Genomic DNA, 87,334 nt, shown 5'->3' on the forward strand with positions numbered 1-87,334 from the left:
ACGCTTGTAGTAGGAGGTCACATAGGGAATGGCGTCCGGTTGCTCGGGCAGAGAGTGAAGATGGGGCTGCAACTCGGCCAGCGAGAGGGTGCAGCGCACCGGCTCCGAGTAGCCGACCAGATGCAGGTTGTGATCCTGGAAATCCACCACCCTGCGTCCATCCGGCCCCACTATGTAGGCCTCCCGCACGTTCCACTCGTCAGGCACGGTCCAGTCGAAGCACTCGGTGCCGCTGGCCACTTCATGGATCTGCAGCTCGGGCAGACAGTGCTCGCGCCACAGGGCCAGCGACTGCCGAACCCCGTCCCCGGTCAGGCTGCGATTGAGCGGAAACAGCAGGGTGAGCAGCCGATGCAGTTGCTCACCGATCTGTGCCTGGTCGTCCCAGTCGGTGGGCAGATAGCTGCTCTTGGGTGAAAAACTCATGGGGTGGGTGCCTCGATCAATTCGACAATGTGGCCAAGGGGGCTCAGGAAAAACTGGACGTGGGCGCCGCCAAACGCGATGGCCGGCTGGCTGGGCCCGAGGGGCAGGTGGCGCTGTGTGCGCAGCCGTTCGGCGATCTCCTGCAGGTTGCTCACCCGATAGGCAAGGTGGTTGATGACGTTGCGCCGGGTCTTGAGCACCTGGGCGACCGGGCTCTCCTCGCCGGCCGGGGCGACCAGCTCGTAGCAGAGGCCATGGTCGTCGTGCACGAACTGCACCCAGACCCGTTGCAGCGGATCTTCCACCGCCGCCGAGAAGCGGCTCAGCCCCAGCACGTCGCGACAATAGGCCACACCACTCGCCAGGTCCGGCACCACCAGTCCGATGTGATCAAACTGCATGGGACTCTCCTCCCGCCCGGATCAGGGCGTATGGGGCCGCCGCCAGCAACTCGCCGGCAGCCAGGATGAAGTCGCGGCACGACACCGCCCAGACCGGCACCCGCTGGCACAGCGTCTGGCGCCAGGCGCCTCGCTCCTGCAGCAAAGCTACCAACCGGGAGAGGTCGATTTCGCTGGCCAGCGACAGGTCGCGCACATAGTAATCCGCCTGCCACTCCCGCACCTGGCCGTCGACGCGCACCCGGCCCGCAAACCCCTTGTGATAGCGATAAGAGACAGCCAGCCGCTGCTCCACGTAGTGGGTGAAGGTGATGCGGTCGGGGTGGCAACCCAGCCCCAGCAGCCAGCCGTCCTGCTCCGCCAGCCAGCCGAACGGGCTCTCCTGACCGAAACAGTCGTGACACTCCCGCGCCACCAGCGCTGGCCCCTGCGGGCCGCTGATCGCCATGCTGAAGACGGGATCCCGCGTGCGCACCACCCCTTCGCGCTGGCGGAACAGCTCCGTCATCAAGCCCACCTTGCTCGGGGTCTGCGCAGGGTCGAAGCACTCGTCCGCCATCGGGCTGTAACTGAAGGTCGGCACCAGCAGGTGTCCATCCAGCCACTGCTCCAGGCATGTCCAGAAGGCCGCGATGCCCTCGGCGTTGCCCATGCCGGCAAACTGGGCCACCACCATGGCATCCGAGTGCACCATCAGGGCGCCGCCTCTGGGGATCCCCAGCTCGGTCAGCGCCTGCTCGAGTGCCTGTTTCACACGGCAACCCCTTTGCGCAGCAGGGCTTGCTGGATGTCGGCCAGGCTCTTCAACTCGGCCAGCTCGTGCGGCTCGAACCGCACGGCATAGTGCTGCTCGACCAGCAGCAGCAGGTTGAAGTGACCCAGAGAGTCCCACTCGGGAAAGCTGCCGAGGGCAGATTGTGCGTTGATGCAGGCCTGGGGGAACTGCTGGTGTGCCAGCGCGATAAGGTCATTCATTGGCATAGAACTCCAAAAACGGGAGAGAAAGAGAGCAGAGATCAAGCGTGAGGAACAGCTCGTCCGCCAGCGGCAGCAACCCCGCTGGAGTGGTTATCGGCCGGGTTGGCAGGCTCGCCAGAAAATCCCGTGCCGGCTGGTTGCGGGTGGTGGCAATCAGGCTGATGACCAGCTCGGTCACCCCTTGCGCCCGCAGATGGTTTGCCAGTTGCGCCAGCAGCCAGTATTCAAAGCCGCGCCCCAGCACCCGGCAGCTGATGGCCAGGGTATCCAGCAGCGCCCTGCCCTCGTCGAGCGGGCGCACCACCAGCAGGGCCGTCATGCCGTGATCGGCGAATCGGTCTCGCAGACTGGCCAGCCAGACCTCGCCCCCCTCGCTGGCCAGCCGGGCCAGTTCCGCCGCCTGATAGCGGCGGCCGGAGAGGTTGAACTGATTGGTCTTCTGGCTGAGCTGCTCGGCTCGTAGCTGGTTGCCCGGGGAGAGCATCTGCCAGTCGGCCTGCAGCGCCAATTGCCGCAGGAAGGCGTGCTCGTCACCCAGTTGCCGGCGCACCGCCTCGGCCTCGGCCTGGGCCTGATAGGAGTGCTGCCGCAGGCCGTCATCCCGGCTCTGGTGGCGACTGCACAGGGCCGGCAGCGTCAGCAGGGCATCCGGCCAGATCCAGAGATCGACCGGCGGGGTCATCACCATCACCTCGGGGCAGTTGGCCCGTACCTCGGCCCGCTCCAGCTCGCTGTCATCCCAGAAGACCAGGCTGTCCAGCCCGACATTGAGGCGGGCGGCCAGCCGCCGCAGCCCCTGGGATTTGGGCTCCCAGCCAATCTCGGCAGCGGCGATCTGCGCCCGTGTCAGCACCATGCCCGGGTGCTCGTCAAACAGCCGCCACACATCGTCCGCCAGATTCTTGGAGCAGAGCGCCAGCACTATGCCCTGCCCGTGCCAGTGGCTGGCCGCCTGCTGGAAGGCCTGGTAGAGCCGGCCCATGCCGTCCTGCCCCAGCAAAACGCCGCCGACACCGTCTTCGCCGACCACGCCGCCCCACAGGGTATTGTCGCAGTCGAGCACCAGCACCTTGTGGGCGGGTTGCTGCAACCGCTGCAGCAAGGGGAGAATCCACTGCGCCAGGCTGGCCAGACCGGCCATGGAGAAGGGGCAAGACATCAGGTAGAGGTTGCGCCGATCGAAGCAGTGCTGGCGGCCATACTGTTGCAGCCAGAGTGGCAGGTGCAGGTCGTCCAGGCCGGGTTGCTGCAGGCGCAGGCGGGCCATCTGCTGTTCGAACGCACTGGCCAGCACGGCGAGCACGGCAGGGGCCGGGCCATAGACACAGAGCGGAGCATGGCTGCAGGCCCCCACCAGCAGATGATCCTGCGGGCGGCGCTGCAGATGCTGCAACAGAGGCTGACAGAGCGCGTCGACAAAGGCGGCGACCGCCAGCTGCTGCTCGTCCTGCGCCAGACGGCCCCACTCCTGCAGGGTCCGGGTGGGCACCAGATCTTCCCACAGCCAGATGATGATGTGGGTCCCAGCCGCGGCATCGGCGCCCTGGTTCATCAGGGTCTGCAACCACTGGCCATGGGGGGCCACCTGCACTTCGCCATATTCAGCCAGGGGGCGCCAGGCGAGGTTGCCCGGCATCAAGAACGAACTGCCACTGAGATGAAGCATGGTCATGACCTTCCCCCTGCACTACCGGGACCATCCCGGCGACCGACAAATGGGATGATCGTGTTTGATCTTCATGAAAAACAAAAGCTTTTTTGGCCGTATTCAGTAGTTGATGCTGACGTAGGGCACCTCGTCCACCTGCCACAGCTGCTTGAGGTAGACGGTCAGCACGAAGAAGAAGTTGGCCAGCAGGTTGGCGAACCGATAGAGGATGGGGTCGAAGCGCACCCCGCTCTCCTCCAGCCGCACCAGCAGCCGCACTACCTTCTTGCTGCCACAGCGGCACAGATGCAGGGTCGGGATCGGCTGCGGCCCTTGCGGCAGCACGAAACCGGTGACCCGGCCCCGGCTCGCCTCGTTGTAGTGATCGTAACGCCCCTTCAGCCACGCCAGATCCTCCTCGAAGATGCCGAGCCGGCCGCGCACCGAGCCGTTGAGGTTGTAGATAAGCCGCTGCAGCGCCGCGAGATCCGCCTGCATGGGCGCAAGCTCGGCATCCGGTGCCAGCTGTGACAACACGGCGCCCACCTGGCAGCAGAGCTCGTCGGTGGCGATCTCGTAGTCACACTGGAACTGGGTTTCGAAGATGAAGGGGTAGCAAAGCTCGCGTTTGTCTCTGGGCTTTTTCGGGTTCATGGGCTGGCCGGATCGGGAAAAAGGCCAGTTTGCCAGCCCCTGCAGGAGCTGGCAAACGGCCGGTCATGGTCCTTCTCGATCCAAAACGGTTCAAACGCTCTTGCTGCTGTCATCCGTCGCCGGCTGGAACTGGCCGATCATCCGCAACGCATCCAGCATCCGCTGGTTGAAGCTGGTGAAGCTGCCCACCTGGGCCGGATCGCTCTGGCCACGGGCCGCCAGCACCGCCGGCGTCAGCGCCTGCTGCTGGGATGCCGGCAGCAGAGAATCTGCCTGCTGCTGCACCTGGTCCAGCTTGGGCAGGTAGTCGGCCAGCGGCTTGAGCATCTCCTGCAGGGAGTGCGCCCCCTGATAGGTCTGGCTCAGCTTGAGGCTCTGTTTGAGCTTGAGCGAATAGGAGGCCAGCTGGCTGTCATCCAGCTTCAGCTCGCCCGCCTTCTTCAACAGGTCGTCGAAATTGCCGGAGAAGAAGCTGCCGGCCAGATCGTCGATCCCCTTGACCAGCTTGCCGATGGAGTCCATCTCCTCGCTGCTCAAGTTGCCCTCCAGCGAGAAGCTGAAACTCTGGCTCGACTTGAGGCTGAACTGGCTGCCGCTGTCATCCTTCTGGGACTTGGTCTGCCAGCTGTCGTTGAAGCGCAGCACCACCTTGTCGCCATCCTTGGTCTGGATCTCCAGCGAGCCCTGCTGGCGGCTGGCCATCTCGGCCTGCCCCATGTCGGTGGTGGAGACCTTGCCGAAGAACTCCTTTTCGAACTGATCGAGCCCCTCCTGGATCAGCTTGTAGCTCTGATCCATGCCGGTCTTGATGTCTTCGTTGTCCGCCCAGTCGCCGAGCTGCTTCCTGGCGTCACCAAAGCCCTTGTCCACCCCCTTGCGGGCCTGCTCCATCATGCCGGTCAGGCTATCGTCCGACTTGCCGTCGGCCCGGGCAGCCCCCAGCCGGCCGGTGACGAACTGCAGCACGTTGTCGGCCACCGACTGGAAGTCGAACAGGGTATCCGGGGTCACCGCCTCCGGTTGATCCTGTGCCTTGGGCGCCTTGTAGCCCTGGCCGTTGATCTCCAGCGCGAACTGCAGCGCCTGCTGCACCAGCACCTGCGCCCATTTCGGCGCCTTGTGCAACGAGACTTCATCCTCGTTGTTGGTCTGCTTTGCTTCCGCCTGCTGGGGCGATTTGGGAGCAACACCCACTCCCTTGGGTTGGGCCGCGCCCACTCCGTCGATCTGCATAATGTGTCCTCCCACCATGCCTGTAGATCAGCTATCGGCCTGACTGCACACTTCTTGACCACAAAATGCTGGACAATCCGCAGCGGCCTTTTAAAATCGGGCCCCTTTGGGTGGCCGCAGGCTTCCCCCGATTTCGTCCCGGCCAGACCGGTGTGCATGTGAGGTAAATCATGACCCAATCCCAGCAGGTTTCCGCCGACCCGGCGCCCCTTCGAACCCAGGCCGACTACCAGGTCCAGCTCGACGAGAAGCGCGAGCGCCTCTGCGGGTTGTTTGCCGACTTCACCCTGCCTGCGCTGGAAGTGCACGCCTCCCCCGCCGAACACTACCGGATGCGCGCCGAGTTTCGCATCTGGCACGACGGTGACGACCTGTACCACTGCATGTATGCGCCGGCCACCAAGGAGATCATCCGGGTCGACCAGTTCCCCACCGCCAGCCGCCTCATCAACCAGCTGATGCCGGTGCTGCTGGAAGGGCTGCGCCCGCACCCCGTACTGCGCCGCAAGCTGTTCCAGATCGATTACCTCTCCACCCAGTCCGGCCAGATCTGCGTCAGCCTGCTCTATCACCGCAAGCTGGAGAGCGAGTGGCAGCAGGCCGCCGAGGCGCTGCAGGCCGACCTGCGGGCCAAGGGGTTCGAGCTGCAGTTGATTGGCCGCGCCCACAAGCAGAAGATCTGCCTGGGGGAGGAGTTCGTCATCGAACGGTTGAATGTGCAAGGCCGCGAGCTGATCTACAAACAGGTGGAAAACAGCTTCACCCAACCCAACGCCGCCATCAACGAACAGATGCTGGGCTGGGCGCTGGACGTGACCAGGGGGAGCGAGGGCGACCTGCTGGAGCTCTACTGCGGCAACGGCAACTTCTCCATCGCCCTGGCGCAGAACTTTAGCAAGGTGCTGGCCACCGAGATCGCCAAGCCGAGCGTGGATTCCGCCCAGTTCAACATCGCCGCCAACGGCGTCGACAACCTGATCATCCTGCGCATGTCGGCCGAGGAGTTCACCATGGCGATGCGCGGTGAGCGGGAGTTCAACCGCCTCAAGGGGGTCGACCTCTCCGCCTACCAGTGCAACACCATCTTCGTCGACCCGCCCCGGGCCGGCCTCGACGACGCCACCGTCAAGCTGGTGCAGGATTACGACAACATCCTCTACATCTCCTGCAACCCCGAGACCCTGCAGGCCAACATGGCGGTGCTGGGCGAAACCCACGAGATCGCCCGCTTCGCCCTGTTCGATCAGTTTCCCTGGACTCACCACATGGAAGCCGGGGTCTATCTCAAGCGCAAGGCGGGTTGATGCTGTCGGGGCAGAGCCCCCGCTCGGCCAGCAAGACAAGACAGGGCCCGCGGGCCCTGTTTGATTATTTATCCCAGTGCATGGGGCGGCCGGAGCCGCTATGCTGGCGGCACGCGCATCCGCGCCACAGTCTGGGTGTCATGCCACCATGCAACGCATTCTTTTTGTTGAAGATGATCCCGAGATAGGCCAACTCATCAGCAGCTGGCTGGCCCGCCACGACATGGAAGTGCTACTGGAGCCGAGGGGCGATCGGGCGCTGGCCAGGGTCGAGGCCGAGCAGCCGGACCTGGTGCTGCTCGACATCATGCTGCCGGGTCAGGATGGTCTCTCCCTGTGCCGGGATCTGCGCCCGCGCTTTGCCGGTCCCATCGTCATGCTCACTTCGCTGGACAGCGACATGAACCAGATCCTGAGCCTGGAGCTGGGGGCCAACGACTACATCCTCAAGACCACGCCGCCCCCCGTGCTGCTGGCCCGGCTACGGGTCCAGTTCCGCCAGCAGGGGCAACAGGCCCCGCAGCCCGTGGTCGCCGGCACACCGCCCCAGCGCCTGCAGTTCGGCCGGCTGCAGATCGACGGCCCGGGCCGGGACGTGCGCCTCGACGGCGACAGCATTCCGCTCTCCACCGCCGATTTCGATCTCCTGTGGGAGCTGGCCTGCCACGCCGGCCAGATCCTGGGGCGGGAGGCGCTGTTTCGCAGCCTGCGCGGTCGCGACTACGACGGCCAGGATCGCAGCATGGACGTGGCCATCTCCCGCCTGCGTCGCAAGCTGGGGGACGATACCAGCAACCCGACCCGCATCAAGACAGTACGCCAGAAGGGCTACCTGCTGGTGCCCCACGCCTGGGAATAAGCCCCGCCGAATGACCTTGATGCTCCCTTCTCCCCTTGCGGAAGAAGGGTTAGGGATGAGGGGGCAACAATGCAATGCCCAGACGTAATCCAGGCAAGAGGAGAGCCCAATGCGCCGCCTGTTTATCCAGTTCTATCTGCTGCTGATCGGCTGTTTCACCCTGGCCATCCTGCTGGTCGGCATGGTCTATCAGGTCACCGCCGAGCGGGCGGGAGATCGCTATCTGGAGCGGATGATGCAGGGCTCCCTCGGCCTGCTCACCGGCGAGCTGGCCCGCTTGCCACCGGAGCACTGGCCCGCCCGCATGGCGGAGCAGAGCCGCCAGCTTACCCTGCCGCTGCAGATCGGCGCCCTCGCCAACCAGCCGCTGGCCAGCGAGGATCAGGCCTTCCTGGAGGCGGGCAACATCGTCATCGTCGAGGAGGATGACACCTTCCTGCAGCGCATTCCGGGCACCGATCAGGTGCTGATCGTCGGCCCCGTCCCCTATCTCTCCTACCTGCACGAGCTGCACTGGGTCGACGTGGGGCTGCTGCTGGCCATCGGCCTCTCGCTGGGGCTGCCGATCCTGCTCTGGCTGCGCCCGCACTGGCGCGGCCTGCAGCAGCTCGAACAGACCGCCCGTCGGGTCGGTGACGGTGATCTCTCCTGCCGCACCCGTTTGCCGCCCGGCAGCAGTCTGGGTCGGGTCGGCCGCACCTTCGACCAGATGACCGAGCAGCTGCAGGCCATGCTGGCCAGCCGCAAGCAGCTGACCGACGCCATCGCCCACGAGCTGCGCACCCCGCTGGTGCGGCTGCGCTACCGGCTCGCCATGCTGGATCCCGCCCCCTCGGCCGAGGAGCAGCAGGGGCTGGAGCGGGATCTCGGCGCGCTGGACGCCCTCATCGAGGAGATGCTCACCTACGCCAGGCTCGATCGTCCCGAGCTGCCGCTGCAGTGCAGCGAGCTGGAGCTCGGCAGCTGGGCCGGCAGCCGCCTCGCCGACTGGCAGGCGCTGCGCCCGGACAAGCGGCTCGACTTCGTGCGCCCGGCCATGGCCCTGCCCTGGCGCGGCGACATCCGCCTGCTCGATCGGGCGCTGGAGAACCTTATCGGCAACGCCCTGCGCCACGCCGCCAGCCGGGTCACCCTCAGCATGGCGCGCCAGCAGGATCACTATCTGCTGGAGGTGGCCGACGACGGCGCCGGCATCGATCCCGCATTGGCGCCGCAGATCTTCGAGCCCTTCGTGCGGCTGGATCAGAGCCGGGACAGGCGCACCGGTGGCGCTGGGCTGGGGCTGGCCATCGTACGCAGCATCGCCCGCCACCACGGCGGCGAGGTGCAGCTGCTGCCAAGCAGCAGCGGTGCCCGTTTCTGCCTGATGCTGCCTGTACATTTGGATACAAACCGTCACCAGTCAATCACTGAACCGCAGGCCGAACAGCCCTAGGATGAAGTCATGGAGAAACGCTCCATGTCATCAACCCGAATGAGGAACTGGAATATGAACAAGCTGATCCCCCTGAGCCTGGCTGCTGTCTTCGCCCTGACCTCCGGCTTCACCATGGCTGCCACCCCGACCAAGGCTGCCGCTCCCCAGGCTACCCAGACCAAGGTCGTGAAAAAACACCACAAGGCTGCCCACGCCAAGGCGCCGGCCGTCAAGGTTGCTCCCAAGACCAAGTAATCGACCAGCAAGCTTCCCGTAATGAAAAGGGGCCCCGAGATGGGGCCCCTTCTGTTTTCTGCGCGCTTGCCGTGACTCAACCCAACATGTAGTCGGCCGGCAGGGCGATGCGGGCAACGCCGGATTCCACCGCAGCCAGCGCCACGGCGCGGGCGACGCGAGGCAGCAGACGGGCATCCATCGGCTTGGGAATGACGTAATCCTTGCCAAAGGCGAGCTCGCTCACGCCGGCAGCGGTCAGCACCTCGGCCGGTACCGGCTCCTTGGCCAGACCACGGATCGCCTCGACCGCCGCAATCTTCATGGCATCGTTGATGCGGCTGGCACGGGCGTCGAGGGCGCCGCGGAAGATGAAGGGGAAGCAGAGCACGTTGTTGATCTGGTTCGGGTAGTCGGAGCGACCGGTACCCATGATGAGGTCACCGCGCACCCCGTGGGCCAGCGCCGGCTTGATCTCCGGGTCCGGGTTGGAGCAGGCGAAGATCACCGGGTTGGCGGCCATCAGCGCTACCGCCTCGGCGGGCAGCACGTCCGGACCGGAGACGCCGACGAAGACGTCGGCCCCGTCGATCACCTCCATCAGGGTACGCAGAGGGGTGTCGTTGGCGAAGCGCTGCTTGTACTGGTTCAGATCGGTGCGACCGCTGTGGATCACGCCCTGACGGTCCAGCATGAAGATGTTGTGCGGCTTGGCGCCACACTTGATCAGCAGGTCCATGCAGGCGGTGGCGGCGGCGCCGGCCCCCATGCAGACGATGCGGCTGTCGCCAATCTGCTTGCCCTGCACCTCCAGCGCATTGAGCAGGCCGGCGGCGGTGACGATGGCGGTGCCATGCTGGTCATCGTGGAACACCGGGATGTCGCAGCGCTCGATCAGCGCCTGTTCAATTTCGAAGCACTCGGGGGCCTTGATGTCTTCCAGGTTGATGCCACCGAAGGTGTCGGCGATGGCGGCGACCGTGTCGATGAACTGGGCACTGGTGTCGTGCTTCACCTCGATGTCGATGGCATCGATGCCGGCAAAGCGCTTGAATAGCAGGGCCTTGCCCTCCATCACCGGCTTGGAGGCCAGCGGGCCCAGATTGCCCAGCCCCAGAATGGCGGTGCCGTTGGAGATGACGGCCACCAGATTGCCCTTGCCGGTATAACGGTAGGCATCGGCCGGGTTGGCGGCGATCTCGCGCACCGGCTCGGCGACGCCCGGGCTGTAGGCCAGCGCCAGATCGCGGGCGGTCTCGGCGGGCTTGGTGAGGGCGATGGCGATTTTGCCCGGCACGGGCTGGGCATGGTAGTCGAGTGCCTGTTGGCGGAGATCGTGCTGCTGATCGGACATGGGGGACCCCGATACGGTAGTGAATGAGTGGTGCATTGGCTCGCCCACGGGCGAGGGCTGGGGATCATAAAGAAAACCACCGGGCTTTCACAGAGGAAAGTATCGCCAACCCGCCAATGACAAGCCAGTAATTAGCATGTCATACCACTTACCAATACCTATTTAGTTATAGATATGGTTTCAATCCATGACGGGGATTCCCGCCCTGGCCTCCGCCTTCCGGGCGATCGCCTCCGTCATCCCCTGGAAGATGAAGAGGTGGAACGGCAGCATGGCGAGCCAGTAGGCCAGCCCCCAGGCCCCCTGCGGATGCCAGTGAGCCGTCACCTTGAGCCGGGTCAGCCCCGACTCCTCCGGCAGTATGTTGAACTCCAGCCGGCCGACACCGGGCGCCTTCATGTTGAACAGCAGATCCAGCCTGCGCCCCTCGTCCACCCCGAGGATCTGCCAGGAGTCCAGCATGTCCCCCTTCACGAAGCGATCCGGGTTGGTGCGACCGCGGGTCAGCGCCGGGCCGCCGATCAGGTGATCCATCCACTCCCGCACCACCCAGAGCTGGTTCATGTAGAAGTAGCGCTGCTCGCCCCCCAGCTGCTGCAGTACCTGCCACACCACCTCGGGCGAGGCGAGACTGAGGGCCTCGCCGCTGGCGGTGCGGTCATAGAAGCCGTACTCGGGATGACGCCAGCGCAGGCCGAGCGGGGTCTCCTCTCCCTGCTGTTCGGCGCCGAGCCGCTGCTCCAGAGCCAGACTCTCCGCCAGCGCCTCGTCGAAGCTAAGCAGGGTTTGCGGCAGCAGGGCCCGCAACGGGCCGTCGTCGGCCGGGATGTCGTGCTTGAGGCCCCCCACCAGCGCCTTGGCCACCGGTTGCGGCACCGAGGTGACGAATTGCAGCCACCAGGCGGAGAGGCGCGGGCTCAGGAAGGGGATGGGAATGATGGGGCAGCGCTTGCCGATATGGGCGGCAAACTTCTGCAACTGCTGCTGGTAGCTGAGCAGCTCCGGGCCGGCGGCGTTGAAGAGCTGGCCGTCCACCCCGTCGGCTTCCACCAGCCCGCCCAGATAGTGCAGCAGGTTGGACAGTGCAATCGGCGGTGTGCGCGAGCGCACCCACTTGGGGGTCACCATCAGCGGCAGGTTGAACACCAGATCCCGCATCACCTCAAACGCCGCCGAGCCGGGGCCAATGATGATGCCAGCGCGCAGCTCCACCGTCGGCACGCCGGCGCCCCGAAACAGCTCGCCACAGTGGCGGCGGGAGTTGAGATGGCGGCTGCTGCAGGATTCGGGCTGGATGGCGCCGAGATAGATGATGCGACGCACCCCGGCGGCGCGAGCGGCGGCGGCGAAGTTTTTCACCCCCTGCTGCTCCAGCCGGTGAAAGTCGGCCCCCGCTCCCATGGCATGCACCAGATAGAAGACGGTGTCGATGCCGGCCAGGGCGGGCAGCAGAGTGATGGGCTTGAGGCTGTCGGCGAGGCGAAATTCCACCCCGGGCGGCAGCCGGCAGGGGCGCCGTGCCCCGGCAATCACCCGATAACCCAGCTCCTGCAAATGGGGCACCAGGTAAGAACCTATGTAACCCGCAGCCCCCATCACCAGACAATTCCTCATTCACTCGCTCCTGCTCTGCATCCCTCGTCAACCACACCACCATAGGGCAAAGCGGGCCCTGACAGAACGCCGACCAATAAAAAAGGCGCCCATTGGGCGCCTTTTTCAGAATTCTTCAGAAGTAAAATTACTTCTTGGTGGTCATCGCACCGAAACGCTTGTTGAACTTGTCTACGCGGCCGCCGCTAGAAACTTCTTTCTGCTTGCCGGTGTAGAACGGGTGGCACTCGGAGCACACGTCCAGGTTCAGATCTTTACCAACGGTAGAGAAAGTGTTGATGACGTTACCGCAAGAGCACTTGGCGGTGATGGCTACGTAGTCAGGGTGGATACCAGCTTTCATGGACAACCTCAAAGTAATAGGCCGTGTCGCCATCCGATCTTCTGTCGGACACCACACGATTGTTGAACACAGTTTCAAAGGCTGCGAATAATATAGGAAATGCCTGAGATCAGGCAAGTGGCTTCGCAGAAAAAATAGGCAATCTCTGGTGAATTCTTCCCAAACGCAGGATCTGGTTCGTGTGGCTGTGCCGGTGCCGTTACGCCGTCATTTCGACTATCTCTCCCCCCTGCCCTTGCCTGCCCCAGGCTGCCGGGTCGAGATCCCGTTCGGCCCGCAAACCCTGGTCGGACTGGTGGTGGATCACCCGGCCGAGAGCCAGGTGCCGCGCAACAAGCTCAAACCCATCAAGCGGGTATTGGATGCGGCGCCAGTGCTGGGGCCGGATATCCTGGCACTGATGAACTGGAGTGCCAGCTATTACCAGCACCCGCTGGGGGAGGTGCTGCCCCACGCCCTGCCGGTGCTGGTGCGCAAGGGGGAGCCCGCCGCCTATCGCGAGCTGGAGTTCTGGTTCGCCACCGAGGCCGGCATGGCGGTCGATCTCAACGAGCTCAAGCGGGCGGCCAAGCAGCAGCAGGCGCTCGCCTTGCTGCGCAAGGGGCCGCAGACCCCCTCCGCCCTCAAGCAGGAGGAGATCCAGAGTGCAGCACTCAGCGCACTGGAGAAGAAAGGGCTGCTGGAGAAACGCTCGCTGGAGCCAAGCCATGAGGGTGACTGGGCCGCCCGCTTCGAGCCGGGCGAGGGGCTGCGTCTCAACGGTGAGCAGGCGCTGGCGGTCTCTGCCGTCACCAGCCAGAGCGACAGGTTCGGCGCCTTTTTGCTGGATGGCATCACCGGCTCCGGCAAGACCGAGGTCTACCTGAGCATCCTCGAACCCCTGCTCAAGGCGGGCAAACAGGCGCTGGTAATGGTGCCGGAGATCGGACTCACTCCACAGACCATCAACCGCTTCCGGCGCCGCTTCAACGTACCGGTGGTGGCGATGAACTCCGCCATGAACGATCGGGAGCGGCTCGATGCCTGGCTGGCCTGCCGCGACGGCGGCGCCGCCATCCTGATCGGCACCCGCTCCGCGGTGTTCACCCCGTTTCACGACCTCGGCATCATCATCATCGACGAGGAGCACGACGGCTCCTTCAAGCAGCAGGACGGCTTTCGCTACCACGCGCGGGATCTGGCGGTGATGCGCGCCCATCGCGCCGGCATTCCCATCCTGCTCGGCTCGGCCACCCCGTCGCTGGAGACGCTGCACAACGCCCGCAGCGGCAAGTATCACCACCTCAGCCTGACCCGGCGCGCCGGCAACGCCCAGACCGCCCGCCAGGTGATCCTGGACATCAAGAACGTGCGGCTGCAGGCCGGCCTCTCACCCCAGCTGGAGCAGCTGATGGCAGAGCATCTGGCGGCCGGCAACCAGGTGATGCTGTTTCTCAACCGTCGTGGCTACGCCCCAGCTCTTATCTGCCACCAGTGCGGCTGGAGCGCCGCCTGCGAGCGCTGCGATGCCTGGTACACCTGGCACCAGGCCGGGCGACGGCTGCACTGCCACCACTGCGACAGCGTGCGCCCGCTGCCCCATCACTGCCCGGAGTGCGGCAGCGTTGATCTGATCGGCTCGGGGGTCGGCACCGAACAGCTGGAGCAGCTGCTCGGCACCGTGTTCCCGCAATATCCGGTGGTGCGCATCGATCGAGACAACACCCGGCGCAAGGGGGAGCTGGAGACCCACCTCGGCGACATCAAGGCGGGCAAGTACAAGATCCTGATCGGCACCCAGATGCTGGCCAAGGGCCACCACTTCCCGGACGTGACATTGGTGGGGCTGCTGGATGTGGATGGCGCCCTGTTCAGCGCCGATTTTCGCGCCGCCGAGAAGCTGGCCCAGCTTTACACCCAGGTGGCGGGCCGGGCAGGTCGCGCCAGCAAGCCGGGGCTGGTGGTGTTGCAGAGCCACCACCCGGAACACGCCCTGCTGCAGGACCTGACCCAGAACGGCTATGGCCACTTCGCCGACACTGCGCTGAAAGAGCGCCGCCTGCTGGGGCTGCCCCCGTTCAGCTATCAGGGGCTGTTTCGGGCCGAGGCCAACGGCCGCGACGAGGTGCAGCTGTTCCTCGCCCGCCTCGCCGACACTCTGCGCAGCGCCCGTTATCCCCATGTTCAGGTGCTGGGGCCCATCAGCGGCTTTATGGAGCGCAAGGCGGGCAAGTTCCGCATGCAGTTGCTGGTGCAGGGGCCAAACCGGGCGCCACTGGCCCAGTTGCTGGATTGGGCGGTGAAGGAGCTGGAGGGGTGGCCCGAGACCAAGCGGGTGCGCTGGAGCCTCGACATAGACCCCACCGAGCTGAACTGAGTCCGGTGCTGGTCGCTGGTGCGCGGCGTCAGCGACCGGGTTTGCCATGCGGGCGCAGGGCTCAGACCCTCAGGTCGACCTGCTGTACCCAGCCACCCTTGCCCTGCTCGGTCACATAGAGGCCGGACTGACGCAGCACCCCCTGATTGCCGCTTTCCCCCAGATGGTTGAAGGGGGTGTCGAGGGGATGCAGCAGGATGGCGCCGATCCCCAGCTCCACCAGGGCGATGGGGGACTGGTCCGGCTGCCAGAACTGCAGCGCCGAGAACTGGCTGTCCCGCTCGTCCAGCACCCCGTTGCCATCCTCATCCAGAGTCGCCAGCTCGCCAAAACCGTTGCCGGAGCGGGCCCCAAACAGCTCGCCACCGTCATCTATGGTGCCGTTGCCGTTGCGATCCAGCGCCACGAAGCCGCTCCCCTCACTCAGGCCGGGCAGGCTGTCCGCCTTGCCATCCTGATCGAGGTCGAAATTGACCCGGGCGTCGGTCAGGCCGGCGATTTTTCCATCCAGACTGAGCACCAGCGGATCCTTGAGGGCATTGAGGGTGGTGCGGCGCTGGCTGATGTCGAGCTGGCGCCAGTCCAGCACAAAGCCCAGATCCAGCTGCAGGGTCTGGCCATCCTGGGTCTGCAAGTTCGCCGCCGCCACCACGTTGAGCTGCTCCTTTTGCAGCAGGCTGTCGGTCACCTCCACCAGCTGATCCGGCTCGGCGGCAGGCTGGGTCCCCTCACCCGTCGGGGCACTCACCCCCTCCGCGCCCTGCTCGGCCGGCTTGATGGGCTCCGGCAGCTCTATCTTGTGGCCCAGCATGGCCTCGATCATCAGCTTGATGAGCCGCTGACGATTGTCGAGCCCGTCGTTGGGCATGCCATCCTGTTCGCTCTTGCCGGTCTCGGCGGGCTTGGCCGACGCCGGTTCAGGGGCACTCTGAGCCGCACCGGCGGCGCTGCGGCTGGCCATCTGCAGCGTCAGCAGGCTGCTGCGGGTGAAGGTGAGCTGGCTGCCGCCGCCGGCAGCAGCGGGTGCAGAGTCCGCCGGCGCCGTGGCAGGGGACTGCACCTGGCTGGCGGCCGGCACGGGGCCGAGCCGGCGCACCTTGCGGGCCTGGGCCTGTTGCTGCTGGTATTGCACCTCCCCCTGAAGGTCGTAGTGATCGATGCGCATATCTTCGCCCTCGGCGCCATACATCTGGTCAGTTATCGACCAGTTGCCGGGGCGGGCTTAACACCGATTGGCTATATCAGCCGGCAGACGCCTCGCCGTCGGCGCATAACAGCGCCAATGCCAGCGACCTTGCCTGCACCAGTGCCAGCGGTTGCTGATAGCTGTGTGCCATCACCACGGCCCCCTCCAGCAACAGGCAGATGCCGGTGGCTTGCGCCTCGTGGCAATCGAGCCTGGTGCTGACCCAGTCCAGCAGCGCCTGCTTGTGCGCCACCACCAGCTTGCGAACCGGGTGACGGGGATCGGCAAACTCGGCGCTGGCGTTGATGAAGTTGCAGCCATAGAAGTCGCTGCGGCCAAACCACTCCCCGAAACCGTCGAACAGGGCATGCAGGCGGCTCTCCCGCCCTTCCAGCCCCTGCAGGTGCGCTTCCAGCAGGGCGAAAAACTCCCGCTCGCGGGACTGCAGCACCTCCTCGATCAGGGCATCCTTGGTGGGAAAATGGCGGTAGAGGGTGCGCTTGGTACTGCCGGCCTCCGCCCAGATGCGATCGATGCCGGTGGCGTGAAAACCATGGCGGTTGAACAGACGGTAGGCCGTCTCCATCAGCTGTTGCCGTTTTTCGCTCATCGCGTTTTTCCCCTTGAAGTACACCGATCTGTCTACCTAATGTGCCTAATCACGGCTGACAAACCAAGAAGGAAACCGTGATGAAGAGATGGTATGGCCCCTTGTGGGCAGGAGTGGGGGCGACACTGGCGATAGGCGTGCTGGGCTGGTTGAACATCAGCTGGCATGCCGCCCTGATCATGGCGCCCTTCGGGGCCAGCTGCGTGCTGCTGTTTTCCCTGCCGGCGAGCCCGCTGGCACGGCCGTGGAATGTGCTTGGCGGACATCTGCTGACGGCCACCGTCGGCTTGCTGGTACAGGAGCTGCCCCTGCCATTGGAGCTGCAACTGGCCCTGGGCGTGGGGCTGGCCATCGCGCTGATGCAGGGGCTGGATCTGATCCACCCGCCCGCCGGCGCCAACCCCCTGCTGGTGTTGATGACGGGGCAACAGTGGCCCTTTCTGTGGCACACGGTACTGCCCGGAGCCCTGCTGCTGATCCTGCTGGGCTACGGCTTCCAGCGGGTCAAATGGCAGCGACGACTTGGTACCGGTTAAACAGACGAGGGAGGCCTAGACCTCCCTCGTCGTTCATGCTGTCACCCTGGTCATTGCGCCTGCTGGGAGACCCCCTCCAGTCGCACTTCCACCCGCCGATCTGGTGCCAGGCAGGCGATCAGCGCCGGTCTGGAGCCGCTGCTGCAGTTGTTGCCGGTGATCGGAGAGGACTTGCCGCGCCCCTCGACCCGCACCTTGTCGGCAAACAATCCCTTCGCAATCAGGTAGTCGGCCACGCTGCGGGCGCGTTGCTCGGAGAGCGCCTGGTTGTAGGCGTCGGAGCCGATGCGATCGGTGTGGCCGATCACGGTTGCCACCCCGTCTTTCGGATTGGCCGCCACTATTTGGCTGAACAGGGCGTCGAGCGCCTGGCTGGCAGCCGGCTTCAGGGTCGCCTTGTTGAACTCGAACAGCACGTCCGAGCTCAGGCTGAAGGTCTTGGGCACCACCACCACGGCGGGAGCAGGTGCCGCTGCAGGAGCCGGCGCGGGCGCCACCACGTCGTCACCCTGCTGACCGAAGCGATAGAGCATGGCGAAGGCCAACAGGCCGTTGTCCATCTCGATGCCTGACTCCTCGGGAGAGGTCTTGCCAAGCGGCGTTGTGTATTGATATTCGAGACGAGCGGCCCAATCACGATCGATCGCGTATTCAATGCCCAACGCTCCCACAAATGCGGCACCATGATATTTGTGCCCCTTGCTATCGAATGAGAGATCGTTGGCCGGATTGGCGGAGTCTCTATACCACCCGGAATAAGCGCTCTCAGTCCAGGCGTAAGCCCCCCCCAGCCTGCCATACACATCCAGCACCGGGGTTGCCGGCAGGCTCATTTTCATCGTGGCCTGCACCATCTGCGCCTTGGCTTCGCCATTCAGCCCGGCAGACTGGGTACCCTGTGATATCGTCTTGTCCAGTTTGTACTTGCCCAGCCAGTCATAGCCCAGCTCGAAACCCAGATTGGGATTGAGCTGGTAACCGACAAATGCCCCCACGCCAAGATCACTGTGCTTCTTGTCTGGTTCAACAAGGTCGACAACGGCTTTGACCTGCTCGTTGTAGTCCACACCGTAAAAATTGGACCAGCCGGCCTTGCCGCCGACGTACCAGGTGTTGTCCTGAGCGGCAGCCTGCACGGCCCCGCTGACGAGCAGGCCGCTGACCAGCACGGCAAGTATCGATTTGTTCATGGTAAAAGCCTCTGCAATGAGTCGTGATGGGCGCTCTTGCGCCTCTCTTCCCTGATGGGGCAAACCCGGCCCCGCCCATCAGGTTATCCCATCTGTTGTCAGCCTCAAATGACTTGGGACTCAAGAGTGTGAAGCGCCCGGCATTCCCGACCGCAAAACGCCCCATGCGGGTGTATCCGCAGGTGCGCCGGCAGCGCCATGAAAAAGGGAGGCCGATGGCCTCCCTCTTGTTGCTTGCAGCGCGCCTAGCTGGCCAGAAACAGCCGATAGGCGGGGTCGTCGCTCACCTCTTTCCAGCCGTAGCCAATCTCGTGCAGGTAGTCGTGGAAAGACGCCACGTCCTCGTCCGGCAGCTCGAAGGCGCACAGCACCCGGCCGTAGTCAGCGCCGTGGTTGCGATAGTGGAACAGGCTGATGTTCCAGCGACACCCCAGGGTCTCGAGGAAACGCATCAGGGCGCCAGGTTGCTCCGGAAACTTGAAGCTGTAGAGACGTTCACCGAGGGGCCGGGCAGGGCGGCCGCCAATCATGTAACGCACGTGGTTCTTGGCCAGCTCGCTCTCGGTCATGTTGACCACCGGATAGCCATTGCCGCCGAGCTGATCGATGATCTGGCCCAGCTCCTCGTCACCGCCGGTGAGGCGCACCGAGACGAACAGCGACGCCTGCTCGGCATCGGCGTAGCGATAGTTGAACTCAGTCACCATGCGCGGCCCCAGCTGACGGCAGAAGTCGAGGAAGGCCCCCTTGCGCTCGGGGATGGTCACCGCCAGCATGCCCTCGCGCTTCTCGCCGATCTCGCAGCGCTCCGACACGTAGCGCAGGCTGTGGAAGTTGACGTTGGCGCCGGACAAAATGGCCGCCATCCGGCCACCCTTGACCTGCTCCCGCTCGCTGTAGGCCTTGAGGCCCGCCAGCGACAAGGCCCCCGACGGCTCGGCAATGGCGCGGCAGTCGTCGAAGATATCTTTCAGCGCGGCGCAGATCTGGTCGTTGGAGACGGTCACCACCTCGTCCAGATACTGGTTGCAGAGGCGAAAGGTCTCCTCACCGATGCGCTTGACCGCCACCCCGTCGGCAAACAGCGAGACCCGCTCCAGATTGACCGGCTCACCGGCCGCCAGCGCGGCCTTGAGGCAGGCGGAGCCCTCCGCCTCCACCCCGATCACCTTCACATCCGGCAGCAGCTGCTTGATGTAGACCGCCACCCCGGCGGCCAGCCCACCGCCCCCCACTGGCACGAAGACGTGGGTGAGATGGGTGTCCTGCTCCAGCAGCTCCTTGCCGATGGTGCCCTGCCCGGCGATCACCTCGACGTCGTCAAACGGCGGGATCAGGGTGTAGCCCTCCAACTCGGCGAGGCGGCGGCTCTCGCCGTAAGCCTCGTCGAAGCTGTTGCCAAACAGCATGACGTTGCCGCCCTGGCGGCGCACCGCATCGATCTTGATGTCCGGCGTAGTCTTGGGCATCACGATGATCGCCTTGATACCGAGCCTGGCGGCCGACAGGGCGACCCCCTGGGCGTGGTTGCCGGCGGAGGCGGCGATGACGCCGCGCTCCTTCTGCTCCTGGGTCAGGGTAGCGATCTTGTGGTAGGCGCCGCGCAGCTTGAAGGAGTGGACTGGTTGCAGGTCCTCCCGCTTCAGGCTGACGTGATTGCCGAGCCGCTCGGAGAGTTTTTTCAGGGTTTGCAAAGGGGTGACCCGCGCCGCCTCGTAGACGGGGGAGAGCAACACCTTGCGTAGATAATCCGCCGCAGAGACCATGATTTATTCCCCCAGCATCGAGCGATCGCGCCACATCAACCCTTTGTCGGCGCAAAGACCGACCAGTCGGGTCGACTGCTCATAGTTCATATTGGAATTCATCTTTATTCCCCCAACAGGGTGCGATCACGCACCGCGCCCTTGTCGGCACTGGTGGCGAACATGGCGTAGGCGCGCAGGGCAAAAGAGACCTGACGCTGGCGATCGAGCGGCTTCCAGCCACGGGCCTCGACGGCGACGCGGCGGGCGGCCAGCACGCTGTCGGCCACCTCCAGCACCATGCTGCGAGCCGGGATGTCGATGTTGATGATGTCACCATCCTCCACCAGACCTATGGTGCCGCCAGAGGCCGCCTCCGGCGAGACGTGACCAATGGAGAGACCCGAGGTGCCGCCGGAGAAGCGGCCATCGGTGATCAGCGCACACGCCTTGCCGAGGCCCATGGATTTCAGATAGGTGGTGGGGTAGAGCATCTCCTGCATGCCGGGGCCCCCTTTCGGACCCTCGTAGCGGATCACCACTACTTCACCTGCCTGGACTGTGCCATCCAGGATACCGGCGACCGCCGTGTCCTGGCTCTCGAATACCCGGGCCGGGCCACGGAAGGTGAGGTTCTCCTCGTCCACCCCGGCGGTCTTGACGATGGCACCGTTGAGCGCCAGGTTGCCGGCCAGCACGGCCAGGCCCCCCTCCAGGCTGTAGGCGTTGTCCAGCGAGCGGATGCAACCCTCGGCGCGGTCCAGATCCAGCTCCGGCCAGCGGCAATCCTGGCTGAACGCCTTGGTGGTGCGGATGCCAGCCGGGCCGGCGCGGTAGAAGTCCACCACCTCCTGACTCGGCTGGCGGCTGACATCATACTCGGCCAGCAGCTCCACCAGCGAGGTGCCCAGCACGTTGCGGGCGTCGCCGTGCACCAGACCCGCTTTTTCCAGCTGGCCCAGGATGGCGATGACGCCACCGGCGCGGTGCACGTCTTCCATGTGGTACTTCTGGGTGGAGGGCGCCACCTTGCACAGCTGGGGCACCTTGCGCGACATGCGGTCGATGTCGGCCATGGTGAAGTCGACGCCAGCCTCCTGGGCCGCAGCCAGCAGGTGCAGCACGGTATTGGTGGAGCCGCCCATGGCGATGTCGAGCGCCATGGCATTCTCGAACGCCGCCTTGGTGGCGATGTTGCGCGGCAGTGCCGAGGCATCGTCCTGCTCGTACCAACGCTTGGCCAGCGTGACGATGCGCTGGCCCGCCAGCTTGAACAGCTGCTCACGGTCTGCGTGGGTCGCCAGCAGGGAACCGTTGCCCGGCTGGGAGAGGCCCAGGGCCTCGGTCAGGCAGTTCATGGAGTTGGCGGTAAACATGCCGGAGCAGGAGCCGCAGGTGGGACAGGCGCTGCGCTCCACCTGTTCGCTCTGGGCGTCGGAAACCTTGGGGTCGGCGCCCTGGATCATGGCGTCCACCAGATCCAGCTTGATGATCTGATCGGAGAGCTTGGTCTTGCCCGCTTCCATCGGGCCGCCGGAGACGAAGATCACCGGGATGTTGATGCGCAGGGCGGCCATCAGCATCCCCGGGGTGATCTTGTCGCAGTTGGAGATACAGACCATGGCGTCGGCGCAGTGGGCGTTGACCATATACTCCACCGAGTCGGCAATCAGCTCGCGCGACGGCAGGGAGTAGAGCATGCCGCCGTGGCCCATGGCGATGCCGTCATCCACGGCGATGGTGTTGAACTCCTTGGCCACCCCGCCGGCGGCCTCGATCTCCCGCGCCACCAGCTGACCCAGATCCTTGAGGTGAACGTGGCCCGGCACGAACTGGGTGAAGGAGTTGACCACGGCGATGATGGGCTTGCCGAAATCCTGATCGGTCATGCCGGTGGCACGCCAGAGGGCGCGGGCCCCGGCCATGTTACGTCCGTGGGTGGTGGTGGCGGATCTCAACTTCGGCATTGTCTCTACTCCCTGAATGCCCAGCGGGCTCATTATCTTTGGAAATGAAAAAGTGACTCTCGGATCGGGAATCGATCCTGGTGAGGGCACCGCGCAGTGCCCTCACCGGAAGCGACTCGGGGAGGCACATCGCCTCCCCTCGCTTGTCAGTCCGCCACCGGCGTCAGCCAGCCCCACTGGTCTTCGGTCTGGCCGTTGAACAGGCCGAAGAAGGCGTTCTGCAGCTGCTCGGTCACCGGACCGCGGCAACCGGCACCCACCTGCATCCGATCGACGGAGCGCACCGGGGTCACCTCGGCTGCGGTGCCGGTCATGAAGATCTCGTCTGCGACATACAGAGCCTCACGGGGCAGCGCCTGCTCGCGCACCTCGTATCCCAAGTCACGCGCGAGGGTCATGATGGTGTCGCGGGTGATGCCGGGCAGGATGGCCGCGGTAGCGGGCGGGGTGAACAGCACGCCGTTCTTCACCAGGAACAGGTTCTCTCCCGCCCCTTCGCTCAGGTAACCGTTCACGTCCAGCGCCAGCCCCTCGGCGAAGCCGTTGCGCTTGGCCTCGCGACTGATCAGCTGGGAGGAGAGATAGTTGCCACCCGCCTTGGCACCGGTGGGAATGGTGTTGGGAGCGAGCCGGTTCCAGGAGGTGACGCACACATCCACCCCGTTCTTCAGTCCCTCTTCCCCCAGATAGGCGCCCCAGGGAATGGCCGCAACGATCACGTCGGCCTTGGCATCCTTGGGAGGATGCAGGCCAAGGCCCACGTTACCGATGAAAGCCAGCGGGCGCAGGTAACCGCTTTTCAGGCCGTTCTCGCGCACCACGGTGCGGCAGGCCTCATTGATCTCGGCCTCGTGGTAGGGAACCTCCATCCAGTAGATCTTGGCGGAGTCGAACAGGCGGCGGGTGTGCTCCTGCAGGCGGAAGATGCAGGTTCCCTTGGGAGTGTCGTAGGCACGCACCCCCTCAAACACCGAGGAGCCATAGTGCAGGGCGTGGCTCATCACGTGCACCTGGGCATCCTGCCAGGGCACCAGTTTGCCGTTGAACCAGATGTATTGGGGATGAGTGGCGGATTGGGAAGGCTGTGACATTGGCTTGGCTCCTTAAGCTCTGATCCGGGGTTGCTGTTCCAGTGCATCGACCCGGGAGACGTCCACCAGCTTGACCAGCTGGCTCCACAACTGCTGGATGGGACGCACCGACTCGACAGTAACCGTGATCCGCAGTTGTTGGCAATCCTGCTCCATGTTGAGGGCACAGAGGTTGAAACCGCGGTGGCGCACCACCCGCAGCACCCGCTCCATCACTTCGGGTCTGGGCTGGGCATGGATTTGCAAGGTATTGAACTGACTCATGGGCGTTGCTCCATCATCTGGTGGTTGGCGACTCCTGGCGGAACCAGGGGCCAGACGTTTTCTTCCTCTGAAATGGCCACATGCAGCAGATAGGCACTCTCACTCGCCAGCAGACGGTCGAGGGCCGGGGCTATCTCCTCCTTGCATGTGATGGTCTCGCCCGGAATACCGAAGGCGGCGGCCAGGGCCACGAAGTCGGGATTGTCGGAGAGGATGGTCTCGCTGTAGCGGCCGTCGAAGAACAGCTCCTGCCACTGGCGCACCATGCCGAGGCGCTGGTTGTCCAACAGCACCATCTTCACCTTGAGCTGGGCCCGGCGGATGGTGCCAAGCTCCTGCACGTTCATCATGAAAGAGCCGTCACCGCTCACCAGCACCACTTCATCTTCCGGGCGCGACATCTTGGCGCCGATGGCGGCGGGCAGACCGAAGCCCATGGTGCCGAGACCGGCGCTGGAGAGGTGGTTGCGCGGGCTGGTGAAGCGCATGTGCTGGGCCACCCACATCTGGTGCTGACCGACGTCGCAGGCCACCACGCTGCTCTCCGGCAACCTGGCAGAGAGCTGCTTGAGCAGCGCCGGAGCATAGATGGGCTGGCCGGGATGGTCGTAGCGGAAGGCGTACTCGCGGGCCATGTTCGCGCAGTGCTCACGCCATGGGTCGATGGAGAGAGACATGGCGAGGCGCGGCAGCACCTGTTTCAGATCCTGGGTGATGCCCACTTCGGCGGCGCGGCGCTTGCCGAACTCGGCGGCGTCCACATCCAGGTGGATCACCTTGGCCTCGGGGGCGAACTCCTCCAGCTTGCCGGTCACCCGATCATCGAAACGAGCGCCCACCACCACCAGCAGGTCGCACTGCTGCACCGCATAGTTGGCGGCCTTGGTGCCGTGCATGCCGAGCATGCCCAGATAAACGGGGCTGTCGGGGTCGAGCGCGCCTATTCCCTTGAGGGTGGTGACCGCAGGCATGCCGGTGGCGGCAGCAAAGTTGCGCAGCTGCTGCTCGGCGTTGGCCATCCCCACCCCGCCGCCGACGTAGAGCACCGGGCGCTCGGCGGCGGCCAGCAGGGTGCGAGCGGCCGTCAGCTCGGCCGGATTGAGATGCTCGGGCTCCGCTACCGCAAACAGCGGGCTCTGGGCCGGCACTGCGGCCAGTTGCACGTCCTTGGGCAGGTCGATCAGCACGGGGCCGGGGCGCCCTTCACTGGCGATGGCGAAAGCCTCGGCAATCACCTGAGGCAAATCCGCCACGTCCGTCACCATAAAGGAGTGCTTGGTGCAGGAGAGAGACATACCGAGCACGTCCACTTCCTGGAACGCATCGGTCCCCACGGCGGCGCAGGGCACCTGACCGCTGATGGCCACCAGCGGTACCGAGTCGAGCAGCGCCTCCGCGAGGCCAGTCACCAGGTTGGTGGCACCCGGGCCCGAGGTGGCGATGCAGACCCCCACCTGACCGGAGGCGCGGGCATACCCCACCGCCGCCATGGCGGCCCCCTGCTCGTGGCGGCAGAGCTGGTGCGCCAGACCGCCGTCATACAGGGCATCGTAGACCGGCATGATGGCCCCGCCCGGGTAACCAAACACCTGGGTCACACCCTGTTTCTTGAGAGCCTGTACCAAAAACTGCGCGCCGTTCATCTGGAAAATCCTGTCCTTTGGTCGAAAAAAAACCCCCGGGCCTGAGGCTCGGGGGTCGCTTGTTTCGTTCTGTCCGGTGGTGGGTCTATCCCTTGTTCCGTGCAGCTAAACGAGCCCCGAGCGGTGAGATAATAATCACCACTAGGACCACAATAATGCTGACGAAACGGGAGGCCATGTTCATAGTTACAACCGGAAATCCTGTGAAATTGGGGCGGTTTTTACCGCGAATGGCTATTAGAACTAGCACGGTGAATTTTATTGGGCAAGCGTTTTTTGCCTGACAAGACTCTGATTTTCACTGAGTCCAATCGCGTCAGTTGGAACAAAAAACTAATAAAAAACGGTTAACCAGCATATACATCAAACCAAGGACGGGATTTATGTCATTAGCTGTGGTTTATAGCCGTGCCAGCCTGGGAATAGCGGCCCCGCAAGTCACGGTGGAAGTGCACCTCTCCAACGGTCTGCCCGCCTTCAACATGGTGGGACTACCGGAAACCTCGGTGAAGGAGTCGCGGGACCGGGTGCGCAGCGCCCTGCTCAACGGCAATTTCGAGTTCCCGAGCAAGCACATCACGGTCAATCTGGCTCCCGCCGATCTGCCCAAGGAGGGGGGCCGCTTCGATCTGGCCATCGCCATCGGCATCCTCGCCGCTTCCAAGCAGATACCCGCAAAATACCTGCTCGATCACGAATTTTTAGGCGAGCTGGCCCTGACCGGCGAGATCCGTCCTGTGCTCGGCGTGCTGCCCGCCGTGCTCGCCTGCCGGGACGCGGGACGCACCCTGCTGGTACCGCGGGAGAACGGCCCCGAGGCCTCGCTGATCCAGGACGCCGAAGTGCGCACCGCCCATCAGCTGCTGGCCGTCACCGCCTGGCTGGCGGGTCAATACGAGCTGCCGCTGCCGGATCCCCAGAGCGCGGAGAGCCTGCCCGATGTGCCGGATCTGCAGGATGTGATCGGCCAATCCCAGGCCAAGCGGGCACTGGAGATCGCCGCCGCCGGCAGCCACAACCTGCTGTTCATCGGCCCGCCCGGCACCGGCAAGAGCATGCTGGCCAGCCGCTTGCCCGGCATTCTGCCACCGCTGAGCGAACAGGAGGCGCAGCAGACCGCCGCCATCCACTCCATCGGCGGCCTCACCCCGCGCGCCGGTCATTGGCATCACAGGCCCTATCGCACACCGCACCACAGCGCCTCGGCAGTGGCGCTGGTGGGCGGCGGCAGCCATCCAAGGCCCGGTGAAATATCCCTGGCCCACAACGGGGTGCTGTTTCTGGATGAACTGCCGGAGTTCGAGCGCAAGGTGCTCGACTCCCTGCGCGAGCCGCTGGAAACGGGCCACATCACCATCAGCCGGGCCGCCCGTCAGGTGGATTTTCCCGCCCGCTTCCAGCTGGTCGGCGCCATGAACCCCAGCCCCTGCGGCCACTACGGCGATGGCCAGACCCGCTCCAGCCCGGATCAGATCCTGCGCTACCTCGGCAAGCTCTCCGGCCCCTTCCTCGACCGCTTCGACCTGACGGTGGAGGTGCCGCTGCTGCCCAAGGGGAGCCTGACCGGCAAGGCCGAGCGGGGGGAGTCGAGCGGTCAGATCCGCGAGCGGGTACTGGGCGCACGGGAGCGCATGCTGAGCCGTAACGGCAAACTCAACAACCTGCTTGATAGCCGTGAAATCGAAGAAATTTGCCGCTTATCGCCGCAGGATGCCGAGTTTCTTGAGAACGCCATCCAGAAGCTGGGGCTCAGCATCCGGGCCTGGCACCGCATCCTGCGGGTATCGCGCACCATCGCCGATCTGGCGGGGCACGCCGCCATCGAAAGAGAGCACCTGATCGAGGCGCTCGGCTATCGGGCCATGGATCGGCTGCTGTCACGGCTGCGCAGCGGCTGATGGGTCGCAAGCGCACCTGACGGCCCTGCATGGTCTCGCGGGCCATCGGCTGATATTATGGCCACAGATCTGACCACTTGATGGCCCTTTATCGACAGCAAGACGGACCCGACCCATGCCCAACAAGCTGATTGAGCGACTGCGCGGCAGCCTCTCGACCCTGCTCTATTTTCTCAACACCCTGTTCTGGTTTATCCCGATCCTCTCGCTGGGCCTGCTCAAGCTGGTGCTGCCCCTCAAGGGCTGGCGCACCTTCTGCAATGCCCTGCTGGATGGCAGCGCCGGCTGCTGGATCGGTTTCAACAACCTGATCCAGAAAACCATCATCAGAACCCCTTTCGATGTGGTCGGAGTGGACAAAGGGCACCGGAATGAGTGGTATATGGTGATTGCCAACCATCAATCCTGGGTCGACATACTGGTACTGCAGCGGGTTTTTAATCAAAAAATCCCCTTCCTGAAGTTTTTCCTCAAGAAAGAACTGATTTGGGTACCTTTTCTCGGGCTGGCCTGGTGGGCGCTGGACTTCCCCTTCATGCAGCGATATTCCCGCAAACTGCTGGAAAAGAAGCCCCATCTGAAGGGAAAAGACATAGAGACCACGCGCAAGGCCTGTGCCAAGTACCGCCACATGCCGGTGAGCGTGATGAACTTTGTCGAGGGCACCCGCTTCACCGCCCGCAAACACGACAAACAGGCAGCGCCCTATCGCCACCTGCTGCACCCGAGGGCTGGCGGCATTGCCTTCACCCTGGCAGCCATGGGCGATCAGCTGCACAAGCTGGTGGATGTGACCATCGCCTATCCGGGCGGCATCCCCAGCTACTGGGACTTCATGTGCGGTCGGGTCAAGGAGATCAAGGTTCAGGTCCGCTTTCTGCCGATCGAACGCAATCTGGTGGGGGATTACTTCAATGACCCCGAGTTCCAACAAGAGTTTCAGCAGTGGTTGAACGGGATCTGGCACGAGAAAGACCAGACCCTGAACCAGCTGCTGGCAGACAAGACGCCCCAAACTACGCCATGCTAAGCCTGCTCCCGGGTCCGCTGGTGCTGCTCATCAGCGCCAGCCTGACCATACTGTTTACCGCCCTGTGCGCCAGCCTGATCCTGCTGGTGTCGCTGGTCAAACTGCTGCCCGTTCCGCCCCTGGCCCGTGCCTGCAGCCGGCTCAACAACCGCTTCATGCGGCTGTGGCTGGCCTGCAACGCCCTGGTGATCCGCCTCACCACCCGCATCGACTGGCAGGTGGAGGACGACACCCGGCTGCGCAAGGATGGCTGGTATCTCATCATCAGCAACCACATGAGCTGGACCGACATAGTCGTGCTCGGTCACCTGTTTCGCGACCGGCTGCCGGTGCCCAAATTCTTCATGAAGCACGAGCTCATCTACATACCGCTGCTGGGGCTGGCCTGCTGGGGGCTGGACATGCCTTTTATGCGTCGCTACTCACGGGAGTTCTTGCTGCGCAACCCGCATCTGCGGGGCAAGGATATCGAGACCACCCGCAACGCCTGCGAGCAGTTTCGCCACATCCCCACCACCGTCATCAACTTCGTGGAGGGGACCCGCTTCACCGAGGCGAAGCGCGATGCCTCCCGCTCCCGATACCAGCATCTGATGCCGCCCAAGGCGGCAGGGCTGGCCTTCACCCTGGCGGCCATGGGGGAGCAGTTCGACAGCCTGATCAACGTCACCATCAGCTATCCGGACAACGTCGAGACCCCCTTCAAGGACTTCCTGATGGGGCGAATGAAGCGCATCCGGGTACGGATCGAGGAGATGCCGGTGGGCGAGCAGCTGGTGGGGGATTACTTCAATGACAAGCAGTTCAAGCGCGGCTTCCAGGAGTGGCTGAACCAGCGCTGGCAGGAGAAGGATGCCGTGCTGGCGCAGTGGCAGGCGGCCGATGCGGCGGCTCAGACCGATCCGCAGGCCGCCGAGGCGAGCGCCGAGGCCAGCTCGGGCAGCTGATCCTCGCTGAACACGGCGATGCCGTGGCGACGCAGCAGGGCAGTGGTCATGCCCTCGCCCGCCACGGACTGCCCCTCGAAGCGGCCGTTGTAGATGCGGCCGCTGCCACAGGAGGGGCTCCCCTCCTTGAGCAGAGCGAAGCGAATGCCCTGCTGCTGACAAGTCGCCAGCGCCAGCGCGGCGCCACGGGCAAACTCCGCCGTCACATCCAGCCCGCTTGCGGTCATCACTCGCTCCCCTTGCCGCTCGGCAGGGGGGCGCGGCGTCGGCAGGCCGCCCGCCACCTCGGGACAGAAGGCCAATGCCCGCCCCTCGGCCCCCAGCGTCTGCAGCCAGTCGCTGACGATGCCCTTGCTCTGGCCGTCGTAGCGCACCGGCTGACCCAGCAAGCAGGCACTCACCAATACCTTGTGCACGCTGGTCTCACTCATGCTTTGCTCCCCCGCTGGCTAAAACCTGGGCCCTCGTAGCGCAACGAACATGGACCCAGCAGACAGGCGCTTACCAATACCTTGTGCACACCTGCACCACTCATGCTTCCGCTCCGTGCATCACCTGATCGAACATCACGCAGCAGGGGCTCTCCAGCCGGTAGAGGATGGCGGGACGCTGCTTGCCGGTGCGCTTGCGGCCGGTGTCCACCAGGATATCGGCGCGATGGATGCGCTTGCGAAAGGCGGCCGTGTTCATCGGTGTCTGCAGGATGATTTCGAAGGCCCGCTGCACCTCGGAGAGGGTGAACTCGGCCCCCAGCAGTTGCAGCGGCAGGGTGCTGTAACGGCTCTTGATGCGCAGTCGCTCCAGCCCTCTGGCGATCAGCTGGGTGTGGTCGAAGGCGAGGCTGAGCCCCGGCAGGGCTGCAAGCGGGTGCCAACAGCCGTGGAGAACCTCCACCTCGGGATCCACCAGACAGAGGTAGACCAGGGTGGTGGACCAGCCACGGGGATCCCGCTCCAGGTTGCCCAGGGTGCAGACCTGCTCGCTGTAGCAGTGGCCCAGCCCCCACTCGGTCAGCAGGCGATGGCGAGCCGCGTCCAGATCCCGATCCCGGGTCTCGTCGATGCGCAGGGCCGGCAGTTGCCAGCAGTGGGCAAAGGGCGGGCGATCGCGGGTCTCCAGCAGCAGCTCGAGCCGCTCCTCGTTCAACCGCAGCACCACCATATCCAGACTCATTCTCAACATGCCGATCGCCCTGCTCGCCTTCGATTAATGTTTGGTAGATAATATCACACGAATAGTATGTGCAGGAGCCACTCAATGGGAACCGTCGCCAGCCTGGATATTGATGCGCAGAAGGGGTTTACCCCCCTCTGCCCGAACGAACTGCCCGTCGCGGGCGGGGATGATATTGTGGCTGCGCTCAACGCTCAGGCCACCCTCGCCAGCCTGCGGGTCGGCAGCAAGGATTCACACCCGGCCAACGCCGCCTGGGCCGTCAGCGACCCTGCCGGCATGCTGCTGCCGCTGGATATGCCCAACGCCGACCTCACCTGGCCGGTGCACTGCGTGCCGGGCACTCGCGGCTTCGAACTGCTCGACGGCCTGCCGGCCCCGGTCGATTACGACTTCTTCGTCTGGAAGGGGGTCGAGCCGGATCTGCACCCCTACGGCACCTGCTTCCACGATCTGGCCGAGCGCCGCAGCACAGGGCTCATCGAGTTTCTGCAAGCCCGCGGCGTCACGACCGTACTGGCCGGCGGTCTCGCCACCGACTACTGCGTCAAGACCAGCGTGCTGCAGCTGCGCCGCGCCGGTTTCCGGGTCATCGTCCATCTCGATGCCTGTCGTGGCATCGCCCCCGAAACGGTCGCTCAGGCCCACACCCAGATGATCGAGGCCGGCGCCGAACTGGCCCAGACCCTTGCCGATGTACAACGCCTGCTGGACGCCTGATATGCCTCCTATTCTCAACAGCCTGCTCGATACAGATGCTTACAAGCTGCACATGCAGCAGGCGGTGTTCCATCGCTATCCGGATGCCGAGGTGGTGGCTGAGTTCCACAGCCGCAACGAGGAAGATCTGCTGCCCATGATGGGTCAGATCGAGGAGCAGCTGCGCCTGGCCGGCTCCCTGCGGCTGACCCGGCCCGAGCTCAACTTCCTGGCGGAGCGCCCCTTCTTTACCGCCGATTACCTCGACCACCTGCGCCGCAAGCCGCTGGATGCCTCCCTGCTCAAGGTGTTCGAGCAGGATGGTCGCATCAACGTACGGGTCGAGGGCCCCTGGCAGGACGTGATCCTGTGGGAGATCCCGGTGCTCGCCATCATCAGCGAGATGCGCAACCGCTTCCGCTACCCCCAGTTCGGCGTCACTCAGGCGCTGGAGCGGCTCGATCAGAAGCTCGACAAGCTGGAGCGGGAGCTGAGCCGAGAGGAGATGAGCGAGTTCAACCTCATCGACTTTGGCACCCGCCGCCGCTTCTCCCTCGCGGTGCAGGATGCGGTGGTGGGTCGCCTCCAGGAGCGGCTGCCGGCGTTTCGCGGCACCAGCAACTACCTGCTGGCCCAGAAGTACGGCCTGCCGGCGGTAGGCACCCAGGCTCACGAGTGGTTCCAGGCCCATCAGCAGCTCGGCTTCCCGCTCGAGCACAGCCAGCGTGCCGCCCTCACCAGCTGGCTGGATGAGTTCACCAACCACCTCGGCATCGCACTCACCGACTGCATCACCATGGATGCCTTCCTGCGCGACTTCGACTTCGAGCTGGCGAACCGCTATCAGGGGCTGCGCCACGACTCCGGCGATCCCGTGGTGTGGGGCGAGAAGGCCATCAGCCACTATCAGCGGCTCGGCATCGACCCCACCGAGAAGACGCTGGTCTTCTCCGATGGCCTCAATCTCGACAAGGCGGTCGAGCTGCTGCGCCACTTCCGCGGCCGCATCAACACCAGCTTCGGCATCGGCACCAAGCTCACCTGCGATCTGCCCGGAGTCAGCCCGATGAACATCGTCTTCAAGCTGATCGAGTGCAACGGCGGCCCGGTCGCCAAGATCTCCGACAGCCCGGGCAAGACCCTGTGCCGGGACGCAGACTTCATCCGCAACCTCAAGCAGGCCTTCCACGTCGGGGTCTAACGCCTATTTTTGGGGGCGCATCTTGCGCCAGTGGCCAGTGGCCCCCTACCATTCTCTCCTCGTCAGGTCCGACTGGTGTCGGGCCTTTCTATTGCCCGAACGACAGCCCACCAAGGAATGCACCATGACCCGCAAATGGATATTCGCCCTCACCACCCTGTTCACCAGCCTGAGCGCCATCGCCGCCGAACCGCTGCGGGTCTCCGCCATCCCGGACGAGGCCCCCACCGAGCTGCAACGCAAGTTTGCCCCGCTGGGTGACTACCTGGCCGAGAAGACCGGCCGCGAGGTGGTGTTCGTACCGGTCAACGACTACGCCGCCGTGGTCGAGGCGCTGGCCGCCGGCAAGCTGGACATGGCCTGGCTCGGTGGCTTCACCTATGTGCAGGCCCATCGCCGTGCCGACAAGGTGGTGCCCCTGGTACAACGCCAGGAGGATGCCCAGTTCACCTCCAAGTTCATCGCCAATGCCGACAGCGGCATCAAGACCCTGGCCGACACCAAGGGCAAGGACTTTGCGTTCGGCTCCCCCTCCTCCACCTCCGGTCACCTGATGCCACGCCACTTCCTGGCCGAGCAGGGCATCAACCCGGAGCGTGACTTCGCCCATGTCGCCTTCTCCGGCGCCCACGACGCCACCGTCGCCTGGGTCGCCTCCGGCAAGGTGCCGGCCGGTGCGCTCAACGCCTCCGTGTGGGAAAAACTGGTGGAAGAGGGCAAGGTCGACACCGCCAAGGTCAAGGTGATCTGGACCACCCCCACCTACTTTGACTACAACTGGACCGTGCGCGGCGGCCTGGACCCGGCCCTGCAAGAGAAGATCAAGCAGGCCTTCCTGAGCCTGGACCCTGCCGTCCCGGCCCAGGCCGAGATCCTCAAGCTGCAACGCGCCAGCCGCTTCATCGAGACCAAGCCCGAGAACTACCTGGGCATCGAAGCCGCCGCCACCCAGGCCGGCCTGCTGAAGTGATCGCCGTCGCGCTGGACGGGGAAGGATTGCGGCTCGGCCAGAGCCGCATCCTGCAGCCGTTCAACCTGCAGATAGCGGCAGGCGAGTGCGTGGCTATCATAGGGCCAAGCGGCGCGGGCAAGACCAGCCTGCTGCGGCTGATCGGCACCGAGCTGCGTGGCGAAGGCAGGCTCGCCCTCTGGGAGCAGGATCCCTGGTCCCTCTCCACCCGGGACCGCCAGCGGCTGCGCAGCCGGATCGGCATGGTCTGGCAGCAACCGCCGCTGCCCGCCTCCCAGCAGGTGGTGACCGCCGTGCTGGCCGGCCGGCTCGGCCAGTGGTCCCTCGGCCGCTCCTTGCTCTCCCTGCTGCGCCCCTGCGACCCGCAAGGCGCGCGGGCCGAACTGGCCCGCCTCGGCCTTGCCGACAAGTGGCAACAGCGCTGCGGCGAGCTCTCCGGTGGCCAGTTGCAACGGGTCGGCATCGCCCGGGTGCTCTATCAGCAGCCTGATCTGATCCTGGCGGACGAGCCCGTCTCCGCCCTCGATCCCGTGCTCGCCCAGTGCAGCCTGGATGCCCTGCTGGCCCAGGCCCGCGCCCGGGGCAGCACACTCGTCGCCAACCTGCATGCGGTCGAGCTGGCGCTCGGCCGTTTCCCCCGCATCATCGGCCTGCGGGAGGGGCGAGTGCAGTTCGACTGTCCGGCGGCGGCCGTCACCCCGGCCATGCTGGCCGAGCTCTACGCCGGTGATGACGAGGCGGCGGCGTGTTCAATTTGACTAGCCGCTGGCGCCATCCTCTGCCCTGGCTGTTGCTGCTCATCGGCTACAGCCTGTGGCAACAGGCCGACGGCTGGCTCGGCCTGTTCGACGGCCAGAGCTGGCGGCAGATGGGCAACTTCCTCGCCACCAGCTGGCCACCCCGTTTTGATCGGGACTTCCTCGCCCTGACCCTGACCGCGACCCTGGAGAGCCTGGCGGTGGCGACCCTGGGGCTGGCGGGCGCTCTGCTGCTCGGCGTGCCATTCGCCCTGCTCGGCTCCCGCGCCCTGTCGCTGGCCGAACTGGGGCCGGTGCCCAGCCCGCTACGCGGCGCCTTGCGGGCCCTCTCGCGCCTTGTCGCCATCGTGCTGCGCAGCCTGCCCGAGCTCATCTGGGCGCTGCTGTTCGTGCGCCTGTCCGGGCTCGGGCCGCTGGCCGCCATCCTGGCTATCGCGGTCAGTTACGGCGGCATGCTGGCCAAGGTTTACAACGAGATCATGGAGAGCGGCGCCCTGCAACCGGCCCGCGCCCTGCTGCTGGGCGGTAGTGGCCGGCTGCAGGCACTCTGGTACGGCGTGCTGCCCGCGGTGCGCCAGGAGCTGCTCTCCTACACCGTCTACCGCTGGGAGTGCGCCCTGCGCGCCTCCGTCATCATGGGCTTCGTCGGTGCCGGCGGGCTCGGCCAGCAGCTCGAGCTCTCCCTGCGCATGTTTGCCGGTGGCGAGGTGGTGACCCTGCTGCTGGCCTTCATCCTGCTGGTGACCCTGGCGGATGGCCTCAGCGCCTGGTTGCGCCATAGCCGCTCCCCCGGCCTGCTGTTGCTGATCTGCCTGGGGCTGGCCGCAGCCCTCGCCCTGTACCAGCTCGACTGGCGCATGCTGAGTTTCTCCTTCGGGGGGCTGGGCGCCTTTCTGGGGGAGTTCTTGCAACCGGACTGGTCATGGCCCTTCCTCAAGACGGTGGCCAGCGGCCTGCTCGATACGGTGCAGATGGCGCTGCTGAGTACCCTCTTCAGCGCCCTGCTGGCCCTGCCGCTGGCCTGCCTCGCTCGCCACTGCTGGCCGCTGCGGCTGCTGTTCAACCTGCTGCGCTCGGTACCCGAGCTCATCTTCGCCAGCCTGCTGGTGATCGCGGTCGGGCTGGGGCCGGTGGCGGGCATACTGGCGCTGACCCTGCACACCAGCGGGGTGCTGGCGCGGTTGTTCGTGGAGACCCTGGAGAACGCCGATCCTGCCCCCCGCCTCGCCCTGCAGCTGAGCGGGGCCGGGCCCATTGCCAGCTTCTGGTACGGGCTGTTTCCCCTAGTCACGCGCCAGTGGCTGGCCTATAGCCTCTATCGCGGCGAGATGAACCTGAGGGCCGCCACCATACTCGGCGTGGTCGGCGCCGGCGGGCTGGGGCAGCAGCTCTATGTCTCCCTGAGCCTGTTCCGTTACGATCAGACTGCCACCCTGCTGCTGGCCATCCTGCTGCTGGTCTGGCTGGCGGAGGCCATCAGCCGCCGCACCCGCTTGCCGCGCCCGGCCCCCACTCAGCGGGATTGCCAGATCTGACGCAGGCTCCTGATAAACAAAAAGCCCGCCGGTTTGCACCGGCGGGCTTTTTTCATGGGATCAGACGAGGTCAGTCTTTCTTGGCCAGCAGGAATTTCACCAGCTGGTTGAACTGCTCCTGGGAAGTAATGGATTCGATTTTCACCATGTACTTGCCGTTGACCAGGAAGGCCGGCACACCGCGGATGTTGTAGCTCTCGGTGTTGCGGTCAAACTGGGAGACCATGCCGGAGACGGCGAAGCTGTCGACGGCGCCGTCGAACTCTTCAGCCGGTACGCCGTTGTCCACGAAGATCTGCTTCACGTCGGCGCGGCTCTGCGGGATCTGACGCTGGGTGTGGATCTTGTCGAAGATAGCCGGGGTCAGCTTGCCTTCAACGTTCAGCAGGCTGGCAACGGCGTAGGCACGCTGCATCTCCGGACCCATTTCGCGGCCCAGGAAGGCCACCGGGTTCTTCTTCATCGGCACGCCTTCCGGCAGGTTCTTCTTCAGATCCTCGGCAATCGGCTCGAACTTGGCGCAGTGGGGGCAGTAGTAGGAGAAGAACTCCAGTACTTCCGGCTGGGCGCTACCGGTCTGCTTGACCACATCATAGTTGACGCCTTCCTTGAATTCGGGGGCGGCGTGAACCATGGGCATCATCAGCATGGCAGCAAGGAAAAACAGAATTTTTTTCATGACGTTTCCTGTTAAGGGATCACTGTGAGGCACGCCCGGCGAACCGAAGCAGTGCCAAGCCTATTGCGTCACCACTGCACAGTCAATGATCAAGCAGGGGGTGCGAGTCCCATCCCTCGCGCACCAGGTCGTCAAGTTCTCTCCCCGGCGCCCGCGTCAGCGCGAACGCCTTGATTGCCTGCCGCGGGTCTGCGGCAGACATGGCGAGCGGCCGGCAACCTGCCACATCACCAGCCCGGCATCAGGGTCAGGGGCGGCGCCTTGAGCGCCTCCAGCTGATCGTGCAGGGTGGCGATCTGCTGGCGCCAGTAGTGCTCGGTGTTGAACCAGGGGAAGTGGCGGGGGAAGGCGGGATCCTCCCAGCGCCGCGCCAGCCAGGCCATGTAGTGAACGATGCGCATGGCCCGCAGCGGCTCGATCAGCGCCAGCTCGCGCGGGTCGAACTCCATGAACTCTTCATAGCCCGCCAGCAGGGTATCGAGCTGGATCTGCTGCTCGCTGCGCTCGCCGTTCAGCATCATCCAGAGATCCTGGATGGCGGGGCCGCTGCGGCAGTCGTCGAGATCGACAAACATGGGACCGTCGCGCCACAGGATGTTGCCCGGATGACAGTCGCCATGCAGGGAGATCTGCGCCACATCCAGGGTCATGGCGTCGCCGACATGCTTGATCAGCTCGTCCAGCACCCCGAAGAATTGCTTGGCCAGCCCGCTCGGCAGCCACTCGCCGGACGCCAGCAGCTGACGCGGCTCGTGCAGCATGGTCTCCACGTCGAGCCGGACGCGATGGTGAAACGGCTTGCTGGCACCGAGCTGATGGATGCGGCCGAGGTAGCGCCCCACCCACTCCAGCTGGTCGAGGTTGTCCACCTCGAACTGGCGTCCCCCCACGCTCTGCCAGATGGCAAACGGGTAGCCCTGATGCTCCAGCAGGGTCTCGCCGGCAAAGGCGATGGGAGCGGCGACCGGGATCTCCGCCTCGCACAGGCGAGCGGCAAACTCGTGCTCTTCGAGGATCTGGGCCCGGCTCCAGCGGCCGGGACGATAGAATTTCACCACGTAGCGGCGACGATCCTCGTCCTGAAACTGATAAACCCGGTTTTCGTAGCTGTTGAGCTCGATGAGGCCCGAGTCGAGCCGCAGACCGCTGAGGTCCAGCGCATCCATGATGAGGTCGGGAGTGAGATCGGAATAGTTGAAACGCATGTCATCCACCATGAGAAAGGGGCGCCGTTGCGCCCCATTCTATCACTACTGTCCGCCGTTGCCGTGCATGGCGGTGTGCCTTGCCGTCACAACCGGCTGATGAACTTGCTGGGCTGGCGCAGGGTCCCCTTGCTGTCGTCCGGCGCCGCCCCTTCGCGTTTGAGCACGAAGCGGATGTCCAGGGTCGGCTTCTTCAGGTTGAAGGGGTCGACGGCCACGCTCACCGGCAGGGTATAGATCTCGCCGGCCTTCAGGGTCACCTCGCGCGGACCGAACCACTCGTGCTCCGGCAACCCTTCCACATCCAGCTGATAGGTCTGGGGATGCAGGGTCTTGTTGAGGATCTTGAGGGTATAGGTGTTCTCGATGAGCCCCTCGCTGTTCTCGCGGAACAGCTGGTTGCGATCCCGCAGGATGTCGAGCCCCATCGGCATGATGGACATGGCGTTGTAGACGAACACCCCCAGCATGATGGCCATCACCAGGCCGTAACCGATCAGCTTGGGCCGCGCCACATGGGTGGAGTCGTTGGCCAGCTTGTGCTCTGTGGTATAGCTGATGAGCCCTTTCGGATAGCCCATCCGCTCCATGGTCTGATCGCAGGCGTCGACGCAGGCGCCACAGTTGATGCACTCGTACTGCAGGCCGTCGCGGATGTCGATACCGGTCGGGCAGACCTGCACACAGAGGTCGCAGTCGATGCAGTCCCCCAGTCCCAGCGCCTTGGGATCGGCCTTGCGGGAACGGGCTCCCCGGGTCTCGCCGCGCTTGGTGTCATAACCGACGATGAAGGTGTCCTTGTCGAACATGGCGGACTGGAAGCGGGCATAGGGGCACATGTGAATGCACATGATGGCGCGCATCCAGCCGGCGTTGCCGTAGGTGCAGGCGGCGAAGAGCACCACCCAGAAGATGACCCAGCCGCTGGCCTGCAGGGTGAAGAAGTCAGGCACCAGCTGGAACACATCCTGGAAGTAGGCGACGAAGGTGAGGCCGGTGCCCAGCGACAGCAGGAGCCAGGCCAGGTGCTTGGCCCCCTTGCGGGCCAGCTTCTCGCCGTTCCAGGGCGAGGCGTCCAGCTTGCGGCGCTTGTTGGCGGAGCCTTCCAGCTTCTCTTCGAACCAGATGAACATGAAGGTCCACACCGTCTGCGGACAGAGGTAGCCGCACCAGACCCGACCCAGGAAGGTGGTCACGAAGAAGAGGGCAAAGGCAGCGATCATGAAGACCCAGGCCAGCAGGGTGAGATCCTGCGGCCAGATGGTGGCACCGAAGATGTGGAACTGCTGATGACCGATATCGAACAACACGGCCTGTCGACCGTCATAGCGCAACCAGGGAATGGCGACGAAGAGCACCACGAAGAACCAGCCCATGGCCTTGCGCATCCGCTGCCAGTAGCCGGTCTGGGCCCGGACATAGATGCGGTTGCCGGGGTTGAACCTGTCGTCGCTGGCTTTGAAGGTATTGGGGTTGAACGTCCCCGTTACATCGCCGGTGACATCCTTGATATCGATCTTGTCCTGGTCGGCCATTGCAACACTTCGCTCCATTAATTAATTGTTATTGGGCGGATTATATCTTAAACAGCCTGCTAATTGTGTGGGTAAAATGTATCTAATGTTCGAGTGGTGTCGCAATTTCAAGCAACAAAAAAGACGTATCGCCAGTTGACGAAACGCCTTTTTAAGAGATTCCTTTGAAAACCTTCAAGCTTCCAGCAAGCGCACTCTTTACTTGATGCCGCGGGCCTTGAGCAGGGCTTCCTTGAAGTCGGGCACGTGGTCCTTGGCCAGACCGGGGATCATCGCCTGCTTGTCGGATTCACGCATCTTGAGGTGGTAGATCAGCATGTCGTCGGTCAGCTCGGACAGAGGCCCTTCAAATCCCGCTTCTTCGGCCAGTTTGGCAACAAACTGTACCAGGCTGAGATCCTGTTCCTTGATCCAGGCAGGCTGCAACAACTCCAGCAGCTCTTCGATACGATGACATTGCATAGACGACCTCTTTAATCTGTCTTGTGAAACTCAGGCAACCTTACCCATCAAGGCTACTTCGATACGATCCCGCCCATTATGCTTGGCCTGATAGAGGGCCGCATCCGCTTTTTGTATCAGCTCGCTGATGGAGAGGGTCTGATCCGGTACCAGGGTCGCCACCCCGAAACTGCAGCTGACCCGACCGGAAACTAGGGACTTCTGATGGGGAATGCTCAACTCCTTGAGGGCCACCCGCACGTTTTCGGCGATCTGCATGGCCCCCTGCATGCTGGTGCAGGGCAGCAGCAGCGCAAACTCTTCACCGCCGTAACGGGCGGCGAGGTCATCCTCCCGCCGCTGCACCTCGGCCAGCAGACCCGCCACCTGCTGCAGGCACTCATCCCCCAGCTGATGACCGTAGAGATCGTTGAACTGTTTGAAGTAGTCCACATCCACCAGCACCAGCGACAAGGGAGCACGGGCACGGTGGCAGCGCCGCCAGGCGCGCTCGAGGCAGTAGTCGAGGTGGGCCCGGTTGGCGATGCCGGTCAGCCCGTCCAGCCGGGAGGTGAGCTTGAGGTGCTCGGAGACCGCCTTGAGCTCGGCCACCAGGTCGGCGTTGGAGAAACGGTGATAGAGGGAGGCCACCTGATCCCGCCGCAGGCGACGCAGCAGGGTCGGCAGGAAGACAAACAGGTAGCCGGCCAGCATGCTGGAGACGATCCGCTCCTGCTCGTTGCCCGCCCCCAGTTCGAACACCATGGCCAGCCCGAGCGGCAGCACGGCGCCATAGAGGGAGCGGCGACTGCCGAACAGCATGATGGCACTGCCGGTGAGGATCAGGCTGGCGAGCATCATCATGGCGGCGCGGTAGGTATCGGGCAGCTTGTCCATGTAGAGCAGCACGCCCAGCGCCCAGATGATGGAGGTTATGGTCACCCCGATGAAGAGTTCGCGCTCCAGCACCGGCAGCGGGATCTGTGCCAGCCTGGGCTGGCGCCAGCGCAGATGCCAACCCCGGCAGAGCAGCAGCAGCATCACGCTCGCCAGCCAGCCGAGCGCCTCGCTGGCGGGCAGGTAGTCGTGGAACAGCAGGCTCCAGCCAAGTGCCAGCAGACCCAGGCAAGGCAGGCTGAATGAGGCGTGGGTATAGAGCTGGGCCATGATGGCCTGCTTCACCTGACGTGTCACACTCTGGGTCAACTGCGTACTCCCTGTACAAGAGCGGCACAGTCTACCACTACCCCTTCGGAGCCAACAATAAAACGTCCGTTATTAAGCGGTTAGTCAGCCGCGCTCCAGCTCGTCGAGGATCGGGCACTCGGGATTCTCGTCCCCGTGGCAGCAGCCGACCAGCCCCTCGAGGGAGCTGAGCATGGCCTGCAAGCCGGCGATGCGAGCGCGCAGATCGACGATCTTCTCCTGCGCCAGCTTCTTCACCTGAGCGCTGGTTCTGTGCTCATCCCGATAGAGCGCCAGCAGCTCCTGGCACTCCTCCAGATTGAAGCCGGTCTCCCGCGCCCGCTTGACGAAGCGCAGCTCGCGCAGGGCCGAGTCGGTGTAACTGCGGTAGCCGTTGTCGCTGCGCACCGGCGCCGAGATGAGGCCGATGCTCTCGTAGTAGCGGATGGTCTTGGCGGTCAGTCCCGTCGCCTTGGCTACCTTGCTGATGTTCATGGATGACTCCTTAACGGTTCGATTCAGTGCTGACATGGTGGCTGGCATGGGCGAGCGCCCGCGGTTGCCAGCGTTTCAGTAACAGGGAATTGCTCAAAACTGTGATGCTGCTCAGGGCCATGGCCGCCCCCGCCAGCTCGGGGCTGAGGTAACCCAGCGCCGCCAGCGGAATGCCGATGATGTTGAACACGAAGGCCCAGAACAGGTTCTGCTGGATGGTGCGCCAGGTCGCCGCCGAGATGTCGATGGCATCGGCCACCAGTCGCGGATCAGAGCGCATCAGCGTGATGGCGGCGGTCTCCATCGCCACGTCGGAGCCGGAGCCCATGGCGATGCCCACATCCGCCGCCGCCAGCGCAGGGGCATCGTTCACCCCGTCCCCCACCATGGCGACCAGCCCGCGAGTTTGCGCCCGCAGCGCCTCGACTTTTTCCACCTTGCCGGCCGGCAGCACTGAGTCAAACGCCCCGTCCAGCCCCAGCTTGGCGGCGATATGGGCCACCGGCGCCGGCGCATCACCGCTCACCAGCCAGCTGGCGATGCCGCGCTGGCGCAGGGTAGCGATGGCCTCGGGGCTCTCGGGGCGCAGGGTATCGGCCAGGGCCGCTATGCCGGCCACCACGCCGTCGATGGCCACCCAGACCCGGGTCGCGCCGTCGGCGGCTTGTTCATCCTGTTGTGGTACGTCAATGCCGAGCTGGCCCAGCAAAGAGCCATTGCCGATGGCGACCGTGTGACCAGCTACCTGACCCACTATGCCGGCCCCGACCCGCACCTCGACGGCTTCCGGCTGGGGCAGCGTAGCCTCCTTGCCGACTGCCTCGCGCATGGCCAGCGCCAGCGGGTGCTCACTCGCCTGCTGCAGTGCGGCAGCGAGGCGCAGCTGCTCGTCGTTGCCACTCCAGCTCGCCAGCACCGGCCGGCCCTGAGTGAGCGTACCTGTCTTGTCGAAGATCAGCGCCTTGATGGCGTGGGCCTTCTGCAGGGTATCCACATCCTTGATCAGAATGCCGTGGCGCGCCGCCACCCCGGTGCCGGTGACGATGGCGGCCGGCGTGGCCAGCCCCAGCGCGCAGGGGCAGGCGATCACCAGCACGGCCACCGCCGCCAGCAGCGCCTGACCGAAGTCGTTGCCGATGGCGTACCACACCAGCAGGGTAAAGAGGGCGATGGCCATCACCACCGGCACGAACACGGCGGAGACCTTGTCCACCAGCTGCTGCAGCGGGGCCTTGCCCATCTGGGCGCTCTCCACCAGGGCGATGATCTTGCTGAGGCTGGAGTCCTCCCCCACAGTCGTGGCCTCGATCTCCAGCACGCCGGAGCGGTTGATGGCACCACCCAGCACCTTGTCGCCCTCGCCGCGGGGCACCGGCAGGCTCTCGCCGGTGAGGATCGATTCGTCCAGCTCGCTCTCGCCGCTCAGGATCTTGCCGTCCACCGGTACCCGCTCACCCACCAGCACCCGCAGCCGATCGCCGCGCAGCACCTCGTCGATGGCGACGCTCTGCCAGCTCTCGCCGCGCCAGACGGTGGCGGTTTCCGGCCGCAGCGCCATCAGCTCGCGAATGGCGGACTGGGTGCTGCGTCTGGCGCGGGCCTCCAGCAACTTGCCGAGGGAGATCAGAGTGATGATGATGGCGCTCGCCTCGAAATAGAGCTGGCCGCTGGCGGCCATCCCCAGGGTCAGCAGCAGATAGAGGCTGTAGAAGTAGGCCGCGCTGGTACCAGTCGCCACCAGCACGTCCATATTGGCGGAGCGGTTCTTGATGGCGAGCCAGGCACCGCGATAGAAGCGGGCCCCGATCCAGAACTGTACCGGGGTGGCGAGCACCAGCTCCAGCCAGGCGGGCAGATGCCAGGGCAGCAGACCGGCCATTGAGAACATACCCACCAACAGCGGCAGGGTCAGCAGCGCCGAGACGATGACCCGGGTCTGCGCCTGACGGGTGCTGGCGGCCTCTTGCGCTTCCCGCTCCAGCAACTGCTGACGGCGGCCGCTGGCCGAGCCCTGCGCCAGCTGGGCACCAAAGCCGAGGGCTTCGATCTGCTCGCGCAATGCGGCGGGGGTCTGCATCCCGGGCACCAGCACGATACGGGCCTGCTCGAGCGAGAAGTTGACGTCGGCTGAAATGACACCGGGCAGCGCGGCCAGCATCTTGTTCAGACGAGCCGAGCAACCGGCACAGGTCATGCCGCTGATCTGGAAGGAGAGCGTCTCGTGGCCATAGTCATAGCCCTGTGCCTGAATGCTCTCCAGCACCGCCGGCAAACGATCGGGGCTGGCCAGGTCGATGGCGGCCTGCTCCAGCGCGAAGTTGACGGTCGCCTCGACCCCCTCCAGCTTGTTGAGGGCGGTCGTGATGCGGCTGGCGCAATTGGCGCAGCTCATGCCTGTGAGCGGCAGCTGCAGATGGATGGGTAATTGAATATGAGTGGTCATCTTGTTCCTCCCCGGAACCCGTCGGCCAGAACGAGCGCCGACCAGCAAACCCTAACCTTTACTGTAAGGGTAAGCTCAAGCCACCTGACTCACTTTTTGCAGATGAAAAAACGGCGCCCGTTTGCTGCCAGAGAGCAAACGGGCGCCGCATTCAACTATTACGCGGTGTGATCGGCTCAGATGCCGTACTGGGCGCGGTACGCCTTCATGGCAGCCAGTTGTGTAGCCAGCTCCGGCTGCTCGGCCTGCTTCTCTTCCAGATAAGCGATAAGGTCGCTCATCTGGATGATGGCGATGATGTGGGCGCCGTAGTCACGCTCCACCTCCTGAATGGCGGAGAGCTCGCCCTTGCCCTTCTCCTGACGGTCCAGCGCGATCAGCACACCGGCCAGGGAGGCGCCGTTGGCCTGGATCAGATCCATGGATTCGCGGATGGCGGTGCCGGCGGTGATGACGTCGTCCACCAGCATGATGCGCCCCTTGAGCGGGCTGCCCACCAGATTGCCGCCTTCACCGTGATCCTTGGCCTCCTTGCGGTTGAAGCACCAGGGCACGTCCACGTCGTGCTGCTCCACCAGTTGCACCGCGGTGGCGGAGGCGATGGGGATCCCCTTGTAGGCCGGGCCAAACAGCACATCAAACTCGATGCCGGCATCCATCAGGGCGGCGGCATAGAAGCGGCCGAGACGGGCCAGATCGCGGCCGCTGTTGAACAGACCGGCGTTGAAGAAGTAGGGGCTTTTACGACCGGATTTCAGGGTAAATTCACCGAATTTGAGGACCTGTTTCTCCAGGGCGAACTCGATAAATTGACGCTGGTAGGCTTTCATTCTGGCTCCTTGCTTGGCTTGTCGTTTACTTTCGTGGGGTATAAAAAAACGCGGACAATGCCGCGTTTTTAAAATCATGCAAGTGACTGCTTCTGCAGCGCAATGATGTCGGCGATGCCGCCCTTGGCGAGCGCCAGCATCTCCAGCAGCTCGTCGTGGGTGAAGGGCTCGGCCTCCGCGGTGCCCTGCACCTCGATGATGCGACCATCTTCGGTCATCACCACGTTCATGTCGGTCTCGGCGGCGGAGTCTTCGATGTACTCCAGATCACAGATGGCTTCCCCTTCGAACATGCCGACGGAGACGGCGGCAATCATCTGCTTGAGCGGGCTCTGCTTGATCATGCCCTTCTCGACCATCCAGTTCAGCGCATCCACCAGCGCCACACAGGCACCTGTGATGGCGGCGGTACGGGTGCCACCGTCGGCCTGCAGCACGTCGCAGTCAACTGTGATGGAGTGCTCACCCAGCGCGGTCAGGTCTACCGCGGCGCGCAGGGAGCGGGCGATCAGGCGGGAGATCTCCAGGGTGCGGCCGCTCTGCTTGCCGGAGGCCGCTTCGCGGTTCATCCGGGAGTGGGTGGAGCGCGGCAGCATACCGTACTCGGCGGTCACCCAGCCCTGATTCTTCCCTTTCAGGAAGCGCGGCACGCTGGTGTCGACGCTGGCGGTGCAGAGCACGCGGGTGTTGCCGAATTCCACCAGCACGGACCCTTCAGCATGCTTGGTGAAGTGGCGGGTAATGGTGACCGGACGAAGCTGCGCGGCAGTGCGATCGCTGGGACGTGACATGGGACGGACCTCTGGGCTGGCTGAATTGGCGCAGGAGTATAAGTGATCCCAGCCCAAATATCAGCCGCTAAAACCACGCTGTCGGCTGACGGAGCAGGCCTGGCTGAGTATACTGGCCGCACACTTCATCAAGCCCGGAACAATCAATGATTCACAGCATGACCGCCTACGCCCGCAAGGAACTCAAGGGCGACTGGGGCACAGCCGTTTGGGAAATTCGTTCGGTCAACCAGCGCTATCTGGAGACCTACATTCGCCTGCCGGAACAACTGCGCAGCCTGGAGCCGGTTCTGCGTGAGCGCTTCCGCGCCAAGCTGCAGCGCGGCAAGGTGGAGTGCAACCTGCGCTTCGAGGCCGCGCAAGCCGCTGCCAGCCAGCTGCACATCAACGAAGAGCTGGCCAAGCTCATCATCGACAGCGCCAACTGGGTAATGAAAGAGGCGGGCCAGGGTCAGCTCAACCCGGTCGACGTACTGCGCTGGCCGGGCGTGATGGCTGCCGCCGAGCAGGACATGGACGTGGTTGCCACCGAGCTGCTCGGCGGGTTTGACCAGACCATGGAAGATTTCCTCGCCTCCCGCGCCAGCGAAGGGGCCAACCTCAAGGCCCTGATCGAACAGCGCCTGGCCGGCATTCAGGTGGAAGTAAAGAAGGTGCGCGTGCACCTGCCGCAGATCATCGAGTGGCAGCGCCAGAAGCTCACCGACCGGCTGGCCGAAGCCAAGGTGGAGCTGGATCCGGCCCGCATCGAGCAGGAGATCGTGCTGCTGGCCCAGAAGATCGACGTGGCGGAAGAGCTGGATCGGCTGGAGATGCACATCAGCGAGACCAACAAGATCATGAAGAAGGGTGGCGCCTGTGGCCGTCGTCTCGACTTCATGATGCAGGAGTTCAACCGCGAGTCGAACACCCTCGGTTCCAAGTCCATCAACGCCGAGGTGACCCAGTCCGCCGTGGAGCTGAAGGTGCTCATCGAGCAGATGCGCGAGCAGATCCAGAACATCGAATAATACCGGTTCGATAGCGTGAAAAAGCCATTGGAGACAATGGCTTTTTCTTTTTATGCGGAGCAGGCGAGCACAGGGAGCGCGCAGGCGGTGGGCTCGGCCGCCGGGCCGAGATCCCGCACTATGTCGTGGATCACCGCATCCAGCTGATGAAGGCTGTGATGATGAGGCAGGATGATGAGGTGGGAGTGCTCGCCCGAGGTCGCCAGGCAATGGCGCTTCCAAGTGCGCTCCGAGGGGCGCGGGAAGACCACGGTAATGGAGTGCGGATGCCGCCAGGCCGGCACCCCCTGCTGATTCAGCCGCTCTACCAGCTGCTGGGCCATGGCCAGGCAGCGCCCGGTCCGCTCACGCCACTGGGCCAGCGTCCGTCCCTTGATGGCGGCCCACATCAACAGGGGCGTGAAGCCGTTGCGCGATCCGCTGATGGTCTGATCGCTGGCCGAGATGTAGTCCACCTCCACGGCGATGCGATCTACAAAACGCCGCCTGGCCAGCACGATGCCGCACGGGATCGGCGACCCCATCATCTTGTGGCCCGAGACACTGATGGAATCGATGCCGTCGGCAAATGAAAAGGCCGGCGCATCGTCCACAAACGGCAGTATCATGCCGCTCAGGGCCGCATCCGCGTGCAGGTAGTAGTCCTGACGCGGGATGCCGATGGCCGACAGCCGCCGTTGAATGGCGCCGATGTCGTCGACCGCCCCCTTCATGGTGGTACCGATATTGGCAAATATGATGGGATGACGCTCGCCATCATCCACTATCTGCTCTGCCAATTTATCGCAGTCTATTTCCCCGGTGGGCAGTGTGGGAATTTCCTTGGCCTTGATCCGCAGCAACCTGATTATTTTGGCAACTGAATAGTGTGTCTCTTGTGAATAATAGAGGGTGCCTTCAGGAAACAACTCTCTGGCAAGATAACAGCCAAACATATTGCCTTCGGTGCCGCCATTGGTCACATAACCCCAGCTCTGCTCTGGCGAGATTGAAAATAGCGATGAGAAATAGTGCATGACCTCTCGCTCAAATTCGAAGGTATTGAGCAAATAATTTCCAGGTACGCCCCAGTCGCCACAGTTATTGATAGAAAACTGTAAAAACTTGTGCAGCTTGGAATAATCAAAGTCGGCAGCCTCCGGATAACCGACATTGAAATATTGATGGGTAAGGCAGAACTGCCAAAACTGCTCTAGCCTGTGCTGATCTTCTGCTGACAGCGTCATGATGGTGTCCGTGGCGAGCGCCATGACTTGGCGCCGCCCTTGCTGAATGATAAGAGCAATGCGTGAAATTAATTAACTATATACAGCCAGTCAGGCCGCCTGGGAGCCGCTCAGGAGCGCCCACCAGGCTGACAGGGTGGGCCTGCGCGCCAGCTCGTCAAAGCCGACATCGACCCCCTGTGCCTTCAGCTCTGCGGTAAAGCGCATGATGCTGAGGGAGTCCAGCCCATACAGCACCAGACTCTCCTCCGGATCCAGCTCCCCCTCCTCCACCAAGCTCTGTACTCGTTCATTCAACCACTCACGGGTCATGAATGTTGGTCTGCTCATGTTATTTCCTCACTGTCTGTCATGGTTATTTCTAGTCGTGATTGTTTAATCAACGCCCCCACCCAATTGCTGAAAACTGAATCGACGGCTGCCAAAAAAGAGGGTCCGTCATACCGGCCTGAAATACCGTCCAGAGTCATCTCTGGCCACGACCGATGCCAATTTAATTAAGCGAATCATCGATATAACCATATGGGTTGACGGATTAAATTAACATTGAAATGAAAATCATTATCATCTTTAAATATATAAACAACGAAACACGACAAGTTGTCAACGCCATGAATGAGATGAAAGAACTGACCGCGATGCAGGCGGCTTGCTGGATGGGACGCAGCGCACATGCCCATCTGGGGGGCGTCAGTGCCCACCTCTACGCCGAGTTTGACGGCCCGGCCCTCGATCTGGCGCGCCTGCACGGTGCGCTGGAACGTCTCTATCAGGCGCACCCCATGCTGTGCCTGACCGTCACCCGGGACGGCGCCCAAACGTTGGGAGAGCCTGCCCCGGCCATGCTGGAGATAGATGATTTCCGCTCCCTGAGCGGCCAGCCACTGGCCGATGCCCTGGCCCGCAAGCGGCAGGAGTGGACCCACCAGCAACTCGATCTGAGCCGGGGTCAGGCGGCCCGCTTCTCCGTCACCCGGCTGGCAGAGCAGCGCCAGCGGCTGCACATCGACACCGACATGATGGCCGTCGATCCCTCCAGCGTGCGGATCCTGCTCGCCGACCTGGCCCGGTGGTACGAAGAACCGGAGTGGACGCCACCGCCAGCCCCTTCGTTTTTTGCCTGGCACGAGGCTGTGCAGACGCGCCTGCGCGCGCGCCGGGAACAGGATCGGCAGTGGTGGCGACAACAGCTGCCAACGTTGGCGCCGGCGCCTACCCTGCCGACCGTTCCGCAGCAGGCGCCCCCCGCCAGCGAGCGCCTCAGCACCACCCTGGATGCCGCTACCTGCCAAGCCCTTACCACCCTGGCACGGCAGCGGCGCCTGACCCTCTCCAGCCTGATGCTGGGCCTCTTTGCCCACGCCCTGGGCAAGGCCACCGGCGACAGGCGTTTTCGCCTCAATGTCCCCTTCTTCTGGCGCGAGCCCGTGCTCGGCAACGAGCAGCGGATCGTCGGCGAGTTCGCCAACCTCACCCTGGTGGACGTGGACCTTGACCAGGCCGGCACGCTGGATGCGCTGTGCCGGCAACTGGCGGCCCAATGGCACCAGCGCCTCGGTCACGGCGCCTATTCCGGCGTGGCGGTGATGCGCGATCTCTCCCGCCACCACGGCTCGGCCCAGCTGGCCCCCATCGTCTTCACCGCCGCCCTGGATCTGGAAGGGGGCTCGCTGTTTCACGAACGGGTGCACAGGGTCTTCGGCGCCATGAACTGGGTCATCTCCCAGGGCCCCCAGGTGGCGCTGGATGCCCAGCTGGTGCGCCTGCGCGGCGAACTGCTCATCAACTGGGACGTCCGCCTCGATGCCCTGCCGCGCCCCTGGATCACCGCCCTCTTCGACGATCTGGTGGCACAGTTGCGCCAGCTGGCGCGGGATCCCGCCCTGCTCGACGCCCAGCTGCACCGCCGCCGCGAGGCCCCCCTGACGCCGCTGCAGCAGGCCTACCTGCTCGGGCGCACCACCCAGTTTCCGCTCGGGGGCGTGGCCATGCAGGAGTACCGGGAGTACCGCGGCAAGATGGAGCCGGCGCTGCTGCGCGCCCGCCTGCGGGAGATAGTGCAGCGCCACGATGCGCTGCGTACCCGCATCGATGCCGACCGCCTGGTACAGATCGTCGATGACGAGGTGCGCCTCAATCTGCACGAACAGGACCTGCGTCAGCTGACCGAAGAGGAGGTGGCTCCCAGGCTCGCTCGCCACCGGGAGGCATACAGCCATGCCCTGTTCGACCTGACGCAGTCCCCCTGGGATCTGACCCTGCTGCACCTGCCGGGAGACGAGCTGGTCGCCTTCGTGCGCATCGATGCCCTGATCCTGGATGGACACGCCATCGCCACCCTGATGCGCGAACTGTTCGAAGGAATAGTGGCCCCCGCGCTGCCCTCTCCACCCGCTCACGAGCCCACGGCGGCGCAGCGGGAGCAGGCAGGGGACTACTGGCGACGCAAGCTGGCCAGGCTGGAGGGGCCACCGCGCCTGCCCTGGACCCAGCCGCTCGAAGGTCTGCGCCGTGCCCGCTACGCACGCCAGCGGCAACGCATACCTGCCGGGCAGGCGGCCGCGCTCTACAAGCTGGGTGCCCGCCAGCACCTGTTCAAGAACACCACCCTGATGGCCGTCATCCTGGAGGTGCTCTCCCGCTGGCGCGACGAGGGGGATCTCTGCGTGGCCGTGCCGGTGGCCCCGCCACCCGGCGGGCCGCTGACCAACCGTTCCAGCTTTATCGCCCTCACCTGGCAGCCCGCGGAGGGCACCCTGCTGGAGCGGGCCCACATCCTGCAGCAGGACGTCATGGAGGGGCTGGATCGGCTCGCGTTCTCCGGGGTCGATATCGCCCGCCAGCTGGTGGAGACCCATGGCGGCGGGCCCGCCCTGCCCGTGGTCATCACCAACGGACTGGCCTGGCCGGTGGCCGCGTCAGAGAGCCCCATGCAGTGGCAAGGGGGCCTGACTCAGACACCCCAGGTCGCCATGGACATTCGCATCAGCCAGCAGGCCGACGGCACTCTGGTGCTCGACATCGACTACGCCAGCGAGGCTCTGGAGGCCGCGCTGGTGAGCGATCTGCTCGCGGCCATGGCGCGTGCCGTGGCCCGGCTGGCGGAGGGAAAGGCATTTCACCTCCCGGATCTGGTCACCCCCCCCCATGCCCGTCACAACAGCCTGCCGGACGCCGCCTGCCACACCGACTTCCTGCAGCGCATCGCCGATCGCCTGTTCCATCCGCAGCACGAGGCGGTGGCCCTGATCCAGGGGGAGCGACAACTCAGCTACCGGGAGCTCGGTCACGGAGTGGGGCACGTGATGCATGCCCTGAGCGAGGCCGGCATAAAGGCCGGGCAGGTCGTCGCCATCTGCCTGCCGCGCAGCCCAGAGCACACCATGGTGACCCTGGCCTGCGCCCTCAGCGGCATCATCTGGGTGCCCGTCGATGCCGCCTCGCCAGCCGAACGACGCCGCTATCTGCTGGACAACTGCTGCCCCGACCTGGTGGTGGCAGAGCCAGGCGCAGAGACGGGCCACCCCACGCTGACCCCGGCCACCCTGCTGGCCGGCTCCGATGCCCCCCTCGGCACGCCCTGGGCGGGGCGCAGTGCCCACACCACGCCGGCCTACTACCTCTATACCTCAGGCACCACGGGGCGCCCCAAGTGCGTGATGCTGAGCAACCAGGCCACCGCCAACGTGATCGGCAGCACCCTGCAGCGCTGGGGCATCACAGAGCAGGACAGGTTTCTCTCCGTCACTCCGCTGCACCACGACATGTCGGTCTTCGACGTGTTTGGCTGCCTGACCGCCGGCGCCACCCTGGTGCTACCGGAGCCAGGCGCCGACAAGGATGCGGTGCACTGGGGCCGGCTCATCGCGCGCCACGGCGTCACCCTCTGGTGTTCGGTGCCGGCCATGCTGGAGATGCTGCTCGCCTGCCACCCGGTCGACACGCTGCAGAGTCTGCGGCTCGTCGCCCAGGGAGGGGATTACATCAAGCCGGGCATCATAGAGCGCCTGCGCACCGGCCTGCCTGCCGCCCGTCTCTTCTCCCTCGGCGGGCCGACCGAAACCACCATCTGGAGCATCTGGCACGAGATAAGCGCCGACGATCGGCAGCGCATTCCCTATGGCACACCACTGCCGGGCAATGCCTACTGGCTGCTGGACGAGCGCGGTGAACACTGCCCGCTCGGGGTGGCGGGCCGCATCCATACCAGCGGCGTCAACCTGGCCCTCGGCTACCTAGAACAGGGGCAGCTTGTCCAGACCGACTTCGTCACCCTCACCGATGACAAGGGCCAACCGGTGCATGCGTTTCGCACCGGCGACCGGGGCCGCTACCGCCGCGACGGCACCCTGCTGTTCGACAGCCGGGTCAACGGTTACATCAAGGTGCGCGGGGTGCGTGTCTCGCTGCCCGACGTCGAGAGTGCCCTCATCACCCATCCGGCCCTCGCCCAGGTGCTGGTGGTGGAGTACGGCGACGAGCGACAGGGGGAGCTTGGGATCGGGCTGCTCTACGTCTGCGCCACCGACCACCGGCTGGACCCGGCCGCCCTGCGCGAGTTTGCCCGGGCGCAGTTGCCGGCCTCCCATGTGCCGACCCGCGCCCTGGCCGTCGAGCAGTTGCCCCTCACCGCCAACGGCAAGCCGGACAAGCCCGCCGCACGCACCCTGCTGGCGCAACCCGCCCCCCGTCACGGGGTACTCGACATCTATCTGGAGGTGCTGGGCGCGGCACCGGGCAGTGCCGACAGCCGGCAGCCCTTTACCGCACTGGGGTTGCGGCCCCAGCACCTGAAGACCATTTCGGCCCGGCTGCGCGAACGCTTCGCCGTGGAGCTGTCACCGGGCCAGCTGCTGGCCTGCCGCACGGCGGCCGACGTCGAGGGGCTGCTGGCCAGCGTGCGCGCCTGATCCTGCGCCCCGGCATGGCCGGGGCGCATCACCTTTCCTTTGGGAGTGTTTATGGAGACCACACACGTGGATATCGCCGGGGTCGGCATCGGCCCCTTCAACCTGGGGCTGGCGGCCCTGCTGGACCGGCATCCCGAGCTGATCGGGGTGTTTCTGGATCGCAAACCGGCCTTCAGCTGGCACCAGGGGCTCCTGCTGCCGGGCACCACGCTGCAGGTGCCCTTCCTGGCCGATCTGGTCACCCTGGCCGATCCGACCCATCCGCTGAGCTACCTCAACTATCTGCACCGGCACGACCGGCTCTACCCCTTCTACTATTACGACCACTTCCAGATCCCGCGCCGCGAGTATGACCACTACTGCCGCTGGGCCGCCAAGCAGCTCCCCAGCTGCCGCTTTGGCGAAGAGGTGGTGGCGGTGCATTACGATGCGAGCAAGGAGCGCTTCTGCCTCGAGAGCCGCGACGCCGACGGCCGGGCCCACCACTACCAGAGCCGTGATCTGGCCATCGGCATCGGCACCCGCCCGGCCCTGCCAGCCTGGGCGCAGGGGATCGATCATCCCAATCTGCTGCACTCCGCCGACTTCCTGCACGCCAGGGAGCGCCTGGCCGCCTGCCGCCGGGTGACCGTGGTCGGCTCGGGGCAGAGTGCGGCCGAGTGCGTGCTGGCCCTGTTCCAGGCGCTCACGCCGGAACGGGTGGCCGCCGGGGCGGCCATCCAGTGGATCACCCGGGCCCCCGGCTTCCACCCCATGGAGTACTCCAAGCTGGGGCAGGAGTGCTTCACCCCCGGCTACATGGACTATTTCCAGCGCATCCCGCGGGAGAAACGGCGCGCCATCGTGGCCGGGCAGGGGATGCTCTACAAGGGGATCAGCTTCGCGACCATAGGCGCCCTGTTCGACCTGATCTACGAGCGATCCATCGGCGGCCAGACACCCGGGCTGACCCTCTTCTCCAGCTGCAATCTGGAGGCGGCCGAAGTCCTGAGCGACAGCGCCCTGCGCCTGACCTGCCACCACACCCAGCTCGATCAGCGTTGTACCCTCGAGGCCGATGCCGTGGTAGCCGCCACCGGCTATGCCCACGCCTGGCCCGCCTGGTTCGAACAACTAAAGGGTGAGGTGCTGGCCGTGGACGAACAGGGGGACTGCATAGTGCAGGAGGACTTCACCGCCCGCCGCGCCGATCGGGGCACTGGCCGGGTCTTCATCCACAATGCCGACATCTTCCAGCAGGGGGTAGGCTCGCCGGATCTGGGGCTCGGGCCCAACCGCAATGCCCGCATCCTCAATCAGCTGCTGGGGCGCGCCCACTACCACCTGCCCGCCCGCACCACCTTCCAGCACTACGGTCTGCCGACCGACTGAGCCAAACAGTGAGCCCCCTTGCGGGGGCTCACGCCATCACACCTGTGGGGCCAGGGCCGCGAGCGGGCTGGCAGTACCCTCCCGCACCAGCTGTTCGAGCAACCGGTCAAGCAGGGCACAGAGAGTCTGTATCTGGGCCGGGCTGTAGCGACCGTCCCGGTAGGTGATGACCAGCCGCAGCCGCCGCTCATCGTCCAGCACATCCTCCATGATCTCGAACTGCAGACCGAACATGGTTTCGGTCTTGTCCGCATCGATCTGGCGGTAGCGCAGCCCCTCGCCCGCCGGGGTCGGCAGACGGCCGTTGAGGGCGTTGCTGGCGTGGATCTGGATGTAGACGTCGAACAGCAAGCCGTCGGCCGGCGTCATGCCCAATCCCTGCTGGATCTGTTCGAGCGGCACATCCGCGTAGCAGAGTGAGTCGTTGATGGTGCGGGTCACCTGGCGCAGCAGATCGCCAAACCGGGTGGTCGCGGCAAACGACACCCGATGCGCCACCATGGTAGTGAAATAGCCCACCGAGTCGAAGAAGGCCGGATCGGTGCGCCCCGAGGTCGAGGTGCCGATCAGGATCTCCTCGGCCTGACCCAGCTGGTGCAAGGAGAGGGCGATGGCCGTGTACATCAGGGTAAAGAGGGAGGCATCGTGGCCACGGGCCAGCTCATAGAGCCGGGCCAGCGTGCCCCCGGCCGGCTGCCACTCGTGCCAGCGGGCGGCCCAGGTTTCCCCCGGCAGGGGCATCACCGGCAAGGGAGGACGGCGGGAAGCCGGCACGGCGCCGCGCAGCAGACGGGTCCAGTAGGCCAGGTGCGTCTCGTTGATCCCATCCGCCGCCTGCCGGCGAGCAAAATCGTGAAACGCCGGCGCCGGTGCATCCCAGCGGGGGGCAGTCCCGGCGGCGCGAGCCAGGTAAGCCTGGGCCAGCTCCCCCATCATCAGGTTGATGGACCATTCGTCCACCACCATGTGGTGCACCAGCAAGGAGAGCTGCTGGCGCCCCGTGGCCGGATCGCGCAGGAAACGGATCCGCAGCGGCAGTTCCCGGGTCAGGTCGAAGCGATGGGCCGCTGCGTCGGCCAGGGTCATCCCCTGCGACTCGGCACTGCCCCAGAACCAGCGATAGCCGGCCAGCTGATCGGCCGGGAGAATGCGTTGCCGCACCTCGCCATCCTGCGTCATGAACAGGGTCCGCAAACTGGCGTGGCGCTCGATAATATCGGTAAAGGCGCGAGCAAACAGGGACTCGTCCACCTCGTCAATAAAGTCGAGGGCAAACGGAAGATTAAAAATGGTGCCAAAGTCGTGGGCTTCATAAGCCCGCCACAGAGAGGCCTGCGCCAGGGCGAGCGGAGCCGGTTCCCTGTTATTTGCCGGGACGGCTTCCTGCAATGAAGCCTGCTCTGATATCACGGCCTTGCGTGCCAGGGCAGCCGCCGTCGGCGATTCGAAAAAGTCGTTGAAGCGGCACTCGATACCGTGCTCGCTCAGTAATTTCCCAATAATTCTGGTCGCCAGCAGGGAGTGACCACCATTATCAAAAAAGTCATCATCCGGCCCCATATCGGGCGATGACAAGGCACGACGAAATTCCTCAAGAATAATCCGTGAAATATTCTTTCCGACATCATGAGCAGGGGCACAAGAGGCTGGTGCGGCAAGGTGTGCCGGGGATGATAGCAGCAGCGGCGTTTGCCCGGCCTGGCCGGTAGCCAACCGATCGTAGTGCTGCTTCAGCGCCGCCATCAGGGTCTGTGGCGAGCCCTGTTCCGCAAGCACAGGATGCAGCACCAGCGCCAGTATCACACTGCGTTCTGCGTTGATAATCAATGCCTTGAAAGGCGGTTGGCGGGCACTGTCCCAGGGGGCCTGCTGCACTCGCCGTACCAGCTCATCTACCTCGTCAGCCGCCAGACGATGAAACTCCAGACAGGGATACCAGCCATTTATCTGATATTTAAATAGATCGCCATCGGCACTGAAAAAATAACGGGCATTGAGTTCCGGCTGCTCCTTTATTAATAACTCAACACTCAATATCAATAGCGAAATATCAATATCGTCAGGGAGCGGCCAACACATCGCCTGTTTAATTATCTGCTCGGGCTGCTGTTGTTGTAACAACCAGCAGCTCTCTTCATGGGCACTGACAGGCAGCTCAAGCAGCCCCTCATTATGGAATTGCAGCAAAAGCCATCTCCTTCTCTGTGGAAATATAACCCTGTGAATTACGTCTGTTTTATTTGAAATAACCACGGACGCATGCCCCTCCCCCCTAATTGGCGGGAAAGGCATTGCGATATATCGATGAACACGATACCGTGCAAATGATTACCATAATGATTTTCATTCTCAAATAAAAATAACACGAGGTTCAGGAGAGAAATCGTGGAAATGGGCACAGGCTCCTTCCAGGCGCAGTTGCATCGTCTGTATCAGGAACATCACGGATGGCTCTGCTCGCTGCTAAGACGCAGGTTGGGCAACAGCTGCGACGCCGCGGATCTGGCGCACGACATCTACCTTCAGCTGCTGCGCAAGGGACACATCCCCACGGCGGCCGAGTGCCGTCGCCATCTGATGCAGATCGCCAAGGGCAAGGTGATCGATCTCTACCGCCGGCGTGCGCTGGAGGCCCGCTACCTCGAACAGCAGAGCTACCAACCCGACGCTCAGGCCCCCTCGGAAGAGCTGCGCGCCATGCAGCGCGAGGCGCTGGGAGCCGTCGCATCGGCCCTGCAACGCCAGTCCCCCAAGATCCGCCAGGCCCTGCTGCTCTCCCGCCTCGGCGGCCTCGGTTATCAGGACATCGCCAGCCAGCTGCAGGTGTCCGTTTCATCGGTCGAGAAGTATATCGCCCAGGGCGTGCAAAGCTGCCATCGCAGCCGGCCCGGCGGCGGCATCTGACCCGGATGGGGGAAATAAAAAGATTCATTTGAGGTTTTTTGTCCCCCGTACGGAAAACCACAGAGATCCGGTCGCTCGTTGCGGCCACCATCACTTCACCGTGGAGAAAAAGCCATGAAGGCAGACGATGTGCAGTGCCCCGAGGCCAATGCTGGCGGGCCCATCAGCCGCGTGCTGGCCCCCATTCGCGGCCACCTGATCGCCGCCGCCCTGCTGGCGGCCATCGGCGCCATGCTGACCCTGGTCCCGCTGGCCGGGATCGCCCACCTGGCGGGCCTGATGCTGGCCGAGGCCGCCGTGCCAGGCGACGCGATCACCGCAGTGCTCGGGATCAGCCTGGCCTGCCTGTTTGGCGGCATGATCCTGCTCAGCGCCGGCGATCTGGTGGCCCACCTGGCCGACAACCGCATCACCGGCCAGCTGGGCCTGGCCCTGACCCGGCGCCTGGCCCGGGTGCCCCTCGGCTGGTTCACCGCCCGCGCCTCGGGGGAGGTCAAACAGGCGATGCAGGACGACATCGGCACCCTGCACAGCCTGACGGCCCACTTCTACACCACCCTGGGCCGCTGTAGCGGCGCTGTGCTCATCTCCCTGCTCTACCTCTTCGCCATGGACTGGCGGATGGCCCTCATCGCCCTCTCCCCCTTCCCGCTCTTCTTCCTGTTCTCCGCCCGCGCCCACCGCGCCAGTGCCGCCAACATGCAGCAGTTCGGCGCCGGCATGGCCCGCATCAACAACGCCGTGGTGGAGTTCGTGAGCGGCATCCCCGTGGTCAAGGCCTTCGGCGTGCAGGGCCGGCTGCACACCAGCTACCGCAACGCCATCGATGACTTTGCCCGCGCCTTCACCGATTTCACCCGTCCGCTGGTCGCGGCCATGGCCAACGCCAACGCCATCATGGCCCCCGCCTCGGTCTTGGGGGTGGTGCTGGCAGGCGCCGTGGTGATGGTACGAGCGGGCGCCATGACACCGGCCGAGGTGCTGCCCTTTGTGCTGATCGCTCCGGGGCTGTGCGCCCCCCTGATGCTGCTGAGCTACCTCAAGCACGATCTCGGCAGCGCCACCGCGGCCGCCGAACGGCTCCACGCCCTGCTCGCCACCCCGGTATTGACGGAGCCCGCCGCCGGCACCGGTTTGCAGCCGGCCGACAACACCCTGCACCTCGAGCGGGTGAGCTACCGCTACGACGATCAGACCCCGATGCTCAGCGAGTTGACCGTCACCCTGACCCCGGGCACGGTCACCGCCATCGTCGGCGCCTCCGGGGCCGGCAAATCGACCCTGGCCAGGCTGCTGCTGCGCTTCTTCGACCCGAGCGAGGGGCGCATCACCCTGGGCGGGGTGGACCTGCGCGATCTCGAGAGCCGCGAGCTCTATCGCCACATCGGCTTCGTGCTGCAAGAGGTGCGCCTGGTGCACGCCAGCCTGCACGACAACATCGCCCTCGGCCGCCCCGGCGCCAGCCGCCAGGAGGTCAAGGCCGCCGCGCGCCGCGCCAACATCCACGACCGCATCCTGGCTCTGCCGCGGGGCTACGACGCCGTGGTCGGTGAGGACGCCAACCTCTCCGGCGGCGAGCTGCAACGGGTCAGCATCGCCCGCGCCCTGCTGCTCGACCCACCGGTGCTGGTGCTCGACGAGGCCACCGCCGCCGCCGACGCCGACAACGAGGTGAAGCTGCAACAGGCGCTCTCCACCTTCGCCCGCGGCCGCACCCTGGTCGTCATCGCCCACCGGCTCGACACCGTGATGCACGCCGACCGGATCCTGGTGCTCGACAACGGCGTCCTGTGCGAGCAGGGGCGCCACCACGAACTGCTGGCCCGCCGCGGCCGCTATGCCCGCCTGTGGGAACAGGGGGGATACGACACTCCCGCCCAGACCCACACCCCTCATCAGGAGGCCGTCCCCACATGCTGAACACCTTCCTGCGCCTGCTCGGCGACGACGCCGTCCTGCTGCGCCGCTACGGCCTGCTGGCCCTGCTCTACGGCCTGCTCTGCGGCCTGACCCTGGTCTGCCTCATCCCGGTGCTCACACACCTGCTGCGCGCCGAGACCGACGCCGCCACCGGCTGGCTGCTGGTGCAACTGATCGGCGTGCTGCTCTGCTGGAACCTGCGTCGCCGGGTGGAAAAGGCCGGCATCGCTGTGGGGATCGCGGTGCTGCGCACCGGCCGCCACGCCCTGGGCGAACACGTGGGCAGCCTGCCCATCGGCTGGTTCACCCCGGCCAACACCGCCCGCCTCAACCACCTGGCCTCGCAAGGCATGATGGAGCTGGCCCAGCTGCCGGCCCACGTCTTCACCCCCCTGCTCGGCGGGGTGATCACCCCGCTGGTGGTGCTGGTGGCCCTGTTTGCCCTCGATGTGCAGCTCGGCCTCATCGCCCTGATCGCCTTGCCGCTGCTGGTGGCGGTCTTCCTGCTCACCACCCGCCTCAACCAGCGGGCCGACGAGACCTTCCACCAGCATGCCGCCGGTACCAGCCAGCGCATGGTGGAGTTTGCTCAGGCCCAGTCGGTGCTGCGCGCCTTCAACGGCGAGCAGGGGGGCACCCGCTTCCTCGAGCAGGCCATCGCCCAGCAGCAAGCCTCCGGCAGGCAGTTGATCCGGCTCACCGCGCTGGCCTCGGGGCTCAACGTCTGGGCAGTGCAGGCCTGCTTTGCCACCCTGTTGCTGGTGGCCGCCCAGCACCTGGGCGGTGCCGACAGGGAGAGCCTGATCGCCGCCCTGGTGACCCTGGTGCTCATCAACCGTTTCATCGACCCCCTGCTCGACGTGGCCGGCTACAGCGACGTGCTGCGCGGTGCCCGTGCCCAGCTGGCGGCCCTGCAAACCATGTTTGACTACCCGGCCCAGCCGCAGCCGGCCACTCCTGCTACCCCGCTGGATGGCTCAGTGGAACTGCGCGGGGTGCACTTTGGCTATGACCCGGCCCACCCGCAGGTGCTCAAAGGGGTGGATCTGGCGGTGGCGCCCGGCAGCATGACGGCGCTGGTCGGTGCCTCGGGCTCGGGCAAGAGCACTGTGCTGCGGCTCATCGCCCGCTTCTTCGACGTCGGCGAGGGGGCCGTGCTGGTGGGAGGGGTGGACGTGCGCGCCATGAGCGGTGAGACCCTGGCCAGTCACATCAGCCAGATCTTCCAGGATGCCTATCTGTTCCAGGGCACCATTGCCGACAACATCCGCATCGGCAAGCCCGAGGCCAGCGATGCCGAGCTGCTGCACGCCGCCCATCAGGCCGGAGTGAGCGAGATAGTCGAGCGCCTGCCGCTCGGGCTCGACACCCAGGTTGGCGAGGGTGGTGCGCGCCTCTCGGGGGGCGAGCGCCAGCGGATCGCCATCGCCCGCGCCCTGCTCAAGGACGCCCCCATCCTGCTGGTGGATGAGGCCACCGCCGCGCTGGATGCGGAAAACCAGGCCGCCATCACAGAGACGCTGGCCCGGCTGCGGGGCAAACGCACCCTGATCGTCATCGCCCACCAACTCTCGACCGTGGCCATGGCCGATCAGATAGTGGTGCTCGACGATGGCATGGTGTGCGAGCAGGGCCCCCACGCCGTGCTCAGTCGCCAGCCGGGACGCTACGCCCACTTCCTGGCGCAGCGCGCCAGCGCCAAGGAGTGGCGCCTGACCGGAGAGGACGCGTGAGGGCGCTCCTGCTGCCGGCGACCCTACTGGTGCTGGCCGCGTGCTCCCTGCTGATCGGGGCGCGCCCCCTCCCGCTGGCGGAGCTCTTCGCCGGGGATGGCCTGCTCACCCTCACCGCCAGTCGCCTGCCGCGGCTGGCGGCGGTGCTGTTGACCGGCGCCGGGCTGGCGGTGGCCGGTGTCATCCTGCAGCAGATAGTGCAGAACCGCTTTGTCGAGCCCGCCACCTCCGGCGGGCTCGACGCCGCCAAGCTCGGCATCCTGATCGCCCTGACCCAGCTGCCCGCCGCCGGCACCACCGGCCGCATGCTGGTGGCGCTCGCCTTCTGCTTTGCCGCCAGCCTGCTGTTCATCGTCATCGTGCGCCGTATCCGCTTCAAGAATACCGTGCTGATCCCGGTGATCGGCCTCATGTATGGCAGCGTGCTGAGCGCCCTCGCCGAGTTCTACGCCTACCAGCACAACATCCTGCAGAGCATCCAGGGCTGGATGCTGGGGGATTTCTCCAAGGTGGTCGAGGGCAACTACGAGATCATCTACCTCATCCTGCCCATCACCCTGCTGACCTATCTCTACGCCCACCGCTTCACCGTGCTCGGCATGGGGGAGGAGGCCGCCGCCAGCCTGGGGCTCGGGTACTCGGCCACCGCCACCCTCGGCCTGCTGCTGGTGGCGGTCACCGTGGCCGCCACCGTCATCACGGTCGGCGCCATCCCCTTCGTCGGGTTGGTGATCCCCAATCTGGTGGTGCTACGCCACGGCCAGCACCTGAGAAAGACCCTGCCGCTGGTGGCCCTCTACGGTGCCCTGCTGCTGCTGGCGTGCGACCTGCTGAGCCGGCTGCTGATCCACCCCTTCGAGGTGCCCATCGGACTCACCGCCGGCAGCCTCGGCGGCGTGCTGTTCCTGCTGCTGATCCTCTGGCAGCGCCGATGAGAGAGACTCTTATGCGTTACGGGATCTGGGGGCTGCTGGCCCTGCTCGCCGCGACCTTTGTGCTGTTCGGGTCGGATCTCGACACCGGCTACATCATCCCCCAGCGGCTGCTGCGCCTGGCCGCCATCACAGTCGCCGGCGTCTGCATCGCGGTCTCGGCCATCAGCTTCCAGACCCTGGCGGGCAACCGCATCCTGACCCCCGCCATCATGGGGTACGAGGCGGTCTATCTGCTGCTGCAAGCCCTGCTGGTGCTGCTGCTCGGCAACCAGAGCCTGCTGCTGCTCGGGCGCGAGGAGAACGGCGTACTGTCGCTGCTGCTGATGCTGGGGTACTCTGCCATCATCCACCGCTGGCTGTTCCGGCCCGGGCAGACCGACCTGTTCCAGCTGCTGCTGACGGGGCTGGTGCTGACCATGGTGTTTGGCACCCTGACCCAGTTTGTCCAGCTCAAGACCAGTCCGGGGGAGTTCGCCATCCTGCAGGGGTTCGGCTATGCCTCGTTCAACCGGGCTCAGCCGCCGGAGCTGCTGATGGGGGGCGGTCTGGTCGCCCTGGTCTGTCTCGTCATCGCCCGCCGCCAGGCCGAGCTCGACGTGCTGGCGCTCGGGCGCGAGCAGGCCAGCTCGCTCGGGGTGGATTACCGGCGGGCGGTACGCCTGCACCTGGCACTCATCGCCGTGCTGGTGGCCGTCTCCACCAGCCTGGTCGGCCCCACCGCCTTCATGGGGGTGTTCGTGGCCAACATAAGCTATGCCCTGGCGCGCACCTTCCGTCACCGGGTCACCCTGCCGCTCGGCTGCGCCATCGCCATCGCGCTCTTCATCCTGGCCCAGTTCCTGGTGGAGCAGATCTTCAACTACCGCACCACGGTCAGCATCCTCATCAACCTGGTGTGCGGCACCTACTTCCTCGCCCTGATGGTCAAAACCAGAGGATCGCCATGATCTCCCTCGAACAGGTTCACCAGCGCTACGGCGATCGCGCCGTCCTGCGCGACATCACAGTCGACTTCCCGGCCGGTCGGGTCACCTCGCTGATCGGCCCCAACGGCGCCGGCAAGAGCACCCTGCTGATGGCCATGGCCCGCCTGCTGCCCATCAGCCAGGGGCGGATACGCCTGGGAGGCACCGACCTGCACCGCTTCACCGCCCGTGACTACGCCAAGCGGGTCGCCACCCTGCGCCAGTCGCCGGACGTGGGGCTGCGACTGACGGTCGACGAGCTGGTCGCCTTCGGCCGCTTCCCCTACAGCCAGGGCAACCTGACCCGGGAAGACCGCATCGCGGTCGACGAGGCCATCGACTTTCTCTCCCTCGCCCCCTTGCGCCGGGCCTACCTCGACGAGCTGAGCGGCGGGCAGCGACAGCTGGCCTACCTCGCCATGACCGTCGCCCAGCAGACCGACTGCCTGCTGCTCGACGAACCCCTCAACAACCTCGACATGAAGCACGCGGTGCAGCTGATGCAGGCGATCCGCCGCCTCAGCGACGAGCAGGGGCGCACCCTGATCCTGGTGGTGCACGACATCAACTTCGCCGCCAACTATTCCGATCACATCGTCGCCATGAAGGGGGGCGCGCTTGCGGGCAGCGGCCCGGTCGCCGAGATGGTCACCCCGGCCAACCTGGAGGCGCTCTACGACCTGCGCTTCGACATCCTGCCGAGCCAGCGCGGCCTGCTGTGCAACTACTTCAACCCAACCCCGTCTGGAGAATTGTTATGAGGATCAATACGCTCACCGCCGTGCTGCTGGCCGCCATCGCAGGGCTCACCGGCTGCGACGCCCCCAGGGAGCAGGCCGCCACCGGGGCCGACGGCACCGTGGTCACCGTGACCCACCAGCTCGGCACCACCCGGGTCGTCACCCCGCCCAAGCGGGTAGTGGCCTTCGACATGAGCGAACTCGATACCCTGGATCAGCTGCAGGCTCCGGTGGCCGGCATCGCCAAGGATTACGTGGCGCACTTCCTGCAGCGTTACCGGGACGACCCGGCCGTGATGGACGTGGGCACCACCATCCAGCCCAACCTGGAGCGGCTGCACAAGCTCAAGCCGGATCTCATCCTCATCTCCCCCCTGCAGGCCCAAAGCTACGAGGCGCTGAGCCAGATAGCCCCGACCCTGCACTACGACATCGACATGACCAACCGCGACGGCCACATCCTGGAGGCCGCCAAGGCCCACCTGCTCACCCTCGGCACCCTGCTCGGCCAGGAGGCGCTGGCCAAAGAGAAGGTGCAGCAGATGGACGCCAAGATCGCCGAGGTGCAGGCGCTGACGCGGGATCGTCCGGAAAGAGCGCTGATCGTGCTGCACAACAACGGCGCCTTCACCGCCTTTGGCACCCAATCCCGCTACGGCTTCCTGTTCGACACCCTGGGGGTCAAGCCGGCCGGATTGGAGCGGGACACCGGCATGCACGGCCAACCCATCTCCAACGAGTTCATCCAGCAGGCCGACCCGGACATCCTGTTCGTCATCGACCGCACCGCCGTGATGGAGCGACGCACGGCCATCGACGCCAGCACCCTGGACAACCCGCTGCTGCGCCAGACCAAGGCGTGGCGCAACGGCAAGGTGCGCTTCGTCGACCCCGAAACCTGGTACCTCTGCACCGCCAGCTTCACCTGCCTGAACCGCATCGCCGACGAGGTGATGGCCGCCTATCGCAGCTGATCCCCCGTGCCCGGCCAACGCCGGGCATCAATAGGCAAATGAGAGTTATTTTTATTTGAGGGTTTGAGAGTGTCATCCGGAAAGCATAAGGAGACAAAAACGCACTCCTCACCCTGAAAGGAATCCTGCATGCAGACATTGCCCTCATCCTCCCTTGCCGTGCCGCGCCACGGACTCTCCCGCCTGACGCTGGCCATCCTGGCCGGCCTGCAACTGGGCAGCGCCTGGGCCGCCCCGGCTCCCCGTGAAGAAGCCGCCCCCCGTCCCGACGAAGTCGTGGTGGTGGAGGGTCGCAAGGCCTACGCCGGCGGCCAGGTCGCCGCCGACAACCGGGTCGGCCTGCTCGGCAACAAACCCTTCCTGGAGACGCCGTTCAACACAATCAGCTACACCGAGGAGTACATCGAGGATCGCCAGGCCCAGGACATAGGCGCCGTGGCCGGTGCCACCAACCCCTCGGTCTATGTGCCGAGCAAGCGCAGCCTGTTCGAGACCTTCTACATCCGCGGCTTCAACACCAACGCCAACGACATCACCTTCAACGGCCTCATCGGCATGGCGCCGAACATGCGCAGCTCCACCGAGATGGCCGCGCGGGTCGACGTGCTCAAGGGGCCCTCGGTACTGCTCAACGGCATGCCGCCGGATGGCAGCGTGGGCGGCAACATCAACATAGTGCCCAAGCGCGCCGGCAAGACCCCCCTGGCCAAGGTCACCGCCAGCTATGAATCGGATGGCCTCGGCGGCGTGCACCTGGACCTGGGTCGCCGTTTCGGCGACGAGCAGCAGTGGGGGGTACGCTTCAACGGTGTCTATCGGGACGGGGACACCGCGGTCAACGACCAGCAGCACAAGATGGAGCTCACCTCGGTCGGGCTGGACTGGCGTGGCGAACGGGCCCGCGCCTCGGCCGATCTCTACCGGCAGCACGAGCGGGTGGACGGAGTGAACTACTTCGGCATCTTCTCGGTCGCCAGCCAGGTGACCCAGCTGCCCGAGCCCAAGCGTGGTGACTACTCCCTGGCGCCAGCCTGGGCCTACACCATCAACGACACCAAGGCTGCCGTGCTGCGTGCCGAGTATGATCTGACCGACAACCTCACCGCCTTCATCGCCTGGGGCCAGCGTGACGGCGGCTACAGCGCCCTCATCACCCGCAACACCCTGCTCAACGACGCCGGCGACATCAATGCCATGGCGGCCCGCTCCGAGCGGGACGGCACCCAGCGCTCCGGCGAGGCGGGCCTGCGCGGCACCTTCGGCACCGGCCCGGTCGATCACGCCTGGTCGCTGGCCGCCACCCGCTACACCTCGGAGCAGACCTTCCGGGACAAGATATTCTTCAACCACGCCATGACCAACTACGACCGGCTGGACTTCGGGCCCGCGCCGGATCTCGCCGGGTACGGTGCCGTCACCTCGCGCAGCGAGGCGACCCTGGCGAGCGTGGCGCTGGTCGATACCCTCTCCTTCCTCGATGGCGACCTGCAGTGGACCCTGGGGGCCCGCCGCCAGACGGTCGAGAGCAGCAACTTCAACGGCAGCGGCGACCAGACCGCCCGCTACGAGGAGAGCCGGGTCTCGCCCGCCACCACTCTGCTGGTCAAGCTGCGCGACGATTTCGCCGTCTACACCAACTACATCGAGGGGTTGAGCCAGGGGGGCGCGGCGCCGAACACCGCCAGCAATGCCGGCGAGATCATGAAGCCCTATCAGACCAAGCAGTATGAGGTCGGTGCCAAGCTGGATCTGGGCCACTTCGCCCATACCCTGAGCCTGTTCCAGATCGCCAAGCCGAGCGCCTACACAGACCCCAGATCCAACGTCTACGGGGTCTACGGGGAACAGCGCAACCGCGGCATCGAGTGGGATCTGTTCGGCGAGCTCACCCCCGAGCTGCGCCTGCTGGGCGGGGCCTCCTACACCCAGGCTGAGCTGACCAAGGCGCTCAACGAGAGCAACGTCGGCCACCAGGCCACCGGGGTGCCCAAGTGGATGGCCAAGCTCGGCGCCGAGTACGATCTGGCCGCCGTGCCGGGGCTGACCCTGACCGGCAACACCCAGTTCATCGGCGAGCGGTTCGTCACCGATGACAACCGCCTCTCGCTGCCCTCCTACACCACCTTCGACCTGGGGGCCCGCTACACCATGCGGATCGCCGACCACTCCCTGACCGTGCGGGCCGCGGTGCAGAACCTCACCGGCCGCAACTACTGGATCGGCTCCTGGTCCGGCGGCGACGGCAGCGGCCTCTCCGGCGGCCTGGGGGCGCCACGCACCTTCCAGCTCTCCACCTCGCTCACCTTCTAAGCAGCAGAAAAGCCATTGTCAAAATGGCTTTTCTTTTATGTGTCTCGGATGCCGGCCCGGTCGGCTTGCGCCAGATCGGATTTTCACGCCGCACCGACAGCATCTGACTCACTTGTGCGGTATGCTGTCACGCTCACGATCAACCATGACCTCTGTTGAGGCCTGCCTTATGAAATACCTAGTAGTTCAAACCAAACAGATAGGGGATGTACTGATCTCCACCGCGCTGTGCAACAACCTCAAGCAGAATGACCCAAGCGGCGAGGTTCACTATCTGGTCATGGATTATTGCGCGGGTATGGCGCAGGGCAATCCCAATATCGATCGGCTCATCATCATCGAGAAAGCCAGGCGCAACGAGTGGCGCTACATGAAGGATCTGCTGCTGGCCATTCGCCGTGAACGCTACGACGTGGTGGTCAACAGCCAGGGCCAGATGATCGGCCTGCTCAGCTGCCTCTTCTCCGGTGCCCGCCTGCGCATCGGCTTTGACTCCTTCCCCTGGCGGCTCGGCCACAACCGCATCGTCCGTTTTCGCAAGGACACCGAGTTTCAGGGCAACAGCACCCTGGTCGACGACCGCTTCTCGCTGCTCAAGCCGCTCAAGCTGGCCCGCGAGGATCGCAACTACTACCTCTGGCTGAGTGAAGAAGAGAAACGACAAGGAAGGGATGCCCTGCTGGCCGCTGGCGTCGACCTGAACCGCCCGCTGATCGCCATGGGCGTCAACTCGCTAGGACACTACAAGCGCTGGCCCATCGACTGCTTCGCCAAGGTCGCCCAGTGGCTGATCGAGCAGCACAATGCCCAGATCCTGATCTACTGCGGGCCGGGGGAGGAGGAGTACAACCGCGGCCTGAAACCGCTGCTGCCCGCCGCCCTGCAAGCCAGCGTCTTCGACCACATCAAGACCCGCTCGGTACGGGAGCTGGTGGGGCTGTTCGCCCACTCCCGGCTGTTTGTCGGCAATGATACCGGCCCCCGCCACATGGCGCAGGCCATCGACCTGCCCCTGCTGACCATAGTGGCCCCGGGCGGCGACAAGATCATCGCCAACCCGGTCAACCACCCTCGTTATCAGGCCATCGATGTGTTCGATGCCAAGGGGCCCGGCTTCCAGCTGCCGCAGAACGCGGAGAAGGACTTCATCGACGAAGCCCTGCTGCGCGCCATCACTCCCGAGCTGGTGATTGCACGGCTGACAGCGCTGCCTGATTGGCAAGCAGCCACGCCCTGAAAGTACGCTCGAATTCGGCCAGATCGAGGGAGTTGATATCTTGCTCCCTGGTATTGGCCGAGAACAGCACTGTGGCTGACGGGGAGTTGGGGTGCCACTCCAGGAAGTTCTCGTTGCCGCCACCTATGTCCGGGTTGTAGAGGCCAAGAATGGGCTTGTGCAACCCGGCGGCGATGTGCACCGTCGCAGTGTCCACCGAGATCAACCCCTGACACTGGCGCAGCTGGGCAAACAGCCCGGCCAGCGAGGGTGCATCCGGTGACAACAGCAGGCGCTCCGGTTGACTCAGGCCGGCCCGGATCCCGGCCACTTCTTCTTCCATGCCCGGCGGATAGAGCAGGCAGATGGCGCAAGAGCCGGCCGCCAGCATCTGCTCAATCATCTGGCTGATAAGCTCGGGCCGCAGACGGCGGGAGCTGCCACTGCCGTACGGGTTGAAACAGAGGACCGGCGCGGCCGGCCACCAGCCGGCCAGCGCATCGGGCGGGCTCATGGTCGGGACTATGTACTGCTGATCCGGATTGCTCACGCCGAGCCGCTGCAGCAGCAGGGCAAACTTGTCGGAGAAGTGCATGCCGCTGGAGGCCTTGCCCAGCTTGAGGTTGACCGCCTGCAGGGCATCGTCCATGCCGGCGACCCAATCCGCCCTGACCTGACTGATGAAGAAGATATCCTTCATTTTCAGCATCTTGCCAAAATGCACCAGGCACTCCACTTCCCCCAGCGAATGGGCCAGCCGCTTGAGCTGGCCATAGCCCGGCCGCTTGGGCACCTCTATCACCTTGTCCATGCCGAAATGATCGCGAAACAGGGGCGCTATGGCCGCGGTCGTGACGATCCACACCTCCCGCTCCGGGCTGGCGCGCTTGATCTCGCGGGCCACCCAGGACGAGACGATGGCATCGCCCAGTTTGGCATCCCAGCGCAGCAACACTATCTTCCCCTTGCGCTCGTGCAGCGGAGCCGGCCGCTTGCGATCGAACAGCAGCTGCCCCAGCTTGCGGCGAAGAATGTCACGCTGGAGTTGCAGATCGTTGATTAATGACATGAATCCACCAGAAGAGCCGTTGAATTGGGAGAAGGATAATACCAGCCTGACGCGGCTAGAGCGCCATCAGGGCATCGACCTGACGACTGATCTCGGCCGGCGACAGGGCCGCCAGCTGATCCGTGGTCGACCTCAGCACTATGTTGCGGCCCGCCAGCGGGATGAAGGCATCGCGCCAGCGCTCGTTGTTCATCAACACCAGGGTGGGCACCCCGAAGGAAGAGGAGATATGGATGATGGAGGTATCGGTCGAGATGACCCCTCGCGCATCCTTGATAATCTTGGCGGCATCGAGAATGGTGTCGGGAAACAGCGCTCTCATGTCTTGCCGTGAACAGCCCACGGGCTGCCTGGAGAAGACCAGGTAGGAGATCCCCTTATAGGCAGGCAACTGCGCCAGGATGCCGTCAATCTGCGCCTCCGTCATCGAGTTGCCGACCTGGCTCCCCGTCAGGTTGACCAGCAGATAACGGCCATACGCACGGGTATCCAGCTGCTCATTGCAGGGGGACGGTATGCAGACTGGCACCCCGGTCTGCTCGCCGGTCACGCTGAGCATGCGATAGACGAAGTGATCCCGGCTGGGACGTGACGACACTATGGTGGCCTTCTGGTTGAACAGCGGCAGCAACTTCTGCTGCCCTTCGCTCTTGAAGCGCAGGGGCAACGACTGCAAGCGCCCGTTGGCCAGCAACAGCAACTTGGCCATGGCGATATCATCAGGCTCGTCAAACAGATTGATCACCAGGTCATATCGCCGCTGCCTGAGTTCACGCAGCTTGCACCACATGCTCACCGGCAACAGGGTGTCGTTGAGGGTGATCACGTGACATTCGCCGATCCCGGCGACCGATGCCGCCAGCAGCTGGTTGCGCCGGCTGCACACCAGCTCGAGCCGCGCGGCGGGGTAGATCTCCCTGAGCCGAGCGATGGCGGGCAGGGTAAGAATGAAGTCGCCGATGGCGTCATAACCGACCACCAGCACTCTCTCCACCTGCGCTCCGGCAGGGCATGGGGCGGCGTCAGGCTCTCTGCCAATCAGCCATCTGGCAATGGAATGGGTAAGCAACTTTTTGAGGTTCATGGGTCATCCAGCATGTGTGGCCGCTGCTTTGGCAAGGCCCGCAGGGTGCCGACCCGCCGTCGGCACGCTCCGCCCTATTTCAGATAGTGGCCGTAGGCCCTGTCATCTATGGTGGTGGTGAACAGATCCACATCCAGACAGCTGGGTTCCACCCCGGATGCGGTCAGGCCGTTGAGCTGCAGGCGGCCGGTCAGATAGTCGGAAGGCATCCGCAGCGGATAGGCGCACTGCAACAGCTTCTTGGCCCCGGTCAGACTCAGCACATACCCTGCGGTAGAGAGCACACCTCGTTTGGAGGTGCGGCTGGGGGTCAGGTATCTGGCGAGTCGATAACCACCCGGCAGGGATGACAGGAACGGCCAGCGTTTGGCTTTACCATGGTGCAGGAAGACGATTTCCGATTTGCAGGAGTGCACTATGGCCTCGATGATGGCCTTGCTGTGCATGTGCAGGTAGATGTCATCCTCCAGCACCACGCAGCGCTCAATGCCCTCGGCCACGATGCGCTCATAAAGCCGGATATGGCTCATGGCACAACCTATCTCGCCAAAGCTCAGCGCATGACCGCACACCTCCTTGGCCAGTTCAAAATCCACCTTGGCCAGTTCGGCACTGCTCAACGCCTTCCCGTCGGTTGCGTCTACAAATTCGAAATCTATGCCCAAATGCGCCATCTGCTGGACAACCATCGCCCGTCGCTCAACGCTGCGAGCCAAACTGATGACAAAAACTGGAATCATGACGTACGGGTATCCTTTTTCAACTCATGGGCAAACCAGATGAAAACCAGGCTGAGTGTGTACAGATAGAGCACACCTTGATGCTCAAACGGCACATCACTCAATGAATTAACTGAAAACGCCAGCGGCACCAGCACCCCGGCGGAAATCTTGCTGATGTTGGTCGCGGCAAGGTAGAGAGGCCAACCCAGAAAAACCAGCAGCGCGACAAAGCCGATGCCGCCCCGGATCACCAGGTTCTGCATGTACTGGTTATGGGAATGGGCCAGCGCCGGATGAAAGATCAGCTCGGAAATCTGATGGTTGTTGACCTGCGTCTGCTTCAGCGCATCAAAACCATCGGTACCCACCCCGACAACCGGCGAATCCAGAAAGCCCAGCCAGGCGCTCTGCCAGGCAATCACCCGCAGGCCCCAGGAGGAGTCAAAAGAGCCGTTTTCTGCCGATTTAAGATCCGACACGGCTTCGGCAACCCGCACCTGTACCAGCTGGTTGGTCTGATAGATGGCGCCTGTCGTGGCCATGCAGAGTACGGCGACGGCAATGTATTTCCAGGGTTTGAAGTAGGCCTTGTAGCAGATGACGTAGGCGAGAATGATCCCGAAGGCGAGCCAGACCCCCCGACTCTGGGAGAGATACAGAGCAAACAGGGCAGCGAGCAGGCCAACCAGAGCCCCCCCTCTCAGCCAGGCGGCCAGTTGCCCCTGCTGAAAGACAAACCAGTTGAGAATCGCCAGGGCAAGTGCCGCCTGCGAGAAGAGAATGGCATTGGTGAACCCCTCCACCCTGACGATACCGTGATGGTACTGCCAGAAGCTGAGGATCCCGAGCCCGACGCCACCCAGCACGATGGCCAGGTACCCCAGCATCAGCAGCACGGGTTTGCGCGGCATCATCAGCGCGAAGACAGCGACATAAAACAGCCCTCGCATCACCCCGTACTGATCGCCATGGATCAACCGGTTCACGAAGATCATGACGGCGTACACCAGCAGGCCCCAGAGAATCCGGCGATCCCTGAGCCCAACATCCCGCTGCTTGCCGACAAAGTAGTTCAACAGACCGAAGATCCCGGTCACCGCCAGCAGGTTGGACTGCATGCTCTGGCCGGCTGGCACCAGAAACAGGCCGCAAAAGGCAAAGATGATGGTCAGTCCGAACAGGGCTGTCGTCACCTTATCGAGCAAAACGAGGCTTCTGCTGAGCATCAATCACGATTTCCTGAAGACATAGTTACCCCGGATCTTGCGCCACAGGCCAAACACATCGGTACGCGGGAAGATGGCGATGCGGCGGATCCGGAAAGGGTCCTGGTGCATGGCTCTGGGCCCGCTGTTGGTGGCCACGGCAAAACGGTAGCCCGCCGCCATCGCCTGCGCCTTGGCGCTCTCATCCATATCCCCATAAGGGTAGGCGAACGACAGCAAAGGGTGGCCAAGCAGAGTCTCGAGTTGCCGCTTGTTCTCTTGTATTTCATGGGCTTGCTGCTCGGGTGCAAGCTTGCTCAATCTGGGGTGGGTCAGGGTATGGCCGCCGATCTCCACATGGCCGGAGGCCACCAGCGCCTTGAGCTGCTCGCCATTCATCAGGTCCACCCGGGTGTCCGGGTTGCTCGCCTGCTCCACGTCCCAGCGGTTATACCCTTCCCCCGTGACCACGTATACCACGGCTTTGTAACCATATTTTTCCAGCAGCGGCAGCATGCGGGTCAGGTTGTCCTGATAGCCGTCGTCGGCCGTGATCATCAGGTATCTCTTGCCGTATTGCAGACGATGGATGAATCCCTTGTCCGCCAGGTCGCGAAACGTCAGGGTCTCATAACCCAGCCACTTCAGCAGGCGCAGGTGCTTTTCGAACATGGCGATCGGCATCCAGGTACCGTGCACCCCCTTCTCGCTCTCGTGTTCGATGAAGCGGTGGTACATGATGACCGGCATCTCGCGGCGCAGGGTCTCGACCACCGCATCCTGATAGATGGACTCCAGCCCGGAGACGACTCCTGCCAAGCCATACTCGGCCTGAATGCGCTGACGGATAACGTCGGAGACGCTGCCGCTGGCCAGAGCCGGGGCAATCTGCGTCTGCAGCGCGGCAAAATCGATAGCCAGATCCTTGGGACCTATGTCGCCGAAGTTGCTGGCCAGCGCCTCATCCAGATTCTGCCCGGTCACCAAGCCGATGGCCTTGGCCTCGCCGATGGCAAACGCCGGACGACCGCACAACAGGGCTTCCATCGCTACCCGACCGGCACCGATCACCAGATCGCATTGCGCCATCAGGGCAGGGACATCCTCCACGTAACCGACGAAATCGACCCGGTCACGAAAACGCACGAAGCGCTCGGGCAGCTGGCTGCCACTCACCACCTTCACCTGGCAGGCATCCAGATCCAGCACTTCATCCAGCAACCGGTAGCAGAGCTCCCCCTTGGGGCCGCTGAGCCGACCTATGATGGCGATCACCGGCTTGGCGTTGTCCGGAGCCGGCACGGGCTGGAACTTGTCGGTCTCGATGCCGTTGCGCAGCACCTGTACGATGGCCGGATCCACCCCCAGGTTGTCGATGATCTGGCTGGCGATATCTTCGCACACTGCCACCGCCCGAAAACCGAGGGCATGAAAGGCCTTGCGGGAGGCATGCACCGGCTGGCGCCCGTGTACCGTGGTGATCATGGGTGTGCCGGTCAGCTTGCAGGCCACATAGCTGCTCCAGCCGGAGGCGCGCGAGTGGGCATGCACCAACTGGATATGATGCTTCTTGATGAGGTAGACGAGGTAAAACACGTGCCAGAAACGGCGCAGTATGCTGCGCTTGTTGAATCGCAGCTTGAATACCTGGCCCAGCGTGGGCTTGGTCAGGGTGTCCGATACGTAGAAAACCTGGTGGCCACGCCGGGTCAATTCGTTACCGACCGTGGTGGCATAGACCTCAGCTCCCGTCACTTCGAGCTGGGAGAGTGCCATCAATATATTCATGGGAGGGTATCCGAACGACGGGTGGCCAGCAGCCACCCGTCAGAGGGGGATCAAGCCCGGTTCAACCAGGCCATGTAGTCGGCCACGCCTTCGGCCACGGTCTTGAACTCGGCGTCATAGCCGACACCGCGCAGCTTGGTCATGTCCGCCTGGGTGAAGCTCTGATAGCGGCCCTTGAGGTGATCCGGGAAGGGAATGTACTCGACGGCGCCCTTCTGGTGATGCTTGATCACCGCCTCGGCCACGTTCTGGAACGGCTCGGCACGACCGGTACCGCAGTTGAAGATGCCGGAGTGCTGCGGATTCTGCCAGAACCAGAGGTTCACCTTGCAGACGTCATCCACATAGATGAAGTCGCGCATCTGACCGCCGTTGGGGAAACCGTCGCAGCCTTCGAACAGCTTGGGATTTTCGCCCTTCTTTACCTGGGTGTTGAGGTGGAAGGCAACCGAGGCCATGGAGCCCTTGTGCTGCTCGCGCGGGCCATAGACGTTGAAGTACTTGAGGCCGACTACCTGAGAGTTGATCTCCGGCATCCAGCGGCGCACATACTGGTCGAACAGCTGCTTGGAGTAGCCGTAGACGTTGAGCGGCTGCTCGAACTTGGGATCTTCGATGAAGTTGTCGTTGCGCCCGCCGTAGGTCGCGGCGGAAGAGGCGTAGATGAACGGAATTTCCCGCTCGATGCAGTAGTGGAACAGATCCTTGGAGTACTCGTAGTTGACCTCCATGATGAACTTGCCGTTCCACTCGGTGGTGGCGGAGCAGGCACCTTCGTGGAAGATCACCTCGATGCCGTCCCACTCTTCAAACTCGTCACCGGAGACGATCCGCGCCTGGAACTCATCCTTATCCATGTAATCGGCAATGGTCAGATCGACCAGATTGACGAACTTGGTGCCGTCGGTCAGATCATCGATGACCACGATGTCGGTCCGTCCTTGAGCGTTCAGCTGCTTGACCAGATTGCTGCCGATAAAGCCAGCACCGCCAGTTACTACGATCATGGAGTTTGCCTCGCGTACGTTGATGGTCACATGTGACTGCCTGTTAAAGCTGTGTATAGTGAGCCAATTTAAAATTGCCGAAAAGTTTATCACGGGCCGCAGGGGGATTCGACCTTGACGAGATCGCCCCCGGGACCCGGCAGAGGGAGCAGCGATGAAAACCAGAGACAGGATCATTCACAGCGCCACCGAGCTGTTCAACGATCAGGGTGAGCGCAACATCACCACCAACCACATTGCCGCCCACCTCGGCATCAGCCCAGGCAACCTCTATTACCACTTCCGCAATAAAGAAGACATCATCCACTCCATCTTCGACCAGTACGCCCGTCACCTGAGCGAGAGCTTCACGCCGGCCCGCAGCGACGAGATCAAGCTGGAAAACCTGATGGGCTATCTGGATGCCATCTTCTATCTGATGTGGCAGTTCCGCTTTTTCTACGCCAACCTGCCGGACATTCTCAGTCGCGACGAGCCGCTGCAGCAGAAGTACCTCAAGGCCCAGGAGCAGTTGCGCGCCGCCGTGGTAGCCCTGCTCAGAAGCCTGCGCGAGGGCGGCATCATAGACGTCAGCGATGAGGATCTGCCGGATCTGGGCCAGACCATCAAGATGGTGGTGACCTGCTGGATCCCGTTCCAGATCGCCCAGGCTCCCAGCACCCGCATCACCAAGCCACTGCTCTATCAGGGCGTCTTGCGGGTGCTGTTTCTGCTGCGCCCCTATGTGCAGCCACAGGTGGCCGAACAGATCCGCCAGCTGGAGCAGCATTACCGTCAACTGGCCCAACCAGCTGGGTGAGATCTGTTTCACATTTGTTGAACATCAGCACAATAATTTGAATTCACCGCAACAGATTGCAGTAAAATGTCGTCCTCTGTTGATACGCAGCTGAAATAGCCAATGAGGATCGAGGATGTCTAACGGATTCTATCGTCACCTGACCGAGCAGCTTGAGCAGGTACAGGCTGAAGGATTGTACAAGCAGGAACGCGTCATCAGCTCGGCCCAGCAGGCCCGGATTGCGGTGGGCGGCGAGCAGGTGCTGAACTTCTGTGCCAACAACTATCTGGGACTGGCCAACCACCCCGATCTGATCGAAGCGGCCCACCAGGGGCTGGACAGCCACGGCTTCGGCATGGCCTCGGTCCGTTTCATCTGCGGTACCCAGGATCAGCACAAGGCGCTGGAGCAGAAGCTGTCAGCCTTCCTCGGCACCGAAGACACCATCCTCTACTCTTCCTGCTTCGATGCCAACGGCGGTCTGTTCGAGACGCTGTTTGGCGCCGAAGACGCCATCATCTCCGATGCCCTCAACCACGCCTCCATCATAGATGGGGTGCGGTTGTGCAAGGCCAAGCGCTATCGCTACGCCAACAATGACATGGCCGAGCTGGAAGCCCAGCTCAAGCAGGCCGATGCCGATGGCGCCCGCTTCAAGCTGATCGCCACCGACGGCGTCTTCTCCATGGATGGCGTCATCGCCGACCTCAAATCCATCTGCGATCTGGCTGACAAGTACGATGCGCTGGTGATGGTGGATGACTCCCATGCCGTTGGCTTCATCGGTGAGAACGGCCGCGGCACCCACGAATATTGTGGCGTGATGGAGCGGGTCGACATCATCACCGGCACCCTGGGCAAGGCGCTCGGCGGCGCCTCCGGCGGTTACACCTCCGGCAAGAAAGAGGTGATCGACTGGCTGCGTCAGCGCTCCCGCCCCTATCTCTTCTCCAACTCGCTGGCCCCCTCCATCGTCGCGGCCACCATCAAGGTGATCGACATGCTGGCCGACGGCCACGATCTGCGTGCCAGCCTGAAGGAGAACAGCCAGTACTTCCGCGAGCGGATGAGCGCCGCCGGTTTTACCCTGGCCGGCGCCGATCACGCCATCATCCCGGTGATGCTCGGAGACGCCAAGCTGGCAGCCGAGATGGCGAGCCGCATGCTGGCCGCCGGCATCTATGTGGTGGGCTTCTCCTTCCCGGTCGTGCCCAAGGGCCAGGCCCGCATCCGCACCCAGATGTCCGCCGCCCATACCCGCGAACAGCTGGATCAGGCCATCGATGCCTTCATTCGCATCGGCCGCGAACTCGGCATCATCTGATTTGAATCAAGGGGCCCGGCGCCCCTTTTTTCTGCGTTCATCGTGAAGGAACAACCATGAAAGCACTCTCCAAACTGCACAAAGAAGTCGGCATCTGGATGACGGACGTACCGGCCCCCGAACTCGGCCACAACGACCTGCTCATCAAGATCCGCAAGACCGCCATCTGTGGCACCGATATCCACATCTACAACTGGGACGAATGGTCACAGAAGACCATCCCGGTGCCCATGGTGGTCGGCCACGAATACGTCGGTGAAGTCGTTGCCGTGGGCCAGGAAGTGCGCGGCTTCGCGGTCGGTGACCGGGTCTCCGGCGAAGGCCACATCACCTGTGGCCACTGCCGCAACTGCCGTGCCGGCCGCACCCACCTGTGCCGCAACACCATAGGTGTCGGCGTCAACCGCCCCGGCGCTTTTGCCGAGTACCTGGTGATCCCGGCCTTCAACGCCTTCAAGCTGCCGGACAACATCCCGGATGAGCTGGCCGCCATCTTCGATCCGTTCGGCAACGCGGTGCACACCGCCCTCTCCTTCGACCTGGTGGGTGAAGACGTGCTGATCACCGGCGCCGGCCCCATCGGCATCATGGCTGCCGCCGTCTGCCGCCATGTGGGTGCCCGTCACGTGGTGATCACCGACGTCAACGAGTACCGGCTCGAGCTGGCCCGCAAGATGGGCGCCACCCGCGCCGTCAACGTGGCCAAGGAGCAGCTCTCCGACGTGATGAGCGAGCTTGGCATGACCGAGGGGTTCGACGTGGGGCTGGAGATGTCCGGCGTCCCCTCCGCCTTCCAGGACATGATCGACAAGATGAACCACGGCGGCAAAATCGCCATGCTCGGCATTCCCCCCGCCACCATGGCCATCGACTGGGGCAAGGTGATCTTCAAAGGACTGTTCATCAAGGGGATTTACGGCCGCGAGATGTTCGAAACCTGGTACAAGATGGCGAGCCTCATCCAGTCCGGGCTCGATCTCTCCCCCATCATCACCCACCGCTTCCACATCGACGACTTCCAGCAGGGCTTCGATGCCATGCGCTCCGGCCAGTCCGGCAAGGTGATCCTCAGCTGGGACAAATAAGCCTTTCAGCACGTCAATCAGATGAAACCCGGTGAAAACCGGGTTTCTTTTTTGCAGGCCGGCCTCGCCAGTTTGTGATCCGACGAAGAAACTTTGCACGCAGAGTGCTTAACACTTCACACACAAGCGTTTAAATGGCTGTAACTATTCGGTTATAATCCAGTCGTTTTCTAGGGATAATAAAAGCCTGCTGGGAGTACATGAGCGTGTTGAAAAAACTGAGCTATTTGCTGGCGGTCGGGATGACGGCCGCCAGTTTGTCCGGTGCCGTGCTGGCTGCCGATGATATGTCGCCGGAAGCCATTGCCGAGCGCATCAAGCCGGTCGGTCAGGTCTATACCGCCAAGGATCTGGAAGGGATTGCGACCGCAGGCGCAGCCCCTGCGGCGGCCGCGTCATCCGGCCCGCGCGACGGTGAAGCCGTGTTCAAGGGCGCCTGCTTCGCCTGTCACGATGCCGGCATCGCCGGCGCGCCCAAGCGCGGCGACAAGGCTGCCTGGGAGCCTCGTATCGCGCAAGGCATTGAAACACTTAAGAAACATGCCATTGCCGGCTTCGCAGGCAAGACCGGCGTCATGCCACCCAGAGGGACTTGCGCCACCTGTAGCGATGAAGAGATCGAAAACGCCATTCACTACATGATCGACAAGCTCTAAGTGATTGAAAGGGCCGCATATGCGGCCCTTTCAATCTGATGACTTCCGACTACTCTTTGAAGGGTAGATAAATCGGGAGTCACTCATGTCAGCGCAACCCACAGCACCACATTACTCGACTCCCTTGCTGGCGTTGGTTTCCGCTATTATGGATTTCCCCGCCCCCTCCGTCGCCACCGCCAAAGATTACGACACCCTGATCCAGCAGCTGAACCAGCTCTGCCCGTTGCAACATTTCGGCATGCTCGGCCTGTCGGAAGCCGGACTGCACTGGGTGTGTGAATACCAGGTCCCCGACAGTTTCAAATTGCAGCTGGGGCTGGAAGAGTCACGCATCACGGATCAACTGGCCCAGCTGGACGAAGCCGAGGGTTGGTGCACCCTGCCGGTCGAACACGGTCAGATCCAGTGGTTGCTGGCCTGCTGCCAGCCCAAGGAGCTGCCGACGCTGCGCCTGTTGCTGGAGTGCCTGGCCAAACGGCTGAACGAGACCCAAGCTGGCTCCCAGCTGTCAGAGCTGGCCTCGCCGCTCATTCGCAAGGATCCGGACTGGCAGAGAAAGATCGAGAGCATCAACCGCATCATCCGGCTGGCCAACACCCTGCCCAGCCAGGCGCTCTTCTCCCAGCTCGAGGCTGTGTTGCGCCAGATGCTCGCCATTCAGGACATGCTGCTGGTACGCATCGACAGCCACCGGCTGGAGAAGATCTACCCGGAACTACCCCACCACAGCGACGAATTCATCACCGGGCTGTGCCACAGCACCAACAACATTGAGCAGCACAAGGAGCAGCTTTACTGGTATAGCCAGCCGCTGCGGCTCCAGCAGCAGTACTTCGCCCACTTTCTCATCAGCCTGCAACAACCGCTGGAAACCGACGACCGGCTGTTTCTCGACTTCCTGCGCAGCCAGCTGACTCTGCTGCTGGAGCTGAGACGGATCCGCCAGCAGCTCCACGACATCAACTCGGAAGACTCCATCAACCAGCGGCTGCAGCAGTTGCGCCAGACCAACCTCAGACTGCAGAAGCAGTTGAAGCAGCACCAGGAGTTGGAACGCCGACTGCAATTCGATGCCCTGCACGACCCGCTGACCCAGCTACCCAACCGGGCACTGTTGATGAACCACCTCAACCACGCCATGACCCACTTTCACCGCTACAAGTCGCCCGGGTTTTCGCTGATCTTCATCGATGTGGACCACTTCAAGCAGGTCAACGACACTCTCGGCCATAGCGCCGGCGACCAGCTGCTCAAGGAGATGAGCCGCCGCCTACAAACCTGCATACGACAAAACGACATGGTGGCAAGGCTGGGGGGGGACGAGTTCGTCATCTATCTGGACAGCAGCAAGACCGAGGAAGATATCAGCCCGGTGCTCAACCGCATCATCAGCCGCCTCTCCTATCCCTTCCGGCTGATGGGCAACGAACTCGGCATCACGGTGAGTCTCGGGGTCGCCAGCGTATCGGAACAGACATCCGACATCAGCCAGCTGTTGCATCAGGCCGACCTGGCCATGTACCAGGCCAAGCGCAACGGCCGCAGCCGCATCGTCAGCTATTCGGAAGAGTGCTCGGCCCAGACCTGGGCCTCACCGGAAGAGATGCTGGCCAGAGCGCTGCGGGCAGGCCGCATCGTGCCCTATTTCCAGCCGGTGATCCGGCTCAAGGACAGCCGCCTGACCGGGCTGGAGGTCATGGCACGCTGGATCACCGAAGAGGGGGTGCTCAAGGACGCATTCGACTTCATCCCGCTGGCGGAGCAGTCTGGCCTCATTCAGGAGCTGGATTACCAGATCCTGCGCCACACCTGCCAGCAGCTGAAGGAGTGGCTGCCGCTCTCCGGCCAGAGCAAGTTCAAGGTGGCCATCAACCTGTCCGGCAAGCATCTGGTCAGCCATGAACAGATCATGCAACTGGTCGAGATCATCGAATCCGAAGGGATCTCCCCCGGCTATCTGATTTTCGAATTCAACGAACGGGAACTGTCACGACAGGATTCCGATGCCCTCACCTCCCTGCACGAGCTGAGGGCCAAGGGCATTCAGATCAGCCTGGATGACTTCGGTACCGGCTTCTCTTCCCTCAATGCCCTGTTCCACTTCCCGGTGGACTACATCAAGGTGGATGACAGCTTCACCCATCGCATGCTGCAATCTCCCAAGGATCTGGCGCTCATTCGCGCCATGCGCGACATCTGCCAGGATCTGGACTTCACCCTGGTGGTGGAAGGGATAGAGAACCAGCAGCAACTGCAGAAGCTGATCGACCTGGGCTGCCTGATGGGCCAGGGGCGCTACATTTCACCACCCATGCCGGGCGCCGACATCACGCCCCTGCTGACCCAGAGCAAATAAGCGGAGCGACTCAATCCTTCTTGAACATGGCGCGCAGATTGGCCACCGCCATCTGCCCCTTCTGCTGGCGCTCCTCGGCGGTCACCTTCTTCTGGTTTTCCCACTCCAGATCATCCTGGGGCAATTCCAGCAGGAAGCGGCTCGGCTCCGGTCGTACCGACTCGCCAAACTGGCGCCGCTCCTTGCAGAGGGTGAAGGTGAGCTCGGTCTGGGCCCGGGTGATCCCCACGTAGGCGAGGCGCCGCTCCTCTTCCACGTTGTCCTCGTCGATGCTGGTCTGGTGAGGCAGCAACCCCTCCTCCATACCCACCATGTAGACATAGGGAAACTCCAGCCCCTTGGAGGCGTGCAGGGTCATCAGCTGCACCTGATCCGCCTCATCCTCCCCCTCGTTGCGCTCCATCATGTCGCGCAGAGTGAGACGGGTCACGACTTGAGCGAGCGTCATCGACTCTTCCAGCTCGTCCCCCTCCAGCATCTCGCTGATCCAGCGATAGAGGGTGGAGACGTTCTGCATCCGCATCTCGGCCGCCTTCGGGCTGGGGGAGGTCTCGTAGAGCCACTCCTCGTAGTGGATCTCCTTGATCATGTCCCGCACCGCCTCCACCGGGTTGCCGCGCAGGGCCTGATCACCGAGCCGCACCAGCCAGTTGGTGAAAGCCTGCAGCGCGGTGAGGCCACGACCGGATAGGTGCTGTTCCAGCCCCAGCTCGAAGCTGGCGGAAAACAGGCTCTTGCCGCGCTGATTGGCGTACTGACCCAGCTTCTCGAGCGTGGTGGGACCGATCTCGCGCCGCGGCAGGTTGACCACTCGCAGGAAGGCGGTGTCCTCGTCCGGATTCACCAGCAACTTGAGGTAGGCCATGATGTCCTTGATCTCGGTACGAGAGAAGAAGGAGGTGCCGCCCGAGATGCGATAGGGGATGCGGTTGGTCATCAGCGCCTTCTCGAAGATGCGCGACTGATGGTTGCCCCGGTAGAGGATGGCGTAATCCTTGAAGCGGGTGCGATTCATGAACTTGTGACCCATCAGCTCGGCGGCGATGCGCTCCGCCTCGTGCTCCTCGTTCTTGGCAAACAGCACCTTGAGCTTCACCCCCTCGTCCAGCTCGGAGAAGAGGGCCTTGTCGTAGACGTGGGGGTTGTTGGCGATCAGGATGTTGGCGCACTTGAGGATGCGCCGCTTGGAGCGGTAGTTCTGCTCCAGCTTGATGAGCCGCAGATTGGGGAAGTCCTCGTTCAGCAGCACCAGGTTCTGCGGCTTGGCACCGCGCCAGGAGTAGATGGACTGGTCGTCGTCTCCCACTACGGTGAAGCGGGCCCGCTCGCCGACGATCTGCTTCACCAGCTCGTACTGGCTGGTGTTGGTGTCCTGGTATTCATCGACCAGCAGATAGCGGATCTTGCTCTGCCAGCGCTCGCGCACCTCCTGGTTGCTCTTGAGCAGCAAGGTCGGCATCACGATGAGGTCGTCAAAATCCAGCGCGTTGTAGGCCACCATCTGGCGGTGGTAGCGCTCGTAGAGCTGGGCCATCAGCACCTCTTCCGGCCCGCGGGCGATGCGCATGGCCCGAGCCGGCAGGATGAGGTCGTTCTTCCAGTTGGAGATCTGGCTGATAAGAGCCGAGAGCTTGTCCTTGTCGTTGTCGAGCTCCTCCTCGGTCAGCTCCTTGAGCAGCGCCAGCTGATCGGTGTCGTCGAACAGTGAGAAGTTGGCCTTGAGGTTCAGGCTCTTGTGCTCGCGGCGAATGATCTCGAGCCCCAGGGTATGGAAGGTGGAGACCATCAGCCCCCGCGCCTCCTTGCGACCCAGGGTCTGGCCGACCCGCTCCTTCATCTCCCGCGCCGCCTTGTTGGTAAAGGTGACCGCCGCTATGTTGCGCGCGTTGTAGCCGCACTGCTGCACCAGATAGGCAATCTTGTTGGTGATGACGCGGGTCTTGCCCGATCCGGCACCCGCCAGCACCAGGCAAGGGCCGGAGACATACTTGACCGCTTCGTTCTGATTGGGGTTGAGCTTCATGGGCCGGATCTCTTGGCTTATGATGAGGGGCGGCATTGTAACAGAAATCACCCGGCCAGCCCCATCGAGCAATAGCTCGCCAGATGCCTTGTGTTCGGCGGCGGTTTTCAGGATCATGACCGACTTTTCGAGATGATGACCACTTTTCCAGACAGTGAGGGGAGCATGAACCAGCAACAGCACGACCGGCTGCGCAGCCAGTTTCCGGCCTTGGAGCAGGAGGTCAACGGCCACCCGCTGGTCTATCTGGACAATGCCGCCACCACCCAGAAGCCGCAAACCGTGCTGGATGCGATCAATCACTACTATCGGGCCGACAACGCCAATGTGCACCGTGCCGCCCACGCCCTGAGCGGCCGGGCCACCCGCGCCTTCGAAGATGCCCGCGAGACTGTCGCTCGCTTTATCAATGCCCCTCGCAGCCACGAGGTGATATGGACCCGTGGCACCACGGAGGCGATCAACCTGATGGCCCAGAGCTGGGGGATAAGCGAGCTGAGGGCGGGGGATGAAGTCGTGCTCAGCACCCTGGAACACCACGCCAACATCGTCCCGTGGCAATTGGTCGCCCAGCGCACCGGCGCCGTCATCCGGGTCGTCCCCCTCGATGAGCGGGGCGATCTCGACATGGCCGCCTATCTGGCCATGCTGGGACCACGTACCCGACTGGTGAGCGTGGCTCACGTCTCCAATGCCCTCGGTACCGTCAACCCGGTCGAACAGATAGTGGCGGCCGCCAAGGCGGTCGGCGCCCTGACCCTGATCGACGGCGCCCAGGCAGTGGCTCACCTGGAGGTAGATGTGCAGGCCATCGGCTGCGACTTCTACGCCTTCTCCGGCCACAAGCTCTACGGCCCGACCGGTATCGGCGTGCTGTGGGGGCGCACCGAACTGCTGGAGCGGATGCCGCCTTGGCAGGCCGGTGGCGAGATGATCGACAGGGTCAGCTTCAGCGGCACTACCTTCAATAGCCTGCCCTTCAAGTTCGAGGCGGGCACGCCCCATATCGCCGGCGCCATCGGCCTGGCCGCCGCCATCGATTTTGTGATGGAGCAAGACCGGGGGTTGCTGGCCAGCCATGAAGCGGTGCTGACCGACTATCTGGTCGCCGGCCTGCGTCAGATACCTGGGCTGCGTCTGGTCGGCGAACCCGGTCAGCGTGCCGGCGCCGTCTCCTTCCTGCTAAGGGATATCCACCCGCAGGATGCCGCCACCCTGCTCGACATGCAGGGGATCGCCCTACGGGTCGGCCACCACTGCGCCATGCCGCTGATGGAATCGCTCGGTATCGGCGGCACCCTGCGAGCCTCGCTGGCCTGCTACAACAACCGGGACGATGTGGACGCCCTGCTGGCCGCCCTGCACAAACTCAGTGACTTCTTCTAAGGCAGACAACCCTATGAACAGCCTCGCAACCTATACCCGGATCGGCCTTGAGCCCGACGCCGATACCATCCGCCAGCAGTTTGCGGCGGCGAACGGCTGGGAGAACCAGTACCGCCTTATCATCCAACTCGGCAAGCTGCTACCCACCTTGCCAGCAGAGTGGCAGCAGGAAGAGAACCGCTTGAAAGGGTGCGAGAGCCAGGCCTGGCTCAAGGGAGAGGTGGGTGAGGACGGCAACTGGCATTTTGCCTGCGACTCCGACGCCCGCATCGTGCGTGGTCTTATCGTCATCGTGCTGGCGGCACTCAATCATCAGACTGCCGACGCTATCCAGGCTTTCGATATGGATACTTATTTCAGCGAGCTAGGGCTCGAGAAACACCTGAGCCCGTCGCGGGGCAACGGGCTCAGGGCAATCGTGTTGGCGATCCGGCAACAGGCCGTCTAACCCGCCTTGTTCAGTGGTCGATCAGGCCTCACTAATCGACCCTGTGTCTTCATTCCCAGCTTCTTTCTCGGCACGGGCTCCCCGTTCGGCAATCTTCTTCAATACCCGGGAGGCGGCGACCAGACCGAAGGTCGCCGTCACCGGCGTCACGGCGCCAAAGCCAGAGGCGCAATCCATCTTCATGTTGCCGTCGCTGGCCGCTTTGGCCTGACAGGTGCCACCATTACCATCCGGGTAGCTCAACTGCTCGGTTGAGAAGACACACTCCACCCCGAACTTGCGCGCCGGATTCTTGCTGAAGTTGTGTAGCCGGCGCAGGTCAGAGCGCACCTTGGCGGCCAGCGGATCCTGAATGGTCTTGGCCAGATCGGCCACGGTGATCCGGGTGGGGTCCATCTGCCCACCGGCGCCGCCCGCCACAATCACCGGAATCTTGTTGCGCTTGCAGAAGGCAATCAGCGCCACCTTGGCCTTGACCGAGTCGATGGCATCCACCACATAGTCAAACTCCCGCTTGATATGCTCGGCCAAGTTGTCGGCGGTAACGAAGTCATCCACCTCGATCACCTCGCAATCCGGGTTGATGGCACGAATGCGCTCGGCCATCACCTCCGTCTTGAGGCGACCGACCGTGCCCTGCATGGCGTGGATCTGGCGGTTGGTGTTGGTGATGCAGATGTCGTCCATGTCGATCAGGGTGATCTGGTTGATGCCGGCACGGGCCAGCGCCTCTGCCGCCCAGGAACCGACGCCGCCGATCCCGACCACGCAGACTCTCGCCTGGCTGAAGGAGCCAAGTCCACTCTGACCATAAAGACGGGCAATGCCCCCGAATCGCTGTAGATACTCTGCTTTCATACCACCACCTTGCTTGAGGGCGGCCATTATAGCGACAACCATGGGCGGCGGCGAATTTCAGATAAACATGAAACGGGATGGAACGGCGAAGTCGGGTCAGCTGAGATGGGGATAGGGGATCGTAGAGACGAAAAAAGCCCAGTCGTTAGACTGGGCTTCTTAAGTAGTGGCGGAGCGGACGGGACTCGAACCCGCGACCCCCGGCGTGACAGGCCGGTATTCTAACCGACTGAACTACCGCTCCGCATTCGGTTAGCTTTCGCTAAATCTTTTGCCGCTTCTTCTGAGGTGTCATCCTCGCAGCCGGTCATGTCTTTCACATCACCGTTTAATTGGGTGCCTGGCAGTGTCCTACTCTCGCATGGCGAATGCCACACTACCATCGGCGCTACAGCGTTTCACTTCTGAGTTCGGCATGGGGTCAGGTGGTTCCACTGCGCTATTGCCGCCAGGCAAAAATCTTCAATCTGAAAAAGCTGATTTAATTCTTCGTTCTCGGTATCTGCTACAAGCCTTCGAACACTTCTTGGGTGTTGTATGGTTAAGCCTCACGGGTAATTAGTATGGGTTAGCTCAACACGTCGCCGCGCTTACACACCCCACCTATCAACGTTGTGGTCTCCAACGGCCCTTTAGGACCCTCAAGGGGTCAGGGATGACTCATCTCAGGGCTCGCTTCCCGCTTAGATGCTTTCAGCGGTTATCGATTCCGAACTTAGCTACCGGGCAGTGCCACTGGCGTGACAACCCGAACACCAGAGGTTCGTTCACTCCGGTCCTCTCGTACTAGGAGCAACTCCCTTCAATCATCCAACGCCCACGGCAGATAGGGACCGAACTGTCTCACGACGTTCTGAACCCAGCTCGCGTACCACTTTAAATGGCGAACAGCCATACCCTTGGGACCGACTTCAGCCCCAGGATGTGATGAGCCGACATCGAGGTGCCAAACACCGCCGTCGATATGAACTCTTGGGCGGTATCAGCCTGTTATCCCCGGAGTACCTTTTATCCGTTGAGCGATGGCCCTTCCATTCAGAACCACCGGATCACTATGACCTACTTTCGTACCTGCTCGACCTGTCCGTCTCGCAGTTAAGCTGGCTTATGCCATTGCACTAACCTCCTGATGTCCGACCAGGATTAGCCAACCTTCGTGCTCCTCCGTTACTCTTTGGGAGGAGACCGCCCCAGTCAAACTACCCACCAGGCACTGTCCGCGAGCCCGATTCAGGGCCCTGCGTTAGAACATCAAACATACAAGGGTGGTATTTCAAGGACGGCTCCAGCGCAACTGGCGTCACGCCTTCAAAGCCTCCCACCTATCCTACACATGTAGGTTCAATGTTCAGTGCCAAGCTGTAGTAAAGGTTCACGGGGTCTTTCCGTCTAGCCGCGGGTACACCGCATCTTCACGGCGAATTCGATTTCACTGAGTCTCGGGTGGAGACAGCATGGCCATGGTTACACCATTCGTGCAGGTCGGAACTTACCCGACAAGGAATTTCGCTACCTTAGGACCGTTATAGTTACGGCCGCCGTTTACCGGGGCTTCGATCAAGAGCTTCGCTTGCGCTAACCCCATCAATTAACCTTCCGGCACCGGGCAGGTGTCACACCCTATACGTCCACTTTCGTGTTTGCAGAGTGCTGTGTTTTTGATAAACAGTCCCAGCCATCTGGTCACTGCGACTCCCGTCAGCTCCATCCGCAAGGGACTTCACCAACAAGAGCGTACCTTCTCCCGAAGTTACGGTACTATTTTGCCTAGTTCCTTCACCCGAGTTCTCTCAAGCGCCTTGGTATTCTCTACCCGACCACCTGTGTCGGTTTGGGGTACGATGACTTGTAATCTGAAGCTTAGAGGCTTTTCCTGGAAGCAGGGCATCAATGGCTTCCACACCGTAGTGTGTTCGTCTCGTGTCTCAGTGTTGTGTCTCCGGATTTGCCTAGAAACACCACCTACGCACTTTCACCAGGACAACCGTCGCCTGGCCCACCTAGCCTTCTCCGTCCCCCCATCGCAATTACAAGTCGTGCAGGAATATTAACCTGCTTCCCATCGATTACGCCTTTCGGCCTCACCTTAGGGGTCGACTCACCCTGCCCCGATTAACGTTGGACAGGAACCCTTGGTCTTCCGGCGAGGAGGCTTTTCACCCCCTTTATCGTTACTTACGTCAGCATTCGCACTTCTGATATCTCCAGCATGCCTCTCGACACACCTTCGCAGACTTACAGAACGCTCCCCTACCACTCACGCTTAGCGTGAATCCGCGGCTTCGGTGCCTGGTTTGAGCCCCGTTACATCTTCCGCGCAGGCCGACTCGACTAGTGAGCTATTACGCTTTCTTTAAATGATGGCTGCTTCTAAGCCAACATCCTAGCTGTCTGAGCCTTCCCACATCGTTTCCCACTTAACCAGAACTTTGGGACCTTAGCCGGCGGTCTGGGTTG

General features: G+C 63.7%; 73 protein-coding genes, 1 tRNA gene and 2 rRNA genes (2 of these 76 cut by a window edge). 33 read left to right on the forward strand and 43 right to left on the reverse strand.

Annotation, left to right across the window (positions count from 1 at the left end; translation table 11 throughout):
- From I6L33_RS03495 to I6L33_RS03525, 7 genes are all read right to left on the reverse strand, one after another.
- Positions 1-426, reverse strand: partial view of a DUF4910 domain-containing protein gene (locus tag I6L33_RS03495; RefSeq protein WP_216973555.1) — the 5' portion only. 936 nt of this gene lie to the left of the window's left edge; only the first 426 of its 1,362 coding nucleotides appear in the window; it begins with the start codon at positions 424-426; the stop codon falls past the left edge of the window.
- Positions 423-827 carry a VOC family protein gene (locus I6L33_RS03500; RefSeq protein WP_216973556.1) on the reverse strand — a complete coding sequence of 135 codons (405 nt, stop codon included), beginning with the start codon at positions 825-827 and terminating at the stop codon, positions 423-425. Before I6L33_RS03500 ends, I6L33_RS03495 begins: the two co-directional genes overlap by 4 nt.
- Complete coding sequence (locus tag I6L33_RS03505; RefSeq protein WP_216973557.1) at positions 817-1,581, reverse strand: AAC(3) family N-acetyltransferase; 765 nt, start codon at positions 1,579-1,581, stop codon at positions 817-819. The genes I6L33_RS03500 and I6L33_RS03505 overlap by 11 nt, the downstream gene beginning before the upstream one ends.
- Positions 1,578-1,802 (reverse strand): acyl carrier protein, encoded by a 225-nt coding sequence (locus I6L33_RS03510; protein ID WP_216973558.1) that lies wholly within the window; start codon positions 1,800-1,802, stop codon positions 1,578-1,580. The genes I6L33_RS03505 and I6L33_RS03510 overlap by 4 nt, the downstream gene beginning before the upstream one ends.
- A complete protein-coding gene (locus tag I6L33_RS03515) occupies positions 1,795-3,477 on the reverse strand; it encodes an HAD family hydrolase (protein ID WP_216973559.1) in 1,683 nt (560 codons plus the stop codon). Before I6L33_RS03515 ends, I6L33_RS03510 begins: the two co-directional genes overlap by 8 nt.
- A 96-nt stretch (positions 3,478-3,573) precedes the next feature.
- Positions 3,574-4,107: an ATP--cob(I)alamin adenosyltransferase gene (locus I6L33_RS03520; protein WP_010635727.1), complete on the reverse strand. Its 534-nt coding sequence runs from the start codon at positions 4,105-4,107 to the stop codon at positions 3,574-3,576.
- Between the two features lie 90 nt (positions 4,108-4,197).
- Positions 4,198-5,340 (reverse strand): DUF5610 domain-containing protein, encoded by a 1,143-nt coding sequence (locus I6L33_RS03525; RefSeq protein WP_216973560.1) that lies wholly within the window; start codon positions 5,338-5,340, stop codon positions 4,198-4,200.
- A gap of 170 nt (positions 5,341-5,510) precedes the next feature.
- Here I6L33_RS03525 and trmA point away from each other — a divergent pair, with 170 nt between their 5' ends.
- From trmA to I6L33_RS03545, 4 genes are all read left to right on the forward strand, one after another.
- Positions 5,511-6,644: a tRNA (uridine(54)-C5)-methyltransferase TrmA gene (gene trmA / locus I6L33_RS03530; RefSeq protein ID WP_216973561.1), complete on the forward strand. Its 1,134-nt coding sequence runs from the start codon at positions 5,511-5,513 to the stop codon at positions 6,642-6,644.
- A gap of 148 nt (positions 6,645-6,792) precedes the next feature.
- The gene (gene rstA / locus I6L33_RS03535) at positions 6,793-7,503 is read left to right on the forward strand and encodes a two-component system response regulator RstA (RefSeq protein ID WP_216973562.1); all 711 of its coding nucleotides are present in this window, start codon (positions 6,793-6,795) and stop codon (positions 7,501-7,503) included.
- 109 nt (positions 7,504-7,612) lie between these two features.
- Positions 7,613-8,938 (forward strand): two-component system sensor histidine kinase RstB, encoded by a 1,326-nt coding sequence (gene rstB / locus I6L33_RS03540; protein ID WP_216973563.1) that lies wholly within the window; start codon positions 7,613-7,615, stop codon positions 8,936-8,938.
- A 54-nt stretch (positions 8,939-8,992) separates the two neighbouring features.
- Positions 8,993-9,175, forward strand: coding sequence for a hypothetical protein (locus tag I6L33_RS03545; protein WP_010635722.1), 183 nt, complete (start codon positions 8,993-8,995; stop codon positions 9,173-9,175).
- A 76-nt stretch (positions 9,176-9,251) separates the two neighbouring features.
- Here the strand turns inward: I6L33_RS03545 and I6L33_RS03550 are convergent, their stop codons facing one another.
- From I6L33_RS03550 to rpmE, 3 genes are all read right to left on the reverse strand, one after another.
- The gene (locus I6L33_RS03550; protein WP_010635721.1) at positions 9,252-10,508 is read right to left on the reverse strand and encodes a malic enzyme-like NAD(P)-binding protein; all 1,257 of its coding nucleotides are present in this window, start codon (positions 10,506-10,508) and stop codon (positions 9,252-9,254) included.
- Between the two features lie 180 nt (positions 10,509-10,688).
- A complete protein-coding gene (locus I6L33_RS03555) occupies positions 10,689-12,122 on the reverse strand; it encodes a DUF2867 domain-containing protein (RefSeq protein ID WP_216973564.1) in 1,434 nt (477 codons plus the stop codon).
- A 127-nt stretch (positions 12,123-12,249) separates the two neighbouring features.
- Positions 12,250-12,465: a 50S ribosomal protein L31 gene (gene rpmE, locus I6L33_RS03560; RefSeq protein ID WP_005306787.1), complete on the reverse strand. Its 216-nt coding sequence runs from the start codon at positions 12,463-12,465 to the stop codon at positions 12,250-12,252.
- Between the two features lie 148 nt (positions 12,466-12,613).
- Between rpmE and priA the strand changes: the two genes are divergently transcribed.
- Positions 12,614-14,821, forward strand: coding sequence for a primosomal protein N' (gene priA, locus I6L33_RS03565; RefSeq protein WP_216973565.1), 2,208 nt, complete (start codon positions 12,614-12,616; stop codon positions 14,819-14,821).
- Positions 14,822-14,882: 61 nt separating this feature from the next.
- Here the strand turns inward: priA and I6L33_RS03570 are convergent, their stop codons facing one another.
- Positions 14,883-16,010 (reverse strand): hypothetical protein, encoded by a 1,128-nt coding sequence (locus tag I6L33_RS03570; RefSeq protein WP_216973566.1) that lies wholly within the window; start codon positions 16,008-16,010, stop codon positions 14,883-14,885.
- A 52-nt stretch (positions 16,011-16,062) separates the two neighbouring features.
- Complete coding sequence (locus tag I6L33_RS03575; protein ID WP_216973567.1) at positions 16,063-16,617, reverse strand: TetR/AcrR family transcriptional regulator; 555 nt, start codon at positions 16,615-16,617, stop codon at positions 16,063-16,065.
- A 137-nt stretch (positions 16,618-16,754) separates the two neighbouring features.
- Between I6L33_RS03575 and I6L33_RS03580 the strand changes: the two genes are divergently transcribed.
- Entirely contained in the window at positions 16,755-17,153 is a 399-nt protein-coding gene (locus tag I6L33_RS03580) for an HPP family protein (RefSeq protein ID WP_017781278.1), read from the forward strand.
- 50 nt (positions 17,154-17,203) lie between these two features.
- Here the strand turns inward: I6L33_RS03580 and ompA are convergent, their stop codons facing one another.
- From ompA to ilvG, 6 genes are all read right to left on the reverse strand, one after another.
- A complete protein-coding gene (ompA, locus tag I6L33_RS03585; RefSeq protein ID WP_216973568.1) occupies positions 17,204-18,343 on the reverse strand; it encodes a porin OmpA in 1,140 nt (379 codons plus the stop codon).
- Between the two features lie 245 nt (positions 18,344-18,588).
- Positions 18,589-20,109 carry a threonine ammonia-lyase, biosynthetic gene (ilvA, locus tag I6L33_RS03590; protein ID WP_216973569.1) on the reverse strand — a complete coding sequence of 507 codons (1,521 nt, stop codon included), beginning with the start codon at positions 20,107-20,109 and terminating at the stop codon, positions 18,589-18,591.
- A gap of 104 nt (positions 20,110-20,213) precedes the next feature.
- Positions 20,214-22,055, reverse strand: a complete 1,842-nt coding sequence (gene ilvD / locus I6L33_RS03595; protein WP_065018451.1) for a dihydroxy-acid dehydratase — start codon at positions 22,053-22,055, stop codon at positions 20,214-20,216.
- 146 nt (positions 22,056-22,201) lie between these two features.
- Entirely contained in the window at positions 22,202-23,146 is a 945-nt protein-coding gene (locus tag I6L33_RS03600; protein WP_095591674.1) for a branched-chain amino acid transaminase, read from the reverse strand.
- 12 nt (positions 23,147-23,158) lie between these two features.
- Positions 23,159-23,410, reverse strand: coding sequence for an acetolactate synthase 2 small subunit (gene ilvM / locus I6L33_RS03605; RefSeq protein WP_005306810.1), 252 nt, complete (start codon positions 23,408-23,410; stop codon positions 23,159-23,161).
- Positions 23,407-25,053 carry an acetolactate synthase 2 catalytic subunit gene (ilvG, locus tag I6L33_RS03610; RefSeq protein WP_216973570.1) on the reverse strand — a complete coding sequence of 549 codons (1,647 nt, stop codon included), beginning with the start codon at positions 25,051-25,053 and terminating at the stop codon, positions 23,407-23,409. The genes ilvM and ilvG overlap by 4 nt, the downstream gene beginning before the upstream one ends.
- Before the next feature lie 383 nt (positions 25,054-25,436).
- On the opposite strand from ilvG, the gene I6L33_RS03615 reads away from it, so the two are divergent.
- From I6L33_RS03615 to I6L33_RS03625, 3 genes are all read left to right on the forward strand, one after another.
- Positions 25,437-26,951, forward strand: coding sequence for a YifB family Mg chelatase-like AAA ATPase (locus tag I6L33_RS03615; RefSeq protein ID WP_216973571.1), 1,515 nt, complete (start codon positions 25,437-25,439; stop codon positions 26,949-26,951).
- Positions 26,952-27,066: 115 nt separating this feature from the next.
- On the forward strand, positions 27,067-27,981 hold the full coding sequence (locus tag I6L33_RS03620) for an acyltransferase (RefSeq protein WP_216973572.1): 915 nt from the start codon (positions 27,067-27,069) through the stop codon (positions 27,979-27,981).
- The gene (locus I6L33_RS03625) at positions 27,975-28,928 is read left to right on the forward strand and encodes an acyltransferase (protein ID WP_216973573.1); all 954 of its coding nucleotides are present in this window, start codon (positions 27,975-27,977) and stop codon (positions 28,926-28,928) included. The genes I6L33_RS03620 and I6L33_RS03625 overlap by 7 nt, the downstream gene beginning before the upstream one ends.
- Here I6L33_RS03625 and I6L33_RS03630 read toward each other — a convergent pair.
- Together I6L33_RS03630 and I6L33_RS03635 are read right to left on the reverse strand one after the other, a co-directional pair.
- Positions 28,874-29,359 (reverse strand): DUF523 domain-containing protein, encoded by a 486-nt coding sequence (locus tag I6L33_RS03630; protein ID WP_017764912.1) that lies wholly within the window; start codon positions 29,357-29,359, stop codon positions 28,874-28,876. The genes I6L33_RS03625 and I6L33_RS03630 overlap by 55 nt on opposite strands.
- A 100-nt stretch (positions 29,360-29,459) precedes the next feature.
- Positions 29,460-30,110, reverse strand: coding sequence for a DNA mismatch repair protein MutT (locus I6L33_RS03635; protein WP_005306829.1), 651 nt, complete (start codon positions 30,108-30,110; stop codon positions 29,460-29,462).
- A gap of 75 nt (positions 30,111-30,185) precedes the next feature.
- Between I6L33_RS03635 and I6L33_RS03640 the strand changes: the two genes are divergently transcribed.
- From I6L33_RS03640 to phnE, 5 genes are all read left to right on the forward strand, one after another.
- The gene (locus tag I6L33_RS03640; protein WP_024942648.1) at positions 30,186-30,821 is read left to right on the forward strand and encodes a nicotinamidase; all 636 of its coding nucleotides are present in this window, start codon (positions 30,186-30,188) and stop codon (positions 30,819-30,821) included.
- 1 nt (position 30,822) lies between these two features.
- On the forward strand, positions 30,823-32,001 hold the full coding sequence (pncB, locus tag I6L33_RS03645; RefSeq protein WP_216973574.1) for a nicotinate phosphoribosyltransferase: 1,179 nt from the start codon (positions 30,823-30,825) through the stop codon (positions 31,999-32,001).
- Between the two features lie 124 nt (positions 32,002-32,125).
- Positions 32,126-32,971 carry a putative selenate ABC transporter substrate-binding protein gene (locus I6L33_RS03650; protein ID WP_017779476.1) on the forward strand — a complete coding sequence of 282 codons (846 nt, stop codon included), beginning with the start codon at positions 32,126-32,128 and terminating at the stop codon, positions 32,969-32,971.
- The gene (locus I6L33_RS03655) at positions 32,968-33,729 is read left to right on the forward strand and encodes a phosphonate ABC transporter ATP-binding protein (RefSeq protein ID WP_216973575.1); all 762 of its coding nucleotides are present in this window, start codon (positions 32,968-32,970) and stop codon (positions 33,727-33,729) included. The genes I6L33_RS03650 and I6L33_RS03655 overlap by 4 nt, the downstream gene beginning before the upstream one ends.
- Positions 33,717-35,264, forward strand: a complete 1,548-nt coding sequence (gene phnE / locus I6L33_RS03660; protein ID WP_216973576.1) for a phosphonate ABC transporter, permease protein PhnE — start codon at positions 33,717-33,719, stop codon at positions 35,262-35,264. The genes I6L33_RS03655 and phnE overlap by 13 nt, the downstream gene beginning before the upstream one ends.
- A gap of 70 nt (positions 35,265-35,334) precedes the next feature.
- Here the strand turns inward: phnE and I6L33_RS03665 are convergent, their stop codons facing one another.
- From I6L33_RS03665 to rph, 9 genes are all read right to left on the reverse strand, one after another.
- Positions 35,335-35,943, reverse strand: a complete 609-nt coding sequence (locus I6L33_RS03665; RefSeq protein ID WP_005306845.1) for a thiol:disulfide interchange protein DsbA/DsbL — start codon at positions 35,941-35,943, stop codon at positions 35,335-35,337.
- 227 nt (positions 35,944-36,170) lie between these two features.
- Positions 36,171-37,160 (reverse strand): serine/threonine protein kinase, encoded by a 990-nt coding sequence (locus I6L33_RS03670; protein WP_216973577.1) that lies wholly within the window; start codon positions 37,158-37,160, stop codon positions 36,171-36,173.
- A gap of 74 nt (positions 37,161-37,234) precedes the next feature.
- Entirely contained in the window at positions 37,235-38,683 is a 1,449-nt protein-coding gene (ccoG, locus tag I6L33_RS03675) for a cytochrome c oxidase accessory protein CcoG (RefSeq protein ID WP_005306854.1), read from the reverse strand.
- A 198-nt stretch (positions 38,684-38,881) separates the two neighbouring features.
- Positions 38,882-39,145, reverse strand: coding sequence for a YihD family protein (locus I6L33_RS03680; protein ID WP_005306857.1), 264 nt, complete (start codon positions 39,143-39,145; stop codon positions 38,882-38,884).
- Between the two features lie 30 nt (positions 39,146-39,175).
- Positions 39,176-40,330, reverse strand: a complete 1,155-nt coding sequence (locus I6L33_RS03685) for a GGDEF domain-containing protein (protein ID WP_005306862.1) — start codon at positions 40,328-40,330, stop codon at positions 39,176-39,178.
- A gap of 84 nt (positions 40,331-40,414) precedes the next feature.
- Positions 40,415-40,804 carry a Cu(I)-responsive transcriptional regulator gene (cueR, locus tag I6L33_RS03690; protein WP_005306864.1) on the reverse strand — a complete coding sequence of 130 codons (390 nt, stop codon included), beginning with the start codon at positions 40,802-40,804 and terminating at the stop codon, positions 40,415-40,417.
- A gap of 10 nt (positions 40,805-40,814) precedes the next feature.
- Positions 40,815-43,247, reverse strand: a complete 2,433-nt coding sequence (locus I6L33_RS03695) for a heavy metal translocating P-type ATPase (RefSeq protein WP_216973578.1) — start codon at positions 43,245-43,247, stop codon at positions 40,815-40,817.
- Between the two features lie 176 nt (positions 43,248-43,423).
- Positions 43,424-44,077, reverse strand: a complete 654-nt coding sequence (gene pyrE / locus I6L33_RS03700) for an orotate phosphoribosyltransferase (RefSeq protein ID WP_010635696.1) — start codon at positions 44,075-44,077, stop codon at positions 43,424-43,426.
- A 74-nt stretch (positions 44,078-44,151) separates the two neighbouring features.
- On the reverse strand, positions 44,152-44,868 hold the full coding sequence (rph, locus tag I6L33_RS03705) for a ribonuclease PH (protein WP_026141316.1): 717 nt from the start codon (positions 44,866-44,868) through the stop codon (positions 44,152-44,154).
- A gap of 146 nt (positions 44,869-45,014) precedes the next feature.
- Between rph and I6L33_RS03710 the strand changes: the two genes are divergently transcribed.
- The gene (locus tag I6L33_RS03710) at positions 45,015-45,878 is read left to right on the forward strand and encodes a YicC/YloC family endoribonuclease (RefSeq protein WP_054543738.1); all 864 of its coding nucleotides are present in this window, start codon (positions 45,015-45,017) and stop codon (positions 45,876-45,878) included.
- Between the two features lie 50 nt (positions 45,879-45,928).
- Here I6L33_RS03710 and I6L33_RS03715 read toward each other — a convergent pair whose 3' ends face one another.
- Both I6L33_RS03715 and I6L33_RS03720 read right to left on the reverse strand, forming a co-directional pair.
- Complete coding sequence (locus I6L33_RS03715; RefSeq protein ID WP_326492460.1) at positions 45,929-47,128, reverse strand: histidine decarboxylase; 1,200 nt, start codon at positions 47,126-47,128, stop codon at positions 45,929-45,931.
- Positions 47,129-47,194: 66 nt separating this feature from the next.
- Positions 47,195-47,434 (reverse strand): phosphopantetheine-binding protein, encoded by a 240-nt coding sequence (locus I6L33_RS03720; RefSeq protein WP_005306882.1) that lies wholly within the window; start codon positions 47,432-47,434, stop codon positions 47,195-47,197.
- A 290-nt stretch (positions 47,435-47,724) separates the two neighbouring features.
- Here I6L33_RS03720 and I6L33_RS03725 point away from each other — a divergent pair, with 290 nt between their 5' ends.
- Together I6L33_RS03725 and basC are read left to right on the forward strand one after the other, a co-directional pair.
- Complete coding sequence (locus I6L33_RS03725; protein WP_216973580.1) at positions 47,725-52,014, forward strand: amino acid adenylation domain-containing protein; 4,290 nt, start codon at positions 47,725-47,727, stop codon at positions 52,012-52,014.
- Positions 52,015-52,080: 66 nt separating this feature from the next.
- Positions 52,081-53,385 (forward strand): putative histamine N-monooxygenase, encoded by a 1,305-nt coding sequence (gene basC, locus I6L33_RS03730; RefSeq protein ID WP_367948487.1) that lies wholly within the window; start codon positions 52,081-52,083, stop codon positions 53,383-53,385.
- 36 nt (positions 53,386-53,421) lie between these two features.
- On the opposite strand, the gene I6L33_RS03735 is transcribed toward basC, so the two are convergent.
- Entirely contained in the window at positions 53,422-55,572 is a 2,151-nt protein-coding gene (locus I6L33_RS03735; RefSeq protein ID WP_216973582.1) for a condensation domain-containing protein, read from the reverse strand.
- Positions 55,573-55,776: 204 nt separating this feature from the next.
- On the opposite strand from I6L33_RS03735, the gene I6L33_RS03740 reads away from it, so the two are divergent.
- The 9 genes from I6L33_RS03740 (at position 55,777) to I6L33_RS03780 (ending at position 67,103) form a co-directional block, all read left to right on the forward strand.
- Positions 55,777-56,289, forward strand: a complete 513-nt coding sequence (locus I6L33_RS03740) for a sigma-70 family RNA polymerase sigma factor (RefSeq protein WP_019840901.1) — start codon at positions 55,777-55,779, stop codon at positions 56,287-56,289.
- Positions 56,290-56,403: 114 nt separating this feature from the next.
- Complete coding sequence (locus I6L33_RS03745; protein ID WP_216973583.1) at positions 56,404-58,209, forward strand: ABC transporter ATP-binding protein; 1,806 nt, start codon at positions 56,404-56,406, stop codon at positions 58,207-58,209.
- On the forward strand, positions 58,203-59,942 hold the full coding sequence (locus tag I6L33_RS03750) for an ABC transporter ATP-binding protein (protein WP_216973584.1): 1,740 nt from the start codon (positions 58,203-58,205) through the stop codon (positions 59,940-59,942). The genes I6L33_RS03745 and I6L33_RS03750 overlap by 7 nt, the downstream gene beginning before the upstream one ends.
- Positions 59,939-60,877 carry an ABC transporter permease gene (locus tag I6L33_RS03755; protein ID WP_017764943.1) on the forward strand — a complete coding sequence of 313 codons (939 nt, stop codon included), beginning with the start codon at positions 59,939-59,941 and terminating at the stop codon, positions 60,875-60,877. The genes I6L33_RS03750 and I6L33_RS03755 overlap by 4 nt, the downstream gene beginning before the upstream one ends.
- An 11-nt stretch (positions 60,878-60,888) precedes the next feature.
- The gene (locus I6L33_RS03760; protein WP_019840902.1) at positions 60,889-61,824 is read left to right on the forward strand and encodes an iron chelate uptake ABC transporter family permease subunit; all 936 of its coding nucleotides are present in this window, start codon (positions 60,889-60,891) and stop codon (positions 61,822-61,824) included.
- The gene (locus I6L33_RS03765; RefSeq protein ID WP_005306907.1) at positions 61,821-62,603 is read left to right on the forward strand and encodes an ABC transporter ATP-binding protein; all 783 of its coding nucleotides are present in this window, start codon (positions 61,821-61,823) and stop codon (positions 62,601-62,603) included. Before I6L33_RS03760 ends, I6L33_RS03765 begins: the two co-directional genes overlap by 4 nt.
- A complete protein-coding gene (locus I6L33_RS03770; RefSeq protein ID WP_043170520.1) occupies positions 62,600-63,556 on the forward strand; it encodes a siderophore ABC transporter substrate-binding protein in 957 nt (318 codons plus the stop codon). The genes I6L33_RS03765 and I6L33_RS03770 overlap by 4 nt, the downstream gene beginning before the upstream one ends.
- Positions 63,557-63,685: 129 nt before the next feature.
- Positions 63,686-65,866 carry a TonB-dependent siderophore receptor gene (locus tag I6L33_RS03775; RefSeq protein ID WP_216973585.1) on the forward strand — a complete coding sequence of 727 codons (2,181 nt, stop codon included), beginning with the start codon at positions 63,686-63,688 and terminating at the stop codon, positions 65,864-65,866.
- Between the two features lie 169 nt (positions 65,867-66,035).
- Entirely contained in the window at positions 66,036-67,103 is a 1,068-nt protein-coding gene (locus I6L33_RS03780) for a glycosyltransferase family 9 protein (RefSeq protein WP_216973586.1), read from the forward strand.
- Here I6L33_RS03780 and I6L33_RS03785 read toward each other — a convergent pair.
- The 6 genes from I6L33_RS03785 to rfaD form a co-directional block, all read right to left on the reverse strand.
- Positions 67,039-68,151: a glycosyltransferase family 9 protein gene (locus tag I6L33_RS03785; RefSeq protein WP_216973587.1), complete on the reverse strand. Its 1,113-nt coding sequence runs from the start codon at positions 68,149-68,151 to the stop codon at positions 67,039-67,041. The genes I6L33_RS03780 and I6L33_RS03785 overlap by 65 nt on opposite strands.
- 55 nt (positions 68,152-68,206) lie before the next feature.
- Positions 68,207-69,235: a glycosyltransferase family 9 protein gene (locus I6L33_RS03790; protein ID WP_216973588.1), complete on the reverse strand. Its 1,029-nt coding sequence runs from the start codon at positions 69,233-69,235 to the stop codon at positions 68,207-68,209.
- Positions 69,236-69,309: 74 nt separating this feature from the next.
- Entirely contained in the window at positions 69,310-69,975 is a 666-nt protein-coding gene (locus tag I6L33_RS03795; RefSeq protein WP_005306929.1) for a glycosyltransferase family 25 protein, read from the reverse strand.
- Positions 69,972-71,186, reverse strand: a complete 1,215-nt coding sequence (locus I6L33_RS03800; protein WP_010635677.1) for an O-antigen ligase — start codon at positions 71,184-71,186, stop codon at positions 69,972-69,974. The genes I6L33_RS03795 and I6L33_RS03800 overlap by 4 nt, the downstream gene beginning before the upstream one ends.
- Complete coding sequence (locus I6L33_RS03805) at positions 71,187-72,950, reverse strand: polysaccharide deacetylase family protein (RefSeq protein ID WP_216973589.1); 1,764 nt, start codon at positions 72,948-72,950, stop codon at positions 71,187-71,189.
- A 50-nt stretch (positions 72,951-73,000) separates the two neighbouring features.
- Positions 73,001-73,957, reverse strand: a complete 957-nt coding sequence (gene rfaD / locus I6L33_RS03810) for an ADP-glyceromanno-heptose 6-epimerase (RefSeq protein ID WP_005306938.1) — start codon at positions 73,955-73,957, stop codon at positions 73,001-73,003.
- A 154-nt stretch (positions 73,958-74,111) separates the two neighbouring features.
- Here rfaD and I6L33_RS03815 point away from each other — a divergent pair, with 154 nt between their 5' ends.
- The 5 genes from I6L33_RS03815 (at position 74,112) to I6L33_RS03835 (ending at position 80,162) form a co-directional block, all read left to right on the forward strand.
- Complete coding sequence (locus I6L33_RS03815) at positions 74,112-74,756, forward strand: TetR/AcrR family transcriptional regulator (protein WP_005306940.1); 645 nt, start codon at positions 74,112-74,114, stop codon at positions 74,754-74,756.
- Positions 74,757-74,871: 115 nt separating this feature from the next.
- Positions 74,872-76,062: a glycine C-acetyltransferase gene (locus I6L33_RS03820; RefSeq protein WP_216973590.1), complete on the forward strand. Its 1,191-nt coding sequence runs from the start codon at positions 74,872-74,874 to the stop codon at positions 76,060-76,062.
- A gap of 56 nt (positions 76,063-76,118) precedes the next feature.
- Entirely contained in the window at positions 76,119-77,147 is a 1,029-nt protein-coding gene (gene tdh, locus I6L33_RS03825; RefSeq protein WP_005306946.1) for an L-threonine 3-dehydrogenase, read from the forward strand.
- A gap of 200 nt (positions 77,148-77,347) precedes the next feature.
- Positions 77,348-77,803 carry a cytochrome c5 family protein gene (locus I6L33_RS03830; RefSeq protein WP_017786998.1) on the forward strand — a complete coding sequence of 152 codons (456 nt, stop codon included), beginning with the start codon at positions 77,348-77,350 and terminating at the stop codon, positions 77,801-77,803.
- Between the two features lie 85 nt (positions 77,804-77,888).
- Positions 77,889-80,162, forward strand: a complete 2,274-nt coding sequence (locus tag I6L33_RS03835) for a bifunctional diguanylate cyclase/phosphodiesterase (protein ID WP_216973591.1) — start codon at positions 77,889-77,891, stop codon at positions 80,160-80,162.
- Between the two features lie 10 nt (positions 80,163-80,172).
- On the opposite strand, the gene rep is transcribed toward I6L33_RS03835, so the two are convergent.
- On the reverse strand, positions 80,173-82,185 hold the full coding sequence (gene rep / locus I6L33_RS03840; RefSeq protein ID WP_017779449.1) for a DNA helicase Rep: 2,013 nt from the start codon (positions 82,183-82,185) through the stop codon (positions 80,173-80,175).
- A gap of 165 nt (positions 82,186-82,350) precedes the next feature.
- On the opposite strand from rep, the gene I6L33_RS03845 reads away from it, so the two are divergent.
- Together I6L33_RS03845 and I6L33_RS03850 are read left to right on the forward strand one after the other, a co-directional pair.
- Positions 82,351-83,571: an aminotransferase class V-fold PLP-dependent enzyme gene (locus tag I6L33_RS03845; protein ID WP_213344537.1), complete on the forward strand. Its 1,221-nt coding sequence runs from the start codon at positions 82,351-82,353 to the stop codon at positions 83,569-83,571.
- Positions 83,572-83,584: 13 nt separating this feature from the next.
- On the forward strand, positions 83,585-84,019 hold the full coding sequence (locus I6L33_RS03850; RefSeq protein ID WP_010635669.1) for a SufE family protein: 435 nt from the start codon (positions 83,585-83,587) through the stop codon (positions 84,017-84,019).
- 21 nt (positions 84,020-84,040) lie between these two features.
- On the opposite strand, the gene tcdA is transcribed toward I6L33_RS03850, so the two are convergent.
- The 4 genes from tcdA to I6L33_RS03870 form a co-directional block, all read right to left on the reverse strand.
- Positions 84,041-84,877: a tRNA cyclic N6-threonylcarbamoyladenosine(37) synthase TcdA gene (gene tcdA / locus I6L33_RS03855; RefSeq protein ID WP_213344536.1), complete on the reverse strand. Its 837-nt coding sequence runs from the start codon at positions 84,875-84,877 to the stop codon at positions 84,041-84,043.
- A 167-nt stretch (positions 84,878-85,044) separates the two neighbouring features.
- Positions 85,045-85,121, reverse strand: a tRNA-Asp gene (locus I6L33_RS03860).
- A gap of 94 nt (positions 85,122-85,215) precedes the next feature.
- Positions 85,216-85,330, reverse strand: a 5S ribosomal RNA gene (gene rrf / locus I6L33_RS03865).
- An 84-nt stretch (positions 85,331-85,414) separates the two neighbouring features.
- A 23S ribosomal RNA gene (locus I6L33_RS03870) occupies positions 85,415-87,334 on the reverse strand (it continues 969 nt past the right edge of the window).

It is taken from the genome of Aeromonas sp. FDAARGOS 1403, assembly GCF_019047325.1.
Taxonomy (GTDB): Bacteria; Pseudomonadota; Gammaproteobacteria; order Enterobacterales; family Aeromonadaceae; genus Aeromonas; species Aeromonas dhakensis.

Bases quoted from the DNA above. Each gene is read 5' to 3' on its own strand.
- I6L33_RS03500 (WP_216973556.1), bottom strand. From the start codon at position 827: ATGCAGTTTGATCACATCGGACTGGTGGTGCCGGACCTGGCGAGTGGT.
- I6L33_RS03510 (WP_216973558.1), bottom strand. From the start codon at position 1,802: ATGAATGACCTTATCGCGCTGGCACACCAGCAGTTCCCCCAGGCCTGC.
- I6L33_RS03515 (WP_216973559.1), bottom strand. From the start codon at position 3,477: ATGACCATGCTTCATCTCAGTGGCAGTTCGTTCTTGATGCCGGGCAAC.
- I6L33_RS03520 (WP_010635727.1), bottom strand. From the start codon at position 4,107: ATGAACCCGAAAAAGCCCAGAGACAAACGCGAGCTTTGCTACCCCTTC.
- I6L33_RS03525 (WP_216973560.1), bottom strand. From the start codon at position 5,340: ATGCAGATCGACGGAGTGGGCGCGGCCCAACCCAAGGGAGTGGGTGTT.
- trmA (WP_216973561.1), top strand. From the start codon at position 5,511: ATGACCCAATCCCAGCAGGTTTCCGCCGACCCGGCGCCCCTTCGAACC.
- rstA (WP_216973562.1), top strand. From the start codon at position 6,793: ATGCAACGCATTCTTTTTGTTGAAGATGATCCCGAGATAGGCCAACTC.
- rstB (WP_216973563.1), top strand. From the start codon at position 7,613: ATGCGCCGCCTGTTTATCCAGTTCTATCTGCTGCTGATCGGCTGTTTC.
- I6L33_RS03545 (WP_010635722.1), top strand. From the start codon at position 8,993: ATGAACAAGCTGATCCCCCTGAGCCTGGCTGCTGTCTTCGCCCTGACC.
- I6L33_RS03550 (WP_010635721.1), bottom strand. From the start codon at position 10,508: ATGTCCGATCAGCAGCACGATCTCCGCCAACAGGCACTCGACTACCAT.
- I6L33_RS03555 (WP_216973564.1), bottom strand. From the start codon at position 12,122: ATGAGGAATTGTCTGGTGATGGGGGCTGCGGGTTACATAGGTTCTTAC.
- rpmE (WP_005306787.1), bottom strand. From the start codon at position 12,465: ATGAAAGCTGGTATCCACCCTGACTACGTAGCCATCACCGCCAAGTGC.
- I6L33_RS03570 (WP_216973566.1), bottom strand. From the start codon at position 16,010: ATGTATGGCGCCGAGGGCGAAGATATGCGCATCGATCACTACGACCTT.
- I6L33_RS03575 (WP_216973567.1), bottom strand. From the start codon at position 16,617: ATGAGCGAAAAACGGCAACAGCTGATGGAGACGGCCTACCGTCTGTTC.
- ompA (WP_216973568.1), bottom strand. From the start codon at position 18,343: ATGAACAAATCGATACTTGCCGTGCTGGTCAGCGGCCTGCTCGTCAGC.
- ilvA (WP_216973569.1), bottom strand. From the start codon at position 20,109: ATGGTCTCTGCGGCGGATTATCTACGCAAGGTGTTGCTCTCCCCCGTC.
- ilvD (WP_065018451.1), bottom strand. From the start codon at position 22,055: ATGCCGAAGTTGAGATCCGCCACCACCACCCACGGACGTAACATGGCC.
- I6L33_RS03600 (WP_095591674.1), bottom strand. From the start codon at position 23,146: ATGTCACAGCCTTCCCAATCCGCCACTCATCCCCAATACATCTGGTTC.
- ilvM (WP_005306810.1), bottom strand. From the start codon at position 23,410: ATGAGTCAGTTCAATACCTTGCAAATCCATGCCCAGCCCAGACCCGAA.
- ilvG (WP_216973570.1), bottom strand. From the start codon at position 25,053: ATGAACGGCGCGCAGTTTTTGGTACAGGCTCTCAAGAAACAGGGTGTG.
- I6L33_RS03615 (WP_216973571.1), top strand. From the start codon at position 25,437: ATGTCATTAGCTGTGGTTTATAGCCGTGCCAGCCTGGGAATAGCGGCC.
- I6L33_RS03620 (WP_216973572.1), top strand. From the start codon at position 27,067: ATGCCCAACAAGCTGATTGAGCGACTGCGCGGCAGCCTCTCGACCCTG.
- I6L33_RS03625 (WP_216973573.1), top strand. From the start codon at position 27,975: ATGCTAAGCCTGCTCCCGGGTCCGCTGGTGCTGCTCATCAGCGCCAGC.
- I6L33_RS03630 (WP_017764912.1), bottom strand. From the start codon at position 29,359: ATGAGTGAGACCAGCGTGCACAAGGTATTGGTGAGTGCCTGCTTGCTG.
- I6L33_RS03635 (WP_005306829.1), bottom strand. From the start codon at position 30,110: ATGTTGAGAATGAGTCTGGATATGGTGGTGCTGCGGTTGAACGAGGAG.
- I6L33_RS03640 (WP_024942648.1), top strand. From the start codon at position 30,186: ATGGGAACCGTCGCCAGCCTGGATATTGATGCGCAGAAGGGGTTTACC.
- pncB (WP_216973574.1), top strand. From the start codon at position 30,823: ATGCCTCCTATTCTCAACAGCCTGCTCGATACAGATGCTTACAAGCTG.
- I6L33_RS03650 (WP_017779476.1), top strand. From the start codon at position 32,126: ATGACCCGCAAATGGATATTCGCCCTCACCACCCTGTTCACCAGCCTG.
- I6L33_RS03665 (WP_005306845.1), bottom strand. From the start codon at position 35,943: ATGAAAAAAATTCTGTTTTTCCTTGCTGCCATGCTGATGATGCCCATG.
- I6L33_RS03670 (WP_216973577.1), bottom strand. From the start codon at position 37,160: ATGGTGGATGACATGCGTTTCAACTATTCCGATCTCACTCCCGACCTC.
- ccoG (WP_005306854.1), bottom strand. From the start codon at position 38,683: ATGGCCGACCAGGACAAGATCGATATCAAGGATGTCACCGGCGATGTA.
- I6L33_RS03680 (WP_005306857.1), bottom strand. From the start codon at position 39,145: ATGCAATGTCATCGTATCGAAGAGCTGCTGGAGTTGTTGCAGCCTGCC.
- cueR (WP_005306864.1), bottom strand. From the start codon at position 40,804: ATGAACATCAGCAAGGTAGCCAAGGCGACGGGACTGACCGCCAAGACC.
- I6L33_RS03695 (WP_216973578.1), bottom strand. From the start codon at position 43,247: ATGACCACTCATATTCAATTACCCATCCATCTGCAGCTGCCGCTCACA.
- pyrE (WP_010635696.1), bottom strand. From the start codon at position 44,077: ATGAAAGCCTACCAGCGTCAATTTATCGAGTTCGCCCTGGAGAAACAG.
- rph (WP_026141316.1), bottom strand. From the start codon at position 44,868: ATGTCACGTCCCAGCGATCGCACTGCCGCGCAGCTTCGTCCGGTCACC.
- I6L33_RS03710 (WP_054543738.1), top strand. From the start codon at position 45,015: ATGATTCACAGCATGACCGCCTACGCCCGCAAGGAACTCAAGGGCGAC.
- I6L33_RS03715 (WP_326492460.1), bottom strand. From the start codon at position 47,128: ATGGCGCTCGCCACGGACACCATCATGACGCTGTCAGCAGAAGATCAG.
- I6L33_RS03720 (WP_005306882.1), bottom strand. From the start codon at position 47,434: ATGAGCAGACCAACATTCATGACCCGTGAGTGGTTGAATGAACGAGTA.
- I6L33_RS03725 (WP_216973580.1), top strand. From the start codon at position 47,725: ATGAAAGAACTGACCGCGATGCAGGCGGCTTGCTGGATGGGACGCAGC.
- I6L33_RS03740 (WP_019840901.1), top strand. From the start codon at position 55,777: ATGGGCACAGGCTCCTTCCAGGCGCAGTTGCATCGTCTGTATCAGGAA.
- I6L33_RS03745 (WP_216973583.1), top strand. From the start codon at position 56,404: ATGAAGGCAGACGATGTGCAGTGCCCCGAGGCCAATGCTGGCGGGCCC.
- I6L33_RS03750 (WP_216973584.1), top strand. From the start codon at position 58,203: ATGCTGAACACCTTCCTGCGCCTGCTCGGCGACGACGCCGTCCTGCTG.
- I6L33_RS03760 (WP_019840902.1), top strand. From the start codon at position 60,889: ATGCGTTACGGGATCTGGGGGCTGCTGGCCCTGCTCGCCGCGACCTTT.
- I6L33_RS03765 (WP_005306907.1), top strand. From the start codon at position 61,821: ATGATCTCCCTCGAACAGGTTCACCAGCGCTACGGCGATCGCGCCGTC.
- I6L33_RS03770 (WP_043170520.1), top strand. From the start codon at position 62,600: ATGAGGATCAATACGCTCACCGCCGTGCTGCTGGCCGCCATCGCAGGG.
- I6L33_RS03775 (WP_216973585.1), top strand. From the start codon at position 63,686: ATGCAGACATTGCCCTCATCCTCCCTTGCCGTGCCGCGCCACGGACTC.
- I6L33_RS03780 (WP_216973586.1), top strand. From the start codon at position 66,036: ATGAAATACCTAGTAGTTCAAACCAAACAGATAGGGGATGTACTGATC.
- I6L33_RS03785 (WP_216973587.1), bottom strand. From the start codon at position 68,151: ATGTCATTAATCAACGATCTGCAACTCCAGCGTGACATTCTTCGCCGC.
- I6L33_RS03790 (WP_216973588.1), bottom strand. From the start codon at position 69,235: ATGAACCTCAAAAAGTTGCTTACCCATTCCATTGCCAGATGGCTGATT.
- I6L33_RS03795 (WP_005306929.1), bottom strand. From the start codon at position 69,975: ATGATTCCAGTTTTTGTCATCAGTTTGGCTCGCAGCGTTGAGCGACGG.
- I6L33_RS03805 (WP_216973589.1), bottom strand. From the start codon at position 72,950: ATGAATATATTGATGGCACTCTCCCAGCTCGAAGTGACGGGAGCTGAG.
- rfaD (WP_005306938.1), bottom strand. From the start codon at position 73,957: ATGATCGTAGTAACTGGCGGTGCTGGCTTTATCGGCAGCAATCTGGTC.
- I6L33_RS03815 (WP_005306940.1), top strand. From the start codon at position 74,112: ATGAAAACCAGAGACAGGATCATTCACAGCGCCACCGAGCTGTTCAAC.
- I6L33_RS03820 (WP_216973590.1), top strand. From the start codon at position 74,872: ATGTCTAACGGATTCTATCGTCACCTGACCGAGCAGCTTGAGCAGGTA.
- tdh (WP_005306946.1), top strand. From the start codon at position 76,119: ATGAAAGCACTCTCCAAACTGCACAAAGAAGTCGGCATCTGGATGACG.
- I6L33_RS03830 (WP_017786998.1), top strand. From the start codon at position 77,348: ATGAGCGTGTTGAAAAAACTGAGCTATTTGCTGGCGGTCGGGATGACG.
- I6L33_RS03835 (WP_216973591.1), top strand. From the start codon at position 77,889: ATGTCAGCGCAACCCACAGCACCACATTACTCGACTCCCTTGCTGGCG.
- rep (WP_017779449.1), bottom strand. From the start codon at position 82,185: ATGAAGCTCAACCCCAATCAGAACGAAGCGGTCAAGTATGTCTCCGGC.
- I6L33_RS03845 (WP_213344537.1), top strand. From the start codon at position 82,351: ATGAACCAGCAACAGCACGACCGGCTGCGCAGCCAGTTTCCGGCCTTG.
- I6L33_RS03850 (WP_010635669.1), top strand. From the start codon at position 83,585: ATGAACAGCCTCGCAACCTATACCCGGATCGGCCTTGAGCCCGACGCC.
- tcdA (WP_213344536.1), bottom strand. From the start codon at position 84,877: ATGAAAGCAGAGTATCTACAGCGATTCGGGGGCATTGCCCGTCTTTAT.